Source organism: Cohnella sp. LGH, from assembly GCF_017671885.1.
In the GTDB taxonomy this organism is placed as follows: Bacteria; Bacillota; Bacilli; order Paenibacillales; family Paenibacillaceae; genus Cohnella; species Cohnella phaseoli.
The window spans coordinates 8527839-8643181 of sequence record NZ_CP072117.1; the positions used below are offsets into that span (position 1 = coordinate 8527839).

The following is a 115343-nucleotide window of genomic DNA, read 5'->3' on the forward strand; positions in this document are numbered from 1 at the left end:
CAATCCCTGCTCGTTGCCGACACGTTTGCGAGCCGCGGATACGCAGCCGTCGTATTGTCCGGGCACGTCTCGCGGGAATAGTCCCGGCTCGCTGACGACGACGGAAATGCTGCCTTTCAGGAAGCTCTTCACGGCGGCCTGAAGCTGGGAGGCGGTCTGCTCGAACAGCGCCGCTCGCTGTCCCGGCTCGACCCGCTCCTCCGCTGAGGCAAGAAAAATCAAATAGTCGTGCGCATCCTTCGCATGCCAGAGACCGAACTTCCCGCCGAACAGCTCTTCGGCCATGTTGCCAATCGCGTACTCAATCAACGAACGGCCGCGAAAATCGTAATCGACGAACGCGTCCTCCAGCCGAACGAGCATCAGGAAGCACGTTTGCCCGTAGAGGTCCGGCAGCGTCAAGGCCGCCGTTTTCTCCCGCAGCGCCTCTTCGTTCCAGAGCGCTCCCTGAAGGAGCTCCAGAAGTAAATTGCCCTTGAGCAGCGGCATATTCTCGTTTAGCGTGCGGGTCAAATTCCGGACGGACAGGATGTGCTCCCACTCGCCGTGCAGCTTCTGCTGCAGCCGGGAAACCGTATCCAGCAGCTCCTGTTCCGTCACCGGCTTGAGCAAATAATCCTCGACCTGATTCTGGATCGCTTCCTTCGCGTACTGGAAGTCGGAGTACCCCGAAAGCAGCACGCATTTCGTTTTGCTCCAATCGCGCCGGATGCAAGCGATGAGGTCGAGTCCCGTCATTCCCGGCATCTGAATGTCGGTAATGACGATGTCAACGGCGAATCGCCGCAGAAGCTCAAGCGCTTCATAGCCCGAATAAGCGCGATACACTTGCGTAATCCCGATCCTATCCCAGCCGATCGTTGTCGCCAACCGATCGACCACATGCGCTTCGTCGTCCACGATCAACAGATGCATCGTTCGGCCCCCTCTTCTGGATGGCTTTGCCGGCTTCAGACATCGCTGCGCGTCCACTTGATGGTGACGCACAAGCCGCCCATCGGCAGTTGCTCGAATACGAGTCCCGATTGTCCGCCGAACCGGTACTGCAGCCGGCGATGTACGTTCCACGTGCCGCAACCGACTTCCTCCGACATCGGCTGCGCCAGCTCGGCTTGCAGGTCGCGAAGCCGCTGAGGCTCCATCCCCGGTCCGTCGTCCTGCACGAAAATCATATTGTACCTGTCGTCCTGCTTGCCCGTAATCGTAATCATGCCGCCTTCCGGCGACTTCTCCACCCCGTGCACGATCGCATTCTCCACAATCGGCTGCAGAATCAGTCTCGGCAGCTCCAAATCCAGCATTTTCTCGGGTACGTCGATCTCGAACTGCACTCTGCCCATCCGCAGGTTCTGAATCATCAAGTAGTTGCGAACGAGCTCCAGCTCATCCTCAAGCGCCACGGATTGATTTTCGACCCTTGTCGCGTAACGGTAATACTCCGCCAAGTTCTGGGACATTTCAACGACCGCCTGCCGATCGTTCATCTCCGCCGAATTGATGATGAAGAACAGCGAGTTGTATAGAAAATGCGGGTTGATCTGCGACTGTAGCTGCTTCAGCGTCGCCTCTCGGGACCTCAGCTTCTCCGCGTAGACGTCCTCGATCAGCAATTGAATTTGGTCGGACATTTCGTTGAATTGGAAAATGAGATAGTCGAATTCGTTTTTGGCCAGATAATCGATGCGCGCCGAGTAGTCTCCCCGCTTGATCCGCTGAACGCTCCCGATCAGCTTCCCGAGCGGACGCTGGACGTTCCGATAGAGCAGGAACGATGCGCCCACGGCCAGCACGAGCAGCAATCCGATAATCACGTAGAAAAAGTTCCTCTGCTCCGTTATCGGCGTAATGACGCTCTGATACGGCGTATAGTCGACGAGATACCAGCCGAGCTGCCGCGACTTCACATAGCTGACAAGATGCTGTTCGCCGCCGAGCTCGACCAGACGCTGTCCGGTTTCCGGCTCCTTGTCCAGCTCTCCCTCAAGCAAGCCGATCAGCTGCTTCGCCTTCTCCGCGGACGAGGTGCCGTTCAGAACGGGCTGTTCGCCGGGCACGTACAGGAACGGATCGTTGTTTTTGCCGTTCTTGTACGCGTCCAGCATCGCAGTCATATTGGCCGTCGTGAAGCGGACGCGGAACACAGCTTGAGCCGCCTCCTTGCGTTCCGCCTTCGCGGGCTCTCCGATCTCGTGCACGAAATAACGCTCGGTTTTGCCGCCCGCCTCTTCCAGGCTATATGTCCAGCGGGTATAGATCGGCCCCGTCATATCCTGATCGCTTTCCAGCAGAAAAATATTGGACGAAATCGCTCGCTTCTCGCGGGGGATAATGACGGTCAAGTCGTTTTTCCATCCATTGGACACGCTTTGCAGGCTTAGCTTCTCGATGATTCGGTATTCCGCGTTTCGCGCGTCGAATTCCAAGGGCGGACGACGGTCGAGAAATTCGCGAATATACGGGTCGTAGCTGAGCAGCACAGGAAACATGGATAGCTGCTCGATATTCGTATCCAGTTGGTTCATAAGAAAGGTCAATTGGTTCAGGTTCGTCGTCTCGATTTGCTTGCGCACGACCTCCGTGCTCGTGTTCGTGGAAACGCTGTACAAAACCAGAATCGGCAGCAGCAGAAGGAAGAGCAGAAGAACGATTTTGCGAAAAGTGGTAAGCTTGAACATTCGCTCTCCTTTCCCGCCCTCCTCCGTTACCCTTTAACGGCACCCGCGGAGAGACCGCTGACGACGTAGCGCTGGGCGATCAACGCGATTACAAGCACGGGGAGGGTGATGATGCACGCGGCCGCCATCAATCCGCCCCAGTTAATCTCAGCGTAGGACATAAAGTTGAATACGGCAATTGGTAATGTTTTCGTCTTGTCGCCGGCCAGAATGATCGAGAACATGAAGTTGTTCCAAGAGAAAATAAAGCTCAGCAGCGACGACGTGATGATGCCCGCTCCCGACATCGGCAGCACAATGCGGCGAAAAACCTGATGAGGCGAGCAGCCGTCGATGGCTCCGGCCTCTTCCACCTCGTGCGGAAGCTTCTCGAAGAACGAGATCATGATCCAGACGATAAACGGCAGTCCTACGAGCATGTGGCTCAACACGAGCGCTGCATAGGAATCTACCAAACGCAGCTTCGTGAAAATAATATACCAAGGTATCAGGAACGAGATGCCCGGCACGATTCTCGCGACGAGAATGACGAGACCGAGACCCTGCAGCTTGTACTTGGCGATCGAATAGGCGGCAGGCAATCCGAGCAACAGAGACAGCAGCGTCGAGACGACGGCCACGATCATGCTGTTGACGATGTATTTCAGAAAGTCGTATTGCTGGAAAACGTTCACATAATTATCCGCCGTCGGAGTAAACACGAACGTCTGGGAGTTGGACATAATCTGCGCCTGCGTTTTGAAGGAGGCGAGCAGCATCCAGACGAACGGAAAGACGAACACGAGCAGGACGAGTACGGTCAGACCGGTCAACGTCGCGTTTTTCGCTTTTTTCTTGGTCAGCATTCTCATTCCGCCTCCAATCGTTTCTTCATCCAGATCAGCAGCAGCGTAAGGGCCATGACGATCAGGAAGAAGATGACCAGCAGCGCGGAAGCGGAGCCGAGCTTGAAGTATTGGAAGCCGAGTACGTAACCGTAGATGTTTAGCGTCTCCGACTTGAAATTCGGTCCGCCCTGCGTCGTGGCGTAAATGATGTCGAACGTCTTGAGCACGTCGATCAGACGCAGCATCAGCGCGATAATAATCGTCGGCTTAAGCAGCGGTAAGGTGATATGCACGAACTTCTGCCAAGCGGATGCTCCGTCCACGTCCGCCGATTCGTACGGGTCGGTGGGCAGCGTCGACAATCCCGCCATCAGAATGAGCGCGACCATCGGCGTCCACTGCCATACGTCGACGACGATAAGCGAAGGAACGACCTGCGTCATGGACGCGAGATATAGCTGCGGCTCTAGGCCGATCGATTTCAGAATCGTGTTCGCGGCGCCGATCGTCGGCTCGTAAATGAGCATCCAGACGAGACCCATCGCTACCGGAGTAGCGACCATCGGGAGCAGAAACAGCGTCTTCGCGATATTTTTCCCCTTGAAGGAACGATTGAACAGAACCGCGATCGCCAGGCCCAGTACCATCTCCGCGGCCAAGGCGACTGCCGTGAAATAAAACGTATTGAATACGGAGTCCAAGAACCGCTCGTCCTTGAACATGGAAATGTAGTTATCGAGGCCCACGAAAGCGGGCGGCGTTATGGCGGACATGCTCCACTCGTAAAAGCTGATCCATACCGTGTAACCGATCGGGAACAGCATCATGACGAGCACGAAAACAAGCGCGGGCAGGATGTACAGCCATTTCAAGTTGCGATTAATCCAATTATAACCCATTGCGTATCATCCTTTCCAAAAGCCTTTCCCGGACCGTCCGCCCTCGGCGGGCGGCCCGGAATCGGCGGCGGTTCATGCGGGTCGATCGCGGTTATCTCCTGCTGTCTTTGTCAATGATGGCCTGCAGATTGGCGTTCGCCTTGTCGGCCGCCCCTTGCACGTCCGTCTCGCCGGTAATGACCTTCATGACGACTTCCCCTACGGCGTCTCGGGCTTCGCCTACGCTGACGACGACCGGACGGTCGTGGCCGACGCCGTTCTGCATCGATTCCTTGATGATCGGCACCAGCTCTTCAGGGAACGACTTCGAACCCTCCGGATTGTCCCAGACGGAAGTCCGGGCGCCCGGATTGCCTTTTTGCTGCGCCTTCAGCACGTTCTCCTTATTGGTCGCCCATTGGATAAGCTCCCAAGCCGCGTCCTTGTTCTTCGATCTTTCGTTGATCGAGAGCGCCCAAGCCGTTACGTTAACCGGCCTGGAGCCGGCGGCTCCCGCCGGGAACAAGGCGAAGCCGACTTTGTCGCTGATCGTCGATTTCTCCGGATCCGTCGCGTTCGTGTACAGCGAGTCCGCGTCCGTCAGGAACGCGACTTTGCCCTGAGCGAAGATGCCGAACGCTTGCGGCCAGGACATGTTCAGAACCCCCGGAGGCCCCGAATCCTTCAGCAAGTTGCCGTAAGTCGTCATGGCCTTCACGGCTTCCGGGGTATTAATGGACGCTTTGCCGTCCGTAATGTAGTCCCCGCCCTCGGAGAAGATGTACGAAGCAAGCTGCGTCACGAGCGGAGAGCGCTGCCCCCGCGCTACGAAACCGTACATCTCCGCGCTTGGATTATGCAGCTTCTTGGCCGCTTCGACGAGTTCATCCATCGTCTTTGGCACCGGGATGTTCGCCTGCTCCAGCAGGTCCTTGCGGTAGTAGAGCACGCCGCGTTCCGTAATGATCGGGATGCCGGCGAGCTTGCCGTCGATCGTCGTCGTATTGACCGCCGACGCGGAGATATCCGCGAAGTCGTACTCGGCGTCTTTATGCGCGTAATCGTCGAGCGGCGCCACCCAGCCGTTCTTGAAGAACAACTGACCGTCCTGGAGCGGACGGTACATGAAGACGTCCGGGGTTTCCGAGCCCGCCGTGAATTGAACGGTCAGCTTCTGCGTCAGCTGGTCCTCGAAGTAATTTTCCACCTTGACCTTAATGCCCGTGGCCGCCTCGAATTCCGGCAGCAGGGGCGTGATCGCATCCGACCAAGGATGGTTGGCCGTAACCAGCGTAACCGTCTGTCCCGCGAACGGTTTATCCGTTCCGCTCGATGCGGACGAGGTTGCGGGCGCTTGGCTGGCCGCGGGCGACGAAGCCTCCGGCGAAGAGTTGCCGCCGCACCCCGCCATTATGCTAGCGGTTACAATTAGTGCGGCGCCCGCTCCGATGTACTTCTTTTTCATAGGTGAACCCCCTAGAAGAGATGTGGTTTACAATTTCATGATAAAGGCGCGGCCCCCGACAAGATATAACGGGGATTTAACATCGATAACGAAACTTTAGCTAGTTTTATCGGAAGGCGCTTTGAGCTGCCAGGCATTCCCGATATAAGAGGTTCATCGCCCGCACGACGCCGGAGGCGGCGACGGCTTCGCCTCCCGAGCGCTTTCGAAGCGCCTCGTGCAGAAGCGCCCCGGCTTGCTCCTGGAAGCTTGGAAAAGCCGGATTGCGCGGCCGTACGTAGCTGAACTCCATCGTGCGCGTCGTATCCGCGAAAAAGCCGCCGCACGTCTCGTTCGCCGCCGCGTCGCGCCAGGCTCCTGCATGTCCGGGCTGGCCGCCGTTCTCGACGTAAAGCGTGCGCTGCGCGTCCCCGCTTGCGACGAACATCGCAAACTCAACCGCCAGCTGAATGTGCGGCGAATACGCCGATATGGCCATGCCGACGCCGCCGAGCAGACTGCCCCGCGGCTCCAGGGAGGTCGCCGGAATGTCGGCGAAGCGGAGCCGCTTCGGCGCAAAGCCCCTCCGGGCATAGTTCGTGTAGCCGAATGCGCACGGAACGTAAGCGATATCGTTGCCGGCGGCCATCCGATCATACATCCCGATCGGGTTGAAGTCGAGCGAGGTCGGATGCAGATGCGGCAGCAGCTCGAAAATCAGGGCGACTGCCGCTTCTCCGACGGCCGGGTCGATCCCGACTCTTTCGTCGAAAAAGGCGGGGTCGCTACCTGCGCACAGGCTCAAAAAGCTGCACATCGCGTCGGTAGGGCAGAGCGGCCAGCCGACCGCTCCGGGCCGGGAACGAGCCAACTCGCGTACCTGCTGCCAGGTGCGCGGAACTTCCCTTTCGCTTAGCAAGTCGGGTCGGTAGGCTGCGACCTGGGCGGCGGCGTCGACGGCAAGCGCCCATTGCCGACCCTCCCACTTGTAGCTTTGATGGCTAGGTCCTGCAGAATTGATCTCTTGATCCTGCAAATAAGCTGCCGGTATTCTATCGTCGAGAGGCACGAGCACGTTCTGGCCGGAGCTGATGCCGACATGCGGATGGTCGATCATAATGATGTCGTATTGCCGGGCGAGCTCATCGACCGGATAGTCGCCGAAATCCTTTAAAGAACGGCGATCCCATACGATTTCGAAGTCCGGCCGAGTCTCTCCGAATTTCCCGGCCGCGGCCTCCAACGGCGCATACCCCCTGACGTGATCCCAAGTCATCCCTCTTAGTGTTGCCATTGTAACGGTCCTCCGTTCCGCTAATTGTCCGTTCGGCCGGTTCCGTTCGCCGGTTTACCGGCCTTGCGCGGGCACAATGTTTCCGTTATCCGGATTTGCCGCTTTCGTTCGCCGGTGCCGGTTCGCCGGTTACAGCACGCCATCTCGTTTCAATTCCGCAATCTTTTCGTCGGAGTACCCAAGTTCGCGTAAAATTTCCTCGTTATGCTCCCCGATTCTCGGCGGGTGACGCCGAATGTCTCCCGGAGTTTCGCTGAATTTCACCGGAATGTTCACTGTCCGCACCGATCCCGCTGTCGGATGCTCGTAGGAAGCGAACGCGCCCAAATGAATCGCTTGCGGGTCTTGTTCAACCTCCAGATGATTTTTCACTTCGGATACCCACATGTCCCGTTTCAGCATTTCCTCCACCCAGTAAGCGGTCGTCTGCTTCACGACGCTGGCCTGAATGCGGAAAAACACCTCGTCTCGCTTATCGTAAAGAATCTGCGGATCGTCGTAGGCGTTCAGCCCGTCGTCCTCCAGCACTTCGGCCAGCACGGGGATCGGGTTGACGGAGATGCACATGTGCCCGTCCGCCGTCTTGTAAATGCCGAACGGCGCCGACTGTCCGGGATGGGCTATGCCGGACCCCGGACGCTCGAACAGCTTGCCGGAATTCAGCGTAACGGCGAACTCCTGAAGCTGATGCGTCAGCAGACATTGATAAAGGTTGATTTCAAGCTTCTGGCCTTTGCCGGTTCTCTCCCGGTAGTAGAGCGCGGAAAGCAGACCGTAGACGATGTTATACGCCCCGAGCTGATCGGCGATGCCCGTGCCGAGAGGAATAGGCGGATCTTCGCGCCGGCCCGTCAACGTCGTCAGACCGCTTAGCGACTGGATCATCAGATCCTGGCCGGGTCGTTCCGCGTACGGACCGTCCTGGCCGTAGCCGGTGCTGGAGCAATAGATAATGCTCGGATTGATATTCCTCAAGTCTTCATAGCCGAAGCCGAGCTTCTGCATGACGCCGGGACGGAAGTTTTCCACGACGATGTCGCACTCGGCCGCCAGCTTGTAGATAATCTCCTTGGTCTCCTCTGCCTTCAAATCCAGAGCCAGCGACCGCTTGTTCCGGTTAAAGGCCAGGTAACACGGGGACTCCGTCTCTCCGACCCAATATTTCAGGAACGTCCAGGCCCGGTAGCTGTCCCCGGTATTTTTACGTTCAACTTTGATGACGTCCGCTCCAAGATCGCCGAACATCTGCGTTGCGAACGGTCCTTGCAGCAGATGCGTGAAATCCAGTATTTTAATGCCTTCAAGCGCCTTGTCCATCGTGTTTCCTCCTCGTTGTTGATTCCACTTAAAGACGCCTTGCCGAGTGGGGCTACCGCCCAATGAACTTCGCCGGCCGCTTTTCCATGAAAGCCGCAATGCCTTCCCGCCCGTCCTCGCTATGAAACAAATTCGCGAGATACGCGCGATCGTACGCCTGCGCCGTCTCCAGACTGGCGTCCCTACCATCATGAATAAGCCTCTTCAAGCCCTGCACGGCCAGCGGCGCCTGATCCGCGATTGTACGCGCGAGCGTAAGCGCGGCATCAAGCAGCCGGTCAGGCTCCGTCACCTCGTTAACGAAGCCCAGTGCTTTGCCTTCCTGCGCGGCGACAAACCTTCCTGTCATCGTCAGTTCTCGAGCGGAGAACGGACCGACGATACGGGCGAGCTTCTGCACGCCCCCTCCGCCCGGGACAAGCCCCAGCTTGACTTCCGGAAGTCCGAATTTCGCCCTCTCCGAAGCAACGACCAGATCGCAGGAGAGGACGAGCTCGAAGCCTCCCCCCAGCGCGTACCCGTTAACGGCCGCGACGACAGGCTGCGGACAGCTCTCTATGGCGCGGTACATCTCGCGTCCTTTTTGCTGGAACGCAAAAAACTGGCCGACGTCGAAGCCGCCGTACCCTTCGATATCCGCCCCCGCCATGAACCCTTTACCGGTCCCCGTGAGTACGACAGTCCTGATATCGGGCCGCTCCCGCAGCCCCTCGAAGCAATCGGTCAACTCCGCCATCAACTCGTCGTTCATCGCGTTCAGCTTCTCTTCCCGCCGAATGGTCGCAAGCAGCACGTCGCCGCGTTCCTCTACATGCAAATATCTATACGAAGTCCCCATCCGAGCAACCCCCTTCGTTGAACGAGTATCGTCTTACACCCTCATCATAAAGTCGGGTCGGGAGAGAATATATAACCGATATTTAACTTCGATAACGAAACGTTAAGCAATTGCAGGGGTCTGATCGGCTGCCTGCAGGAATTTTAAAAACGCGAAAAAGCGCCCTAAGGCGCTTCATTAGATTCCGCAGGAGCGGTTAGACGGTCGGCTCGAGACGCTGGCGTTCCCCCAACGATTCGGTGAACTCGTCCAGATCCCGATCCGCTTTCGATTGGTTGCACTCGTGACAAGCGCAAACGCAGTTGACCGGCGTCGTGTGTCCGCCTTTGGCCCGAGGCAGCAGATGATCGATGGTGTCACCGTACTCGCCGCAAAAATGGCAAGTATAGTTGTCCCTCGTCAGAATGAGACGGCGAAACTCCCGGTTGCTGTGGATGCGGCGGATTGTATGGCGATTAACGACATATGCGGCATGCTCGCGAACGAGTACTTTGGCGAAATCGGGCTCGATTTCCTGATAGTAGGAGCGGCCGCTGTCGGTCTTGCCTCGCATGCGGATGAAGCCCTGACGAGTCGCGAACAAACCGTCCGCATCGTGCGGATCAAGCTTCGGACGCGACGCGGCAATTCTCGGGGCTTCTGGCTTCGAGACCGGGGCTTTGCGAGCAGCCTTCGGACGCGCGGGCTTCTGCTCAGCCGACTTCGGATCGGACTGCTGCGAGCCTGCGGACGCCTGCCGCGCCGCAGTCGCTGACGGAATCGTTGCAGCAGAGGCAACTTGAGGCACGGACGGCTTCTTCGCTTTGCTCCTCCGTTTCCTCCGGCGGCGCTTCGGCTTGGCAGCCGTCTCGTCCTCCGTCGGCTCGATGACCGGCTCCATGATCTCCAGCGAGGACTCCGGCAAGCTCGCCTTGCTCCCCCGTCGTCTGCGTCGACGCTTAGGCTTCGCTACCGGCTCGTCCTCGGCCGCGGCAGCAGCCGCCTCGACCATTGGCGCGATTGGCTCAAGCTTGCTTGCCTTGCGCCTTCTCCTCCTTCGGCGGCGCGTGGGCTTCGCAATCGTCTCGTCCTCAATCAGCTCGATGGCCGCATTGCCTATCTCCGCGTTTAATTCGGACTTGCCGGCCTGCTGGCGGCAGGCTTTGCACACTCCGCGGCGCCTTCTCCGTCCCGCTCTTCCGCCGCTGCGGCTGGCAAACTCCGCAAGCGGCTTAAGAACGCGGCATTGCACGCATATTTTCATAGCCGTCTCGGGCTGAACTGGCTGTTGTTCCTTATCTTGTGTCATATTCCGAGTATATCACATCCGTATAGACAGCTGAAAATCCTCCCTTAGCCCCTAATCGCCCTAACCGCGTCGTCCAGCGCCCCGATCACTTTATCGCACCATGCGTCGAACTCCGGATCTTCCGTCTGAAGCTCGGGATGCGCAAGAATGTGCTCGATCGTCCTTCTCATCCCTTGGTCCAGCCGGGTCGTCGCCACAAAATCGGGAACAAGCCGCTTCAGCTTCGCATTGTCGAACACGACGGTATTGGCTTTGTCCCCCAATAGCCCTCCCCGGTAATCCTCCTTGCTGCAAGCGTCTAGAAACGAGGAAGCGACATGAACCGCATTCAGCTTAACGCCAAGCGCGTCCGCGATGATCTCATAAATCTGATTCCAGGTCACGCTCTCATCCGAAGTGATATGTACGGCTTCGCCGATTGCGTGAATATTGCCCATCAACCCGATAAACCCTTTGGCAAAATCGCCATTATGCGTCATCGTCCACAGGGACGTTCCGTCGCCGTGAATAATGACCGGTTTATTTTCCAGCATGCGCTTGGCGACCTGCCACGTTCCCTTCGAGCCGTGAACCCCCAGCGGAATGGAACGTTCATCGTACGTGTGGCTCGGTCTGACGATCGTAATCGGAAAACCGTGGTCTCGGTACATTTTAATCAGGTACTCTTCGCAAGCAATTTTATTCCGTGAATATTCCCAGCAAGGATTCGATAAGGGCGTTCCTTCGGTAATTCGATAGTCGGATAAAGGAGTCTGATAGGCGGATGCGGAGCTGATGAACATAAATTGTTTCGTTTTGTCCTTGAACAGGCGATAGTCCCGCTCAAGCTGGCTTGGCACGAATGCGATGAAATCGGCCACGACGTCGAACTTCATATCGGCAATCAACTCAGCTACGCGATCCTCGTCGTTGATGTCGGCTTGGATGGTTTTGACGCCCGCCGGCAGCCTTTCGCTGCGATTGCCCCTATTCAACACATACAGCTCGCACTCTTGAGCGGCCAACTGCTGCGTAATCGCAGAGCTGATCGTTCCCGTTCCTCCGATAAACAGCGCTTTCATCGTCGGTTTCGCCTCCATATCGCAATGCGGATTTGTGAAAAGGTTCTTCCTACTTTACCTTAGCACGGACCGGCTTCCTTGACAATTTGAGCCGGCCGCTGCCCGCAATTCGATTCCCTCTTCGAGCCTCTGGCCAGGCGCAGCGCTTCTCGTCATTTGTCGTATTCCCGCTCTCCGCCCCGCAGCTTGTAGCGGAAATCCTGAGGCTTGTGACGGTATTTGTCGGAGAACAGTTTGGAGAAGTAGCGATAGTTCGGAATGCCAGTTTGCTCCGCGATTTCGTACACCTTGAGATCCGTCCGCAGCAGCAGCTCCCTCGCCTGCTCGAGTCTATAGGTCAGCAAATAATCGGAGAAGCTGCAGCCGATCTCGTTGCGGAACAACGTACCGAACCAGCTCGGACTTAAGTTGACGTGCTTGGCCGCTGCCGCGACATCAATAGGCTCCCTGTAGCGCTGTTCGATAAAACGCAGCGCTTTCAAAACTTCCGAGCGAACGCCCCGCAGCGACGTCTGCGCTTCTTTCAAGGCGTCCGCCGCCTCCTCGACTGCCGCCCTCATCTCGGAAATATGGCAGCTTTCCTCTATGCGCTTCTGCAGCCATAGGCGCAGCGGAACGAAGCCGTCCGTCTGGCGGCGCGTATAATCGTCGCTCAGGCAGCCCGCCAATGCCGCGCCCATCATGCACAGCTGCACGGGCTTCGGCCAATAACGCCGCTCTGTCTCTTCGAGCCAACGAAGAAGTAGTTGCGCCACGGCCTTCGGATCTTCCCGTTCGACCGCTTGGCGGCATTCCTGCTTCATAGCTTCGAAAATATCGGGAGGAAACGTGGAGGTGCGGCCGGGCGTTCCGGCGACGGCAGGGACCCCAAGGGGTAAATAATAAGCCTCATCCATCAGTTGGCGGCACTGAATCAAGGAAGCGGTAAGCGGCAGACCCTCCCGGATGTCGGATACGCTTTGCAGCGCCGCGATCCCTTTGGCCTTGCAGATCTCGTACCCGCGGCGCAGCGTCTGCATCGTCCAGCCGAAGAACGCCGGACCTCCCCCCCGTTCGTCCGTGGCGGCGATCATTGCCCATAATCCCGGCTCGATCTGCACGGCGAGCGACAAGTTGCCCTCCTCGGAATATTCCAGGGCCGGGGAAGCGCTGAACATGGCGCGATTATGCTCGGGGGCAAAACGGATTAGCGCCAGCATATGCCGTCGGGAAGGAAAGGACAGCGCCGCAAGCTGCTCAGCCGAAGCGTCCGTATCGTCGCTGGACAGCAGCCGCTCCAGCAGAAGCTGGCGCAGCGCCTTCTTCCTGTTGCGCTTCTCCTGATGGATGGTCAACGCCGCCTTATTCAAGCAGTCGATGAAATCCTGTTCGGCAAGCAGCAGCTTCGTAATATAATCGTGCGCCCCGTAACGGAGCGCCGTCTGAATCTTGTCAAAATCCTCATAGCAGGTCAGCAAAATGAATTTAGGCGGCGTATTCAGGCCGTGCACCCGCTTCAGCAGCTCGATTCCGTTAAGCACGGGCATGCCAATGTCCGCGACAACGATGTCGGGAGCCAGCTCCCGTATCATATTCCAGGCTTGATTGCCGTTCTCCGCTTCGCCAACGATCTCGAAGCCGTGCCGCTCCAGGGAGAAAGAGCGAATTCTCCTTCTCGCCATCGGCTCGTCGTCGACGATGAGCAGCTTGAGCGTAACTCGGTCCGCATAATCGTTCATCGCTTTAACCTCTCTTTGTTTGCGGCAAGCGTTTGATTTTCAAGCGGCAGCTTCACGGTGATCGTCGTTCCCTCGTCGATGGCGCTGTCGACGGCCAGCCCATATTCCGCGCCGTAATACAGACGAATTCGGCGATGCACGTTAAGAACGCCGATGCCGATTCCGTCCTCCGCCTCCATGCCGGACAAAGCGCTGCGCAGGGCGGACAATCTGTCCCAAGACATGCCGACGCCGTTGTCTCTTACGATCAGTGTCAGATCGCCGTTTCGCTCCTCCACCTCGATGTCGAGTCGACCTTGGCGTCCCTCAAGCGGGTGCAAGCCGTGGAACAGCGCGTTTTCCACAATCGGCTGAAGAATTAGCTTCAACACCTTGACCGCGCCCAGCCGCTCGCTCACGGGAGATACGGCGATCTCGAATCTGTTGTCGTACCTGACGGACTGAATGTATAAGTAATTTTTCGTATATTGCAGCTCGTCCTCCAGCGTGCGCTCCTCGCTGCGGCTGTCCAGACTGTACTTGAGCAGCCTGCACAGCACGTTGATCATTTCGTGAAGCTCCCGCTTGGGACTGAAATCGACCATCATATCGATCGTGTTAAGCGTATTGTACAGAAAATGAGGATTGATCTGCGACAGCAGCGTCTGCATTTCCGACTTCCGCTTCGCTTCCTCCGTCGCTTGCAGATCGACTATCAGCGCCTTGATCGTAGCCGTCATCCGATTGAACTGAACGCCAAGCTCGCCGAATTCGTCCTGCTGACGAATGTGCAGCTTGCTGTCGAGATCCCCCTTGGCCACCTTCCGGATGCCCTTGGTCAGCAGCATTACCGGACGCGTAAACCACCAGGATACCGCCACATAGATGCATAGAAAACCGAGCACGCCGAATAACACGATAGCCCACGCGATCTGGCTGAGCGGCTCGAAGCGCGATTCCAGCTTCTCCACATCGCCGACAACAACGATTTTCCAGCCAAGATTGGCTTCCATCGTTCCGACGGAATGATAGATGCCTTCTCTGCGAAAATACGAAAGCGCCGAAGAAAGTGTCTGCACATATTCCTCGGAAATGAGCACAGGGGTCGTCACATTGATCGCCCCCATAAAATCGATCAGCCGATCCTCGCGATCGTACAGCAGCGTCTGGGTTTCGTAAGCCCCGGCGAAAGCGGCGCTCCGTTCGAGAAACGCGGACAAATCGACGAGGAACGCCAAATAGCCGATCTGTTTGCCCCCGGTATCGAACACCGTCTTGGTCACGATACTTGTCGGTCCGAACGTCCCAGAGCGCCCGATATCGGAGCGGATCGTATTGGACCACTCGAACACCCCGCGGCTCCGCTCGGCCTGCTCATGAATCAGCGCCTCCTCCTTGGCGGAGAAGTTGCCCCAGAACGTAATCGGGTAGCCGGTAATGTCCCCGCTCTCCGCAATGTACACGACGCCGCGCACGAAATCGGCCCGAATCATCGCCACCGTGCGCATCGCCTCGTACAGCCGGTCCCCTTGGCCGCCCTCCTGCTTGATGATCTCTTCCATTTCCAGCATGTTGTACGTAATCTCGTTGTTGTAGATCCCGATCAAGTGCACCACCTGGTCGGACATGCCCGCCAGCGATTCGTTCTGCGTCTCCCGCAGAAATTCGAGCGCGTAGTCCTTGGCGATCTGCGTCACGATCATCACGAACAAGGTGCCCGGAACAACAAGGAGCAAAATCAGCTTGTTGCGCGAACTCATCCGATACCCTCTCACCTAAGCTCGCTCCTTCTCTCCCGGCATACATAGAAGTATACTCACGAACGCTTATCATACAAGCGTTCGTGAGTATAGGGCTGCGGACCCATTCGCAGGTTAAGGCTTGGAAACCTGAAGCTGCTCGACCGCCTCGTCGATCAATTTCTGACCGCCGGCTTTCTTCCACTCTTCCACGTAACTATCCCATTCGTCCAATGAACGTTTGCCCAGCACGAAGGAAATTTCGTTCTTGTTCTGGAAATCGGCGATTTTCGTCGATGTTGTGCCGTCCAGCGTAAGGTTCATATCGAAATTTTTGTATCGGGGCATGGCGATAATCTCCTGATTGTATTTGCTGCCCAGCACGCCAACGGGTTCGTCGTCGTACACTTGCCAGATGAGACTGTACCCGAAAAATTGCCAATCCGCCAGCGACTGATATTCCGGCTTGGCAAGCTGAACGTGGGTCGGCGCGATGGCAAATACGTTCGTGCCGTCTTCGTTCAGCTGTACTCTGGATTCTCCCGGATAAATTTCCGGACCGCCGCCTTGGGATACGGCCCAATAATTGACGTTCGGATACATCATCGAATCGATCAAATGCGCTAGACGCTTCATCTTGCCGGGGTCATTCGCCACCTTCTTCGAGATGATGAAGATGCCTCCCGGATTGTCGCCCGGACCATACATGCCGCCTTTGCCGTCATTGGATTTGAGCGGCTGGATCGGCGCCCACAGATTGACGGCGTTCGCGTCCTTCTTCTTCGCGTTGTACTGCTCGTCGATGATGTTCCAGCCCGGGTACCAGACCATGCCGATCTGGTCGTTCAAGCTGTACGCCTTGAACGGCTCCCATCCTATCGTATACCAGTCCGGAGCCAACAGCTTGTTGTCGTACAGCTTCTTCACGAACTCCAGGAAACGCTTGGTCGTGCCGTCCAGCATCGGATGATTAAGCTTGCCGTCGACCACGTTCCAGCTCGGATGTCCGTACATCGCTTTAAGCGCGTCCATCATGCTCCAGCCGTTGCCCCCGCCGGCCGTGGCCATGAACCAGGTGTCGGGCTTGCCGTTCCCGTCGGGATCCTTTTCTACTACCGCTTTCGCATAGGCGAACAGTTCGTCCTCGTTGGTCGGCATGCTCATATTCAGCTTTTGCAGCCAATCCTGACGAATGAAGTACCCCCAGTTGTTCGGGAAAACCGGATACCGCGGAATGCCGATCATATTGCCGTCGACGGTCGCCCATTTGGCGTAATCCTGCGTGACGTATTCCATCGTCTGCGGCATGTACGGCAAAATTTCCTTGGCATCGAGCAGTTGTCCGCTCTCAAAGAGGGAACGCGCTACGTCCTTGTAGGAGAACATCACGAGATCGGGCTCCGAGCCGGAAGCGTACCGCACGCTGACAGCGTTCTTCAAATCCTCGCCGGTCATGCTCGAAAATTTGATCGAAACGTTGAATTTCTCCTCCAGATACGCCTTGATCGTATCCTCGGGAACAGGCTGGTTAAAGGCGCCGGCCACCATCAGATCCAGCTCGTACTTCTTGCTAAGGTCGTCATACGCATAGCTGGAAGCGTCCACGGCCTTCGGCACCTCGGGGAACGCCGCCGGGAAAACCAGTTCCTTGATTGGCGGTCCGGAATCGCCGGTATTGGCCGGAGCCGTGCTTGCTTGGCTTGTCTCCGGCACGTTTGATGCGTCGCCGCCAGTGGTTGCCCCGTTCTCCTTATTGCCACCCGACGAGCAAGCGCCAAGCACCGTAGACAAAGCCATGATTAACGCAATCGCCGTATAAGACCAATGTCCTTTCTTCATTCGCGTTTCCCCTTTCGAGCTCTATTTTTTTATGTCAAGAAGCGCCTGATTCGCCTCCGAACACCACGGTTAGCCTTTAACGGACCCCATATACATGCCTTTGACAAAATGCTTCTGCAAAAACGGATAGACGCACAGCACCGGAATAATGCCGATAACGACCGCGGCCATCTTCAGCGTCTCTGTACTAATCGACTGCGACGACTTGAGCACGGCGTTCATCGAATCTCCGCTGACGGAATCGATGGTCAACATGTTCTTCAGCACCATCTGCAGCGGATACATCTGCTTGTCGTTCAAGTACAACAGCGCGTCGAACCAGCTGTTCCAATGCGCGACCAGATTAAACAAGCCGATGGCCGCAAGCGCGGGCGCCGCAAGCGGGATAATGATCCGCAGCAGCATGCTCCATTCCCCCGCCCCGTCGATTTTGGCCGATTCGGTCAAGCCGTCCGGCAAATTCTCGATAAAGATTTTGATCACGAGCAGACCGAAGCTGTCAACCATGATCGGAAGGATCAGCGACCAATAAGAATCGATGAGCCCCAAATTTTTGATCACGAGATAGGTTGGAATCAAACCTCCGTTAAACAGAATCGTCGCGAGGATAAAGAATAGGAAGATGCCGCGGCCGGGCAGCGTCCGCTGCGCCAGCACGTAAGCGCCGATCGTCGTCAGCAGCAGCGTCAGCAGCGGTCCGACGACGGCTCTCCCCGTGGATACGACGAAGGAGTTCCAGATGACCGGGGAAGCCAGCAACCGCTTGTAGGCTTCCAGAGTCGGCTCCAGCGGAATGATGACGAAATAGTTGCGCGCGATCATCTCCGCCTTCGTCGTCAGCGACATCCCGATGACGTAGAGCAGCGGGAACACGGCGGATATCGCCACGCTGATCACGATAAGGTGTATGACGATCTGATAGGTTCGCTCGCTAGCCGATTTGTAATGCACTTGACCCCTCCTCTACCAGATGCCCCGGCCGGTATATCGTTTGGCCAGAGCGTTGCTGATCACAATCACGACCATGCCGATGAACGATTGGAAGATGCCGACCGCCGTACCGATGCTGAATTGCAGCCTGCCCAACCCTTCGCGGTACACCCAGGTCTCGATGACGTCCGCCGTATCCAGAACGGCCTTGTTGTAGAACAGCAGAATTTGCTCGCCCCCCGCGAACAGAATGTTGCCGAGACTGAGGCAGAGCACGAAGGTGATGACCGACAGGATGCCCGGCAGCGTAATCGAGACAATGCGTCTCAGCGGACCCGCGCCGTCGATTCTGGCCGCCTCGTACAGCTGCGGGTCGACCGTGCTGAGCGCCGCCAGGTAGATGATCGTGCTCCAGCCGATTTCCTTCCATAACGCGGAGCCGACCAGAATCGGACGAAACCAGCCCTCGGAGAGAAAAAATTCGTAGCGCTCCAGCCCGAATCGTTCCAGCACGTTATTGACGAACCCCGAGCCTGTGGAAAAAAAGGCGAATACGATGCCGAAAATAATGACCCAGGAGAAAAAGTGCGGAATGTACACCGCGCTTTGCAGCCAACTTCTTAGCCGTTTGGAGGCCAGGTCGTGGAACATAATCGCTAGCACAATTGGCGGCACGAATCCGACGATTAACCGCAGCAAACTGATTTCCACCGTGTTCATCAGGACGTTCACGATTTCCGGATCGTCGAACATAACTTTGAAATTGGCCCAACCCACCCATTCGCTGTCGAGGACGCTCATGCCAAGCCGTAAATCCTTAAAGGCGACAATCCAGGCTAGAGCGATCGGCCAATATCTGAAAATAACGTAATACGCAGCAACCGGCAAAAACATCAGGTATAAGGTGCGGTGCTTGACGATGCTTTGCAGCAAGGTTTTGTCGGCGGAGACGCTTCCTCCGGCTCCAGCCTTGACCTTGGCGGCAGATTGCCATTTGCGGGCCACGATATCTCTCCCTTCTCTAGCTGTAATAGCGTTTACATCGCTCATTATAGCAAGGACTTTGCGTGCAAAAGTGAACTCTCCGACTGAAAATGTACACTCCCCGACTGTAATGCGGACAATTGCACGTCATCTCTTTACTAACGATAATTGAGAAACTTTAAATTATATAGTATAATAAGAACAAAGAAGGAGGAGGATCGGATATGGCCGATTTGACGAAGAAGATAGAGATAGGGATCAGCACGTTTCTGGAGGCTGCGCCGCATTCGCCTGCGGGTAAGCCGGTGAGTCATGCGGAGCGTCTGAGAAACGCGGTAGAGGAAATCGTGTTGGCCGATCAGGTCGGATTGGACGTGTACGGCATAGGAGAGCATCACCGCGCCGATTACGCCGGAACCGCGCCGGCCGTTGTGCTGGCTGCCGCCGCGGCCATGACCAAGCAAATCCGGCTGACAAGCGCCGTAACCGTGCTGTCTTCGGACGATCCGGTACGCGTATACGAATCTTTCTCCACGCTGGACGGATTGACTAACGGACGGGCGGAAGTCATGGCGGGACGCGGTTCGTTCATCGAGTCCTTCCCGTTATTCGGATATAGTCTGGATCATTACGACGAGCTGTTCGATGAGAAGCTGGAGCTGCTGCTGAAAATACGCGAAACCGAGAAGGTCTCCTGGCAAGGCGGTCACCGTCCGGCGATCCAGAACCTTGGCGTGTATCCGCGCTCCGTTCAGGAGCCGCTTCCGGTCTGGATCGCGACAGGCGGCAATCCGGAGTCGGCCGTTCGGGCGGGTACGCTCGGCCTGCCTGTAGTGTTCGCCATTATCGGCGGGATGCCGGAACGGTTCGCTCCGCTTGTCGAGCTTTATAAGCGGGCCGCGGCGCAAGCCGGTCACGATCCGGCCAAGCTGCAGATCGCGACGCACTCGCACGGCTTCATCAGCGATACGATAGAGCAGGCGGCAGAGCAGTTTTACCCGCATGTGCAGGCGCAGATGAATACGATCGGCCGCGAACGGGGTTGGCCGCGCTACGACCGAGCCGCTTTCGATGCCGCACGCAGTCTTCAGGGCGCCCTCTATGTCGGCGATCCCGAATACGTAGCGGAGAAGATCGTCCTGCTGCGCAAAAATCTGGGACTTACGCGTTTCTTCCTGCACGTGGATTTCGGCGCTCTGCCGCATCGCGATCTTCTGCGCGCGATCGAGCTGCTCGGAACCCGCGTGGCCCCTATTGTGCATAAGGAAATTGCCCGTATGGAAGGGTAAGCAACTTAAAAACAGCGGTCAGGCGGCTTAACGGCCAACTGATCGCTGTTTTTGTGTTTCTCGCTGCTGCGAGCCCTAACGGCACAACGCTCCGGCTCTGTCGAGGTACTTTTTTTGGCCTCCGCTCCCCCGTCCGTCCACCGCCGAGGCACTTTCTTGGCCTCCGCCCCAAAGCTTCCGACCGCTAATGCACACCCTACCTATCCCGCTTACGATACTCGTTGGGGGACAGCCCCTCCAGCTTCTTGAACACTTTGCTGAAGTACTTCTCGTCCTTATACCCGACCAGCTCGGCAACCTGCGCGATGCGATACTGCGGGTTCATAAGCAGCAGCTTGGCCTTATCCATGCGCACCCTTTCGATATGATCGGACAGGTTCTCCTGGAACTGCTGCTTAAACTTACGCGAAATATACTCTCGGCTGAGGAAGAAGCGATCCGCCAAGTCCTGAAGTGTAATGTCCTCCGCATAGTGGGAATCGATATATTTGACGATTTCGAAGATGACATGCTCGTCCTGCCGTTGGTGCTCCGCCCATAGGCGGGACAGCTGCAGCAAATCCTGCTCCAGTCTCTCCGCGAGCCGGGGCAGCATCAGGCATCCTTCCGGGTCTACCGGAACGGCGGCAAAGGCAGAGTCCTGAGAGCGGTTCGAAGCCGCCGGCAAATCCCCGAACAGCTCCTTGAGCAGACGCGCGCGAACGACGCTATATTCGTGATTCCACAGCTCCAACTGCTCCGTATTGATGTAGCTCATCCGCTCGGCCTGATTCACCCATAGCCGCACCACGTCCCGAATCGGCTGCTCCTGGCCGCTGCGCAAGGCGATTCTCATCGGGTCCTCGAACTCCGTCAAGTGAATCGCCGACAGCCGTGGATTCTCTTCCGGATCGAAGCAGCGAACGCGGGGCCTGACCGCGCGCATATTGCGTTGTCGAAGCACGATATGCGCTTCGTGATACGACTGCTTGATGCCGGCCGGCAGAGGCCGCTCGCCGCCCAGCCCGAATTCCAGAGGGCTTCCGAACGCCTGACGGATACCCTCGTTCACCGTGTCGAGCAGCGCGGGCGCGCTCCCCGTCATCTTCCACAGCAGCACGACAACGGAGCCCTGCTCATGCCGAAAAGCCACGCCTCTCCGCTGTTTGCGAACAATTTCGTTGCAGATGTTGAGCAGAGAGAAGTACAGTAAATCCTCGCTTCCGGCGAACTTGCTGCGAATCGTCGGATGAATCGTATCCGTCGCCAGCACCGCCACCCGACAGAGCCGATCCTCCTCCTCCAGCCCGAATTCGGTGCGCAGCGTCTCGACGATGGACGAATAATACGAAGGGTCTTCCACAAGGTTAGTCAGAATTTTATCCCAGTACACCGGCCGCAGCTGATTGATCTCTATCGCCTTGCGCTGCTCTTGCTTCGTCCCCTCGTCCTCCTGCTTACGGCTCTGAACCGCTTTGGCCACCGCTTGATTCAATTGCTCAGGATCGATCGGCTTGAGGATATAGTCCATTCCTCCGTATAGTACCGTCTTCCGGACAAAATCGAAATCGTCGTGCCCGCTAATCACGATCACCTTGGCCGAGGACGCATGCTCCCGAATCCAGGCGAGCAGATCGGTTCCCAATTGCCCCGGCATCATCATATCCGTAAACACGATCTGCGGGCTGTCTTGGTTGATCCGTTCAATCGCGGAAGCCACGTCCTGCGCCTCCGTCACCTCATTTATGCCATAAGCCTGCCAGTCGACCAACAGCCTGATCGCTTCCCGGACATGACGTTCGTCGTCAACGATTAGCGCTCTCATCTCCATCCTCCTCTTCGGCGATCGGAATCCACAGCACGACGCTTAAGCCGCCTGCCTGACCGGGCCTGACCTCAAGCTTGGCCGATTCATTGTAGTAAAGCTTCAACCGCGACAAAATATTCGGCAGCCCGATCCCCGACTCCCCGGTTCCCCAAACGCCTTTAGACTGGAACAGTCTTTCCTGCAGCATCCTCAGCTCGGCGGCGCCCATACCTTTGCCATTGTCGCTGACCTCCAGCCTCATCCATCTGCGATCGCGGGATTCCGTGCCGGTGACGGCAATCTCCGCGTCTTCCGCGCCGGGGTCGAAGCCGTGCTTAAAATAGTTTTCGACGAGCGGCTGCACAATCATCTTCGGAACCGGTCGCTTCAACAGCCGCTCATCTACATTCACGATATAGCGAATTTGTTCGCCGAAGCGTTGGCGCTGCAGCGACACATACGCTTTGACATAGTCCAACTCCCGCTCCAACGAGACGATCGGCTCCCCCGTGTTCATGCTGTACCGCATCATTTTCCCCAAGGAGAAAATCAGATTGTAGATTTCCGGCTGCTGCTTCTGCAAAGACAACGTCCCGATCGACTGCAAGGCGTTGTTAATAAAATGAGGATTCGTCTGCACCTGAAGCACGTTCAGCTCGTTCGTCTTGCGGGCCAGCTCCAGTTCGTATTCGCGGATAATCATCTCGTTGATCGTATCCATCGCGAGCTGGAACCTGCGGGCCAGAATGCCAAACTCGTCCTTGCGGTCGACGTCGACCGTCACTTGCAGGTTGCCGCTCTGAATCTGATTCATGTTGCGGATCAGCTTCTTGATCGGCGCAGTCAGCGAGAACGTGATAAGCACAGTCGCTACCATCGTCAAAATAAGAAACAGACCGGCGACTCCGCTGTTAATCAGCGCCGCCTCTCGCGCCGTCTGATGCAGCGTCTCGTTTGGAATTCGTTTCACGAGCGTCCAGTTCAGGAACGGAGTTGCCATTTTATCGTATACAATTTCCCCTGAGAAGCCATCCTGATGCAGAGAGAAGTTACCGCTCGTCTCCTGCTCCTTCACGACCCGGTCGACCCAGTCGCCTTGAAGTTGCTGACCGCCGCTGCGATCTAGAGAGCTGTAGATGACCTGCCTATCGTCGTCCACGATATACAGCTCTTCCCTGCCTGCAGAGTACAGCTGCTCGCTGATGGCGCGTATACCGTCCAGCCGAACGTCGATCGACAGCGTGCCGAGCTCCTCCTTCGCCGCCAAATAATACAGCGAGCTGTGGATCGTCAGCACCTGATCGGCGGTTGTCGTCGGAATATCCGTTCTGCCGTACTTGCTCACCGGATGGGGAGGCTGGACATACGAGCTGCCTCGGGACAAGCCGGAAGGAACAAAACGGTTCTCTTCATCCCTGAAGCTTCTCTTCGAACGGTTATTAATGATGAGATAGTTCAGATCGTCCTTGCCAAGGTAGAGATGGGCTTGCTCGAAATCCTTCACCGTGTAGCTGAGCAGCATCAGGCCCCGGTAGATTTCCTGATCGTCTTTATAATCCTTGATGCCGTCCTCCAGAATCGTGAACAGCTTACTGTCGTTATAGAAAATAAATGTTGCTTGCTGCGCGGCATTCATGTAGTTCAGCAGATTCGTCTTGCCCTGGAACAGCAGGTCGGCATTGCTCTTCAACGTCTCCTTCGTGACCTTGCTCGTCGTTAAGCTGTACGTAATGAAGATCGATGCCAAAATCGGAATGAGCGTGGCAGCCAGCAGGAACAGCATCATTTTGGTGCGGATACTGGTAAAGATCAATAAATTCCACCTCTTTGATCATCAGAGTCAGTGGGAGCTCCGGGTTCAACACTCTATACTTGGGTAATAATCGCCAAGAACCATACGTACTTAGGGGGGAAACCGCCATGGAAAACGCCCGTCAAAGAAGGCTTTACCAGCTCCTGTTCATCGGGCCTGCCGTCCTTTTCTTTACCGTAATCCTTGTCATTCCGTTCTTCATGAGTCTCTATTATTCCTTCACGGAATGGAACGGAGTTAGTACAACAGTAACATGGATCGGGATCGAAAATTATAAAAAAATTATGTTTAACGACCCCGACTACTACAAGTCGTTCCTGTTCACGTTCCGCTACGCCATCGTGAGCGTGGTGCTGACGAACGTCGTCGGCTTCCTGCTGGCGCTGCTGCTTACGCAGGCGCTCAAGCTGCGCAACATTTTGCGGACGATCTTCTTCATGCCGAACGTGATCGGGGGTTTGCTGCTCGGGTTTATCTGGAGCTTTATTTTCGTAAAAGGGTTCGCTTCGATCGGAGACATGACCGGATGGGCGTTCTTCAACCTTCCGTGGCTCGGCGACGCGCCGACCGCGTTCTGGGGGCTGATCATCGTAACGGTGTGGAAGGGCGCCGGCTATGTGATGGTCATCTACATCGCCGGATTGACCAACGTTCCCAAGGATTTGATCGAGGCTTCGAGAATCGACGGGGCTACCCGGCTCCAAGTACTCTATAGAATCACCTTGCCGCTCATCATGCCTTCGATTACCGTCTGCTTGTTCTTGACGCTGTCCTGGGGCTTCAAGGTGTTCGACTTGATCATGTCGCTTACAAAAGGCGGCCCGTTCAACTCGACGGAATCGGTATCGCTTAACATTTATCAGGAAGCGTTCCGCAACAACGCGCTCGGCCTCGGCAGCGCCAAAGCGGTTATTTTCTTCCTCATTGTCGCCCTGATCACGATTATCCAAGTGACCGTGACGAAGAAACGGGAGGTGGAATCCTGATGGAAGAGACTAAACGCTATAGCCCCCGGATGTTCTCGTTGGAAGTGCTGGGCATTTTGCTGGCGATCGTGTTTCTGGTCCCGTTTTACTTCGTGCTGACGAACTCGTTTAAGCCGTTCTCCGACATACTGGTGAATACGACAAGTCTGCCGAAGAGCCTTAGCTTCCACAACTATGAGCAAGTGTGGAAAATCATGAACTTCCCAAAGGTGTTCCTGAACTCGCTGATTATCACCGTAGCCAGCAACGTCGGACTTGTCGTCATCAGCGCCATGGCCGCTTACCGCATGGTTCGCAACAATAATCGCGTGAATCAGATTCTGTTCCTGCTGTTCGTCTCGGCGATGATCATTCCGTTCGAATCGATCATGATCCCTCTCGTCAAGCTGGCCGGCACGATCGGCTTCCTGAACGAAATCTGGGGCGTCGTCATCTGTTACTTCGGCTTCGGCGTATCGCTGAACCTGTTCCTCTATCACGGCTTCGTCAAATCGATTCCTTTGGAAATCGAGGAAGCCGCCATCGTGGACGGCTGTTCTCCATTCGGGCTTTTCTGGCGCATCATTTTCCCGCTGCTTAAGCCGATTACCGTCACGATTGTCCTGCTGAACAGCCTGTGGATCTGGAACGACTTCCTGTTGCCGCTGCTTATTATCAGCGGACCGGAGACGCGGACGATCCCGCTTGCCACTTATTCGTTCTTCGGTCAATATACGAAGCAGTGGGATATGGCTTTGGCCGCTCTGACGCTCGGCGTGCTGCCGATCATCGTTTTCTTCCTGGGTATGCAGAAGCACATTATCGAGGGAATCACCGCCGGATCGGTGAAAGGGTAACTCCGAAGACTGCGTGGAAATAAAAGACCGTTGTTATCGTCGCAGCCTTATGACAATAAGTTCCCCCTAATCGTTCAATTTTCTCGGTGTCGACCTAGATAGTTCTTCTATAAAATTAAATACATGACAAACAAGACATTATAAGGGAGGATCACTACAATGAAAAAAAGATCCATGGTGCTCATGTCCGCCGCTCTTGCTCTTACGGCCGTTCTCTCCGGATGCGGCAGCTCCAACAACGGCAACAATGCCGCCAACTCCCCGAGCGCAAGCTCTCCGGGAACTGAGACGCCCAAGAAAAACGTCACGATCAAAATGTTCCAGTTCAAAGTCGAGATCGCCGAGCAGCTGCAAAATCTCGTTAACGAATATGAAAAAGAAACCGGCGTGAAGGTTCAGATCGAGACCGTCGGAGGCGGAGCCGACTACGGCGCCGCGCTGAAAGCGAAGTTCAACTCCGGCGACAAGCCTGACATTTTCAACAATGGCGGCTTCTCCGATCTGGACCTGTGGCTGGAAAACCTCGAGGATCTGTCCGATCAGCCTTGGGTGAAGGATCTGGTGAAAGGCACGGACGAGCCGATGACTCATGACGGCAAGCTGTACGGCATGCCGATCGGCGTAGAGGGCTACGGCTTTATCTACAACAAAGACCTGTTCGCTCAGGCCGGCATCACAGAAGTGCCGAAGACGCTTACCCAGCTTGAGGACGCGGCTAAGAAGCTGCAAGACAAAGGCATTACGCCGTTCATTAACGGCTACGGAGAATGGTGGGTGCTCGGCAACCACTTCGTCAACCTGCCGTTCGCTTACCAAGCCGACCCGAACGCATTTATCGCCGGTCTGAACGACGGCAGCCAGAAAATCCCGGGCAACGAAGTGTTCGAGAACTGGACGAAGCTGTTCGACCTGACGGTCAAATACGGCGGCAAAAACCCGCTGCAAACCGACTACAATACACAAGTCACCGAATTCGCTACCGGCAAGGCAGCCATGACGCAGCAAGGCAACTGGACGCAGGTGCAAATTACGAAGACGAACCCGGATGTTAACATCGGTTTCATGCCGATGCCGATCTCCGAAGATGCGGCAGCGAACGACAAGCTGTTCGTCGGCGTTCCGAACAACTGGGTTATCAACAAAAACTCCGCAGTGAAGGAAGAAGCGAAAGCGTTCCTGAACTGGATGGTCACTTCCGAGACCGGTAAGAGCTACATCACCAAGGAGTTCAAGTTCATCCCGGCGCTTACGACGATCTCCGCTACGGAAGAGGATCTCGGCGCACTGGCCAGCGACATCATGAAGTACAACAAAGACGGCAAAGTGCTTTCCTGGAACTGGTTTAAGTTCCCGCAAGGCGAAGCGTCCAGCAAAAAGTTCGGCGACTCCATGCAGGGCTATGTCGGAGGCCAGCTGACTAAAGAAAAAATGCTCGAAGCGTTCCAAAGCACTTGGGACAGCTTGAAGAAATAAGCAGCAAGCAAAAGCTACTCCGACATCATCTGGGTGCCGGAGAGCTTTGCGGAGACGATTCAGACAAGGATAAACGTGAAACTTTTACTTTCTGAATCGATAATAAGGGTCATTCCTCATCGCCGCTTTAACGCGACAACGGGGAATGACCCTTTTCAACATATATTCGGGAGTATACCATCGCCGGCGGGTTGAATGAACTGCGCTATCGCGATGCGACGGCTGGCCGGCTGGCTGACTTACTGTCTGGCTGGCTGACCGGCTGGCTGACCGACTAACTGACTGACCGACTAACTGTCTGGCTATCCGCAGGCCGCGAATTTAAAGCGGAAAATCCTTCATAATTTCTGCTCAGAGGGCGGAACCGACGATTTAAAGCGGGAAACCCGCCCTAATTTTGCCCAAAGGGATGAATCGCAGATTTAAAGCGGAGAATCCTCCTTAAATGGCTCGAAAAGAGGGCTGCGGCGCATTTAGAGCGGCTTTTCCGCTCTAAATAAAACGCGAGCTCCCAAGCAGCGAGTCGCTATTACGCCTTCTTGACGAATTCCGACTTTAGCTTCATCGCCCCGAAGCCGTCGATCTTGCAGTCGATGTCATGGTCGCCTTCGACCAGACGAATGTTTTTGACCTTCGTTCCGACCTTGACTACGAGCGAACTGCCTTTGACCTTCAGGTCCTTGATCACCGTTACGGTATCGCCGTCCTGAAGAACATTGCCGTTGGCATCCTTCACGACCTTCTCTTCCTCGTTCGCACCCGTCTCTGCGCCAACGCTCCATTCGTGCGCGCATTCGGGGCAAATCCAGATTCCTCTATCCTCATAAGTATATTCGGATTGGCATTTCGGACAATTCGGTATATCAGACATGGTGTAACCTCCAAATCAATTGATAGCCGACGGCTTGGCTTGCCTTGGGCCGCAAGTAAAAAGAAAAGATGTTATTTGAACACGTTGAAAATATAAGCAATCGCATGCCAGAGGGTCACGCAGACGTTCCAGAGCACTGGAATCAGGTTCGCGATACTATGAATCGGGTGGAACAACAAGCCGACGATACTGCCGATCAGCAGCATAATGATTGCGAGCCCTACCCCGGTAATCGCATGGAGGATGTCCCAGAAAATAAACGCTATTTTCATCCCAAACCCGACTGCGCTGCCGACTTTGCCGGAGTTCGCGAAAGCTTCCTTCTCGATGGCGATGTCCGTTTTAATATTGTGTATCAGCTTGGAGGGCGTATTCACGATATAAGAGACGTTGTATAGAAGATTGGTCGACATATCGAGCGATGTCGGCACGTAATTGCCCGACTTAAACTTCAGATGGTATCTGATGTCCGTCTCTCCAAAGGCGAGCGCCATCTCCCTCTTCGTTTTGGCGTCCATCTTCTTGACGGAAGGCCCCAGCGTTTCCATCAAGGCGACAAGATCAGCTTTGCTGTATTCGCCCGTGCTCGCTTCCAGCAAACCTGCCATGCCCTCGTCGGCGCTCTGACTGTCGTTTACGGTCGAGTAGGCGGCTACAACCACCTTCAGTTGATACACATCGTCAACATCTCCGCTGATGGCTTGCGATCCGTACAGGACGACCAAGAGTATGCCAACCCATCCCCATAGCTTTTCCATTCTTGCTGCACTTCCTTCTTCTATAGGCAGATTTCATCCTGTCCAATCATACTATGGATGGGTATATATTCCTATCCCTTTTGTCGAAAACGTCTTCTCCCTTACAACCGCAGCCTTACGATTTCACCCTGCTCCCTGCCCGATTATCCCGCTTCATCCGATACATCGTCTTATCGGCATGCATCATCAGAGCGTCGGCGTCGGAGCCGTCCTCTGGGTAGAGAGCGGCCCCCAGACTCATATAGACCGACAGAAGCTGGTCCCGGTACCACAGCTCCTCCTCGGCGATTCTCCATTGCAGACGATACATCATTTCTTCGACGAAGGCGGGCGACGGAGCGTGGCGGATAAACAGGACGAATTCGTCCCCGCCAAGCCGCGCGGCCATACCGACCGGCGCCGCCGTCTCTCCGATCAGGCGAGCGACATGACGCAGCACCTCGTCTCCCGCCTCATGGCCGTATTTGTCGTTAGTCTCCTTGAACCGGTCCAGATCGATCAGAATCACGGCGAGGCGCAGGCCATCCCTCTCGGCATTGCCGATCGCTTCCTGCAGCTGCTCGTAGAAATATCTGCGATTCGGCAGCCTCGTAAGCGAGTCGTGGAAGGCCAGAAACCGAATCTGCTCCTGCCCCTCCTTCCGTTCGGTAATATCCCGAACGATCAGAATGACATGAGGCTCGTTGTCGACAGTTACGTAATCCCCATCGATCAGGACATAAAGCCGTTGGCCGCTGCTGTGAATCGTCGTCTCGTAATCCTTAATCGGCTGCTCGTCTTGAATACGCTTTCTCAGGTCCTGGTCGACAAGCTCGAACAACGAACACTTCCGCTCCCCAATCCAATCGAATAGCCTTCTTGCGCTCGGATTAGCTTCTTTAATCCAGCCGGACCGCTCCACAAGCAGGATAGCAGCCGGATTGAGATTAAACAATTTTTCATATCGCTTGGCTGCAAAATCAAGAAACTCATATCGGATCATGGCCAGACGAAGCACAAAACACCAAATCACCCCGCCGTAAATATACGAGTAGGGCGGCAGTCCGTCAAACTGGAAATAACCGAACACCGCATGCCAGCAGGTGCAAATGATAACGCCAAGGCCGAGCAGATTGAAAAGCGCCCTATGTTCCGGAGTCGTCGCTCTAATCCTTCCTTTATAAATCACGACCAAATAGAGAGAAGTAAACAGGATGCTCGCGGTAAGCGCAGCATAGAAAGGAACATTATAGACGGGATACATCCACACCCCGCTCTGGACAAATTCGCTGGAGGTGATGATCTCCCTGCTGCTTAACAAATTCACAGGAATGATGGCAAGAGGCACATAGAAGATAGCAGGGTAGAGATAGCGCGGCATACGCTTGTCCATTCCGGAAAACTTAGCCAGGAAGTGGAAGCCCAAACCGGGCATAATAATGCCGATATTGGAGAACCATATTGCGGTTAGAGCCGGGCTGGCGGAAATAGGCAGCTGATGTCGGACATACTCTCCCGCGAACAGCAAAATATATACGACAGAGGTCAGCGCAATTAACCGATGCTCGACTTTCCGGGGGTTTCGCGTCAAGACGTCCGTGCCCATGTAGGCGAAAAAGAGAATCGGGAACAAGTAAGCGAGCGTAAATGTTAAAACTGCTGACTGACCCATGTGGTTCACATCTCTTCCGATCATGATGTGGAATTCTCTGTTGCTTTCGTTATAGGACATCCTTCTTGTTGATAAATTTCTACAAAATGAAAGAGATTCCTGCAAATATGAAGAAGATTTCGCTATTGGGTGCACAAAAAAAGAAGCGACGCATGGACACATCCATGGCCGCTTCCCCCTATCCATTATAAAGTCCAGGCTCTAGCCGCTTATACGACGCCTTGAGCGATCATTGCATCGGCGACTCTGACGAAGCCGGCGATGTTGGCGCCGTATACCAGGTTGCCCGGATGGCCGTACTTCTCGGCCGCCTCAACGCTGTGACGATAGATGTTGCGCATAATGTCGTGCAGCTTGCTGTCGACTTCCTCGAACGTCCAGGACAAGCGCATGCTGTTCTGGGACATTTCCAGCGAGGATACGGCTACCCCGCCGGCATTGGCCGCTTTGGCCGGTCCGAACAGCACGCCGTTGTTCAGGAACACGTCGATCGCAGCCAACGTAGAAGGCATGTTCGCGCCTTCGCCGATCGCTTTGACGCCGTTCTCTACGAGCAGAGCAGCCGCATTCTCGTCGATCTCGTTTTGCGTCGCGCAAGGAAGCGCGATATCGCAAGGGATGGACCAGATGCCTTCGCAGCCCGGTGTATAAGTCGCTTGAGGGTGCTTCAGAACGTAATCGCTGATCCGCTTGCGCTCGACTTCTTTCAATTGCTTCACGAGATCAAGGTCGATGCCGTTCGGATCGTAGATATAGCCGTTGGAGTCGCTGCACGCCACGACTTTCGCGCCGAACTGTTGAGCCTTCTCGATCGCATAGATCGATACGTTGCCAGAGCCGGATACGACAACCGTGCTTCCCTCGAAGCTGAGGCCCTTCGCTTGCAGCATCTCGTGCACGAAGTAGACGCAGCCGTAGCCAGTCGCTTCCTTACGCGCCAAGCTGCCGCCGTAGCCCAGCCCTTTGCCTGTCAGAACGCCAGCCTCGTGGCCGCTTCTGATCCGCTTGTATTGGCCGAACATGTAGCCGATCTCGCGCGCGCCAACTCCGATGTCGCCGGCAGGAACGTCAACGTCCGGACCGATGTAGCGATATAATTCCGTCATGAAGCTTTGCGTGAAACGCATGACTTCTTGGTCCGATTTGCCCTTAGGATCGAAGTCGGAGCCGCCTTTGCCGCCGCCGATCGGCTGGCCGGTCAAGGAGTTTTTGAAGATTTGCTCGAAGCCGAGGAACTTGATGATGCTCGCGTTAACGGAAGGGTGGAAACGAAGGCCGCCCTTGTATGGCCCGAGAGCGCTGTTGAACTGAACGCGGAAGCCGCGGTTGACTTGAGGAACGCCTTTGTCGTCCAGCCAAGGCACCCGGAAGTAGACAACGCGCTCAGGCTCCGTGATGCGCTCCAAAATTCTATGCTCAATGTAACTCGGGTTCACTTCGAAAACCGGAACTAGAGAATCGAGAATTTCTTTGACCGCTTGGAAGAATTCTTTCTCCCCCTGGTTGCGGTTAATGACCGTCTCATAAACCGATTGCACGTAATCCTTCGCAGCTTGCTGCCTATCCAGAACTGTGGTCAATTGTGGACGCTCCTTTAGTCTGAACGGCTTCCCCTATGCGGAGCCGTTTACAGTTAATTTAGAATTTTATATTATAGCGCATCTGTAGTTACAAATTCTAATGAAATGCGCTTTATAGTTCAAATAAAAGATTTTTTCGCTTCCGATTAAAAATGGCAATGAACCAGTTTATAGCAAATCGCGACGCAGCTCCGCTCCCGATTTTGGAGACAGATAAGCGTACGGAATGTCGAATACCGTTCTTGCGCCCGTCTGGCCTTCCCGGCTTAACCGGGCAGCCGCTCGCGCATAAGCGACAAGCACGCTTGCGGTAAATTCCGGATTGCTCTCCAGCTTTAAGCCAAATTCAATCAGTTGCTTCCGGTCTTCTCCGGTTACACCGCTGCGAATGACGAATCCGCCGTGAGGCATGCCTTGGTGCTCGGCCTGCAGTTGCTCCTCGGTAATGAACGTCACCGTCGTGTCGTAGTCCGCGAAATAGTTCGGCATCGTCACGATCGCCTCGCGAATCGCATCCTGATCGGCGCCTTCCTCCGCTACGACGAAGCAGTCGCGCAGATGCTTCTCCCGAGTCGTCAGGTCCGGAGTCTCGCCAGAGCGAATGCGTTCGATCGCCGCTTGCGAAGGAACCGTGTATTGTACGCCGGCCTTGACGCCAGGTACGCGCCGAATCGCATCGGAGTGGCCTTGGCTGACGCCTTTGCCCCAGAACGTGTACCCTGTGCCTTGCGGTAAAATCGATTCAGCCAACAGTCGATTCAGCGAGAACAGCCCCGGATCCCATCCGGTCGAGATCACGCTAAGGTTGCCGCCTTGCTTCGCTGCGGCATCGACCGCATCGTAAAACTCCGGAATTTTCGCATGCGTATCGAAGCTGTCCACCGTATTGAACATGCGAGCGATCGCCGGCGTCTGCTCCGGCAAATCGGTTGCCGACCCGCCGCACAAGATCATTACATCTATAATACCTTTATACTGCTCCGCCGCGGAGATGTGTTCGGACTTTACGCCTCCCGCCGCCAACTGCTCCGGCTGCCTGCGCGTAAATACGGCAACCAGCTCCATGTCCGGATTTTGCGCAAGCGCCTTCTCCGCTCCCTTGCCCAAATTGCCGTAGCCGACAATTCCTATCTTAAGCTTGCCCATTTCTTTCCTCCCGGGATTTTCCGCTAATTTGTAGAAAATCAACAAATTTTCTGCATTGATATTTTAGTATTTTAAGATCATAAACGTTTTTATGCAAATGTAATATTTATATACTGCAATTATAATGCAAATCATTCGTCATATAGTGCAAACGACCTGTGAATTATTCATAACTTTTAGCGGCTGATGACCGTCTCCATAGACTGAAATCTGGAATGCGGGCTAAAGTGTTATACTAAAGAAATATTGTTCACTCGGGGGAAAGCCATGATCCGCTTGACTCGGACACTTATCAAGCCGAATACGCCGGACAGAGCATCCGCCTGCTGCCGAAGGAATTCGCGCTGCTGCGTTATCTGTATGAACATTCGGGGCGCTCGTTCGCCAGAGACGAGCTGCTGGACGCGGTCTGGCCGTTGGAAGCTCCCGGCGATCGGACTGTCGACGATCATATTTATCGCGTGCGCAAGAAGCTGATTCCGTGGTCCCATCTGCTACGCTTGGAGACGATTCGCGGGCAAGGCTATAAGCTGACGCGTCTTGCCCCGAAGACACAGTCGAACCCGCTGCTACAGGACGAACAATTCGTAGCCGACGCCAGCCGAATGCTGGCCAAATACCACGGCCTGGGAATGGGCGCGGCGATGCGGGTTCTGTCGGCCAATCGCGACGTACTCGGCCTGCCGGGCGACCCGTTCTACGACGCCTATATCCGGTTCGTCAGCGGCGACTTCGCATGGCTGCTCGAGACGGACGAACTCAGCCGCCCGCAACAGGCCGTCTACGCGTTGTTTATCCATGCCTCCATTCAATTCGACGCGCATGCCTCGCTGCGCTATTTCGATAAGCTGATTGCCCGAGGAAGCGAGCTGACGCGGGCATGGCTGAACGACCTGAAGCTGAACGCAGCTTACCTCGCTCTGGCGGCCGGGTTTCCGCAGCAAGCCCGCGAACGTCTTAACGAAATCCGCGCGGAAATCGCAGATATGGATTCGCCCAGCTTCACTGCTCTATTTCTGTTAAAGGAAGCTCTTGTGAGCATGGAGGAGAGCCATTCGGAGGCGACGGCCGCCAAGCTGACGGAATGCGATACGCTGCTGGAGCGACATCCGATTCGGCGCGAACGGGGCGCCTATCTCGTCGCTAAAGGCCTCTATCTATATGAGCAAGGCGCCCCGGCCCGCGCCCGGCAATCGATCGAAGAAGGAATGGAGACTACGCGGCAGACGCAGTTCATCCCGCATTTGCTGAACAGTCTGCAATTGATCATCCGCTGCTTGGAGGCACACCCTTACGACGACGCTTGCCTGCAAAATTATCGGCGGCAATGGGACGCGATGGCCGCGCAATACCGTTTCGCCGAACTGCTGCCCAAGGCGCGGCGACTGCTCGATACCCGCCTCTGATCATTCTCTGACAATCCCTTGCTAAGCTGATTTTAACGATCAGAAGCAGGGGGTTTTTCTCATGTTCCTATTACGCACCAATCGCACCTTTGCCAAAATGTTCGCCGCCTACGGGCTGGCCGCATTCGGAGATTATCTGGACCTTATCGCCGTCTCGATTATTATGGGATTCGTATGGAAGGTGGATGCGATGACGATGGCGCTGCTGCCGCTTGCCTTCGCCATTCCCGGCATTGCGCTCAGCCAGACGGCGGGGATACTGGCAGACAGATGGAATAAACGCAATCTGCTGATTGCGGCGGATCTGATTCGCGCCGCCCTGACGATCGCGCTGATGTTCGCGCCCAACGTCTGGACGCTGCTCGGACTGATCGCGCTGCGCTCCTCCGCTCGCGTCTTCCACTTCCCCGCCCAACAATCGATGACGCGATCCGTCGTTCCCGCCGATCAGTTGCTTAAAGCCGCTTCGCTTAACGGAGCCGTCTTCCAATTGTCCAAGGCGTTCGGACCGCTGATCGGCGCAACGGTAGCCGCCGCGTTCTCTCCCGCCGCCTGTATGGGCGTTAACGCGATATGCTACACAATCTCCGCGCTGCTGCTCCTGTCCGTTCCGTTGCAGCGCGGAAGCGCGGGCACACGTCAGCCTGAATCTATGCGGACGGCCTGGCGAGACGGCTGGCTCATCGTTCTGAGAACCCGTTTGCTACTGACCAGTATCTCGTTCGCCTTAATCGGTCTTGCCGGCATTCAACTGGTGGACGCCCAGCTCGCGACGTTATTGCGCGAAGTGACGCCGGAGCGACCTGAACTGATCGGCTGGCTTGTCTCCTCAATCGGGGCGGGCGGTCTTGTCGGCGTCGTCTGGCTGCGCCGTTTTAAGCGCCTTTCATCCTACGGCTGGCCGCTGGGTGGAGGAGTAACGCTGATCGGCTGCATGTTCGCTGCCGCAGGCTGCTTCCAACCGGACACTCCGCTATGGTTCATTCTGCTATCTTCCTTCGCCGGAGGCGTCGGAACAGGCTTTACCTCGGTAGGCATGAACTATATCGTACAGAAGGAGACGCCCGCCGATGCGGTCGGCCGCGTCAGCGGCATTATGGAGTCGTTAAGCGGCGTCCTCTTCGTAGGCGCCCCGCTGGCCGGAGGAGCGCTTGTTCAGCTCTGCGGTGTATCCCCGGCGTTCCTCTTCGTAGGCTTTGCGATCGGCATCGTCGGAATCTCGGGAATTGTCCTGCAGCGACGATTATGGCGTATCCCTTCGCCCGTCGCGAAGTCGGATACGGTTCTTGGGCAGGCCCCGGATTTACCGGGATAATGGTATACTTGGAGCAATATACAGCTTAGTTATCTCGGACAAAGGAAGTCGAAGCGCTTGAAATCCTGAACAATCTCGCTAAAGCAAGTTACTCGCCGGCAATGGTGGATACCGGCAGGGAGCGCCTTAGCGGCGCTTGCCGTTTGCCGCCTGCTGTGGACTCTCCACTTCATGCCCGCAACTTATGCGACTGCCGAAGGCGGAGATTGGAACGCAATCAAGTTCACGAAGATACTCTGACGGCCAAAAGCAGACCCGAGGATATCGAAGCCGGTCTGCTGTCGGGCGCGAACGACTATGTGGTCTATTCGGTGAACGCCATTGAGCTGCGCGCCCGGGTTCGAGCGCTGAAGGGTCTCCGGAAGCTGGTCGGTCAACGCCTGAATATCGAGGCGGCCTAGCTTCAGGCCCAGATCAAGCCGCACTTTGTTCTGAATTTGCGGGCCAGCTTCAACACATCAGCGTTGAGAATCGAGGATGAGTCCCCATCTCTTAATAAGCTTATTTGATAAAATAATGCAAATTGTTATAATAAGATAAGGATCAGGACACACTGTAAAGGTAGTCTAGGAGGGATAAAAATGCTAGTGGCCTTCAGTTGCAAAAACTACGGTCCATTTCGTGATCAAGCTGTTTTTAGCATGGAAGCAACCGCTATGAACGAGTACAGGGATTTTAATACATTTATGACTCCCCACGGGACCTGCCTAAAAAGTGCGTTTATTTTTGGCGCCAACGGCAGCGGAAAGACGAATTTATTTAAGGCAATCGAATTTATGAAACAGATGGTGCTCTTTTCAATCTTTGACGGGAGAGCAGCCATGAGAAACAGTCATTTTCAATTCCACTCGAACGCAAATGAAATTCCGACAGGATTTGAAATGACTTTTGCAATAGAAGATGTCTTATGGTCGTATGGTTTCGAATTGCTAAAAGGAAAAGTCATCAAAGAATGGCTGACTACCAAACAAAAACGCTCGACAAAAGTATTCGAAAGGACATCCTCTGATTGGAAGTCTATTTCTTTATACGGAAAGTGGAAAAAATTCGACAGCATTAAAGAGCACACTAGAGACAATGCTTTGTTTCTCTCGTTGGCAGCCATGTTAAACGTTGCTCCGGCGATCAGTTTGAGAGACTGGTTTGAAAAACTGCTCGTATACACGAATATAGATGAACTTTCTCCGGGGGAAACTGTCGGCCTTCTTGAGGAAGACCCGGAAATAAAACAAGAGATTCTGTCCTTTTTACGGACTGCGGATCTTGGAATTGATGATTTTGAAATAGAAATCGAAGAAGAGGATATGTCGGAGAACGAAAAGCAGGATACTCTGAAAAGCTTCACGGGCACACCGGAACAAATAAAAATGGTGCTCAATTTGAAGAAACGCAGCATAGATTTGAACACCTTGCATCGGATCTACGACGACGATAACAAAGACGTAGGTTCAGTATCGCTCCCATTTATAAAATTTCAATCGGCCGGAACAATTAAAATGTTCGAACTTCTTGGTCCCATCCTTCGAACCCTCCGCAACGGCGGAACTCTCATTATAGATGAAATCGATTCTAAGCTTCATCCCTTGCTGATAAGATACATCGTAGCATTGTTCCATTCGCTTGATAAAAATGTGGGTAATGGTCAGCTTATCTGTAATACCCATGATGCATTATTGTTTGAAGAACCAATAAGAAGGGATCAATTTTGGTTTATCAAGAAAAGCAATACAGGGGCAAGCGAGCTTTACTCACTGGCTGATTTCCAAAATGTGCGGAAAAATGACCTTTTGTTGAAAAAGTACTTAGTTGGCGTATTTGGGGCAATTCCCTTTAGTTATGAGGGAGAGCCAGAGGCACAACATGCGGAGTAGGAGCAATCTTAAACCGTACTCCGGACGGAAAAACCAATCTAAGCCTCTTAGAGACGTCATTTTGATTGTGTGCGTAGGAGAGACAGAGCAAATCTATTTCGATCAGTTTAAGCTTGATTTAGGTAAAATTAAAATAAAGACAATTCAAGAAGCCGTTAGTCCCAGGCAATTAGTTGAAAGAGCTTCAAAAGAGAAAGCCCACGGCAGCTTCGCTCAGGTATGGTGTATTTTTGACAAAGATGACTATGCTGACTTTGACGAAGCGATTGAATTAGCAGAGAAGAAAGGAATTCGGGTAGCGTTTTCCAACCAGGCATTTGAAATATGGTACATATTACATTTTGAAAAAACTACTGCAGCGTTACACAGAGATAGATACAAAAAAAAGCTGACAGATTTATTAGGCTTTGAATACTCGAAAACGGACTCGAAGGTTTACAAAAGCCTCCACAGTAATGTTGAGAAAGCGATAATGAATGCAAAATGGGGACATCAAAGGCTTGCAGTAGACAAACAAGGCCGACCGTCCGCGTGGGAATCATCCACTACTGTATATAAACTTGTCGAAGAATTGCGAAGATGGTTAAAGTGATCATAAGAAATGGCCGGGATTCGGAAAACGAGGCCGTCCTATAAGCGCTTCAAGTTGGCCTGAACGATAATCGATGATAAAGGTGCACGAGGTGCAGCCCCTTACTCGATCATCTCAAGTAACTCTGCTTATGGGACAGCCTCCTAATTAGCGTCATGCGTTGGCTTAGGGAAAATAAATCGCTAATTCGTCAGGGCATTCTCTCGCCGCGGCCTCTGCCGCCGCCTCCCGGTCCGGCTCCCATGCCTCCCCGACCGCCTCCCATGCCCGAGTTGCCGGTCGTTACGCCGGTTTCGTCGACATAGGTCACCGCGCCATCGCCTAGCGTGAAGCTGACGACCTGAGTGTCCCCTGTCGTCTTCCCGGTCCCGTAGAAGCCGTCTTGGCCTTCGCCGTCGTTTGCGCCGCCCGTCGACAGCGTATAACTCGCGCCCGACTTCAACTCCGGAGTCGAGATAAGAACCGTTTGGAAGGCTTTCGTCGGAGCGATGGCCGCTACCGTATTGCCGCTGTCGTCTCTAAGCGTAACCAATGTGCCCGCTTCCTGCGCTTGAGGGAAGATCATCATCATGGAACGCTGAGCCGAGGCATCGGAAGGGGCTTGCGCCATACCCGCGCTGCCGGCCGCGATCAGCGTGCCGCCCGAATGCTCGAATGTGCCGTCGTAATCCAGCGCCCCATTGCCGTTGTTCGTAGGCCCGTTGACGAGCACGGTTCCGCCGCTCATGACGATCGAGCCGTTGGAGTCCAGGCCGTCGCCGCCTGCGTCCACCGCCAGATAACCGCCGGAGATCGTCAACAGCAGTCCGTTATCCGCTTGGCCGCCGCCTCCGAATCCTCCTGGCCCGCCTCCGCTTCCATCCGATACGTTCACGCCGTCATCGCTTGCGATTACGCGGGTTTCCCCGCCGGAGATCGTAAGGCTCGCACTCTCCAATCCTTCATAGCTGCTTGTAATGTCGATCGTCCCGCCTTCGATGGACAGGGCGGCATCCGCATGGATCGCATCGTCTCCGGAGGCCAAGTTCAATTGACCTCCCGAGATCAACACGCTCGCATTGCTGTGAACGGCATCGTCGGCCGCATCAATCTGAAATGTACCGCCCGCGACGACAAGGTCTCCGGCCGCTTTAAGCCCTTTGGCGCTCGTCGACTCGGTCTCTTCGGTCTCCTCGGTCGTCCCTGTATCCGTCGCCTCCTGCGGAGGCATAGCGCCGCCCTCTCCCGGAGCCGGCATATCCATGCCTTCGGGGGGCTGACCGAGGCCCTGATCGCCTCGACCGGCGCCGCCGAAGCCGCCGCCCGCCATCTCTTCCGCATGCGTCTTCGTCGAAGCCTGATACCCGCCCCCGGCGACGAGGCCGAACGTCCCTTCGGCGATGAAGAGAGAAGCTGCGGACTGGATCGCGTCGTTAACCGACCGAATGTCGAAGCTGCCGCCCTCCACTACGATCTCTCCTTTGCCTTCGTCCGTATCGTTCGTCGACTTGATGCCGTCTCCGCCCGACTCGATCGAGAAATCTCCATCCTTCACCGCGACCAGATCCTTCCCAACCAACCCGTCGTCTGCAGCCTTAACGACAAGCTTGCCGCTCATCACTTTCAGATCGTCTTTGGAGGTAATGCCGTCGTTAGAGTTGCCGTTCACGCTCAGCATGCCCGTGCCGTTGATCGTCAGATCGGCTTTACTGAATAAGGCGGCCGTCGGCGCGTCGTCGGACGTATCCGAATAGACGGCCGCGTCAGTCAGGCTATTCTCCGTTCCCTCCTGTAAGGTCACGATGACTTTGCCCGCCTCGATCAGATGGATCGCCGTTCCTGATTTGCTCGTCACGTCGGCTCCGTTCAACACCAGATGCACCACCTTGTCCGGCGCGTTCACTACGATCCGGCCGTCCTCCAGTTTGCCGCTTAACACATAGTCGCCGGCGGCGGAAATAGTCACAACGCCTTCGGACGCTTCCGCTCCCGAGCCGGTCACGGTCGCCGTCGAGCCGTTCAGCGCGATGGCCGTCGCGCTATCTGCGCTCCACTCTGTACGCATATCGTCCTCGTCGTACTTCACCGAATCTATCGCTCCCTTTCCGGCGACTTGAACGCTGGCCGCGGATGACGACGCCGGGTTTGAACCGGCAGAGGCGGCTGCCCCGGACGATAGAGTTCCCGCGGAAGTGGAGCTGCAGCCTGCCGCCAGCAGGGCGGACAGAAGCGTAAGGGCAAATAGTTTGGATCTATGTCGATTGTTCATGCTTTTCCCTCTTTTCTTGAGTATGGGTAGGCGAGCGTGCAGCGCTCAATATTCCTGCGTGACGGGACTCATCGTCAAGGTAATGTCGAGATTGCCGTTGCGTGTGCGCACTGCATCAAGCAGCTCCTTCTGGTCGGCGCCGGGAGGCAGCTTGATCGCGTACATGATTTCATACAAGCTGCCCAGTTCGGTCGTTCGTACTCTTTTCAGCTCATAGTCGACCTTAAACCTTCTAAAAACCTCATCAAACGCTTCCTCGTATCCCAAGCTTTCCGGGATTGTAATTTTCAGCGTCTTTAATGGGGATTTGACCGTTCCGAAACGCAGGCCCTTCAGCACAAACATCAGCCCGCAAAGTCCGATCGTGAATAGCGCCGCATACCCGTAAGCACCGACGCCGCAGGCCAATCCGGCAGCCATCGAGAACAGCACGTACGAGATATCTTTGGAGTCGCCAGGCGCGCTGCGGAAACGAATGATCGAGAAAGCCCCCGCCAGACTGAACGCCCGCGCGATATTGCTGCCAATCAGCAAAATGATGATAGCGACGATCGTCGGCAGAACCATCATGGTAAGTGTAAAGCTAGGCGAAAAGCCCTGCTGCGTCTTCATGTAAGTCCAACTGATGATTCCGCCCAGCAGGATCGCGATGCCGAACGTCAGCAGCGCCTGCTGCAAAGTGAGCGTTGTATCCGATGCAAAAGAATTAAACAGACTGTCGATCATAACACGATTCTCTCCCTTGCCGATTCCTCCGCCCGTTCGGCGTGCCGGATCGATTTCTTGTATTCATTGCCGTACTTGCTGAAGCTCGTACGATACATGCCCAGCTCCGACAGCAGCTTCGCCAGCCATACCGGGACCGTCTTCTCGGCTTTTACTTCCATCAGCCACTGGCCTTTGTCCATCAATTGCTCGCCGTAATCGCCGGCCTCCAGCTTGAGATCGCAGCGTCTGGAGCGGATATTCGTATCGAAGGTGATGCGTAAATCGCGATTGCCCTTGCAAAACATGGCGATTCGATCGTAAGCCAGATACGTCATCGGGCGCAGCTCGTACCGGGAGAGGAAATATTCGATCTCGGCGACGACCTGCTTGTTCATGCCCTCCCGATAAATAGGCGCCCTGCCCGATCGAACGAATTCGTATGCCTCGTCCAGCTTCATTGCGGAACGTCGCTTGTTGACGAGCCCAAACACTTTTTTCTTCAGTTCCACGTAAACCTTGGCGTCCGACTCAGGCACTCCGTAAGCACGGATGCGCAGCTTTTCCCGATACTTGGGTTTGGAGAGACTGTCGCGGATTAACGTATGATGGTCGGTATCATAGTACAGATTGCTGATGGAATAAAACTTGTCGTTGCGGTTGTAAGCGTCGAGCTCCATATATTCCATCAGACGGTTGTAGATGCCGTAGAAGGCTTTCGTATCCATGAGATACTTGTTTTCGTAACGGTTGAACACTTCGATCGCCATATGCGGCTCTCCCTTCTTCGTCGTCTCTTGTTCGGTCCTGCCATGTCTGTAGCTTAGATCGGGAACCTTTAGCGAAGCTTAAATTGTCAACGCTGTGTAAAATCTTTTCTCCTGCACGACTGGGAATGATAGGATTAAGGTTGATTAAAGGTTATCTTCCTACAATAGAGGCATGACGCAGAAGAAAGGGGCGTACGGCCCATGAGAATATTGATTGTAGAGGACGAAGTGAATTTGGCGGAGGCGCTGACGCAAATTCTGAAGAAGATGAACTACTCGGTGGATGCCGTCCACGACGGCCAATCCGGATTGGACAACGCGCTTAGCGGCATTTACGATCTGCTGCTGCTCGACATCATGCTGCCGGAGCTGGACGGGATAACGCTACTGAAGACGATTCGCCAGCAGGGCGTGTCCACACCCGTCATTATGCTGACCGCCAAAGGCGAAATAGACGATAAAATCGCGGGACTGGATTACGGAGCGGACGATTACATCGCCAAGCCGTTCGCGACGGGCGAACTGCTCGCCCGTATACGGGCAGCCCTCAGACGCAAGGGAGAGGTCGTTCCCGAGGATGCGCTGCGATTCGGGGATATCGAGCTGAACACCTCTACCCTTAAGCTGGCTTGCAAGGGCAAGGAGCTGAAGCTGATTCTGAAGGAAAGCGAGCTGCTGGAGCTTCTGATTACGAGGAAGCAGGCGGTGACGTCCAAGGAGCAAATTATCGAGAAGCTGTGGGGCTTTGATTCGGAGGCGGAGCATAACAATGTCGAGGTCTACGTGTCATTCCTGAGAAAAAAGCTGGCTTTCCTTAACGCTTCTGCTCGCATCTCCACCATTCGGGGCGTCGGGTACGTACTGGAGGCGACCGACTGATGTTCACGAGACTGCGCAACCGATTTCTGTTGATGAATATGGTCATTATTACCGTCATCATGTTTGTGGCGTTCGCTTCGATCTATGTCATTACGTACCAGAACGCGAATCGCGACATCAATATGGAGCTGGGCCGGGTGACAGAGTTCTACCGGATAGCGAGCGAGAATCCGGGGCGAGGCGGCGACAAGAAAGGCGGGCCGAACGGCGGAGGCCAGCCGCCGATGTTCGGGGGCGGCTCGAAGGGGCTGTCTTCCCCTCCGGAACGCTCCGTCTCCTTCGCGTTAAAGACAGACGTCGAGGGGGGGCTGCTGTCCGTAGACTCCCGCTTCGAAATGGAGGATGAATTCTACGACACGGCTGCCCGGAAGGCGATTGCCGATACATCGGGAGAAGGACGCGTCACCCTGGACGGCACACGCTGGGCTTACCGAGCGGAGGCCGACCTGAGCGGCGGTTACATGGTCGTCTATATGGACGTAACCGCTCAGCAGAACATTTTAACCAATCTGATCTATACGTTTGCCGTCGTTGCCCTTGTGATGCTGGCCGTCATCTTCGCCACAAGCCGTTATTTCGCCAATCGCTCGATCGCGCCGGTACGGGATGCGTTTGAGAAGCAGAAGAGGTTTATCGCCGACGCTTCCCATGAGCTGAAGACGCCGCTGGCCGTCATTCAGACGAATGCCGACGTGCTGCTGGCGAACGAGACGGACACGATTGGCGAACAAATCAAGTGGCTGCATCGGATCAAGTCGGAGACCGAGCGTATGAAGACGCTCACGAATGATTTGCTGTATTTGACGCAGATGGACGATTCGAGGGCGGAAACGCTTCATGTTCCGTTTAACGTCAGCGAAGCCGTCGAGAGCGTCGTTCTTGCCATGGAGGCCGTTATCTACGAGCGGTCGCTGAAGCTCGATTACGAGATCGAGCCCGATCTGACCGTCACGGGAAGCGCCGAGCAGCTCAAGCAAGTCGTCATGATTCTGTTGGACAACGCCATCAAATACAACCGCCCGGAGGGAACGATCGAGCTGACTCTGCGGCGGCACCACGGCCATATCGCGCTGACGGTGACGAACAGCGGTGCGGGCATCCCCGCCGAACAACTGGACAAGGTATTCGATCGCTTCTACCGCACCGATGCCTCCCGTTCGCGCAAGCAAGGGGGCTACGGCCTCGGACTCGCCATCGCGAAGTCGATCGTGGAGCAGCATAGGGGGAAAATTCAAGCAAGGAGCGCCCTTGGAGAAACAACCTCGTTTATTGTGCAGTTGGGCTGACCGTACCGCTTAGTACTACTTAGAACTGCTCCCAGTGAAAGCACCGAGCAAGCAGCAGGGCCGGATTCCAGGTTCAGTGACGAACCCGGAATCCGGCCCTTATTCGCTGTGCGGCGTCAGATTAATCCCGATCGCTGCAACAAGCGCTGAATGAGTACCGCAACTTCGGCACGGGAGATGTTGGCCTTCGGCTCCAGCTTGCCGCCTTTGCGCCCGCTGATCAACTCCGCCTTGGCCGTCGATGCAATCGCCTCTTTCGCCCATACGGCGGCATCGGCGCCATCTGCAAACTTCGATAGCAGAGCGTCGTTATCCAGCGCGTCCGTCTTGTCTGCCAGACCTGTCAGCCTCATCGCCTTAGCCGCGATCATCATCGCTTCCTCGCGCGTAATTTTGTCTGTCGGACGGAACGTTCCGTCCTTGAAGCCTTGAACAAGGCCGTAGGCTGCCGCCGTTCGAACGATGTCCGCATACCACGATTCGGCAGCTACGTCGCGGAAGGTTTGCTCGCCTTCACCCGGCTTCAGTCCCAAACCGCGAACGACCATCGCGGCGAATTCAGCGCGGGTAATATCGGCGCGGGGATCAAATCTCGTATCGGACACCCCGTTGATCACCATGCGAGAGCCCATGTCGTTGATCGCGTCCTTCGCCCAATGCCCTTGGACATCAGCAAACTCCACCGGATGCCAGACGACGGCGTAGACGCTGTTGGTCAAGCTGTTGATTGCCGCGTGATACGTTCCGTCGATAACCACGATCTTCGTCGGCACATGGCGGAACGAGCCGTCCCGCTCCACAACGATGCCGGTCGTAATCTTGTCGGAATCGATCCCGTCCGGCAAAGCGACGGTACGCTCCACGAACGCGCCGAACTTCGACACCTCCGCTGTCCGGCCGCCGTAAGACGCGCTAATCTTAAAATCAAGGGGAGGTAGAACGAGCGTGAAGCCGCCGTCTGCTGCGGCTGCCGCCACCGTTGCTGCCATCGATGAGGGAACGTCGGCAATCGAGATATGCATTTTGACTTGATCCGGCTTGACGCCCGTTCCCAACCGCCCGGATAACGCTCCGATACCGAGCTGTTCGGCCGGCACCGTATAAGAAGCCTTCGGAGTCTTGATAACCAACGTAGCGGAAGCTTCGGTCATTTTTTCGATGATTTGGCCGTCAAGTTCGGCAACGATAACATTCGCGGCAACGCCGACCGGAATCGTAACAACGGCGCCCGCGCCCGCTGCCCGGAGCTTCTCCAGCAGCTTGGCGGTATCGACGACGATCGTCGTCGTCTTCACGCCGCCGGACTCCGTTGTCGTGGCTTGGCCGGCGCTCTCCTTCTTGCCGTTCACAAGAACGACGAAGCCCTCGTCTTCGGCTGCGGGTGTCCCGCCGCCCGAAGAACCGGACGAAGGAGTGGATGGCGTGTTTGTCGATGGCTCTGCCGTTACCAGCGCGACGACCTGGCCGAATTTAACGAGCTTGCCGCTCGCATCCACTTCGGCCACGCCAATCTTGTCGCCGTTGGCCGCTACGATCAGACCGTTCGCAGGAAGATCCGAATAATCCGTAAGCGTCTGTCCTACGGACGGAACGATTACGGCCCCGCCGCCGAAATTGAAGTAGACCAGCTTATGGCCGGCATCCGTCACCGCCGGAGTTACGGTCAGCTTCGTCTTGCCGTCGTTGGACGACCCGCTCGGATCGGCTGCCGTTACAAACAGCACAGTAGCGAACGGATCGAAATATTCGATATCCCCGCCGTTCAGCTTGAAATTGAGCGGGCTATATACGCCGGCCAGCTTAAGTTCCAGCTCAGGAGCGTCGGCATCGTTCTCCGTGTCGATATAAAGCGTCGTGACTTGCCCCGAAACGGCTACCTGTACCGACCTGGCGGCTACGACAGTTCCGTCCCCGCTCGTTACCGTTCCGCCGGTGAAGTCGACAACGGGAGCGCCGTCGGCGTAACCGTTAATAATCGGCGTTCCGCCCGTATCGTTAACGTAGATAGCATTGCCGGGCGTGCCGATCTGCCCGTTCACCGAACCGCTTCGGAAACCGATAACGCGAATTCGGTCTCCGGAGCCAAAACCTTCGATCGTATCGGTTCCGTTGGTGTTCTCCCCGTAAGCGATCGTCTCCGCCCCTGCGCCCAGCTTGATCGAGTCCGCACCCGAAGACGCCCAAATATCGATTTCGTTGCCGCTCAAGGTGTTGTCGGAAACCTCGAGGGACGAGCCGGTCACGCTGGAGCCCTCCAGAATGGCAGTGCCGAAGCCTGCAATCACATTGTTGCGAACCGTGACATTTTTGCTGTAGTTAAGCCCGATTCCATCGTTAGAGTAACCCCCGTCGTTGGAAGTCGCGGAATTATGCCATGCGGGGACGGAAGGGCCAGTTATCGTGTTGCCTTCGATTACAAACCCGTCTGCAGCCTCCCACAGAAGAATGCCCGACGGACCGTACAGCCCCAGATTCAAATAGGCTCCGACCTGCCCCGGTTCGGGAATGACCAGGCCGATGTCCGTGATCCGGTTGTTCTGCACGATTCCGGACGTGCCCCGGCGGTCGCCGTTGCCTCCGCCGAGAGAGCTTCTGTCGGAAGAAGCGACTTGAATGCCGTTGCCTGTACTGTAAAGCGTTCTGCCATGTCCTTGGATCGTATTATTGCGGATATCGACTTCCAGCGCAGGCCCCCATGCCAAAATGGCGGTCTTGTGGAACCGAAGGATCTCGGAGTCTTGCACCGTTACTTTGTGCGCCCCCGTTCCGGCGGCTCCTTCGAGAAGAATGCTTTCGTTGTGATTGGCGCCCGACGGTTGATCCTGCGGCACGTAGTCGCTTGGCAACGACGCCGGCGCTCCCGAATAATCGGAATGCGTATCCCGGACGTCGACGATTTTGACGCGATCGATCGTGGCCGACGTATCTCGGACCGCAATGCCGCTGAACGTATACAGATCGGCGACCCCGTTATGCTGTGCAATATAGCCCTGCTTACGGCCGTCAATTGTCAGGTTCCGTATGGCGAATTGTCCGGGACTGCCCGCCTTAACGCCGACCACGGCATACACCTGCTGATCCTTCAGGTTAGTCCAAGCGCTGGGCATCAGCTTGTCCGAATCGGGCGAAGCCAATATCGTCTGATCGATGCCTGCGCCCTCCAACGTAATATTTTTGGTAACGGTCAATTGTTCCGTATGAACGCCTGGAGCGATGCCGACCGTATCACCGTCTGCCGCCGCATCGATCGCTCCTTGAATAGAGCCGAAATAGGTGGTGACGCCCTCATGCGTCAGGTTGGCATACACGGCTGTCGTTACGCTCGCCTTTGAGGCGGCCTGAGCTTCCGCGGAAGCGGACGAGCCCGCGAATACCGCCAGCTCCGGATAATAAACTTCGACGACGCGACCTTCGACAGTTGTCGCGTGCGGGCGCTTCGTCCAAACTCCGTCAGTCAGACCCGATAGACTTCCGGATTGGGCTGCTTGCAGCGCATTCGGTTCCGTCATCTCGCCCGTATTCAGCGGCATGCCGTTAAGCGTGTCGGTTTGACGGGAGGTGGTTGTATCGTAGTAGGTATGCGCAACAGCGTTACCCGAGTTCTGTCCGACAGAGCCTCCTCTCTTGACCGTAACTCCTTGGACAACACGCGGAACGCCCGTGGAAAAGCTGCTGCTGATATTGGAGTTGGCCCTCGCTTCTCCGACCAGGCCGCCCACTCTTTCTTGTCCGGCGGAATTCGCTTGGGCTTTACCGGTGCTATAGCTGTTGCTTATGCTGGACGTTACGGTGCCGCTTAATCCGACAAGAACTCCCGTCAAGCCCCCGGAACCCGCATTTCCCGTTGCTCCATCGCTGCGGCTGTAAGCATTGCCCGTGCTGTAGCTTTGATCGATCGAGGTTCCCCACGCATAACCCGCCAGACCGCCGGTATAGACAGGGCCGCTGCCGATCCAAGTTGCCGAAGCATCGCCAGTCGCATAGCTTCTCTCGATCAGGGCGGGCGCCGCCCCCCCTCGAGAGTATCCGACTAAACCTCCTGCAGCTAGCATGTAAGCCGTTTGTGCCTCGACAGTAACGCTGCCAGTGCTGTGACTATCGACGATTTTAGCCAGAGCGCTTGCATACCACAAATATCCGACCAGACCGCCTGCTGCGGTGACGTTGCTGGAAACCGCATTGCTTCTTAAACTAAGGTGTACATTCCCCGTTGCGTAGCTGTTATCAATTATGGTAGCTATGGCCGATCCGACTAACCCCCCCGCATAGGAAGTGTCTTTGCCTTCAATGTTCGTTACTGTGGCCGAGCTCCAGCTTCCGCTGATAGATGACCTGTCAGCATAACCGACGAGGCCGCCGGCCGACGGGCTCCCGTTCATACCCGCTCCGTTCGCGCTGATCGTGCCTTCGCTATAGCTGTCGACAATTTGACTGCCGCTTTTCGTAGATATACCGACCAAGCCGCCGACCTGTAGAACTTGATAATTGCTGGCTGCGTTAATCGAGACGGCCGCCGAGCTGGCGTTAATCAACCCGCCGTAATTATTCACGCTTCGATTGGAGCCGTTGCTGCCGACCAACCCGCCGACCGCCACGTCTCCTCCAACGACGGAAAGCGTTCCCGTCGCTTTGACTTCGGCAACCGTCCCTTCGTTCGTCCCCGCCACCGAGCCCACAAAAGCGACACCGGGACCAAGGGTTGCGTGTGGCGTATAGACGACATTGATATTTACTCCGGTCAGCTCTACGTTTTGAACCGTGCCTTCATGTCCAATAACGCCGAACAACCCGACTCTTCTTGTATCCGATGTGGACAACACGAGAGTTTCGGATATAGTCAATCCGCTTATGACGTAAACGCCGCCATCAAATGTTCCTTGAAACGGCGTACTTGAAGTTCCAATCGGAGTCCAATTATAGCCAGCCAGATCAATAGTGTCCGACAATTCGATCGTTTTGCCGTTGAAATCGTTTCCTGCGTTCACAAGCTCGGCCAATCCGGCTAGCTCGTCCGCCGTTTCGATCTGATAGAGCGCGACTCCAGGCGCGGATGTATACCAATTCGTATCCGGCGTCGAGCTTGCGGATGCGACGGGCAACCTGACGAGGGTCGCCAGCAAAGCCAAAGCGGTTATTGCTGCGAATGTCTTAAATGCTTTTCCTAATCTACGTTTCCCATTCAAAGGAATTCCCCCAGGAGGATAGAGTATCTGCTGCTTAATTATATCATGCGGTTATGAACAAATACTGAACATTTCAAGCGGTGCTTAGCGACGAACCAGCCGCTTGAAACTTCCCATAAAACGCAAAAGCTGCAAACATAAAGAATGGGGATTTCCTCTGCCAAGTCCATTGGCAGAGGAAGTTGGTGCATGGTGTATTAAATGTACAAAGAAACCGTTATCCTTTGGTGGGCTCGCACTTCCATTTACCAAAGAACGGTTTCTTTTTGATGTTGATTTGGAACAAGGCTCAATGTAAAAAAGAGGGGATACATCCCCGCTAAAAACCTATTCGAGCAGATAAATCAAGGCTGCCCCCATTAGTTTTGGGACAGCCTTCGTAAATTTAAATGTTTTATTATGCCGGTTGAAGCACTTTCTCCAATCGGAGAGCTTGCGCCGTAGCCGATTGAATCTCTTCGTTGAGCTTCGGATTTTTCGCTAGAGACACGCCGTAGGAAGGAATCATTTCCTTGATCTTCTCTTCCCATGCTCCCATTTGTTGAGGGAAGCATTTTTTCAGAACCTCCAGCATGACGGATACGGCCGTGGACGCACCCGGAGACGCACCCAGTAGAGCGGCGATCGAGCCGTCGGCTGCGCTGACGACCTCTGTACCGAATTGAAGCGTTCCTTTGCCTCCCGCTTCGGTATCTTTAATGACCTGTACGCGCTGACCCGCGACGACCAAATCCCAGTCCTCGCTTCTGGCGTTCGGAATAAATTCGCGCAGCTCTTCCATTCTTTTCTCTTTGGACAGCATCACTTGCTCGATCAGATACTTGGTCAACGGAATGTTTTTGGCGCCCGCCGCCAGCATCGTAAGCACATTGCCCGGCTTCACGGAGCCGATCAGATCGAACATGGAACCGGTTTTCAGGAATTTCGGCGAGAAGCCGGCAAAAGGTCCGAACAGCAGCGATTTCTTGTTGTCGATAAACCTCGTATCCAGATGAGGAACGGACATCGGAGGCGCGCCGACCTTCGCTTTGCCGTATACCTTGGCGTGATGCTGCTCGACGACGCTCGGGTTCGTACACGCCATAAACAGACCGCTTACCGGGAAGCCGCCGATGCCTTTGCCTTCCGGTATTCCGGATTTTTGCAGCAGGTGCAGGCTTCCGCCGCCCCCGCCGATAAAGACGAATTTCGCGCTATGACGCTCTATGGATCCGCTGTCGAGGTTCCGTACCTTTAGTTCCCAGGAGCCGTCGCCGGTCCGTTTCATATTATCCACGCTGTGCTTGTAATTTATGCTAACGTTCTGTTTTTTCAAGTGCTCGAACAGCATGCGGGTCAAAGCCCCGAAGTTAACATCCGTTCCCGAATCGATCTTCGTAGCCGCAATCGGATCGCGGGATGTCCGGCCGTTCATAATAAGCGGAATCCACTCCGCGAGCTTGGCCGGGTCATCGGAATACTCCATGCCCTGGAACAGAGGATTTCCCGTCAACGCTTCGTAGCGCTTCTTCAGAAACGCAACGTCCTTCTCCCCTTGCACCATACTCATATGAGGCAGCGGCATAATGAACTCTTGCGGATTGCTGATCCGGTTGTGGTTGACGAGATAAGACCAAAACTGCCTTGAAACCTGGAACTGCTCGTTGATGTTTACCGCTTTGCTAATGTCGATCGATCCGTCCGATTTCTCTGCCGTATAATTCAGCTCGCACAACGCGGCATGTCCCGTTCCCGCATTGTTCCATTCGTTGGAGCTTTCCTCGCCCGCGCTTGCCAGCTTCTCGAACACGGTAATTTTCCAGTCCGGAGCCAGCTCCTTCAGGATGGTTCCCAATGTCGCGCTCATTACGCCGGCGCCGATCAAAATAACGTCTGTTTGCGTTTGTCTGTCGCTCATGATTTTCCTTCCTCGCATGCTATGATTTGAAATATCGCTGTCCGCATAAGCACACAGCAAGTCGAGGCGCGTTGGGTTTACGCACCTTTTCCGAATCCATCTTCTATTCTCATCACTGTTCGTGACAGATTAGTGTATTTGCTTTCTATTATATGATAGTTACATGCGAGTTGAAAGCCGGAAAATTCAGTGTAACCCTCCTGTTCCAGGGCGGAAAACCTTGAATACAGCCGTAAAACCGTGACAACGCTGAAAAAAGCAAGTCCGCAAACTTGCCATTCCATCTTTCTATTAGCTTGATAAAACTTGTATATCACTCGACGCCGCGAGACGCCCCGTTCTCGTTATCCCGCGCGTTTCGATTGCCGAATTCGCCCGCCAATCGCCGTCGATCCGGCTTTCCCAGAGAAGTATACGGAAGCCGCTCGACGAACACGATCTCGCCGGGCATCTGGAATCTCGCCAATCGTCGGCGCAGCCAATCCCGTAGCTCTTCCTCGGTCGGAGCGGCTTGCTTCCTGCCCGCAGACTCCGTGTGACGGACCGGGGCAAGCTCTATATAAGCGGCGAGCCTCTGCCCGAACCGTTCGTCAGGCACGCCGATGACGACTGCATCCGCTACATCGGGATGCGTAAGCAGAACCTGCTCCACCTCCAGAGGATAGACATTCTCGCCCGCCGAGACGATCATGCTGTCCGTTCTCCCCCGAAGATAATGCAAGCCCCGCTCATCCCTCAAGCCATAATCCCCCGTCTCGATCCAGCGGGGAGCGCCGTTCTTCGCCGACCAGTCGTTGCGGATGCAGAAGCGACCGACCTGGCCGGTCCGAGCCTCCATGTCCCGCTCGTCCACGATGCGCAAACGGGAGCCGCGGACAAGTCTGCCGACCGTGCGGGGAGACTGCGCGAGATCCTGCGGCGACGCAATCAGATTAAGTCCCGCCTCCGATGTGCCGTAAAGATTAAACAGCACGTCGCCCAGTCGCTCTCTCGTCTCTTCGACAAGCTTGGGGTTCAGCTCGGCTCCGCCAGAGGCCACGCAGGCAAGCGAGCGCAGGTCGCCGTCCGCGTCGGCCTCAAGCATTTTGCGCAGCATGAGAGGAACGACCGTCGCCACTTCCGCGCCGTACTCTCGAACGAGCTTGCATGCGCGCTCCGCGTCGAAGCCGCGCCGCACGACCGTCTTCTTGCCTAGGGCGCAGAGCAGCAGCAGCACTCCTATCCCATAGCCGTGATAGATCGGCGTGGCAATATAGGCGGTCTCTCGCTCCGCGATCCGTAAGCGGCTTAGAAATTCGTAGAACGGATTCAAATAATCCAACAGAGACGGTTTGTGCGCAGCCTCCTTCGGCGCTCCCGTCGTCCCGCCTGTCAGAAGCACTAGCTTCCCAGCCGAGCTTCGGCCCGCTCTCCGATCATGCCGACTGTCAGCGGGAGCAACATTGGACATCAAAGATTTCACCGACACTGCCGAGTCGTGAGCGATTGGAATCGCGGCCCCCGAGTAGGATGCGCTTCGCAGAAGGAAGTCGTACTCCTCGTCATAGACGAGAAGATCGAAGGTATGACTCAGTGCGAGCGCCTTCCAGCGGCTCTCTCCCATTTCCGCATTCAGCAAATAGAGATCGGCGCCCGTAGAAGAGACTGCATAGATCGTCTTCACCAGTTCGGCGTGATTATGGCACAGCAGCCCGACTTTGCGTCCTTCCTTCAAGCTATATCTATCCCTAAAAATGTCAGACAGCAAGACGGCTTGATCATACAGCTCGCGGTAGGTCAACGCTTCATCCTCATCCGCATCTACAAGCGCAGTCTTGTCGCCATAGCTCGAAGCGGCAAAGCCCAACAAAGCCATCAGGTTAACCCCATGGCGGAAAAGAGAACGGTACAGCCGAAAGAGCGGGCGAGGCGCGAGCAGACCGATCCGGTAGAGGACAAAAAACAGCCGATACAGCTTCATCGCGCTCGCTCCTTTCTGCTTATCTTTCGAGCTGCGGACCGCTCCCATACCCCGCGGAAAAGCACGGAGACCAGCTCCCCGGCAGCAAGCCACCATGGCTTATAGACTCTGCAACGGGAATAGAAGGTCCTGGCGACGATCTTCGCCGCAATCTCGACGGACATCGCAGGCGCTTTCTTGTATGCGGCCGTGGGCGCAATCATAGGCGTCCGCACTAACGGAAAATAGACGGAAGAAACGGAGACGCCCAGCGCATTTAGCTCGGGAGCGGCGGATCGCAGCCATACGTCGAAGGCCGATTTCGATGCCTGGTAGGCCGCCCAGTTCGGAACGGGAAGCAGCAGCGCGCTAACTGTCGAGACGTTCGCGATATGTCCGCCGTTTTTTTCGAGCAAGGGGATAACGCCCAGCAGCAAACGAACCGGAGCGAAATAATTGATCGCCATTGTACGGGTAAAATCATGATACCGATCCAACGATTCTCGCACCGAACGCCGGATGGAATGACCGGCATTGCTGACGACGGCGTCCAATCCGCCCGGAAGCTCGCTCACATAAGCAAGCAAAGCATCCGTCTGCTCCGGTTCGCGAAGATCGGCCGCAAATATGTCGATTGCCGCTCTAAAGCCGGTCCGCGAGTCGATATCGGCTTTGATCGCAGCCAGCTTGTCCCCGCGCCTGGCCGTAAGGATCAGCCGCGCATCGAACCCCGCCAGCAAGTAGGCAAGCCTCTCTCCTATACCGGAGCTTGCCCCCGTGATCAGTACGGTTTTCCCTGACAATCGGCGTTCCAGCTTCCGCGCGTTCAGACGAACGGACGGAAACAGCAGACGCTCCAGCAGCGTGTACGATGGCACAAGACATTCTCCTTCTTGTCCGATAATGAGAAACGGCCTCTTTATTTATATTTAAATTTTACCATGAACGGGCTGCGGATCAATCTCCCCTGATAATAGGGCTTAAGACCCTCTCGTTAAATGTGAGAACTGCTAATTTTCGGAGATTTGCTCGAAAAAAAGCGAAACTGTTCAGAAAATGTTGAGACCTTAGCGCTAAAATGGAGGTCGCAGAGTACTGAGCTAACGGAGTGGATCCCCATGTCTAAAAATATTCTTGAACAAATGCGCAAGCATGGCCATGACGACGATCAAAGATACCGCCTGCTGCTGGACTATCTTCGGCTCGTCAAGCTGGAGAAGAAGGAACGAGGTCTTCTTCGGAGACTTAGGAGGAAATGGGACGCCCACCAGGCCGTCGATTCGTCAACGGATCGAAGCGAGTGAATCGGGCGAGCGCCTGATGCATAATCCCGCACATCATATCGATAGAATTACTCCTTAACCCGAAGCGCAATCTTGTCTTATGATCAAGATGCAGTCTCCAACAAAGCTTCCGGGAAGGAGGATCACCTTATGAAATGGCATCGCTTACAATAGATAATTATGAAAATTTTGAGAATTAGGAGCGGATAGAGAAGCCTGCTTAGATGACCTGCATCGGAAACACCCCATTTTGAAAGGAGAATGAAAATGACGAGAAAGCAAGGACGAGTCGTTGCTTGGGTGTGCATGGTGACGCTCATTTTGGGGACATTCCTATCCCCCGTCGGGGCTCCCGCTTATGTCCACGCCGCCGGCGGCCAGAATTTGGCGGCTGGGAAACCGGCTTCGGAGTCCGGACATGCCGATGTTTATGTCGCACCCAACGTTACGGACGGCAATCCGGGCACTTACTGGGAGAGCGTGAATAACGCATTCCCGCAATGGGTCCAAGTCGATCTCGGCAGCGCCGTATCGATCGACCAGGTCGTGTTGAAGCTGCCGACCGGCTGGGAGAGCCGCGTGCAGACGCTGGCCGTCCAGGGCAGCTCGAACGGAACGAGCTTCTCGGATCTCAAGCCGTCGGCCAGCTATACTTTTAATCCCGGCACGGGGAATTCGGTCGCGATTGACTTCGCTTCCGCCAGCGCGCGATACGTCCGAGTTCTCTTCTCCGCTAACACGAGCTGGCCGGCCGGCCAGCTGTCCGAGCTTGAGGTCTACGGAGCAGCCCCGTCCGGACCTTCGGTCATTCCGGGCAAAGTTGAAGCCGAAAATTACAGCGCGATGAACGGAATCCAGACCGAGACGACGTCGGATGCCGGCGGCGGACTTAACGTCGGGTGGATTCACGTCGGCGACTGGCTCGACTACAATGTAGACGTGCAAACCGCTGGCGCGTATACGGTAGAATATCGGGTCGCCAGCAACGGCTCTTCGGGTCAGCTGCAGCTTCAATCGGGAAGCGCAACGCTGGCTACGACGGCCGTGCCGAACACCGGCGGCTGGCAAAATTGGCAGACGGTTACCGCTAGCGTAACGCTGGCGGCCGGCCCGCAAACGCTTCGCGTCTATGCCAGCGGCTACGATTTCAATATTAACTGGATCAATTTTACCCCGGGCAGCTCGGCAGATACCCAGCCTCCGACTGCGCCAACCAATCTGGCTTATACGCAGCCATCCTCGGACATGATCCAGCTGACCTGGATCGCTTCGACGGACAATGTCGCAGTAACCGGCTACGATGTCTATGCCAATGGGCAGTTGCGCGGCAGCGTGAACGGCACAACGCTCTCCTATACAGACAATCAGCCTGTGAGCGCAACCGTCGCCTATTACGTCGTCGCCAAGGATGCAGCCAGCAATGTATCTGCGCCGAGCAATACCGTTACCCGACAAGGCTCAGGCGGCGGCAACGATACGAACCTGGCCATCGGCAAACCGATTGCCGCTTCCTCTTCCACTCTTATTTTTACGGCAGAGAATGCCAACGATAACGATACGAGCACTTATTGGGAGGCCGGCGGCCATCCCGGCACGCTTACCGTGGATCTTGGGGCCAACGCGAATATTACGTCCGTCGTCATCAAGCTCAATCCTGCCGGCGCATGGGCGACGAGAACGCAGACGATTCAAGTACTGGGGCACGATCAGAACTCTTCCACCTTCGCGAATCTGGTATCCGCCGCCACGTATACTTTTAATCCGGCTTCGCAGAACACGGTTACGATTCCCGTGAACGCCACGGCGAGCCGCGTGCAGCTCCGGTTTACCGCCAACTCCGGCGCTCCCGGCGGACAAGCGGCGGAATTCCAGATTATCGGCACGATGGCTCCGAATCCGGATTTGACGATCACCGGACTATCGTGGTCTCCGACTTCCCCTATCGAGACCAATGCCGTTACGCTTAACGCCGTCGTTCGGAACGCCGGCTCGGTCGCAGCTCCGGCTTCGAGCGTTAACTTCTACCTCGATAACAGTCTTGTCGGAACGGCTTCCGTAGGCCCGCTTGCAGCGGGAGCGTCGACGAACGTCTCCGCCAACATCGGTCCGAAGACGGCCGGCTCTTACTCCGTCTCCGCCAAAGTCGACGAGAGCGATACGGTCGTCGAGACGGACAATTCGAACAACAGCTTCACCTCGTCATCGCCGCTGGTCGTCGGCCAGGTGCAAAGCTCCGATCTGATTGCGACCGCATCATGGACGCCTAGCAATCCCAGCGCGGGAAATACCGTAGCGTTTACGGTGAATCTCAAAAACCAAGGCAATATCGCTTCGGCAAGCGGCTCTCACGCCATCTCTCTTGTGCTGAAAAACGCGGCAGGGGCTACCGTACAGACGTTCAACGGCTCTTACAACGGAGCTTTGGCTGCAGGAGCGTCGGCCAGCGTCACTCTTGGCACGTGGACGGCAGTCAACGGCAGCTATACGGTGACAACAACGGTCGCGGCGGACGCGAACGAAGCCGCCGTCAAGCAAACGAACAATACGAGTACGGCCAGCCTTTATTCCGGCCGAGGCGCCAATATGCCGTTCACCATTTTGGAAGCGGAGGCTCCATCCAATAGCACCAACGGCACGCGGCTCGCTCCGAACTTCACGCCGGGCGATTTCGCGGGCGAAGCCTCCGGTCGTTCAGCCGTCCACCTGGACGCCAACGGCGAATATGTGGAATTTACGCTGACGGCTCCGGCGAACGCGCTCGTTCTCCGCAATGCCGTATCGGAGAATACGACAGGCACAATCAGCTTGTACGTCAACGGAGCGGATAAGGGCAACTTTACCGTTACCTCCAAGTACTCGTACGTCTATGCGACTCCGACGACTCTCGGAGAGCTCGGCTATAACAACTCCGGCTCCAAAGCTTATTGGCTCTACGAGGATGCGCAGCTGATGCTCGACCAGGTCTATCCGGTCGGAACGAAAATTCGGATTCAGAAGGATGCCGGGGATGTCCCTTGGATCTATGTAGACATGCTCGAGACGGAGAATGTCGCTCCGCCCGCTTCGAACCCCGACCCGGCCAAATATGTAGAAGTGTCGGCCAGCAAATCGATCGAGCAGGCTCTGAACGAATTCCGCCAGGACTCGTCGAAGAAGGGAATTTTCATTCCTGCCGGCGAATGGACGATCTCGTCCAAAATCTTCTTGTACGGGCGGGCTACCGAGATTATCGGGGCAGGCCCGTGGCATACAAAGCTGATGGCTCCGCAAAATCAGACGAACACCGACGTCGGCTTCAATATTTCGTCCGCCGCCAACGGCTCGACGATCAAGAACCTGTCCGCTTGGGGCAACTACATCTACAGGCAGGACGGTCCCGGCAAGTTCATCGACGGCAACGGCATGCAGAACGTGACGATCGAGAACATCTGGGCCGAGCACTTTATTTGCCTGTATTGGGGAGTTAACTCCTCGTACAACACGTTCAAGAACAACCGGATTAAAAACTTGTTCGCCGACGGCATCAATATGACCAACGGCTCCTCCCACAACATTATCGACAACAATTACGCTCGCGGCACGGGCGACGATTCCTTCGCTCTGTTCAGCGCAATCGATGCGGGAGGCTCTTACAATGTAGGCAACAAGTATACGAATCTTACCGCCACCAACGTCAGACGCGCAGCCGCTTTCGCCGTCTACGGCGGTCAGGACAATCTGTTCCAGAACCTGTACGGCGCAGATACGCTGACCTATCCGGGTTTGACGGTGAGCAGCCTGAGCTTCGGGTATAACACGCTCGGCTTCGGCGCTCTGGATACCGTCATCGACGGAGTGACGCTGGATCGCACGGGCGGAGATTTCTGGACGAGCGTCGGCGCCGACGACAAGATCAACGATTATCAGAACTTCGGGGCGATCTGGTTCTTCGGAGGCGACCGGGACTTCAAAAACATCGTCGTCAAAAACGTCGACATCAACAATCCGGTCTACTTCGGCCTGATGTTCCAGTCCAAATCTCCTGAAAACCTGCCCATGCAGAACGTTCGTCTGGAAAACATTACGATCAACAATCCGTCGCGCTACGGCATCAAGCTGGTCGCCAAGGCGGAGAACGGGCAAGGACCGGCCGTCGGCGCGGCGAGCTTCACCAACGTTAAGGTGAATAATCCCGGCGTTTCGGCGATCTACGGCGAAAATAAGAGCCCGGGCTTCACTGTCGTTCGCGTATCGGGCAACAACTGGTAATCCCTAAATATCAGTTGCTTAGGAAAGGGTCTGTGCCGTCCGTAAAACGGCGCAGGCTTTTTTTCTGCATTCCGAAAGAGAAAACGACAACCAGACCGTGCAAGTCGGGACGATCCTGCGCGGCCTAGTCTCCAAAGCACGCGGCGCTTGTTAAAGCGGCGGCGTTACTCCCATTCGAGCCCAAATTTCCTTCGAGGGGCCGTACACCGCCGGGACAGGCAGCCCCGCTTGACGCATCAGAACGGTGAGCTGTCCGCGGTGATGAACGATATGCTTGATCAATCCCATCAAAATCATGGCGTTCGACTCCGTTCTTCCGAACGCATTCTGAGTCAGCTTCAGCGAATCGTCCGTCCACCGCTTTCTGATAGCGTCGGCCGCAGCCGCGACATTCGTCCGGAAGGTCCCGGCAATTTCCCGCGCGGACGGCACCTCGTTCGAATCGCCCGCCCCCTCGACCGGGACGCCGAATTCCGTTAAATACTCCGGAATATTCGCCGTTAAATGCCAAGCGATCCGTCCCAATGTACGGCCTTCCGGGTACACCCGCTGTCTTAGCGCCTCGTCCGTCAACCCGTCCAGAACGCCTTGAGTCAACCCGGCTTCCTTGTTCCATTCCGCTATAAAATCCTCTACTGTAACATACATTTTGCCATCCTCCTTCTATTAGGCTTGGTTGCCTTAGACCATCATAGCCGGCGATAGTGACAGATTCTGTCATAGTTGCGGTTAAAAATTACTCATTCTTATCAGAATGCCCAAAAGCCGGTTTACGATAAATCCAGCTATATCAAGACTTGCACGATTTGAGGCCCCTCTCCCTCTCTCATCATCCTCAATCTTCCAGACGGACAGCCTGCGATTTTATCGTATGATGATGCGAGTGAAGGGAGAGAGTATTGTGTCAAAAAAACGTTGGTCCATCTCTTTGTCGCTCTTATTCGTTATGGCATGGCCGGCTCTCGGCTCGGCGCAGTCGCTCGACAGCACGACGATCTACGTCAACGATCAACCGGTCTCGACGACCGCGATTGTACAGAACGGCTATCAACTTGTGCCGGCCTCCTGGTTTCGCGGCTTAAATATCTCTGTCGGCTGGGACGATCGTTATCGTTCGGCCGTACTGCAAACACCGAATATCCAGGTTGGATTTCCCGCAGGGGAGCGTTATACCGATTATTCGCGCGCGACTGAATCGATATGGCATCGGGACAATCTGGATACGCGGACGACGCTGATCAACGGAACCGCATACGTGCCGCTAGCCTATACGGCGACAAAGCTTGGTCTAGGCGTCCGTTATGATTCGCAGAAACAGGCCGCGGTCATTTCGACTGCAGACGGCGTCCCTCTCATGAAAGCCCAGCAAAGCCAAGCGGCGGATGAAGAGCTTCTCTGGCTGCAGCGGATTACGGAAGCGGAGGCGTCGGGGGAAAGCTACGCCGGCAAAGTCGCGGTTGCGGCTTCGATCTTGAACCGCGTGGGTCAACCGGATTGGCCGTCAACGATTATCGATACGATTTTCCAGGTTGAGCACTACAACGGAAAAGCCTATTATCAGTATTCTCCGGTGCTGGACAAACGGATATATTCGGTAACGCCAAGCCAAGAGACGATTAAGGCCGTGCAGGACGCGCTGAACGGCACCGATCCGAGCAAAGGGGCTATCGTCTTCTACAATCCGAAGAAAACGGACAACGCTTGGGTGAGAAGCCGCACAGTGACGGCCCGAATAGGCAATCACGTGTTTGCGAAATGAAGCATCAAAAGAGATGTCGCGGAAACACGCCGGGAGCACCTTGGGTGCTCCCGGATGAGGCTGTACGCAGCTCCGAAACGTCTTATTTTGCCCTCGGTCTCCGGAGTCACGGTCACCCACAGGTCGCCTACCTTGCAAATAAGCCAGAAAGACGTCCTGCGTCACTTCTTCCGTGTCCGCGATACAGATTCATTGAGCCCAGATGAATTGTACACCTCCAACTCCTCCTTTTCTTGTAATACAATCGAGAGTCCCTTTACTTTTCATGGCGGCCTATTTTTTTGCAATGCGGCGATCTTATTGATATACGCTTCGTCCGGTCCGCGCATCATCTTTCCTATAGACGCCAAAAAGCCCACAAATGATTGCGGGCGAGCAAACCAAAATATAGGTAATTAGCGGACGGCCTATAGGTCCGGACGCTGCAGTCCGTGTCCCGCCAATCCGCAGAAAAACAACTGGATAACTAAGCAGAAAAGAGAGCTGACATCATGTATTCATCCATCGCAAAGCGGAAGCCGCAGCCGAGCAATTGAGTCGGGTCAATCCCGAGCTTGCGCGCGTCGGGAAGAGCAGGAAGCGTCGATCGAACAGCTCCTTGCGACTACGGCAGGCACAGGCTTCATGCCCCCTTCCGAAGACCGATGCCGGCTCCTGACTGGCCGGGAGCACAGCTGACGATTCGCTTGCCTTCGCCAAGCGCGATGCTGTATTAGGAGGGACGATAGACTCCGTCCATTAACCCTTTGATGTACCCTACGGCGAACAGGCGTCCCATCGTCTCGTATCCGGGATTGCCGTTGTCTTCGCCTGCCATAGTCGGCACATGGTCGGGCCGGAGCGGCCCGTCGAAGCCGACCTCGGCATACGTCCGGATGCATTCGTACATATCGGTCATTCCGTCGTCGTGGAACGTTTCCTCGAATCGTTCGGCGGTCCCCCTCGTGTCGCGGAAATGGACGAAGAACAGTTTATCCTGCTTTGCGAACCGGCGGATCGTAGCGGGTATATCCTCTCCGGCGGCCGACAGCACGCCCTGGCACAGGCAGATGCCGCTGTACTCGCTCGGCACCAGGTCGATCGCCTGCTGAAGCGCGTCGGCGCTCGTCAGAATCCGGGACATCCCGCGAATCGGCGAGATTGGCGGATCGTCCGGATGAAGCGCCAGCCTGACTTTCGCCTTCTCCGCCACCGGCACGATCTTCTCCAGATAATATTTCAAGTTCGACCACAGTTCGTCCTCGCTGACCGGCGCGTTCTCCGAATACGGCGCTTCCGCGACGAGGGAATGATCGTAGCTGGAGACTAACGCTCCTCCGCGCGTCCGCGTCGTCGTCGAAGTACGGAACCAGTTGAAGTCGGCCATAAAATCGTAGCACCATACCGGTATGCCCAGCTTGCCCATATTGACGATCAGCTCTTGCACGGTCGCGATTTCTGCGTCGCGTCCCGGCTTGCCGAGCTTGGTAAGATTTGCCGGAGGCCGCGATTCGATGACCTCGATCCGAAGACCGGCATTCTCGTACCGCGTCTTCATCTGCAGCAAATTCATGTAATCCCACGGCTTCCATCCCTGATGCTCAGGCGGCAATGCCGCTACTCCGTAGTTGACGCCCATCTGCTTGCACAGCGTCCATAACGGCGATTCGTGCGTGCCCAGCCTTTCCGCTAGCTTCAGCATTTGGTTCCCCTCGTTCGGTTAGTATTGTCGGACCGGATCGACACGGTTAATCGGCAGCGTTCGGCCCTGCAAGTAAGCGTCCAGGTTCGCGAGGAAAATGTCCGTCGCCCGCTCCTCGTACCGGTCGGTCACCCCGCCGTTGTGAGGCGTCACGATGACGTTGTTCATCGCCCATAACGGATGCCCGGAAGGAAGCGGCTCTTGCTCGAAAACGTCGAGACCGGCTCCGGCGATCTCCCCTTCCCTCAGAGCGGCCACCAGCGCCTCCGTATCCGTCGTGCCGCCCCGGCTTACGTTGATAAAATAAGCGGTGCGCTTCATCGCCGCGAACTGATCCCGGCCGAACATATGGCGCGTCTCGCCGGTCAGCGGCATCACGGCGACGACATAGTCGCTGGCCCGCAGCAGCTCGTTTAATCCGCCTATGTCGCACATCCAGTCTACGTTCTCGGCCGTCTCACCCGATCTTCGAATGCCCATCACTCGCATGCCGAACGCTTTGGCCAGCTTGGCCATTTCCAGACCGATGACGCCGACGCCGACGATGCCGAGCGTCTTGCCGTGAATCTCGCTCAGGCTTCCCGCCGACTGCCACGCGCTGCGCACCTGGTTGCGAACGGCCGTATGCAGCCCCCGGCTGAACGACAGCATCATGGCAAACGCCGTCTCCGACACCGGATTGGGGTGGACGCCGCTGGCCGTAGTCACCGTCACGCCCGCCCGGTCGAGCCGGTCCAGCGGCAGCTTGTCCACACCCGCGCCCCAAACCTGGAGCCACCGGAGACGAGCGCCTTCGGCCAGGCATCGCTCCGCCGCTTCCGGCTTCCAGCCGCAGACGATCTCCGCTTCCCGCAGACGCGACAGCCCGTCGGCTTCCGCTCCGCCGACGATGTCCCAGCCGGGGGCGGCAAGACGAATGCGCTCCATCGTGCCGCCGGGCAGCGGCTGCAGAACGACCATCGTCCGCTTGCTCATGTTGAACTCGCTCCTTTAAGTCTTTTGCAGGCGTCGACGAATGCCGAGAATAAGACGTAAGCCGAGGCCGCTCCCGGATCTATGTGGCCTTTGGAGCGCTCTCCCAGCCTGCCCGAGCGGCCCAGCCGCGAGATCAGGTCGCGGGTCGCTTCCATCCCGATCCGTCCCGCTTCCGCCGCTTTGTCCAGTGCCGGCTCGCACGCCTCTCCCGCTTCCAGCGAAGACTCGAGAGAGGCGGCGATCGGAAGCCAGGTGTCGAGCATCGTCTTGTCGCCGATCTGCGCCTTCCCCATCTGCTGGATGCCGTTCGCCACTGCGATCCAAAATCGCATGACGTCCTCGGCTTCCGCTTCCTCCTTGCCGATCAGAACGGCACTGCCCCGCAGGAACGCGGTGCCGTACAACGGGCCTACCGACGCGCCAACCGCGTTCAGAAACGTCCGGGATACGGATCTCATCAGCGCGCCGAGATCCTCTTCCCTCTCCAGCCGCGCCAGATCCTCCCGGATCGCCTGCCAGCCGATGGCCATGGAGATGCCGTGGTCTCCGTCTCCGATGACGCGGTCCAGATCGCATAATTCCTCTTTCTTTTCCTCGATCCGTTCGCCGATCTCCGTCCATATCCGTTTCCAATCGCTTGCGGTCAAGATCATATCGCCACTCCTTCTCCTCTGCCTGTTTAGATTTGCGTAAAAGCGGGACAGTCCGCCCGATGATCGATCATCTTCGTCAACTCGTCGTCCAGCTTCATGACCGTGATCGAGCATCCGCCCATCTCCATGGATGTCACGTATTCGCCCACATAGGAGCGATGCACGCTCACGCCCAGCTCCGACAGTATGGCCGCCGCCTTGCGGAAGACGATGAACAGCTCCATCATCGTCGTCGAACCGAGTCCGTTCACCAGAACGGCGACCCGGTCGCCCCGGGTCAGCTCCAGCTCGCTCAAGATGCTAACCATGAGCCGCTCCGCCACTTCGTCCGCCGACGCCAGCTTGCCTCGCTCCATGCCGGGCTCGCCATGAATGCCGAGACCGATCTCCATCTCGTCGTCGGCCAGCTCGAAAGCGGGCTTGCCCGTCTGCGGCAACGTACACGGGCTGAGCGCGACGCCCATCGTGCGCGTTCTGTCGTTTGCCTTGGCGCATACTTGAGCCAGCTCCTCCAAGCCGTAGCCCATCTCGGAGGCGGCGCCCGCCACCTTGAACAGCAGTACGAATCCGGCGATTCCCCGCCGCTTCTCCGCCTGGTCGGCCGGCGCGGAAGCGATGTCGTCCGTGATGCGGACGGTTGCCGTGCGAATGCCCGACATCGCCGCCAGCTCCGCGCTCATATCGAAGTTCATGCCGTCGCCCGCATAATTGCCGTAAATATACAGCACGCCAGCGCCATGGTGCACAGCTTCGGTAACGGCGACGATCGGATCGGGCGACGGGGACGCGAAGATGTTGCCGACGGCGACGCCGTCGGCGAAGCCTTGCCCGACATAACCCATGAAGCCCGGTTCATGGCCCGAGCCGCCGCCGATGACGACGCCGACCTTGCCCTGAGGCAGCTCCCGGCGCACGAGCGCTCTCGGACTGGACTCGAGCCGGCGAATGTATTGCGGAAACGCGCTTACGTAGCCTTCGACCATTTCGTCCACGACGCGCGCGGGATCGTTCAGCAATTTTTTCATGGAATCTCATGCCCCCTGCTAGTCTGATACAGCTCATACCATTCCTCGCGCGTCATCGTCTTCGACTGCCGGACGGCGTCCGCGCAAGCGGCGATTCGCGCGGGATTAAGAGTCCCGACGACCGGCTGGATAGCCGCCGGATGCTTCATCAGCCAACCGAGCACGATCGCCTCCGGCGTCGTCCCCTTCTCCCGGGCCATCTGCCCGACCCGCTCCGAGGTGAGCCTCTCGGCCTCCGTACCTCCCGCCCCCATCTCGCGGCCGGTGAAACGCCCCTGAGCGAGGGAGCCCCAGGCCTGCAGCTGAATATTGTGCATCCGGCAATGCTCCATCGTCCCTTCCGGGAAGCGCACCGTCTGATCGATTGTCCGGTTCATCAGCACGCCGCTGTCCAGCCAGTCGAGCTTGCCGAGGCTCAGATCGAGCTGATTGACGACAAGCGGCATATCCAGCGCCTCCTGCAGGAAGCGAATCTGATCGGCCCCCAGATTGGAGACGCCGAAGTGACCGACCTTGCCGGTCTCCCGCAGCCTGTCGAAAGCTTCGGCGATCTCCTCCGGCTCCATCAGCGGGTCCGGCCGGTGCAGCAGCAAAATATCCAGACGATCCGTTCCGAGCCGGGCCAGGCTTCGGTCTACGGCCCTGAGAATATGATCGCGCGAGAAATCGTACATCTTGGGCGAGCCGCTCTCTACCCGATATCCGCATTTGGATTGGATGACGATCGTATCCCGCAGCTGCGGCCTTCTTCGGAGCACCTCGCCGAACACCTCCTCCGCCTGCCCCCGCGCATATACGTCCGCATGGTCGAACATCGTGATGCCCGCCTCGAGCGCCGCGTCCACCGCCCGCTCCGCAATCAAGATCTCCTCTGCGGTAATCGGGGTCGCCTTCATGCCTCCGCACAGCTTCATGCAGCCCAAGGCCAGCCGGCTGGTCGTAATCCCCCTCCGCTCCAAGGGCATGATACGCTTCTGCATCTGCATCTGCAGATCACCTCCATCGTTACGTCCGGTAACTGTTCCTTATCTTCGTTAAGCCCGCGGCGCGCCGTCGGACGTTCCTCCGCCGCTTTCCCGCTCCTGAGCCTCCGCCCATTCCTCGTCCCAGGCGAGCGAGTGATAATCCGCCGCTTTGTCCGACGTGCGGAACCATTCCAGGAAATCCTGCCACAGCGCCGTCGTCCAATCGCCGTCAATATCGGCCGTCGTGTAGACGCCTTGCTCCAACCGCTCGAAGCCGAACACATCGCGAACCTGCGACTTCTCCGCCAGTACGACGACCAGCTCCGCGAGATGCGGGGGGATGAAGAGGACGCCGACCGGCGTCGCCATCACGACGTCGCCGGGCAAGCAGATCGCGTTGCCGATGCGGCAAGGCACGTTCATGCCCGTCATCGTCACCTGACGAATCGGCGTCGGATCGATGCCGCGATGGAACACGTTTACGTTCGTGATCTTCTCCACCTGCTGCACGTCCCGCATACCTCCCCAGACGACTGCTCCTCCGCGTTTGGTCCGAGTGGAAATCGCCGTGGTCAGGTTGCCGCCGACGAACGTGCCCTTGTAGATCTTGTCGAACATGTCGGCCACGACGACGTCGTCCTCGACGAGGCTGTCGATGACCCATTGGTTGAAGAAGCCCTTGCGCCCCTCGTCCCGATTGCCGTATTGCAGCAGCGCGTCGTTCAGATCGGGCCGCTCGGGCACGAACACCGCCGTCACCGCCCGGCCGACGATCGTCATGTCCGAATGCACGGCCTGAAAATCTCCCTGGTATTGAAAGTCGTAGCCTCGGCGCCATAAGGGGCTCCAGGCCTCCTCCAACGTAATGCGCCGCATTCTGCGCAATATATCGTCCGGCACCTTGGGACGTCCGTTCGCGAAACGTTCTCCCGTCCATAAGGGCGTCACCTGGATGATGTCTTCCGGGTTGTCGTATTTCATTCGCCGTTCCCTCTCTTCTGTTCGTTATCCGAGCGCGTCAGCTCAGCTCCACAGGCGGTCGTTCGACCACGAGACGTCCCATTGGTCCGTCGGCTCCCAAAGCCCCGGAATCTCCGGGTGAAGATGCTGCGCGATGACTTCGTCGTTCAGATCCTCGATGCCCAGGCCGGGCGCTTCCGGCACCTGGATATAACCGTTCTGCACGAGCGGCTTGGGCAGCTTGCTCACAATCAGATCGTCCCACCACGGCACGTCGCTCGAATGGAACTCCAGCGCAAGGAAATGCTCCGTCGCCGCCGCCGCGTGCACGCCGGCAAGGCAGGCGATCGGACTTTCCGCCATATGGATAGCCATGGCGACGCCGTAAGACTGGGCCATGTCTCCGAGCTTCTTCGTCTCCAGAATCCCGCCGGCGGTCAAGACGTCCGGATGGACGACCGAGATGCCGCCGACCGCCATCAGCGGCTCGAAATTTTCCTTCAAATAGATATCCTCGCCGGTGCAGATCGGCGTCGTGACCGATCGCGCGAGCCGGGCATACTGCTCCGTGTACTGCCAGGGGATCATGTCCTCCATCCAGGCGAGATTAAATTTCTCGATGCGACGGCCGAGCTTGATGCAGTCCTCCACGCCGATATGCCCGAAGTGATCGATGGCCAGCGGAACTTCGTAGCCGATCTCCTCCCGGACCTCGGCTACGTACTGCTCCAGCATCTCCAACCCTTTCTCCGTAACGTGGACCCCGGTGAACGGATGTCCGATATTCGTCAGCTCGTAATGCCTGCGCTTCTCGTCCGGGGTAAGCGGATTGGCGAAGCGGTCGCGCCACTTGTCCGCCAACGTCCGCACCTCCTCCACGAACCCGAGCGGTCCGCTCAGAGTGCCCGGCTCGCCGACGAGCTGGTTGATTCCCAGGTCCATTTTCAGAAACGTATAGCCCTTCTCCATCCGCTGCTTAAGCGCCTTGCCCATCGCGCGACCGGTATCCTTGCCGTCCACGTCAGTGTCGCAATAGATGCGGATCCGATCGCGGTACTTGCCCCCCAGCATCTGGTAGACCGGAACGCCGTACGCCTTACCCGCCAGGTCCCAGAGGGCGACCTCCAGCCCGCTGACGCCGCCGCCTTGACGGCCGTGGCCGCCGAACTGCTTGATCCGCCGGAACAGCTTGTCGACGTTGCACGGATTCTCTCCGATCAGCCGGCTCTTCAGCATCAGGGCGTACAGCTTCTCCGCGTTGTCGCGAACCTCGCCGAATCCGACGAGCCCCTGGTTCGTGTAGACCTTAATCAGGCTGCAATGAGTCGGAATGCCGTGAATGTCCGCGAAGCGGATATCGGTAATGCGAAGCTCCGCGGGCTTCGAATAGGTATTGACATGCGCAAGCGCGCTTCCATGTACATCGTTCATGCTTATCGCTCTCCCTTGTTGCTTATCCCTTGACGGCGCCGCTGGTCAAGCCTTTGATGAACTGCTTCTGCATCAGGACGAACAGAACGATCATCGGAATCATCAGCATCACCATGGCGGCGAAGAACATCGGCCAATCCACGGAAAATTCGCCTTTCAGCCGCTGCAGTCCGAGCGTTATCGGAAACAGCTTCTTGTCCTGCAGCAAAATCAACGGCAGGAAAAAGCTGTTCCACACGTACAGGCCGGTCAAGATGACGACCGTGGCAATGATCGGACGCGAGATCGGCAGAATGATCCTCCAGAACGTCCCGACCTCCGAGCAGCCGTCCAGCTGCGCCGCATCCTTCAGCTCTACCGGAATCGTCTTGAAAAATCCGAAGAAGATAAACACGGCCATCGGCAAATTAAAGGCGATGAACACGAGAATCAAGCCGAAGTGCGTATTGATGATTCCGAGCTGCTTGAGCAGGATGAACAGCGTGATGATCTTCGCTTGAATAGGGATCATGATCCCAAGCAGGAAATAGCTGAATAACGTCTTGCTGCCTTTGAAATTCCAGCTCAGCCCGTATGCGGTCATCGATCCGAACAGAACGATGGACGCGATGCTGAGCACGGTAATGATCGCGCTATTGCCGAAGTAGGTCGAGAAATTGGCGCTGTGCCACGCGGCCTCGTAGCTGGCGAACGTCCACTGCTGCGGCCAGCCGAAAGGATCGGCCATGAACTCCGGACTCGTCTTCAGCGAAGAAATGAAGATCAGGGCGATCGGATACAAAATGAGCAGACTGGTTGCCGACAGGAGAAGGTAGATGGAGCTCTGCTCGATTCTACGCAAGATAGCCATCTTAGTACTCCACCTCCCGCTTCTTCAGGTATCTCAGCTGTCCGAGCGAGATGACCGCGATGATGAGGAACAGAATCAGGGACATGGCGATGCCGTAGCCGAATCGGTTCATCTCGAACGCGATCTTGTAGATGGCCGTCCCGATCACCTGCGAGGAGTCGAACGGACCGCCGCCGGTCAGAATATAGACGAGGTCGAACTCCTTCAGCGCGTTCACCGTCGACAGAATCATATTGATCGTGAGCGCCGGCGCAACCAGCGGGAACGTGACGTGCAGGAATTGTTTCCAGCGCCCGGCGCCGTCTATGCCCGCCGACTCGTACAGATCGGCCGGAATCGTCTGCAGGCCGGCCAGGTAGATTACCATGGCATAGCCCATGTTCTGCCAGATAGAGACGAAGACGACCGTGTACAGCGCGGTCGATCGGGTGCCCAGCAGATCGAGCTTCGCGATGCCGTCCAGCCCGATCGCCTGGAACATCGTCTGCCAAGAACCGAATACCGGATTAAAAATCGTCACCCACGTATACGCGACGATGATCGAGCTCAGAATGGCCGGCATAAAAAAAACGCTGCGAAAAAAACTCGTCAATTTCAGCTTTTTGTCCAGCATGATCGCGAACCACAGCGCTAGCGCGTTCTTGATGATCACGACGAGAAACGCGAAAACGAAAGAATTCTTTACGGATTTATAGAACAGCGGATCCTGGAAAATCTCCCGAAAATTAGCCAGCCCGATCATCTTGTAGCCGGGCGAAATGCCGTCCCAGTTGGTCAGGGAATAATATAATCCGCTCAAGCTCGGATACATCGCGAACATCGTGTAGATGACGATGGAAGGGAGGATAAATACAAGCAAACTTAGCGTCCTTCTTCGTTTCACAGCTGCGCTCACCTTCGTTCTGACGGGAGCCAGAGGAACGGTGCCGTTCCTCGAAGCTTCCCTCTAATCCTCTAATCGCATGCCTTATCTTGTCATTGTTGGGACGCGAGTTCCTTGTCCGTCATGGCTTGAACTTCCTTGGCCAGCTCCTCGATCGTCTTTTTATCCTTCGAGATGATGCGTTGGAAGGCGGTCGCCAGCACGTTCTTCGTCTGCGGAAGCACGACTGCGTGCATCAGATCCGAGGTCGGCATCGATAGGAGCGGCATCAGCACTTGGGCGATCGGATGGAAATCGTACTGGACGCCCTTCACGGAGCTCGGCAGGTTGATTTCCGTCGTCATCAGTTGGGCGTTCTCGGTCTGCGAGATAAACTCCAGGAACACCTTGGAGGCTTCCTTGTTTTTGCTGCCGTTGTACAGCGCCAGCGTATGGCCGCCCGAGAACGGAAGGCGAAGCTCCTGTCCCGGCTCGTTGCCCGGAGGCGCGAAGGCGCCGACCTCGAAGTCCGGCGTGTTCGCCGCGAGGAACTCGATGACGCCGACCTGCTGGGAGATCATAGCCGCCTTGCCCTGATAGAAGATCTGGTACGCCTGATCCTTCCCGATTCCGAGCGCGCCTTCGATGAAATACCCTTTGTCCGCCAGCTGTTTATACTTCTCCATTGCCGCGATCGATTCCGAGTCCGTCCACTTGGCTTCGCCCCGGCCGACCTTCTGTACCCATGTCGGATCGTCGCTCAGCAGCGAGCCGTAGGGAATCGTGCTAAAGTGATTGTTCTCGCCGTAATCCTTGGACCCGATCACGATCGGCACTTCGCCAGCTTGCTTGAGCGCTTCGCTTACGGCCAGAAACTCTTCCCAGTTCGTCGGCTCCTTCAGATTGTGCTTGTCGAACATCGTCTTGTTGTACCACGTGACATAGAAGTTCATGGACATGGACAGGGCGTACAGCTTGCCGTCCACTTTACCTCCCTCGATGACCGCGGGATTATAGTTGTCCAGGTAGGGCAGGTCGCTCAGGTCGACCAATTGGCCGGTCTTGGCCAGCTGCAGGTAATCCGGGCGCAGCGGCGTAATCAAGTCGACGTTCTCGCCGCCGGCCGCCAGCCGGGTTTTGATGACCTCGGAGATTTTGCCGCCTCCGATCGTTTCCCAGTTCACCTTGATGTTCGGATGCTCCGCAGCGAATTTCTCCAGCATCTTCGTCGGCTCCAACGCCTGTGTCAGAACGTTGACAGTGCCGGATACGTCTCCGCCTTCTCCGCTCTCGCCGCCGGCCGCCTGCTGCGACGGGCTGGCCGAAGACGGTGCCGGAGACTGCCCCTCCGACTTTCCGCCGTTGCCGCAAGCCGACAGCAACAGAACCGCTCCTAGTACGATCATTAGCCATTTTTTGCTCATCATGATCCGATCCCTCCGAAGGTTTTGTAAACGCTTGCACCTTACAAATCAATTGTATTGCAAGCGCTTTAACGACAAAAGGAGACTGTTATGACCAACAAGTCTCCTCTCTTGACCGGATTTGAGCGGAAGCTGACAGCGACCGCTCCCTTATCGCGAATCAAGTCTATATTTTTGCCTTTTAGGTCACTTTTCTTGATCCGGCCGCTCCCGATACTCGGTCGGCGTAAGTCCGACCGTCTCCTTGAACAGCTTCATGAAATAGCGGGTGTTGCGGTAGCCCGCTTTCTCGGCGATCTCGTATACCGGATATTCCGTTTGGAGGAGCAGGCGCTTCGCTTCCTGCAGACGAAGATTCGTCAAGTAAGCCGTGAACGTCACGCCTGTCTCCTTCTGGAAGAGCCGGCTGAAGTAAGCTGCGCTCATGTGCACCCTCTCGCACACCGCCTCCATCGTCAGCTCGCCCATGTAATGAGCCTGCAAGTACTCCACGGCTTGGCGGATCGACCCGTGAAGCGACCGGGATTGCCGCAGCTCCTCCATGCGTTCGTCCAGCTTTCGCTTCAGCGAGGCGTAGACCGAGGGCCACTCCGCGAACGAAATCGGACGTTCGTCATAGACGACGGCTTCCGATTGACTGCCAGCGGCCGAGGCCGGCACGCCTTCGCCGCCCGCGAAAATCCGGCATTCTCCGTAGGAGAACGCCAGCACGTTCCCGTCCTCGAATGCCGCAGCGGACGCTTCGGCCGTAGCGGCGGCCAAGGCCGCCCGAAACGGTTCGCGCCAATGCGACAGCCCTTCGCTCACCAGCGCCAGATATTGCCGATCCGCCGCTACCTCCAGCGCCATCTTCAGCAGATTGGCGGCGACGACGCCCTGACGGCTTAACGTTTGTACGTCCGCGGTACGGTCGGACATCACGATCGCCTGCTCCTGCCGCTTGAGCCAGTCGGCCTTCGCCTTGTTCAGGCAACCGAGCAGCTCCTCGTCGGAGATCGTAGCCTTATGCACGTAGTCGCTCACGTTCAGCTTAAGCGCCGTGCGGACGTATTCGAAATCGTCGTAGCTGCTCAGAATGATCACTTCGCACGCCAATTCGCTCTCCGCTACGCGTTCGATCAGCTCAAAACCGCTTAATACGGGCATGCGGATATCGGTCAGCACGATGTCGATCTGTTCGGAAGCGAGAATTTTCCACGCCTCTTCGCCGTTGGACGCCTCCCCCGCTACCGTAAAGCCGTGAGCGTCCCAATCGATCAGCGACTTGATGAATCTGCGGACGATCGTCTCGTCTTCAACCAGCAGCACCCTCATGAGATTCATCCCCTTCCTTCAGGACCGGCCAGCGGACCGACACCTTCGTGCCGGCCTGCGGCCTGCTTTCGACTTGAATATCCGCGGCTTCGCCGAACTGCCGCTTCAGCCGTTCGTATACGTTGCGTACGCCGATCTTGTGATAGTGATCCCCGCCTTCCGCTTCTTCACCCGCCTCGAGCAGCTTGCGGCTGGCCGTCCGGTCCATGCCGACGCCGTCATCCTCTACAACCGCGACGATCTGCCCGCTGCTCTTGTGCAGCGTCACCCGGATGGTGCCCCGTCGGTGCAGCGGACCGATGCCGTGGAAAACCGCATTCTCCACGATCGGCTGAAGCAAAAACGGAAACACGAGATGCTCCGACAGATCCGGTTCGACCTCCAGCCGAAAATCGAAGTTCTCGTTGCGAAGCTGCATCAGCTTGACATATTGCGAGATCAGCTCCAGTTCGTCCCGCAGCTTGATCATCTTTCTCTTGTTCTTGGCGCTGAACTTCAGCAGATGAACGAGCGAAGCAATCAGCTCGCCCAGCTTGCGGTTTCCGTCGGTGACCGCTTGAATCCGAAGCGCCATCAGCGTATTGTACAGAAAATGGGGATTGATCCTCGCTTGCAGGGCATCCATCTCCAATTGCGCCTTTTGCTGCTCCCTATACCGATTTTCCTCCAGGAGACTCTTCATGCGCACCATCATTCGATTGAATCGCTGCGTCAGCTCGCCCACCTCGTCCCGGTGAACGAGCGTAATTTCTCCCTGGAATTGTCCCTTCTCGATCTGCTGCATTTTGTCTTTCAGTGTTTGCAGCGGCCTTACGATGCCGGAGGAGAGCAACTGCGCCAGCACGACCGCGCAGGCCGACAGCAGAATCGTCAGCATGATGATGAAGCTGCGAATATTTTTCGATTCCTTGAACAGCTCCTCCTTCGAGGTCAGATGAATGCTCGTCCACCCGGTGACCGGAGAGAGCGAGCTGGACTGCAGCCAGCCCTCGTCCCTAAGCCGGTCCTCCGCGCCGTTCGTGGACAGGATCGTCCGGCCCTCCTCGTCCAGAATGACGACATAACGCTCTCTGTCGGCGATGCCAAGGATCGCTTCGAACTCGCTGATCTTCATATTGATCGCCAGCACGCCCATCGGCCGCAGCGAGTTCAAGCTGTTGATCACCCTCGCGAACGTGACGACCTCCACCTCGCCGGGGCTTTGGTACGAGGAAAATTCCCGTTCGACTCTCCGGCCGCTGAGCACCCAGCTTCCGTTGCGCGCAGCCGCCTTCTTGAACCACTCCTCCTGCACATAGTCGAATTCTGCCACGAAGTTCCGATCGGGATGCGTATAATCGACGATGCCGTTATAGCCGAATACGGCAATGCCGGCCAGCCCCGGGGTCAGCTTATGAATGCCGGCCAGAAACTTCTTCACCTCGGATTCCTGCTCGATCTGTTTCGTCGTCCATTCGACGGGCGGAACGAAGGGCTGCATCAGCCTCTTCTGGATAACCGGCGCTTCGACGATGTTCATCGACAGCGTATCGAGATTTTTCATATATTGCGTGAATTGTTGATTCGTCCCCTCGGACAAATACTGGAACTGCTCTCTCGCCTTGACTTCCAGAATCGAAGCGCTCTTCAAATAGTTAATCACGGCGATGAGCGACATCGGAATGATCAGCAGGACGATGAACGATACGAGAATTTTGCTTTTGATCGTCTGCCATTTGCGCCAATTCATGCCCTCACCTCCCGCTTTATTCGAAGCGCTTTCATTTTCCTTCAGATCTCGCTCCCGGTCAAGCCTACATTTGACGGACAGAGCGGGGCTGTCCCCTAAGCAAACCAAGATGTACCGAAGGATGATCGATGGATGGATAGATAATGGGCATCTGTCATCTTGTACGCCGTTACTCAATTCCTCCTGCGACCACTCCTGTTCCCCGAATGGAAAGGACGTCCCGAATGGCATACTAAGGGAAAAAATGAAAGGGTGAGCTGAATGACGACTGCAACCTCCGAACAGCAGGAAGCGATCGACAAAGTACGCGAATTGATCAAGAACATTCCTACGGCGATGCTGACGACGGTATCGGACGAAGGCTTGGTGTCGCGTCCAATGAAAACCCAGGAGATGGATTCCGACGGCAGCCTATGGTTCCTGACTCAGAAAGACAGCGGCAAATTCCACGAACTGATTCGAAATCAACAAGTCAACGTGGCCTATGCGGATAAGTCCTTCGTTTCTATTCGCGGCACAGCCGAGCTGGTGGAAGATGTGGAGAAGCTGAAGCAATTCTGGAATCCGATGTACGAGGAGTTGCTGGAGACGACGTTTGACGATCCTAATCTCGTGCTCATCAAGGTACATCCCGAGACGGCCGAGTATTGGGATTCCGGCAACAAGTTCAAGATGGCGAAGTTTATGCTGCGCAGACTATTGGGGAAAAATACGGAAGGCACAGAGATTAACCGCATCGTGGAAATGAGCTAGAGCGTAATCGGCCTTAACGCCCAACAGGTTCATCCCCTATCGGATGAACCTGCCAAAGTAGGTGGTTTCGTTACTTCTTGAGCATATGGAACACTTGCTCCACGTCCTTGTCCCCGCGCCCGGACAGGTTGATGATCAGCACCTGATCCCGGTTCATCTCCTGCGCCAGCTTCTTGGCATAGGCAAGCGCATGCGAGCTCTCCAGCGCAGGAATAATGCCCTCTACGCGAGATAACTCCTGAAATGCTGCAAGTACTTCCTCGTTGGTTACCGTAACGTACTCGGCCCGGCCAGTCACCTTCAGATGGCTGTGCTCCGGCCCGATGCCCGGATAGTCGAGCCCTGCGGCGATCGAATAGGTTTTCTTGGGCTCTCCCTGCTCGTCCAACAGCACCAGACACTTAAAGCCGTGAATAACGCCAGGCACGCCCTCCGTCAAGGTTGGCGCCTGATCCGGTTCGACGCCGATCAGACGAACGCTCGGCTCGTCGAGGTAGTGGGCGAACGCGCCGATCGCGTTGCTGCCCCCGCCTGCGCAAGCGATGACTGCATCCGGAAGACGACCTTCCTTCTCAACAATCTGGCGCTTGGATTCCTCGCTGATTACCGATTGGAAGTGCTTGACCATCGTCGGGAAAGGATGAGGGCCAACGGCGGAGCCAAGCAAGTAGAACGTATTCTGATAATTGCGAACAAGATCGCCCAGCGCTTCGTCCACGGCATCCTTCAGACGTCCTTGGCCTTTGTCTACCGGCACGACGGTCGCGCCCAACAACTCCATGCGGAACACGTTCAGAGCTTGGCGGCGCGTATCCTCCGCCCCCATGTAGATAACGCATTCCATATTAAACATCGCGCAAGCCGTCGCCGTAGCGACGCCGTGCTGGCCGGCGCCCGTCTCGGCGATGATCCGCTTGGCGCCCATCCGCTTGGCAAGCAGAATCTGGCCGATGGCGTTATTGATCTTGTGCGCTCCGGTATGATTCAGATCTTCGCGCTTAAGATAAATCTTGGCGCCGCCCCAAGCGTCGGTCAGCCGTTCGGCATACGTCAGCGGGCTCTCGCGGCCGACGTATTCGCGAAGATAGTAGCTAAGCTCCTGTTGGAAGTCCGGGTCGTCTTTGAACTTATAAAACTGTTCGCTCAAATAGTTCAGCACTTCCTGCAATTCCGGGGGGACGAAGCTCCCCCCAAACTCTCCGAAGTACCCTTCTTGCTCCATTTGCTGGCCCATTCGTAAGTGCCTCCAGTCATATAAATGGTACTTTCCACACTATCATACCAGAAATCTCCTCGACTGAATCGCAGGAATTATGAACGCGCTATTTGGAGCCGATCATTTGATTGACAGCGCTGAACAGAGCTTTTACAGACGAGTTCATAATATCTACGTCGATACCGCAGCCCCAATGAACGACGCCGTCGGCAGCCTTGATCCCGATATAGGAGACGGCTTGGGATTTAGAGCCCGTCTCAAGCGCATGTTCCGTATAGACCAGATCGCTGTACGCGATTCCGAGATGAGCTTGCAGCGCGTTGCTAATCGAATCGAGTCTTCCGTCTCCGGAGCCGGTAATTTCCGTAACGTCTTCTCCCGAACGGAGAGCAACCGTTGTTTGGAAGTTGTCCTCGTCGTCCTTGACGCGGTACTTCACCAGCCCTACGGGAGCGTTGATATTGACGTATTCCTTGCGGAAAATGTCGTAGATTTCGTCCGGCATCAGCTCTTTCTGCTGGTGGTCGGAGACGTTTTTGACGCAGTAACCGAAGTGCTCGCGCATTTTCGGAGGAAGATCGAGACCGTATTTCTGCTGCAAAATATAACCGATTCCGCCCTTGCCCGATTGGCTGTTGATGCGGATAATATCGCCCTCGTACTGTCTGCCGATATCCTTCGGATCGATCAACAGATAAGGAACCGACCAGTGCGCGGAGCTGTTGTCCTCGCGGTACTTCATTCCTTTGGCGATCGCATCCTGATGCGAACCGGAGAATGCGGTGAACACAAGCTCGCCGCCGTACGGATGCCTTTCATCCACGTTCATCTTGGTCAACCGCTCGTACACGCCGATGATCTCAGGAATATTTTCAAAAGACAGCTTAGGGTCCACGCCGTGCGAGAACATGTTCAAGGCCAGCGTAACGATGTCCACGTTGCCCGTCCGCTCGCCGTTGCCGAACAGCGTGCCTTCAACCCGTTGAGCTCCGGCCAGCATCCCCAGCTCCGCGTCCGCTACGCCCGTTCCTCTGTCGTTGTGCGGGTGAATCGATACAATGACATTGTCCCGGTATTTCAAATGCTCGCTCATATATTCGATTTGGCTGGCGTAAACGTGAGGCATCGACATGGATACCGTTGCCGGCAGGTTGATGATGACCGGATTGTCCGCGGTCGGCTGCCAAACGTCAAGCACACTGTTACATATCTCCAGAGAAAACTCGATTTCCGTGCCCGTAAAGCTTTCCGGCGAATATTGGAATTGGAAGTTACCTTCCGTCTCCTCCGCGCATTCCTTCAGCAGCTTGGCGCCGGTTACGGCAATATCGATAATTTCTTCTTTGGACTTGCGGAATACTTGCTCCCGCTGCGCCACGGAGGTGGAGTTGTACAGGTGAACGACGGCCTTTTTCGTGCCTCTCAGCGATTCGAACGTTTTGCGGATAATGTGCTCCCGCGACTGGGTGAGAACCTGGATCGTGACGTCGTCGGGAATCAGGTCGCGCTCGATCAAGGTGCGCAGGAACGCAAATTCCGTCTCCGATGCGGCAGGAAAGCCGACCTCGATCTCCTTAAAGCCGATTTTCACAAGCATCTGGAAATATTCCAGCTTTTCCTCCAGGTTCATCGGCACGATCAACGCCTGGTTGCCGTCGCGAAGATCGACGCTGCACCATGTCGGCGCCTCGGTAATATACTCCTTCTGGGTCCACTTCAAGCTGGTTTGCGGAGGCATGAAATACCCTCTGGCATACTTGTTTACATTTTCCATAAATACCTTCCCCTCATCCGTTTCTTGGCCTTAATCATGGAGATGGACGAAATACAAAAAAAGCCCTTCATCTCCGTTAACAGAGACGAAAGACTGTGATGTCTTACGCGGTACCACTCTGAATTCATGCCGACAACGGCATGCACTCTGCAGGCATGAGGCTGTAGCATCAACCTCTTACCCTCCTGATGATAACGGTCAGGCTGCCGGCTCCACCTACTTGGGAATTTCAGCGAGCTACTCCAAGGCGAGTTCAGATTCCCTTACGGCTGTTTCGCACCAACCAACAGCTCTCTGGTCGTTCGGAAAACCCTACTAGTCCTCTTCAACGTATTGAAATATTAAGAAAAATGTTATATTACCCGCGCCGAGATGTCAAGCGAATTCGCTCGAGCGGGCATTCACTCCTCTTTAATCAACGCCTTAAAGCTTTGCAGTTTATTTTGTGCGCGACGATACATCATATAATCCGTCAGATTGGCTATGCAAATGACGCCAAGCACGATCGATAATAGCGGGACGAACTCTGCTTTGTGTTCCGCTTTGCTGCCTGTGATCAGGATCAAAGACACCATAAGAATTGTCGCAACAAGCAAAGCAATCAGATTGTTAATAAAAAAGTACATTCGCGAATTTGCCATACGAATCGGCAGCAAAGAGGTCAGCCATTCTGTAATTAAACCAATGATGAATCCGATGCTTCCGCTGGCTAATACGGCTAATACCTTATACTCGAACAGCACATTCGCACGACTGTAGAACTGGAGGAGGACGCCCAGAAAGAGCCCGAGAAAAAACGACTTGATCACGTTCTCCAAATTAATTTTCTCCATGGCTGCTCTCCTACATTTTAAGTGTGTTTCTAAGCTTTTTTGAGAACATTTTCGAGACTTCCAATTCTGTGTTGTTGTCCATTCTTAGCACATATCTGGAGTTGAACCAGGGGATTATTTCTTTGACGTGCAGCAAGTTAACAAGCTGGGATTTATTGATTCGCACAAATCCTTTGGCTGCCCATATATTCTCGTAGTACTGCAACGTTTCTTTGATACTATAGCGGTTGGACTTCGCATAGGCCATAAGACCGTCGGACCCCGCTTCCAGAAACAAAACGTCCCTTGGTTCAATAACTGCAAATTTACTTCCGCTCAGGCCCGTCAACGTATCCCTTAAATGGATGTCTTCGTACGCGCCGGATACGAGAAGTTTAACTACATCCATGTAATCAATGGCCTCGAATACGATGCACAGCTTCCCGTCGGGGAGGTCATAGCCTCTCTCAACGAGGACCCAATCGCTGTCCGGCTGAATTTCGATGCGGTGCTTGGACAGTTCCTGCTTCAATTTCTCGCAAACCTTAGCCGAACACAGTAATTGAACCATCGTGTCCCCTCGCGACGGAAGTATTTATTCCACTTTTATCCTATCATAAATCATTCTTATTTTTACCAGCTCTTCTATTCCTTTTGCCGCAAAATCAAGCGAACCGAAATTAGCGATAAAATACGTATCCTCTTCTTTATCATAGAGTGCGTACGAGCCCGTAGCTCCTACAGCGCCGTAAACATTCGTCATTGGAGTTAGCTTCAACAGAAAGGACAGTTCGCTAAAGTCGAAGTACATCATCCCCATGCCGTAATAAATCCCTTTGTCGTAGCGTTGGTTAAAAGTCGTCATTTGGCTATAGCCCTGATCGGACAGAAGCTCCCCGCTTTCCAACGCCCTCATGAACTTTAGCAGATCATTCATCGTGGTCACGACTCCGCCGCCCGACCAATCCACCGATAAAGCATTTTTGTCGCTAAAGTCGATGCCGTTCAAATAGACTCCTAAAATGTCGGCCGAATGCTCCTTATCGTTAAAGAGCTTCAAATAGCTGTCCTTCATGTCCAAGGGCTCGAATATGCGTTTTTCCAAAATATCCGCATACGCTATCCCTTCAATCTCCTCCAAAATGAGGCCCAGTAAAATATACCCCGTATCCGAATAGTAAAACTGCTGTCCGGGCTGTCCGACAGGAACCTGGTTCTCTCTAGTGAATGCCACCAGCTCCTTCGGAGTAAACAAAAGATCCGGATTAGCTGTGATCCTCTCCAGCATCGGCTCGCCGCTTCTGACCGGACCTTCGAAATAATCCCCGATCCCCGAAGTATGGGTAAGCAAATGTTTTAGAGTCACCTGGTCGCTATAATCGTTGCCTTCTATCGCAAATAACCCCTCAAGGATGTCCTTATCCAACCATGCGTTGATTTTATCGTCCAAATTGATTTTCCCTTCGTCTGCCAATAAGCCAAAGATGACCGCACACATTGTTTTGCCTACGCTGGCCGAATGGTACGGACTATCGATCTGTACGGGTTGATCCGAAGAGAGCTTTTGGGGGCCTACGGCAAACTGTTTAAAATAGCCGGTCTTGTTGGAGTAAATGGTTAATAACGCGCTCGATAACGACTCGTTTTTTGCTACGATTTTCGTTAGGTGGTTCTCGATTTTCTCGTTAACAGCCTCTTCGGATATCGGCCTGTTCATATAAGCCAACACCCCAAACCCGATTCCAATCAAGACGATTACGCACACCAATATTCGGCTTACTTTTTTCATAGGAGCCACCTCACGCTTCAAGTATTTCTCATCCCTTAATCTAAGCGGTGGCGTGAGATTTAGAAACGGATTTGCCCTAAGCGGTCAAAATTGAAGGGTAAGATGACTTCGGAAACGGGGACGCTGGATCTATGCTGGATTGGGAGATAAAACAGAAAATATGCGAGGAAGAAGAGTATCGAAGAGAGGTGCGAAGAGAACTTCGGGAAGCCGAGAAACGGAAAAAGGAGCTTATTGGGAAGGAAATTATAATCTCAATTCTAGTCATCGGGATCTTAAACGGATTAAAGAAAAATAGCTTAGCCTCGCGCGAAATCCCGGCGGGCCGCCGGGAGTATGTGCGCCAATATTGTCAGGTCAAGCGGAGTGCGCGACCTCAGCCGTTGGGCATTAAGGCACATAGGCACATTTTTGGCCTTCACCCCACAGCTTGGGCAGCGCGGAGGCACTTTCTTGGCCTTCACCCCGCAGCTCGGGCAGCGCGGAGGCACTTTCTTGGCCTTCACCCCACAGCTTGGGCAGCGCGGAGGCACTTTCTTGGCCTTCACCCCGCAGCTCGGGCAGCGCGGAGGCACTTTCTTGGCCTTCATCCCACAGCTTGGGCAGCGCGGAGGCACATTCTTGGCCTTCACCCCGCAGCTTGGGCAGCGTCAAGGCACATTTTTGGCCTTCATCCCACAGCTTGGGCAGCGTCAAGGCACATTTTTGGCCTTCATCCCACAGCTTGGGCAGCGTCAAGGCACATTTTTGGCCTTCATCCCACAGCTTGGGCAGCGCGGAGGCACATTCTTGGCCTCCACGCCGCAGCTCGGGCAGCGCGGAGGCACTTTTTTGGCCTTCACCCTGCAGCTTTGGGCAGCGCAAGGCACTTTCTTTGCCCTCACCCCACAGCCAGCTCCTCCGCCCTACCGCCCACTTAATAAACCAAAATCCCCTTATCGAGCACAGTTTTGTTTTGCGCCGGATTTCCGACAAGATACAGCTTCCGCAAATTAGACAGCGAGGTCAAAGGCTCTACGTTGGAAATCGCATTGTTCTCCAGATGAAGTACCTCGATTTTCTGCCAACCCTTCATAAAATCCAACGATTGAAGCGAGCTGTCCTGCATCGTGAAGGAACGCAATGCCGTCAGACCCGCGAAGTAAGGCATTGCCTTATCCACCTCATTCAGCCAATCTTCGTTGCCGATCCGGAATGATATATCATTTAAGATCAGATGCTCCAGCGAGGCGTTCGCAAACGGCTGTTTTGTGTTGATCTGGAAACTACATTCGTTGCAATTGATTGTGGTCACATGCTTCAAACCGAACAATTCACTCGTTTCCTCGTAAAAAGACATATCGATGAGATTTAAGGTTTGCAGCTTAGGCAGGCTGTCTAAAGCGCGAATATGAGTGAAGTCGCCGAAATCCTCCAAGGAAAGCCATTCCAACTTCGGATACTTCAATAGCTGCTCCCCATCCAGATCATTTCTGCGCTGGTAACTCGTCAGCGATTGCAATGCGGGCGCCTCCAGCATGGGGAGGAGGGTATCCGGCATTTCGGCTATCTTCAGATTGGGCAGCTTTAAGGCCGCCTCGGATCCGTAATAGCCGGTTATCGCTAATTCCGTTAGCGAAGTCAAGCTGCTCACGGGCTCGACAGAGCCCAGCTTGCTCATGCTGGACAGACGCAGCTTCGTCAATGACAGCTTATTTCTAAGGCTCTCCAGGTTCGAAATGCCGGCGTTCTCGAGATCGAGCGATTGCAGGTTCGGCATATTTTGCAGAAAATCGAGCGTTTTTAAGTTCTGCGTAAAGGAGAGCTTCAATTCCCGCAATTGGCTTAACGAGTAAAGCGCGCTGAAATCGGTCGCCTCGCTATAGCTGATAACCAGCGATTCCAGACCCGTTAATGCGGACAACCACTTCAGATCGTCGATCCCGTTCAAGGACAACGACTTCAGGGACAATTGGTTCAGCAGATGAAAATCCGTCACCGACTCGTCGACATACGTGATTTTAAGCGACTGCAGGTTCGGAAAATCCAATAGCAAAGCCAATTCCGCATTGCTGCGGATTTGAGTCGAGAGATCTACGATTTTCGCTTTATCGCCAAAATATTGGGCAAACCGTCCGAACGATTCGTTAAAACCGCCTTTATAGCTCTTTAAGCCTTGTATTTGACGAAAGCTGATTTCCTGATTTTGCGAAATTTCATACTCTTCCATTAGATTTAACACCGTAAGCCCGCTAAAAGCTTCAAAATCCTTTTGATCGATTCTTTGCGTGTTTAAGATTTTGTCGGTAACAACATAGTCGAAAATCTCCGCTTTTTCTTTCGTAAACGGATCGTCGAAGCTATAAGCAAAATGCCACTGATCCTCATCTTGACGGGCGGACAAGTAACGGAGGCTTGCAATTTCCTCTTCCGATGGCAGCGCAGTCCCCTTGTCGAAAATATCCCTCAAAAAGAACAGGAGAACTTCGCTTTCCGGCATGGTCCGAATAGGCTGATTCGCCTCGCCGCCTGCCGATTGTTTAGAGTTGTTCGTCAAGAAGAAATATCCGACCACAAAGCAGATCAGCACTAGAAACACCAAGAGAACCTGCTTAGCGTTCGCCTTTGGTTGAGTTGCCGTGCGAGCGGGAGGGGTTCCGTAATAGTTGTTAATCGTCTGTTCAACAAAATAAACCTTGTTTTCCTTCAACAGCAGCTCCGTTTTGCAGTAAGGGCACTTGAGCGTTTGCCCTTCTTTATATTGGATCTTCCCGCCGCAATTGGGACAATTTAATTTAATTAATTCCACCGGCCACCTCTTCGAATTCCCTTGTTCATATTTATACGTACTCGTCGATCAATCGTTCTAGAAACTCCGCAAATGACGAAGCACACGGGAATATTTCATTATTGATAAGATCGTAACACATGACCGTAAATTCGCCCTGTTCATCCCTAACCGACGTGTCGAAAAAAAACTGCTCGTCGCTATCCGGAATGAACACGTCCAGCCTGTCGGGGAAGCGGCTGACCCACCAATCCTCGGCTTTATTCAACCTATGTATGTAAAGGAGGTCGCTATCGGTGTATTCTCTATGCTCCGGGTCGCCAATCGATAGAATATGTCCGCCATTCAACCAGCCATCGCCGTAATGAGTCGCCCACCAGCGATAAGACGGCGGCAGCCGAAAGCCCAGCTCCTGCTCCGCTTCCTCTATCCAGCTCTCCTCCGCTCCATGACCGGGAAACCATCTGATCGTGGAAGTCGTCTTCAGTTTCTCCACCAAACGCTCGTACATCGGCTCCATCCTCTCTTCTCCTCGATCGGATTCATTTTCCAGCTTCTATTCTTTCCGCATATCGTATCACATTCAAAAATCAGGCAGTAGGGTCCAATATCCCAGCTTATCGGACCTATTGACTATATTTCTAAGAATAGCGACATATGTCTCCTTAGCGAAAGCAGCTCTGTGTGCATGTGGAGGGAAAGGAGTAAACAAATCGCAAAAAATATCAACAAATTAAAATTGCGATACCGTGGATCTGGTTTACGATTAAAAGTAAGTCACCGGAAGGGGTAGATCGATATGGGTACCTGTAAAATCATTAACGCCAGACCGAAGCTGATCGACGACGTTCTAATTAATCCGGGTATCGGATTTATGACCTTTCAGCGGTTTAACGGAGATAAGCTGAACGAAGGAAAAGGGTGGACCGAAGGGTCTCCGATTGTGTATCAGGACTTCGACGGCAATTTGGAAAACGAGAACCATCCGGCAACGACGATCGCTTATTTCAGAGTCTATTGGAAATACATGGAGCCGGAGAAGGGCAACTATCGCTGGGATTTGATCGATCATGCGATTGCGACGGCCCGCCAGCGCAAGCAAACCCTATTGCTTCGCATAGCTCCGTACGGCGCTAATGATAAAGAAGACGTTCCTGCGTGGTATCGCGAAGCGTTGGGGACGCCGCCTCCAAGGTTCGATGACGGTCCGGGTTGGATGGTCGATCCCGAGGACCCGACTTACGCCGAGCATTTCGGACGCTTTATTCGCGCTCTGGGCAGTCGGTATGACGGTCATCCGGACCTGGAAAGCATCGATCTGTCCATCGTCGGCTCGTGGGGAGAAGGCATCGGCTCCAATCTGTTGAGCCAGACAGCGAGAGAGGCGCTAGTCAGCGCGTATACGGACTCCTTCAAAGAAACGCCGCTCATTATGCTGCTGACCGACGACAAGACGAACGGCTTCGGGCTGTCCCAGGCCAATGTCGGTTGGCGCGTCGATTGCCTCGGAGACGTGTGCGGCAAAGCATGGGACCATGTAGACGACTGGTCGCATATGCACGATTATTATCCGCAGCAGCTTATCCGCTCGGGCATGCAGGACGCTTGGCGGAAGGCCCCCGTTTCATTGGAGGTTTGCTGGGTCATTCAACACTGGAAGGACAAAGGATGGGATGTCGATTATATTATCGACCAATCGCTGAAATGGCATATTTCTTCCTTCAACGCCAAATCGTCGCCGGTTCCGAAGGAATGGGAGCCGCATATCGACCGCTGGCTGAAACGGATGGGCTATCGCCTCGCTTTGCGCAAGCTCTCCTTCCCTGAAGCGGTGAAGCCGGGCGGCAAGCTTGCGTTCGCTTCCTGGTGGGAGAACCTGGGCGTCGCGCCTTGCTACAAGAAGTTCCCGCTCGCGCTGCGTCTGAAAAACGATCAGTATCATAAGGTTTTCTTCACGGACGCCAATATCAATCAGTGGCTTCCGGGCGACAGCATCTACGACAACGCGATCTGGATTCCGGCGGATATGCCTCTGGGGCATTATCAGTTCGAAATTGCGATCCTCAATCCGCATACCGGCCAGCCGGCCATCCAATTGGCCAATACCGGGCGGCAGGAGGACGGTTGGTACGCACTCGGCAATGTGGAAGTGCAGCTTGAGCTGGAATCTCCCGATGTGAGCGAATATTGGAAATTGCCATTCTAATCCCTCGACGCGATCCTGCAAAAATGATAAGCGGGGCCTATCCGACACGTTCTTAATCGGATAAGCCCCGCTTATTTTCACCGCGTTCACAGCTCGTGCTGATACCCGACTCGGTCGACGAAAATGCGATTTTTGTAATCGGCCGGGCCGTAGCCCGTATGCTGCTTAAATACGCGGCTAAAATGCTTCCAATTGCTATATCCCACTTGACTGGCTACCTCGTACACCTTAACGCCGGGCTCCGCCAGCAGCCGCTTCGCCTCTTCAATCCGCAGCCTGGTGATATATTCAATGAACGTCTCGCCGGACTTCTCGCGAAATAGCTTGCTTAAATATTGCGGGGTAACCAGCGTCTCCTGACTGACCTCCGTCAGATTAACGGGGTGCTGCAGATGGGCTTGAATATATTTCTTGGCGCGGGCCAACACTTTCCCTTCCTGTCTGGCGGGGTCGAGTCGAGCAAGCGCGCCTTGAATCCATTCCATCAAGCCCTTCCTTAACGAGCTGGGGCGGCTCGACCACAGCAGACTTTCAAGCGTCCGATTCATGAGGGACATGCTTGTCCCGTCGGCGGAAGAGAGGTCGACCTGCCAGCGATGATGAACGAGGAACAAGAGACGCTCCAGAGACAGGAGCAGCACACTCACGCTGCCCTCCTGTACGCACCTCTCGATTAGCGCCTCGATTTCCTCAACGATGGAATCCGAATCTTTAATCTCCAACGCCGCCTCCAGCTTCTCGCTCGCATGGTGATGCTTCGCCTCCTGAATGTCCTCCCCCCGATATATGCCGCTGCCCAACAGCACTCTGGAAAACAACGCCTGCTGCGCTCGGACGAAAGCCAGGTCTATCGGCATCTCTTCGGAGGATTGCCCCTCCTGTCGAACGGGCTCCGATAACCCGAAGCTGACCGGCACCTTCACCCTTTCCCGGCAGAAATGATGGACTCGCTGCGCGAATTCGGCAAGCTTATTCCGAAGCTCATGTTCGCTCCCCGCCGCGAGCCCAAAGGAATAGCGGAAAGGAACCGCCGAATCCCCGGTCAGAAGGTAAATGCCGCCAAGCTCCCTCGCCGCCTCCGAGTGCACCTTGGCCAGCATCCACTGCAGCATCGGTTCGCCGCCCAACTCCCGTACCCGCTCCTCCGGCAGCTCGTCGGCGCCGCAAAGGGCCACAGCTTCCCATTCCCCCTTCTCCCGGAGAGCGCGGAATTCGTCGCGGGTCAGATAGAGAGAAGGCTCCTTCTCCTTGTTCGTCCGCTCGATCAACCGCTCGACGATTCCGAGAAGCTCGCGCTCCTCCACCGGCTTGAGCAGATAGTCGAGCGCGCCGTAACGCATCGCTTCGCGAGCATACGAGAAGTCGTCATAGCCGCTTAGAATGATGAAAGCGATCGAAGGATTGGCCGTACGAATATGCCGGATCAGCTCCAAGCCGTCCATCCCCGGCATACGAATATCGGTAATAATCAGATCTACCGGCCCGCTGCCGGCCACGATCATCGCCTCGCGGCCGTCGTTCGCCGTCCCGACGATTTCGATCCGGTCGGCTAACGCCGAGCCGATCAGCAAATGGCGGATGCCGTTGCGGATTTCCTGTTCATCGTCAACGATTAGGATTCGCATGTTTAAGCTTCCCCTTGTTATGCGGGCGGACCGGAAAGCGAAAGCTGACGATCGTCCCGACTTCTTGATGGCTTTCGATATGGAGCTCGGCCGACGGACCGAACAAAAGCTGAAGACGCTGGTAGACGTTGGCGAGCCCGATTCCGCCCTGCCGGTTGCCCGAGAAGGCGCCCATCTCGGCAATCACCTGCTCCAGCCGCTCCGGCGACATTCCTTTGCCTTCGTCGATTACGTCTCCCGTAATGAACCCATCCTCGACGCCGATCCGAACCGTCAGCGCAATTGAATGATCGAACGAGGAGACGCCGTATTTCAAAGCATTTTCCACCAACGGCTGTAAAATCATATAAGGGATCGAGTGCTTCTCCACTTCCGGGTCCACCTCCAGGTCAACGGAAAGCCGATCCCCGTAGCGAAGCTTCTGCAGACTCAAGTATTTGTTCAGAAATTCGAGCTCAGCGAAGAACGGAATGGCATCCTGTTCCTGGGCCGCTTGATAGCGCAGGACGTGCCCGAGCGAAACCAAGCCCTGTTCCCCGTTCTCGTGCCGGCCCGACTTGTAGGTCATCCGGATCGTTTCCAACGCATTGTGGATAAAATGAGGGTTGATCTGGCTCTGCAGCGCCTTGATCTCGGCCTCCTGCTTTAGCACTTTCTCATGCGTGATTTCGCCGAACAAGCCGTTCATCCGCTTGATCATGTTCTGGAACGAATTGGACAGATGCCCGACCTCGTCCAGCCGATCTACGTCGGGCGGCTTGTCCAGGTGCTGAAGATCCAAATGCTTGATCCGATCGCTCAGCTTCCGAAGCGGCTTCGTAAACCCGTACGCGATGGCAAGCGCCAACCCGAACACGATCAGAATTCCCGATGCCACGACGGCGTACGTCCAAAATTTGATCCGGTAAATTCCTTTGCTCAGATTCTCGCTTGGAATCAGGCTGACGACCTTCCAGCCCGAGTCGGACGACCAGTTGTAGCTGAACAGATACGGCTTGTCCTCCAACTCGAGCTCTAACGAATCCGCACCGACCGGTCTCTCGCCCCAATCGAAGCCGTAAGAGCGATTCCACGCTTGGCCAATCACCGACGGATTGGTCGAAAATACGATGTGGTTGCGGTGATCCAGCACGTACACGATCGAGCCGGCTCCGAAATTCACCTTCCTGATCATCGCGCTGATCGCCTCGATCGAACCCGACACTTGAATGACGCCGTCGATGCGGTGTCTCTTCGCGCTTTGTACCGGCTGCACGATCGAGAAGACGTACGGACGGCCCGTGACCGTCTCGTCCTGATAGGTCCCCCAGACCGTCGGCGCATAATATTCCGTATCCAGCTCCCCGTACCAGGGCTGATCCTTGTAATTCCGCTCGACCCACATGCCTCCGCCCTTGGTTAAGAGGTAAGCGTCCCCCGCCAACGAGTAGAAGGTGATCGATTGCAGATTTTCTCCGGTTCTGAAATTCAACCGATTCAGAACGGCATGAAGATCCAAGGTGTATTCCAGCGAACGCGTGACCGCGGGATCGTTGGCGGCGCGCAGAACCCCCAATGCGTCGCTCTCCCCAGGCATATAGAAGATCGACTGAGGCACCATCAGCAGCTCGTCGACATAGCCGTCGATACGGGCGCCGACCTGCTCCAGAACCTGCGGAACGAAATCTCCGACCTGGGTTTCCATGCTATTGCGGTAGACCGAATAAGAGCTAAGACCGATCAAGAGAATGAAACAGGTTACAACCAGCGAAAAAACGAGAGAAATCTTCGCGAATAACGGAAGATTTCTCATCTTGAAGCGGCGCCATTTCCTCAATTGCCCACAGCCCCTTAGCAGCGGCGATCCGACTTTTCACCTATTATATTACGAATTAGAGTTACTCGCAGTATATCGCACTTCATAGGTAACGTCCGGACGTTCCAGAACAAGCTCGTACTCGCCGTCGCCAATCCGCTTAACCGTTCCCTCGACTGCTGAAGGCGGCTCCGACGACCGGAATTTCAAGAGCCCTATGCCCCCTTGCGCCGATCGAACCCGGATCGTCGAGGCGTCTGCGTACAAGCTGACCGTTCCGCCCGGAGTGGGGACGGCTCCTTCCATCCATTCCAGCCCGCCGAGTTTAGGCTCGACGACATAGGCTGCGTAGCCGGGTGCGGTCGGGCGCACGCCCAAGTAATATTTGCCGAGCAGATAGATCGGGCTCGCCCCCCAGGCGTGGCACAGGCTTTTGCCGAAAGGTCTGTCGTACATCTCGAAATGCTTCGCCCCTTCGGCGGTCGGATCGTATTCCTCCCAGAACGAGGTCGCCCCCAGCTTCAGCATACCGCCCCAGTAAGCCCGCATTTCTTCACGTACGTATTCCTGTTCGCCAAGCTCGCACAGGCAGGCCAGCTCGTGGAATCTCATATACGGAGTCGTTATCGGTTGTACGCGCTCGTTCTTTAGCACCTCGCGCTTGACGGTCTCCGTCCTCTCCGAAGACAGATAGCCGAACAGGACTGCGAACAGGTTGGCGTATTTGGTCATATGGCGGTTCAGCACGCCGTCGACCCGACTGTGAACCAGTCCGCCCTGCTCTTCGTCCCAGAAGGCCGTGAGTACCATCTCCTTCAACTCCGCCGCGAGACGACCGTATCGTTCAGCCTCATTCTCGTGTCCGAATTGCCGGGCAAACCCGCAGACGATCTCCAAGGAGCGGCACAGCAGGATTTGCTCCACGCAAAGTTCTCCGTCCTTGCTCATCTCCGCCCAATCCACGAACACCCAGTCTTCTCCCGGAACGCCGACGATCATTCCGTTCTCGTTCGTACGGTTCAGACAAAATTCCATCAGTGTAACGAGCTTCGGGTACATCATCGCGATGAAATCGGTATCGTCGGTATAGAGAACGTAATCCTCCAAAGAGAGAATCCAGTAGAAGGAATAGTCCAGAATCGTGTTCAAATGAATCTCGACCGGATCGTTGCCCCTTAGAGCGATCAGCGTGCGGCGGCAGACCGCCTCGTCGAAGAAGCTGTAATAATTCATCAGAAAGCTCTGGTAGGCGTCGCCCGACCAGACCCAGCGGTCGCGCTTGATGCCGTCGAGAAAAAATTCCCTTGTATTCAAATGCAAGGTGCGGACCGAGATGTCCCAGATCTCGTTCAACAGGGGATCGGAGCTGCGAAAGCTTCCCCTGTATTCCAGGGGAAGATATTCATAGAGAGCGCCGACGTCCCGGACGATAAGCCCCGGATCGGTTCGAACCCGAACATAGCGGAAGGCTCTGCCCAGCGGGAACGTATAGCTTGTCTCCCCGCCGATGTCGGCCGTATCGAAGGTTTCGCAAAACTCCTCCGATTGCGCTTCTTCCTCCGATTCGCCATAGAAGACGCGAACCCGGCCCCGGCCTTCGAGGCCGCGAAGTTCGACGTAGCCGAACGTCTGCCGGCCGAAATCGAGCAGTCGGGCGTTCGGACCGGCGGCCTCCGAGCGGATCGGCTCGATCCGCTCGGTCGCCAAACGGTAGAGCACGGGCGGCTCCTCCGGGCGGTCGAAGATCCACGCGGCGGCGTCCGTCCACTTATTGTTCTGGTAAGACGCGCTCCAGCTCTCGTCCGAATGAACGGTCGTTCCCTCGACGTAGATCGTCGGCAAGCTTTGATCGTTCATGATCGATACGACGATCTCGCTCCGACCGGCTTCCAGCTCGAAGCTCGTTGCGGCGTCGTACCGGTACCGCCCGTTCACCATGACGTTAAACCGCCCGTTCGCCGCGATTGCAACCGTCTCTCCCCGTTCAAGCTCCACGATCTTGCGGAACTTGACATTCGGATGGCAGGAATCGATCTTCCATATCGGCGGGATGTACATGCCTCGCTCGTCCCGCCGCATCATCGTTCTCGCGTGCAGCCACAGCTCGAAGTCTCCCGGATACCAAATCCATTTTGCTTTCGTCATGCTCTTACGTCCTCTGCTTCGGTTTTTAATTCGTTATGGCGTATTCACCGGTCCCGGAACCACATATTCCGAACCGTTCGGCACAACAATCTCGACGGTTCCGTCCGGAAGCGTGGTCGAGGAAGCGACGACAGCGCTCCTGCTTCCCTGGATATGATACGTCTGACCCGCATAGACGACATCGCGCAGCCCTGCATTGTCCAGCTCAGTCGGCAGATTCGGCCGGATGTGCAGGCCGTCCGGCTTCGCGGTCATACCGAGGAAGCCGTCCGCCATAACCAGCGGCACGATGCCCGATTCCGGGTATTCCCCGACAATTCCGATCGTCCATGGCGCTCCGACGTTGTTGGCAGGATCTCTGCGCAGCTCATCAAGGCGGAACTCCGCGAGAATTTGCTCCATTCGGGCAAACGCGCCATCCGCGCCCCCTCCGGACTGCAATCTGCCCATCATGTCGTCGTAGGACGTATAGAAGATCGCCCCGCCGTTTTCCAGATGGTTGCCGTAAGTCGCGCTTCCTCCCGGAGCTACGCTGATCGCGCCGTTGTAGCTGTACCACCAGTACGGCTGTTTGGATTCGATCGCGACAGTGTTCGCCCGCGGAGCCCAAACCCAGTCGTAAATATCCGCCCCCATCGACGTCTCGCCGGGAATGATCCGCTCGCCGTCCAGCCATTCGTAGATCGAGTCCGCCTGCGCCCCATCGGCCAGTCCGTACCTGACGGCCATCGCGTTCAGGAACGTGAACCCGTAGTCGCGCTCGACTCCGTTGATGTCGATCGATCCGATATAACGTCCGGTTTGATCGTCCCAGAACGTCTCGTTGAACGCTTCCTTGATGTCCGGAAGCAGGTCGCGCAGCTGCCCCGCCTTAACCGGGCTGCCGACGGCATCCTCCAGCTCCGCCATCGCTTGGACCGCCCCGTAAAACAGGACGTTCTCATACGCGCTCTTGTATCCCATCGGATAGTTGTCCCAATAGTTGGAGGCATGTGCGTTGGCCGTTCCGTTATTGTCCGGGTCGCCTATTACAAGAAGCCCTTGGTCCCCCTGCTGCTCGGTCAGTATGAAATCCATCGCTTTGCGAGTCTTCTCCAGCAGCGTGGTCACGCCCTGCGGATAGGCCGGAGCATTCCCGTAGGGAAGCGGCGGCAGCGGATTGTTCAGCATGGCGTCGTCCCGGGTCCACATATAGAGCCTATGCACGCCCATAATGTACAAAGGATTGTTGGAATAATGCTTGGATAGGTCAAGATGCTTCTGCCCGAACGTGTGCGCCCACACAAAACCGTCGGCGTCCATCGGTACGTCCAGCATTTGCTGGTAAAGCTCGTTCTTCAGCTTCGTTTCCTTGGTCCAGCTCAGCTTCTGAGCCGACCATAGCTGCCATTCCGTCGGCCCGATGCCGAGAATGCCTCCCGGACCGTTCAGCCAGCGATTGCCTTCCGGCGTCAGCTCGTTCTGCGCCAGGCCGTAGACGGTATAGAGGTTGCTCCAATCGGCGTCGAAGGCGCCTCCCCTGGATGTGTGGAACCTCGTACCCGCCTTCCCGAACGCTTGCAGCTCCGCCAATTGAAAGGCATAACGGCCTTGGCCGTCCGTACCCAGACGATTCGCCGCAATTTTGAAGTAACGAGCGGCGAGTCCCCCGGTTTCCAAAGCGAAGTCGGAATTGCCGGGATTCGGCACGATCGCCTCGCGGTGTATCGGTACATCGTGCCAGATTTGCCCGTCCGTGCTGTAAGACAGCGTCAGCGACCTCGGGAATCCTTGTCCTCCGGTCCGCGGGGTCAGCGCCAGTCGATCGACGGTATAGATTGCGCCCAGATCGACTGCAAGATGCTCCTCCCTAAAGCCGTTGTATGAAGACAGCTTGCTCGACCAATAGGTGGACGGATTATCGTCTAGCGCTTTAGCCGCAGCATGGGCGGAATCCGAAGCGGAGGAGGAAGCGTAGACCTGAACGCCGTTGATAACGTTGTTTACGCTCGCTCCCGTCACTGTCACCTGAAGGGGCGCCGACCAGCCGGAGGAGGGGTTGCCGTCCTGATCGTAAGCCCGCACCTTCACGGAATACGAGCCTGGCTCGCTCCAGGAGTGCGAGGACCGCCCTTTGCGATACGTGTCCCCGCCGTTCATCGGCTTGACGGTCGAGGATAGCGATGTCGTACCGTCTCCCCAGTCGAACAGATAAGCCTGATTGTTGTCCGCCGCATTGGGGGCTCCGCTATAATACTCGACCGTCTCCCCTGCCTTCAGGGTCGCGGGTCCGATTGGAGCCTCGGCCGTTCCCGGCGCGACGGCGGCATAGGCGTACGTCTCGGAAATATAATCGAAGCCTGCGCCCAAGCCGAAGCCCTGCGTCGATCCGTTCACGAAAGCTTGCGCTCCGTGCCCGCTCTCCGTATACGTCCATACGCCGACATGCCCGGATGGATCGTCCAGCACCCACAGGTAGTCGCCGGGCTGCTGCCGAACAAAGTTCAGCTCGATCCAATCGTCGTCCGACGGCAGATCCTCGAACGCTTTGGACGCAATCGGTTGGCCGGCTATCGAAGTCGCATAATTCGTATTCCAGGCATACAGGGTCAAAGTCACGTCGCGATTCAACTGCTCGTAGTTCGACACCCTCACGCGAAGCGTATCGAAATTAGAGCCGTAAAACTTCTCGCCGCGGGAAAGGATATTCCCTTCCGGCGTCAGTCCCATGGCCGACCGCCCCCGAACTCCGGATGCCTCGTAAAGCGCTTTCCACCCTCCCGAGGCAAATCCGGCTTCGGCTTGATAGTTATAGCCCTGCACCGGAGCCGTTGCTCCGTCGGCAAAGGAGACGGACGTATCGCCCGGCTTGCGGTCGTACGCGTACACGCCCACCCATTCCGTCGGGTTGCTCAGCTCCCAAAGGTATTGTCCCTGCGGCTGCATCGGGAATTCAAGCTCCAGCCAGGCGTTATCGACGTAATCGACGAACGTTGTCCGCGCGATTGGCGCCTGCGCCGTCGTTGTCGCATAGTCGGTATTCCAAGCGTACAGGGACAACGTCAGATTGCCGATGTTGTTCCCCCAGCTTGGTGCGGCCACCCGCAAGGCATCGAAGCCCGAGGAAGCGAACTTCTGCCCCCTCGTCGCCGTCTGGTTGAAGTCGAAGGGAGTTCTTCCCCCTTCCTCGGTGTACAGCTTGGTCCAGCCGCTCGCGCGGGCTTCCGAAGAAAACCACGCGAACGAGCCGAATACCATTACGAATGAAGCCAATATGAATCCGACGAACCGACCGTTAATCTTGAACCCGTCCTTGCTGCTTGTCGACACAGTCACAGTCCAGTCCCCTCTCGATAGATTCGTAGCGCTTAGCGAATTATTGGATTAAGTTCATCGCTTTGAACTGCTTCTCCGCTTCCTCGAGCAGACGCTCGCCGCCCGCCTTCTTCCAGTTAGCCACGAACTTGTCGTAGTCCGTTTCCTTACCGAGAATGTATTTGATCTGGAACTCCTCCGTCATCTTCGTGATGTCCGATACGAGCTGCGGATCGAGCTCCAGCAGGTCGTTGTAGTTCTTGGTAGCTTCGAACCCTTTGGCCTTCTCGTCCAGCTCCAGCTGCTTCATGCCCGTAGCGTTCGGCTCGTCGGCTGTACTCTGAAGAACCTTATCCCGGCTCGTCCCGATCCAGGTACCGTAATCCCATGCGCCCGGATATTCCTTCCGGTATTTGTCCTGCGCTTCGGTATAAAATTTGAAGCCGTCCTCCAGATCGAGCACTTCCTGTCCGTCGGGGCCAACGCCCCAGCGAAGCGCCCAGTAGCCGTCGTTCGGGTAGCTGACGCCTTCGAGCAGCTGTGCGATCTTCTCCAGCTTGGCCGGATCCTTGGCTGCATTCGCCGAGATCGCATACATTCCGTTCACCAGCCCGCTAGGTCCGCGCACGCCGCCGTTCTCGGAGCCCTTCGGCATCGGGATGGCTTCCCAGACGTCTACGTAATTGCCTTTGTTCTCCTGCAGGCTCTCATGCTCGGCGACGATTGAGCCCGGATACCATGCGACTCCGATCTTGTTGCCGAACAGCTTGGGCTTGCGCTGCTCCCAGCCCTGCGTATACCAGTCGGGATCGATCGTTTTCTCGTCGACCAGCGTTTTGACAAAGTCCAGAAACTGCTTGTGAACTCCGGTGGTCACTGCATGCGCCGCCGCATTGTCCTGAATATAGAAGCCGTAAAACTGGCCGAACATGCCTTGGAAGTTCCCGATCTCGCCCAGGCTGCTGCCGCCTCCCGCCGAGCTGATGCCCCACGTATCGGCTTTGCCGTTCTTGTCGGGGTCGTCCGTCGTGAACTTGCGAATGACGTTCATCAATTCGTCGTTTGTCTTCGGAATTTCCAAGCCCAGGTTGGCAAGCCAGTCCTTGCGCACCATAACCGTCCAGTTGCCCGGTTCGGGCGGCCGAGGAATCGCGATCATTTTCCCGTCCAGCGTTGTAAAGGTTTTGGCATTCTCGTCGAGCGCACCATTAATGGAAGGAAGCTTCTCCAGCAACGGCGTCACGTCTTCCATGAGCACGCCTTGAGACTGCAGCTTCAGAATCTGGTTTTTGTCGTACGTAAAAATGAGATCGGGCGGCTCCTGGCTCGCGAACCGGGTCAGTATTTTCGCTTCCAGATCGGCCGCGGGCAGCGCCGTCAGCTTGAAGTTGACGTTAAACTTGTCGTCGAGCCATTTCTTATACGGATCGTTGTCGCCAACCGGCGTATTGACCCAACCGACCTCCATCAGCTCGATATTGACGCGCTCGGAGGATGCCCCTTGCGTTGCCGATGCGGAAGGATCGGCGCTTGATGCCGTTCCTCCCTCGTTTCCGTTGCCGCACGCCGTCTGCAGCAGAACTGCGCAGGCGAGCGCTGCCGTCATCCAGACCTTGCCCTTTGTCAACGACTTTACCATGTCTAAATCTCTCCTTCGGTTTTATGTAGTGTCTTGTTCATCCCGTATTCCCGGCAGTTACCCTTTGACCGCCCCTAAATACATGCCTTTCATGAAATGCTTCTGGAGGAACGGATAGACGCATAGAATCGGCAGCGTGCCGATGACGACAAGCGCCATCTTCAGCGACTCCGCGGATACGCGGTTCACCGGATTAAAAGCGTTGTGTTGGCCGGCGTTGTTGAACTGCGCTCCGATCTCCGAGCTGGAAAACATATTGCGGATCAGCAATTGAATCGGATGCCATTTCGAATCGTCGAGATAGATTAGAGCGTCGAACCAGGAGTTCCAATGCGCGACCCCGATGAACAAGCCGATCGCCGCCATAGCCGGCGCCGCCATCGGAATCATAATCTTGCTCATCAGCGTCACTTCCCCCGCTCCGTCGATAACGGCCGATTCCTCCAGCTCTCCGGGAATATTTTCAAAGAACTGTTTCAGCACCAGCACGCTCCAGCTATCGACCAGCCCCGGAAGAATCAGCGCCCAGACGGAATCGAGCAGATGCAGATCGCGCACGACCAGGTACGTCGGAATGAGGCCCCCGCCGATCAAGATCGTGACCAGAATAAAGAAAAGCATCGGCTTGCGTCCCGGCAAATTCTTCTTCGATAGAACGTAAGCCGCCAACGTCGTCATCAGGAGAACAAGCGCGGTGCCGAGCACCGTCCGAACGACGGTTGCGCTCAGTGCCTGCAGCACGGCGGTCCCCTGGAACAACCTCTCGTAAGCGATTAAGGTCGGGTTTTGCGGCCATAAAATAAACCCGCCCCGATCAATCCATTCCTGCTCGTTGACCAATGACATGGAAATGACGTAGATCAGGGGGATGGCGGACAGCAGGGTCAGCCCAAGCACGATCGCCGAGGAGACGGCTTGATAGACTTTTTCGTTCCCGTTGGACATTCTTTTCTCCCCCTTACCAAATTCCCGTTCCAGCATATCGCTTCGCCAGCCAGTTGGCCGACAGAATCAGGATAAGCCCGATTACCGACTGGAACAACCCTACTGCCGTCGCCATGCTGTATTGCAATTGATTTAACCCCTGCCTGAAAACGAACGTGTCGATAATGTCGCCGACCTCGTAGGTAGCCGGACTGTAAAACAGCAAAATTTGCTCCACGCCGGCGTTCAGCACGCTGCCCAGCGACAGAGTGAATAAGAAGACGACGACCGGACGAATCCCCGGCAGCGTAATGTGACGAATCCGCTGCAGCGGTCCCGCTCCATCCACCTTCGCCGCTTCGTAGATCGACGGATCGATTCCGGTCAGCGCCGCCAAATAAATGATCGTTCCCCAGCCGATCTCTTTCCAGATGCCGCTGCCGACGATCAAGGGCCGGAACCATTCCGGAGCCATCAGGAAATTTTGCTCGCTGCCGCCAATGCCCATGATCAGTTGATTAACCATCCCCGTATTCGAGAACATGGCGAACACAATGCCGTAGATGATAACCCACGAGAAAAAGTGCGGAATGTACAAAATCGTCTGACTGACTCTGCGAAGCCACGACGACCGCAGGTCAAACAGCAGGATCGCCAGCACAATCGGCGGAAAAAATCCGAACGCGATTCGCAGCAAGCTGATGACGATCGTATTTTCCAGCACATTGTAAAAATCCGGTCTGGCGAACACGTAGGTGAAATTGTCGAAGCCGACCCAGGGGCTGCCCCATATTCCCGAGGATAGCTTGTACTGCTTAAACGCCAAAATGCCCTGCAGGAAAATCGGATAATATCTAAAGACAAGATAGTAGACGATAACCGGAACAAACAACAAATAAAGAAACCAGTAACGGCGCATTCGAATAGCGAGCGAAGGCCGCCGGACCGATCCGCTTATCGACATCGAATTCGCGCCTGCTGCGCGCTGCACGGGTGCACCCCCTCTCTGAAGTATGCTCCCATTATATCGAGGGGCCGGATTGTGCCGAAATGACGCTAGGAAATCATTATGGTACATATTTTAATCTTTGGCGGGTACAATTGCGGATTTAGGGGGAGGTTGGGGGGAATACAATGTTGCCAGGTTAGTGGAACTATGAGCGACCGCGGCCATTGTGTGGGCTTTAAGGCACTTTTTTTGCCTACACTCTCCGGCTCGGGTCTCGTCAAGGCACTTTTTTGGCCTCCACTCCCCGGCTCGGGTTCACTAGTTTACTAAAGCTCAATCTATTCGCCTGGACGGTGTGGCGACAAGCTGACAACATTGGAGAAATAGGCGAGACGGTTTAACCCGGACAGTCGGTCCATAGAAAGGGAAAGCGGCGGCTCCTTTCGGAGGACCGCCGCTTAGAGGGAGCTTTCTTTACGTTTGCGCCATCTGTATGCCGCATATAGAGCTGCGACGACGGCAAGGGCAACGACAATTAGGATCGCGACGGGGCTGTCGTTTGAGGATGTCTCCGTTTGGTCCGGAGGATGGCCCTTCGCGCTCTTCAGAAATCGACTAAAGCTCTCTCGTTCCTTCTCGTTATGGTGCTGAACTTGGCCGTCCAGCAATTGAATCATCCCGTTGGGGCCGGCTACGGGCGTTAAGAAGTCTGCCCCCTCGGCCTGTTCCAGAAACAAGAGGAACTTTCCTTGTTTTTGTTGAAATTCGTCCGCCCAACCGACATCGAATCCGTCTATGCCGACAATAAGGGGATCGGATGCATGGCCTTTGTATACATGTTCCACATGAAAATTATACCCGACCCAAATAAAATCGCTGCCCTTCCGCGTTTTCGAGAAGTCGTACACGCCTTTTACAACCACCTTCGACCGTTTCATCACCTCTTCCGGCTCCAGATCTACCCAACTCGTCGCCTTAACCTCTTTAACCGTCCCAACAAGAAACAAAATTAGGATTGCTGCAATGAACCAGACTTTCTCCCCTATTCCCCTCATCAAACGGCCCCCTTTCTCAGAAACATGCAAGTTCACCTGACGATCGATCGGCGTATCCGTCTGGCGATTCTCACCTGGACTCGTCAAGCTCTTTTACTTCGATTCTCTTCTCCTTGTACCGATACGACACAAGCACATTTTCAATAATCTCCGTATCCTGGTAAGCGAGGGAGCCTTCAAACTGCAAAGTGTCATCGTCTTTCCACACAATGCGATTGGCGTAGCTATAGTTTTCGTGATCTGTGCGAATCCATGTGTCCAAGCCCCTATGCGCGCCGTGGTTCACCCTTGCCGATTCTACCAGCTCCGGACTTACTCTGCCCTCTTCCACGTTCAGAATTTGAACGAATTCGCTTTTATTGGAGCAGGTGACGACCGCAATCAACTTCCGATCGGGCGACGGGATCACTTCTTTAATATACATCGACGGCTTAGAGAAACTGAAGTACTCTTCAAGCACATTGTCTTTAATTCTCCAAAGAACATTGTGACTGCCATAATCCGAATAATGGTTAAAAAGGGTGAACAGAATGCTTCCGTCCGCCAGCTTATAAACGTAAGGGCTGCGATAGCTTTGGGATAGAATATCTACGGCGAAGGCGGCTGCATCCGCAATTTTGGGATTGTCGGTGGTCAGGAACGGCTGAAGCTCCTCCAACGCCTTCTCTCTCAGCATACCATCATTAAAGCTTTCCACCAGCCTGTTGATGGCAATATAGACGGACTCGTTATTGTCGCTTTTCAAAGCTTGGATAAATTTCTCCGCATCATAGGAAGCGGTCGGGGCCAACTCCATGTCATTCGGCGTCAAATAGCGGATGTAGGGCTCTGTATTTTGATTTTTATAATAATCCGTCGCCAATAAGACGGTCGAGGTTGAACTATATAGAACAAGACAGGCTATTAGCACCACCCACCCTTTAGAGAGTCGTTTTCTCCTTTTTACCGTTCCGCTCTGCTCAGCCGCTTCAATCAAGCTTTCATCAATCAAGCCGATCTCCTTGTACAGCTCTTCTCTTTTCACAGGTTAGCCCCTCTCTCTATCCAGATGAACTCTAAGCTTGTTTCTTGTCCGAAATAACAGGGATTTGACTTTGCTGCCGCTCATATTAAACCGGATTGACAGATCCTCTATGGAATCGGAGTGCCAATACCTCCTGATAAACAAATTCCTTGCCTGCTCGTCTAAGTCATAGAGGAATTGATTGATTGCGTTCGCAAGCTCACCCGCTTCAACCTCCGTTTCCACCGTATCCGGAGCGGCTAAACATTCTTCCAACTCGGTTAAAATGACGTCAAACTCGCGATTACGCTTCTTCGCCGTATTGTAGCCATACCTATCAAGCGCAATATTGCGCGTCAGCCTTCCCAGAAATACGGATAATTTCCGTGGCCTATGAGGAGGTATTGCATTCCATGCCGCCAGATAAGCATCGTTCTCGCACTCCTCAACATCCGCGAGGTTAGAAAGAATGTTTCTGGCGATGGCCCGGCAATATGCTCCGTATTTATTCTTTGTCTCCGAAATCGCTTGCTGCGATCGCTTTAAGTACAGGTGAATGATTCCCTGGTCTTCCATCCGCTGTTCTCCTTTACCCCTTCTCTTATCTATAGAGTAGAAAATCCATTGAATGGGTTGCATATATACAGTAATATCCCACTTGGAAAATAAAAAAGAAACCGTCCTTTGGCGAAATGGAAGTGTCGAGCAACCATTCACCACGGAGAGGTTTCTTAATACATTCGATTTACGGTGGTCTCACGACTTATTTACCGGTCTTAATGGCTTCATCGTGAGCTTGGGCGAACTCTTCGGGCGTAATTTCCTTGCCGAACAGCGCCTGGATGCGGTTGAGGTGAACCTCGGCAGCGCCCGATGCCATCTGCACGTCGGCAAACAGCGTAAATCTCGTAGCGCTATTCACTTCGTTGAGCAGGTCAATGTAAAGCGGCGGAAGCTGAAGCTTCGACGTGTTCACCTTAGTGGCCGGAATCACGCCGGCTCCGGTTACCGATTCTTCTCCCCACCGCTTCACGAAGTACTTCACGAATTTTTTCGCTTCCTCTTTGACGGGGGAATTCTCAGCGACGAACAAGCCGACGCCCGGCCCGCCTACCCAGCTGTCGATATGACTCTTGTCGCCGTCGACGGTCGGAAATTTGAAGAAACCGATGCTGTCGCGATACGACTGTTGAATATCCTGGTTGGTCGTGTAGTTCGGAAGCTCCCACGTCCCCATCAGGTACATGGCGGCTCCGCCGGATATAAAGTCCACTTTGACTTCATCGTTCGACAGACCGTTAAAGCCTTCGTTAAACGCGTTCCTATCGACAAGCTCCTGAACGCGCTTCGCCGCTTCGACAAGACCCGGATCGGTGAAGGAGGCTGTGCCCTTAATCGCATTCGTAAGCGCTTCCGTCCCAGCGATGCGATCGGCCAAATACATATACCATAGCGAGCCCGTCCAGCGATCCTTGTTGCCGAGCGCGATCGGCTTCACGCCATTGGCGGCAAGCGTTTGTACGATCTGCAGAAATTCGCCATAAGTCGTTGGAACCTGCAAACCGTACTTCGCAAGAATTTGCTTATTGTAATAAATAGGAGCGATATTGAATTCGAGCGGGAGCGCGTAGATTTTGCCGTCTACGGTAAAGGCCTCCGTAGTTCCCGCAACGAACGAATCTTGCAGTTCGCTCTGCAGCAATTCATCGAGCGGCGTGAACAACTGGCCTTCGACGAACGGCTGAAGATACCCGGCCGCCCATGTCAGGCCTACGTCCGGCAGCTCGTTAACGGCGGAGATCACTTTAAGCTTGGCTTTGTAGCGTTCATTATCCAGCACTTCCTGCTTAATGATAACGTTGGGATTCTCCGCCCGGTACTCGTCGATAATTTCGTTCACGACCTGGTGTTGGCCCGGTGCGCCCGCTGCCGGCCACAGGTGCATCATGTTGATCGTCACCTTCTCGTCCGTCGTTGCCTCCGGATTGCGATCGTTCATGCTTTTCCCACAACCGGATGCAACGAGGGCCAGTCCCAAAGCCAGTATGGTCAGCGCTCGAATTTTTGTTTTGTGCACGTTCGTATCCCCCACCCAACATCGTGCCAAACCGGCAGGATACGGTTCGGTCAGAATGACGAGCTACTCTTTCACTCCGCCAAGCGACACGCCCGCGATAATATACCTCGACAACAGGAAGTATATCACAAACAATGGCAGCGTGGTCAGCGCCAGTCCCAAATAGATCGAGCCGAACTCCGTCTTGTAAATATCGCCTCGAAGCAAACTTACCATGACCGGCAGCGTATATTTATCCTTCTGCGTCAGGAGAATCAGCGGCATAAACAGATTGTTCCAGTTGGCGACAAACGCGAAGATCGCCTGCGTTGCCACTGCCGGAATCATGATCGGCATAACGATTCGATTAAACGTGCGAAATTCGCCCGATCCATCTATGCGCGCCGCCTCAAGCATCTCGATCGACAGCGTTGCGAGCAAGTATTGGCGCATGAAGAACACCACGGCCGGAGCCGCGATCGCCGGCAGAATCAGCGGCAGGAAGTTATTCGTCCAATGCAGCTGATACATGAACTGATAGAAGCCGATGGCGCTTGCCTGCGCGGGAATCATCATGACGCACATAATGAACGTAAAGAACGGCTGGCGCATCCTCCAATTGTATGCCGTTAGCCCGTATGCCGTCAGAGACGAGAAATAAACGGTCAAAAGGGTCGCGCAGCCGGAGATGATCAGCGAGTTGAAGAAACCGCGTATGGGATCGAAGCTCTTGTCCAGCAGCACTTTCCAGTTGGTCGACAAGTGCGTCGAGGGCAGCAGCGAGAGACCGCTCTGAATTTCCGGCGTAGAACGCGTGGCGTTCACGAACATGATCCAGAACGGAAGGATGCTAAGCAGCGCCAGGAAGACTAGAACGATGTAAATGATCGTCTTGTTCATGCGTCGGACGGCCTTTCCGCTCTCCTTCCTCCGGTTCCTGTGCAGGGAGACGGTTCCGTTTCTTTCGATATTGGCCAAGATTTACGCCCCCCTTGCCGCTGTTTTTGCAGCTTTTCTAAGCTTCTTTTCTTCTTTTGCGAGTCTCGCCGCGTCGCGGTCGCGCATCGCGTAGAACAACGCCGCAGACAGCACCGCCGCGATCGCGAACATGATCATGCTCGCTGCCGCCGCGCGATTATACAAATAGCTGCCCTTGAACGCTTGCCCGTAGATGAACACGGACGTGGTGAGCGTAGCGTTGTCCGGTCCTCCCGAGGGGACAATGAACAGCTGCGGAATATCGAACATTTGCAAACCGCCGATCATCGACACGATCAGCACGTACAGCAGGATCGTTCGAAGACTTGGCAGCGTGATGCGAAAGAAGGTCTGGAATCCGTTAGCGCCGTCCATCGCCGCCGACTCGAAAAGGGCCGGATTGATGCCCATAACTCCAGCAACAAGGACAATCATCGTATTGCCGTACCACATCCAGAACTGGATGAAGGATACGATGCCGCGCGCCGTCGTCTTGTCCTGAAGAAAGAAGATCGGCGCGTCGGACCAGCCCAGCAGTTCGAACAAACTGTTCACGGGACCCATCGGATAGGCGAACAAGGTGCTGAAAAGCACGGCGATCGTACTCGCCGTGATAATATTCGGCATGTACAGCATGACTTTAAAAGCGCCTTGGCCCCGTATTCTGAGACGTTGGTTAGTAAACCATGCAGCGAGCAAAAGCGCGAGAACGATCTGAGGGATGAAGTTCGAAATCCAGAGGATCGCGGTATTCGTTAACGATGTCTGAAAAGCGACATTATCGAAAATAAGTTCTTTGAAGTTCTGAAACGGATTATCCAGAATCCGAATCGGCTTTGGGATTAATCCCTGTAAATTGGTGAATCCGATAGCCGCGGTGTATAAAATGGGATACAGCGAGAAAACCAGAAACGCAAAAATAAAAGGAAGGCTGAAAATATAGCCGTATCTCGAATAGTTGACGTTGACACCCTTGCGCCGCATGATTCTCACCCCGTCAATTAATTTGAAGGGGCGGGGATATTCACCCGCCCCTTCTACGCCTTCCTATTCGCTGGCGATGTCTAGAGTGTCTTTGACCTGCTGCTTGAAGTCCGCGATCGCTTTATCCCGGCTTTTATTGCCCGCCGTATATTCCCGTACCTGGTCTCGCCAGAGAATGTTGATCGATTCGTCGAACTGAGTCAGGTTTTTGCCTGAAGCGTTGGCATTGGCCGGGACGAACACGTCGAACATATTCTGTCCGCCGAGAAGCTCGATTTGACCGTTTGCATTCGACATAACGACTGAAGATGCGACACTGTCCTTGGTGCCTTGCTCGCCTTCCTTCATCGTGCCGTTAGCCCAATAAGTTTGCAGGCCCGTGTCGGAGGAGTCGAGCGTCACCCAATGGACGAAGTCGGCTACGGCCGCTTTTTTGGCCTCGTCCTTGGCAACGTCTTTGTGAGCCAGCAGCCATGTGCCGCCCCAGAAAAATCCTGTCGGAGGCTCGGTGACCGCCCAGTCGCCGATCGTGTCTTTCACTTGTCCGTTCATGACGTAGTTAATGAGCCAAGCGGGGCCGAAGAAACCGAAGATCGGTTGTTTGCCGCTGCCCGACATATCCGCATACCAAGCTTCCGTCCAGTCTTGCGTATCGTTATGATAGCCGTTGTCCTTCAACTTCTTGGATAGATCAAGGAACTGTTCGCGCTTCGGATCTATATACAACTTGCCGTCGACAATCCAGCCCTTGTCGGAGCTGTTCTCGATCGGATGCCAGATATCGCCGTCGCCGGAAACGATGCCGTAGCCTTTCGCTTTCAGCTTGGCAGCCGCTTCGAAGAATTTATCCCAGCCGGGGCCGATTTCGTTCTTGATCGCTGTCGGATCGTCCGTTCCGAAAGTATCTTTGGCAAGCGAGCGGCGATAGATGAACGCGCCTCCCGTCGCTTGATAGCCGAGTGCCTTCAGTTGACCGTCCTTGCTGCCGATATCGACCGCGTATTGGGCGATGCCGGCGTTCTTAACCATGTCGTCGGTAAGGCCGAGGTCGGCATAATTAGCCGCATAGTCGGAGGCGTCGCCTTGCGCATATTTGAGGACGAACGCGGCTTCCGCCGCATAGAGATCCGGAGCGTCTTTGCCGCCCGCGGCAAGCGCCTGGTCAAGCGCCGGTTGGTAAGCTCCGTCCGTAGTCGCGATAATCGTGGTTTTGAACTCGACGTTCGCATCGGGGTGAGTGGCAAGATACTTCGTCGTCATGTTCGGGATTTCGTCCGTGAAGGCCCAGAGGTTGATCGTGACTTTCTCTTTGGAATTGTTGCTCGCCGGGGATTCGGAGCTGCTGCTTGGCGAGCTTGAGCCGGGGCTTGAGCTTGCGCCCGCGCTGCCGGACGAGCCCGAATTTCCGCCGCCGCACGCGGCGAGAACGGAAGCCAACAAAACAAATGCTGTGGATGCGGATAAGAAGCGTTTCATTACTAATGCCCTCCCTTTAATAACGCCTACAGTTACTTTGTAACCGCATACATAATTATAGGGTTTGTAATGAAAGCGCATAAGGAACCTACCATTGGGAGAAATTCCATTATTATTGGATGGAGGGATCGGTATCCAGCACCTGGTGCCGATACTGGCCGGGGCTTATTCCTTCACTGTCTTTAAACACTTTAACGAAATATTTGGCCGTCTGATAACCGACCTTCTCGGCAATTTCCCAGATCGGCATGCTGGTTGTAACTAACAGCTCCTTTGCTCTTTGCAATCTTCTGCGCGTCAAATAGTCGCTGAAGGTAACGCCGGTCTGCTCTTTAAACAGCACGCTGAAATAGCTCGCATTCAGATGCAGTTGATCCGCTACCTGCTTCATGCTGATCGCTTCATGGAGATGAGCATAGATGTAGCCGATCGCGTCTTTGATCGCCGTGCCGTAACGCGCTTCATCGCGGCCTACTTCGATTAGCTTCGGATCGACCAGCTTCTCCATCGCATCATGGCGCTCCCTGCTGGCGACGAGTTCCAGCGCTCTTTGTACAGCGTTAATCAGAGCCGTTTTGTCCAGCGGCTTAAGAATATATTCGAACGCGCCGAGCTGCAGCGACTTCTTCGCATATTCGAATTCGGCATAACCGGAGATAATGATGATGACTGGAAGCTGTCCGCGCGATGCCAACGTCTCGAGCATTTCCAGGCCGTCCACTTCGGGCATTCTTACATCCGTAATGATGAGATGAGCCGAATTCGTTTCCAGCCATTCGAGCGCCTCGACTCCGCTCGCGGCGCTTTCGATGCGATATTTGCCCGCCGACCAGGCGACGAGCGTCTTCTGTATGCCAAGGCGCGTACGAGGCTCATCGTCCACGATCAAGATCGTTTTCAAGACCGTTCGCCCCCTTCCGAAGGAATTGTGATTTCAAATCGTACCGTCGTACCGACGCCGGGCTTGCTCTCGATCTGCAGCCCGCTGCCGCGCTCCGCCGTGTTCGGATAATAGAGCTTGAGGCGCCGTTGAACGTTGGACATGGCCACCCCCGCCCCTTTCTTGGGGTCTTTCGAGAATCCGCCTTCGATGCTTTGCATCAGCTTGGCCAATGTCTCCCCGTCCATGCCAATCCCGTCGTCGAGGACGGCAACAGTCGCAAAGCCCGGTCGAGCCGAAAATACGCGGATTGTGACCGAGCCCGGGCCAATGCGGCTCTCCACGCCATGCAAAACTGCGTTCTCCACGAGCGGCTGAATGATCAGCTTCGGAATTGGCGCCTGCAAGAGCGCTTCATCCGCGTCGATGTTCCAGGTCAGCCGATTGACGAAGCGCATTTTCATAATTTGCAAGTATCGCTGGGCGTGCTCGAGCTCGTCGCGAATGACGACCCACTCGTCATTGCCGGCCGCACTGCCGATCACATAGCGGAATAGCCCGGACATGGCGAGGATCACTTGGGCAAGCTCGCTCTCCTCTTTTTCCTCCAACGACCAGTAGAAGGCTTCCAGCGTGTTAAATAGAAAGTGAGGATTGATCTGCGCCTGCAGCGCCTTAAGCTCTGTGCGGCTCTGCGTGATTTCCTTCTCGTAGACGACCTGAATCAGCTCGTTCATATGAGTAACCATCTGGTTGTACGTGTTATTTAATTCATCGATCTCCAACGTTCGAAACCGGTTCCGATCGGCGGGAATCAGCTTGAGCCCTCCGAATCTGGCGCTGCGCATGCTTCTCATCAACCGCTGAATAGGCCGGGTGATCATCGTGGACAGCAGCAGCGTCAATAGTAGAAAAGCAAAGGCGGCAATGCCGATGGATACGTAGATCGCCGTCTGCAGGACGGAGATCCCTTCCGTCGCCGATTCGACCGGCATGAGCAGCACGAGCTTCCAGTCCGCCACCTCGGAATGCTGCCTGACGGCGAGCATGCGCTCCTGCCCGATCGTAACGGTGCTGCCCGTTTGCGCGAGCACCGACCTCGCCGCCTCATGGTCAATATCCGATATGATCGGGTTATCGTCGCTATCGCCCAATAGCATAAACTCTCTACTTCTAGAAGGATCGCTCTTTGCCTCGGGCTCGTACATATCGAAGTAATCCCGATTAACGTGAACGACCAAGTAGCCCCCGGGAAAGAAGGAAAGGTCCAACAGTTGGATGCGGCGGATCGCCAGCACTGAATCCGGCGAACGCGGATCGATCCCAATCCAGGCAATGCGCCCTTTCTTCCCGTCCGCCGCCGCGAGCGCATCTTCGGAAATGCGATTGATGCTGGAATCGTCAAGCGGGAACAGCCGTCTGTTGTCCAATGTATAGATCTCAAGCGAGCTTATGCCCGAGGAATAGGCCATATAATTGTTGGCGACCTGCAGCAGCGACTGGCGCTCGTTGAACTTGGTCGGCATCTTCTGCACTTCTTTCAGGAGCAGCTTCTGCACATAAGCATCCGCGACCACCTGGGTGGTCAACGAATCGATCTGCTTCAGCAGCGCATCCAGCCGTCCGTTGGCCTGAATCGCCGTCTGTTGGATATGCTTCTCCGCGCTTTGCCTGAGGAGCACGGATACTTCTCCATAGATAAACACACCCGCAAACGTAAGCACAAGGATAATCGTTAGCGTAAAGCCGACGAATATCTGGTTTCTGAGGGTGTTGATCTCTCGAAGATTGATCAGCCGATCCGTCCACTTTCTCACAGGCGCCCATTCCTCTTTTGCTGGATCCTGCACCAGTTGAACCGAGAAAAAGAAGCCCATTGCATTCCGAAAGGGATGGCTTTGCCGGCTTCAGACAGGTTGTTTTGAGTTGCTTGGAACGATAAGACCTTCATAGGTGAGCAACTCAAAGCCAAAACTTGCGGCAAAGCCATTCCTTTCTCCATTTCATTGGGTCCGCTCTTCGATGCCTCTTCGGTTCAACCTGTGTAGGTTCAACGTACCTTATTCAATTTGGAGTGTCAAACGTTTCCGACGGGCTGCGATGGTCTGCCCGCCAGGCGTCGAGCTGTCTTTGCACTTCGGACCTGACCTCGTCGATGCCCGCCTGACGGAGCTCCGAAATAAACTTCGGCAGCATGGCATCTACGTTCACGCTGCCCGTCATCAGGCCGGGAAAGTACTTCTCCCAAACCATCTGGATGTTCTTTACTTGAAGCGGCATTCCCGACAAATCCGGGGTAAAGCCCAGCGTACCCGAATAGACCGCTTCTTTGTTGCTGGCCCGGAACTGCTCCCATTTGTCCAAGGGATCGGCGAACTGTCCGCCCATAGTCTTCAGAATGAACCAATTGCCCTGGGTATACTGAACGCCCCCATAGCTGGGCTGGGCGTCCGGAATCGGATTGCCGCTGTTGTCCGTCGGCGGGATGGGGACCACCTGGCCGTTGCTGTCGAGCGTGTAATGCACGCCCTCAATACCAAAGTTAAACAGATTCCGCACCTCGGGATCCGTGTTCAGCAGATTGAGAAACTTAACGGCCTCGACGGGGTGCTTCGTATCCGCGTTGACGGCCATGACCCCTCCCCGCATGGATTCCGTCGTAATCAATGCGGGCGTAACGGGGTAAGCCACCAGTTGGTAGCCGCGATCCTTGCTCCAGCTATTGTCCGAGAGCGGCCCGCCCCCCGCGGCCTTCCAGAATACCAAATCGCCTCGCTTCAGCCCGGGGCTTTCTCGCAAAGAAGCGTCCTCATTGATGTAGCCCTCCACATAATAGCGCCGAAGAAGATCCATCACGTTGCGGCCTTCCCGGGTTTCGAATATATTCACGACCGGGGAGTCGGGAACCTGACCTCGTACCATAAGCGGGAGCGTCTTCTCCGCTACGTACTGGTAGCCGTCCAGGGCGAAGAAATTTTGCGAACCCTTGTCCAGCTCCATCGGCTGATATTCGGGCTCCTTCTCCTTGATCATCCGCAGCAGCGGCTCCAGGGAAGCCAGCGTTGTATACTTGGAGATGTCGATCCCATACTTCTTGACCAGCGCCTCCGGGTACATCCAATGGTCGCGAACGGCCAATTCTTTATTGGTCGGAACGCCGTAGATGCCGCCGTCGTCCATCTGCACGCCTTTCCAGAAAACGGGATCGATCTCATCGTACATCCCCTTTCCCGCGCTGCTCAAATAATCGTTCAGCCTTAGAAATGCGCCGCGTTGCGCATAAGTCGAGTACTCTACTGCAAAGGCGATGTCGAAGGGGGTTCCTGCCGACACAAGGGTATTCAGACGCTCCTCGTACTCTTGCCAGCCCACCTTGATATAGGTAACGGTCACGCCGATTTTTTTGGCCAACACCTCGTTGATCTTGTCGGTGACCTTCTGAAGGTCTTTATCGGTATCTCCGATCGTGTAATAGATCAGATTGACTGTATCGCCGCCCGTCGCGGCGTACCCGCCGTTGCCGGATGACGAGACGCAGCCGGATAAAGTCAGTGTCAGCAGCAGGACGAGCCCGAAGAGTGCCGCGGGACGGCGCGAATTCCGTTGTTGTCTCATGGCGGCTTTATTCCTTTCTCCGCAATTCCGAGGGCGATCTGCCAAAGTAGGCGTGAAAATGAGAGTAAAAATAGTTCAGATTGGGGTAACCGACGGAGAGCGCGATGGACACGATTTTCTCGTCCGTGGTCATAATGCGTTCACGGGCTCGAAGCATCCGGTAGGCCATTAAATATTCCGAGAATTTCTTGTGCGTCTCCTTAAGAAAAAGCTGACCCAGGTACGTTCCGTTCATCCGAAATCGTTCCGCCACCGACTTCAGACTCAAGTTCTGAGCATATTCCGCCTTGACGATCAACAAGATGCGATTGGTCAGCTTGGAGAGACTATCGTAGCGCACGCCGAGCACCGGGTCGCTGTCCAGGTCGTCGCGATCCGCGCCTTCCACTGTACCGTTCAGATCCTCTACGATAATTTTCTCAACGAGATGCTGCAGCTTGTTCCGATCGATCGGTTTGAGCAGATAATCTTTGGCGCCGCAGCGGATCGCCTCTAACGCATATTGGAACTCGCCATAACCGCTCATGATGATATATTTTGAGGGTAGACGGAGCTCGTTGAGCTTGTGGATCGCATCGTACCCTCGTTGCTTGCCGATGCATACATCGAAGATAGCCAAATCCGGCAGCAGCTCCACGGCCTTCGATATCGCACCCTCATACGTTTCGCTCGTCTCAATGCGGCCAAAGCCGTATTTTTCCCAATCCAACGTTCGCTTCATGCCCTCCAAAATCTGCGGCTCGTCATCTACGATTAGCAGCTTATACATCCCCAATCGCCTCCTTGGATAGGATTACGGATATTTTAACGCCGGCTTCCTCGTTGTTGTCGATCTTCATGGAGAAACCCGCCCCGTAGAAAAAGTGCAATCGGGTATACACGTTGCGCAGACCGATGTTGTCTAGCGGAGCGTCATCGCCTCTGGAAAGCTTCCTCCTGATTTCGGCCAACCGCTCCTCGGGGATACGATTGCCGTTGTCCACGATCTCCAGCATAAAACGGGTTTCTTCCTCCCAACCGTTCACGATCAGCAGATTAAACTCGCTCTCCGGATTAAACCCGTGAACGAAGAAATTTTCAGCCAGCGGCTGCATCCAGAACTTCACGGTCGGCAAGGCCAGCAGCGCCGGCTCCACATTAAACTGATAATAAAACCGGTCCGGATATTTCAATTCCATGATTTTCAGGTATTTCTGGAGCAAAGCCAGCTCGCTGTCGAGCCGGATGATATTGTCGTTTTTAACGATATCGCGATATAGCGCACCTAGAGTGGCAATCGCATCGGAAGTGTAGTCTACGCTATTTACCAGAGCGGAAGAACGGATAACCTCAAGCGTATTGTACAAAAAGTGAGGATTGATTTGAGCCTGAAGCGCTTTCATTTCGGTTTCCTGCTGCTTGAGTTTCAATAGATAGTTCGTACGGATATGCCGATCGAGCTGATGGATCATATCGTCCAGCTCCCGGGCGATCATTCCGTATTCGTTTCTTCGGTAGCGAGCCGGGCTAACCGGCGTGAAATCCGCCGTTTTCGCGCGTCCGATGGACACGATAATCCGCCGCAGGAAGTTCGCATCCTCGCGCAGATTGTATACGATCAAGAGCAGAACGCTAATCATCGCGGCCAGCACGATGAGAAACACGACGAGCAGCACATTTGCCTGCCGATGGATCAGCGTGGTCAAATCTACGATACTGACGAACCGATAATCGAACTCGTTGGAGGTGAACTTTACAAAATAGGCCCGATTCGCAAATCCCGTCGCGATATAGCCGTGCGTGCGTTCATCCGCCGCGACTCGGCGAACCAGTTCCTCCGCGCCGCGGTCGCCTCCGGCGAGAAAGTATACGTCTCCGGAACCGCTGATGGCCGCCGCTTCATCCAACCGTGAATTTTGAGCCGTGTTAAAAATCCGTTCGCTGCTGACCAGGAAGCGGATCTCGCCCAGCTGGCGAGAAATTTGATTCGGATCCGACAGCTTCTTGTGATAGACGAATCCTTTGTCAATCGTCTCGCGAAACGTTGCGTCCGTATTGGGCAGACGAAACAAGAAGCTCATATTGCCGTTGCTATCGAAGCTCACTACGTTGCCCTCTTGCTCCGTATGCAAGCTGATCTGGGTGATGTCTCCCCTGCCCCCGTTGCCCAGGAAGGATCGGATATCTTCGGGAAAAGAAACGAGCGGCCGATTGAACTGGCTGCCCTGCAGTCTGTTCGTCAGATAGCCTTCCGCATTGTTTCCCAAGAAACTGCGAATGTCGGACACCAGATCGTTATTGGAGTATACTCTCTGCATGAAAGCTTCGATTCGATCGGCATCGTACTGAAGAGCGCTTTCAACACGGGAGAACGCTCCGGCGGCCTCGTTCCGGGAGTTGCCTATCCACTGATCCAGCAGCACCGCGCAGGTAACCGCGCCTAGCGCCAGGCCGATGAACACTACAAATACCGCATATGCAACGAACTTGCCGCGATAGATTTTGATTCGCATGAAGGAAAGCATGCGGCATCTCCTTTGCAACAGGTTTTTGTCGCGCCCCACCGCTCCACCATATAACGTCTTGACCGAGAAAAGCAATCCCGCATATTGTGCCAGAAAACCCGAACGGCCATTTCCGTTCGGGTTTGCCAGCTATTGATTCATGCAAAACTTATTTGAAATAGGCGTCGATTTGTTCCTGTGCGGCTGTCATCAGCTTATCCAGGCCGGCGGCCTTTAGCTCTGCAACGATTTTCGGTACCATCGTCTCGGGATCGGAAGCGCCCGTAAGCAGTTCATAACGGTATTTGTCCCATACTGCCTTCGTATTGGCCACTTCGGTGCCCAGATTGCTGATATCCAGTGCGAAGCCCAGATTCGTCGAGGAGGTCGCTTGATCGTTCAGCTTGCGAACTTGATCCCACTGATCGACTGGAGCTCCTTTCGTTACGGCCAAGTTGAAGAACGTACCTTGCGTATAGGCGGCCAGCGGCCACGTATCCGATGTGCGCTCGATCACTTTCTCGCCGTCCACATTGCTGTAGTCGACGCCCAGCTCGCCGAAGGCCAGCATATTGCGCAGCTTCGGATCCGTATTGACCAATTGCAGGTATTTTAACGCTTCATTCTTATATTTCGAGTTGGCGGAAATTGCGTTCAGAGAGCCTTGAATCGTACTCGTCGTGTAGATCGGTCCGAAGATCTGGAACATCGTGTATTTCTCGACGCCGCTGGTAATCTGCCAGCTCGCTTCCGCGCCGGGGAACGCCTGTGCCGAGAAGAACGGACGATTCCTTTCCGCTTCGGTTTTGGTCGGCGCATCCGGGTTGATGATGCCGTCTTTGTACCATTGGTGCAGCTGCTTGAGATTGTCCATGACATCCGACTGCTCCAGCACGGAGACGGCTTTGCGGGAAGCGTCGTCGACTTTGACCCCGATCGGCGGCAAGCCGAGCGTCATGTCGTCGTAACCGTTGAAAAATCCGTTAAACCCGTCGCCTTGGGTGAGCGACATCGGGTAGAAGCTCTTGCCTTCTCCAGCCTTCATATCGCGAAGGGGCTTGTCGAGATCCTTCAGCGTCTTGATACCGGCCGTGTCGATGCCGTATTTCTGGATGTATTTATCGTCGAACACCCAGTATTGGGTCAGGGATGAATCCTTGTAAGTCGGTACGGAATAGATCTTCCCGCCGATTTTCGTTCCGTCCCAAACCTTCTGAGGAATGAAGTTATAGAGATCCGGAGTTTCGCTCTGCACCAGGTCGGTGAGATCGGCGAACGCGCCCATGTTCACTTGCTGACTGTATTTGCTGTTGTTCGTAAACATGATGTCGAACGGTTCGCCGGTGTTCACGATCGTATTGATCTTCGTGTCCCAGTCTCCCCAGCTCGCTACCTTGATGTCGATCTTAACGCCAATCTTCTCGGCCGTGTATTCGTTCATCGCAGCGATTGCCTTATCGAAGTTGGCGGGCACTTGGCCGCCGATCGTCCACCATACCAGCGTAGGCACTTCGCCCGAAGCGGCAGGTTTGCTTGCTTCCGCAGATTGCGTGCTGGCGTTGGAAGGCGTGCTGCTGTTGCTAGGCTCGGATTTGGAATTCGAGTCTCCGCAGCCCGCAAGAGCGGTGGTCAGGAGTGCCGTGGCGGCACCGAGGGCGAGCCATTTCTTCTTCGTCTTTGTCATTCCCATTTCCTCCCTTTGGTATCTTTCTTCACTCCCGCCGTCTGCCGTGCACAGCTTACGGCGGATATCATAAACCGGACAGATTCCGGCTTATTTCGGATTAACCTTTCACCGCGCCTATCGTCAGACCGGAGATAAAGTATTTCTGGAAGAACGGATAGGCGATGGCCACGGGAACCACGATGACGATGGCCACGGCCATGCGCGCGGATTCCTTGGGCATAGTCGCGACAAGCTCCGCGTAACTGATCCCCATGCTGGAAGCGTTCCTTGCCAGGGCATCTACGTTGCTCATCAGACTGTTCAACAAAGCCTGCAGAGAGTACAGGTTCTGATTGTCGATATAGAGCATGGATTGGAACCAGTCGTTCCAATAGGCGAAGCATAGGAACAAGCCGATGGTGGCTAGCACCGGAAGCGAAATCGGCAGGACGATCGAGCAGTAGATGCGCAGTTGGCCCGCTCCGTCGATCTCGGCGGATTCGATCAGCGCGTCCGGTATCGTGCTTCTGAAGAACGTTTTGCAAATAATGACGTTAAAGGAGGAGACGGCTAGCGGAAGAATCAGCGCCCAGACCGTGTCCTTCAGCCCCAGCATATTCGAATTGATATAGTAGCTGGACACCAAGCCTCCGTTAAACACCATCGGAATGAATACGATCCAGGTCAACAGCCCTTTAAGCTTGTAGTTCGGCCGAGAAAGGACGTACCCCATCGATGTCGTCAGCACCACGCCCAGTACGGTGCCAAGGGCGGTAACGAGCACGGAAACGCCGAGCGCCCGGGTGATCATCTGTCCTTGCCGGGCAATGTACTGATAAGCTTCTCCTGAGATGGCCGCCGGCAAGATACGGTATCCTTCATTACGGATGGATTCCTCTCCGGTAAGCGATATGGATAGAACCACCAGGACGGGCACGAGGCACAACAACGCCAATAGGATAAAAATAAGATGGAATCCCCAGTTCGTGGCGGTTCCGATTCGGTTGAATTTGTCGAGTCCCGTCTCATATCCCGCTCTCGTCTTCATTTCTCGCTCCCCCCTTACATCATGGCGCTGTCCGGATCCACGCGACGGACGACCCAGTTGGCCAACAGAATGGTTAAGCAGCCCATCACGGATTGTACGAAAGCGGAAGCGGAAGCCATACCTACCGTTGCCGTCTTAAGCTGCTTGTACACGAGAACGTC

General features: G+C 55.3%; 88 protein-coding genes and 1 other annotated feature (2 of these 89 cut by a window edge). Of the genes, 16 read left to right on the forward strand and 72 right to left on the reverse strand.

What is annotated here, in order from left to right; translation table 11 throughout:
* The 15 genes from J4772_RS35180 to J4772_RS35250 form a co-directional block, all read right to left on the reverse strand.
* Positions 1-915, reverse strand: partial view of a response regulator transcription factor gene (locus J4772_RS35180; protein WP_209073438.1) — the 5' portion only. 723 nt of this gene lie to the left of the window's left edge; 915 of the gene's 1638 nt are visible here — the first part of the coding sequence; the start codon lies at positions 913-915; its stop codon lies beyond the left edge, outside the window.
* 35 nt (positions 916-950) lie between these two features.
* Positions 951-2675: a sensor histidine kinase gene (locus tag J4772_RS35185; RefSeq protein WP_209073439.1), complete on the reverse strand. Its 1725-nt coding sequence runs from the start codon at positions 2673-2675 to the stop codon at positions 951-953.
* A 26-nt stretch (positions 2676-2701) separates the two neighbouring features.
* Positions 2702-3520, reverse strand: a complete 819-nt coding sequence (locus J4772_RS35190; protein ID WP_209073440.1) for a carbohydrate ABC transporter permease — start codon at positions 3518-3520, stop codon at positions 2702-2704.
* A 2-nt stretch (positions 3521-3522) separates the two neighbouring features.
* Entirely contained in the window at positions 3523-4401 is an 879-nt protein-coding gene (locus tag J4772_RS35195; RefSeq protein WP_116063856.1) for a carbohydrate ABC transporter permease, read from the reverse strand.
* A 91-nt stretch (positions 4402-4492) separates the two neighbouring features.
* A complete protein-coding gene (locus J4772_RS35200; protein ID WP_209073441.1) occupies positions 4493-5845 on the reverse strand; it encodes an ABC transporter substrate-binding protein in 1353 nt (450 codons plus the stop codon).
* Positions 5846-5951: 106 nt separating this feature from the next.
* Positions 5952-7118 carry an ABC transporter substrate-binding protein gene (locus tag J4772_RS35205; protein WP_209073442.1) on the reverse strand — a complete coding sequence of 389 codons (1167 nt, stop codon included), beginning with the start codon at positions 7116-7118 and terminating at the stop codon, positions 5952-5954.
* Positions 7119-7247: 129 nt separating this feature from the next.
* Positions 7248-8435, reverse strand: a complete 1188-nt coding sequence (locus J4772_RS35210) for a CaiB/BaiF CoA transferase family protein (RefSeq protein ID WP_209073443.1) — start codon at positions 8433-8435, stop codon at positions 7248-7250.
* A gap of 52 nt (positions 8436-8487) precedes the next feature.
* The gene (locus J4772_RS35215; RefSeq protein WP_209073444.1) at positions 8488-9273 is read right to left on the reverse strand and encodes an enoyl-CoA hydratase/isomerase family protein; all 786 of its coding nucleotides are present in this window, start codon (positions 9271-9273) and stop codon (positions 8488-8490) included.
* 196 nt (positions 9274-9469) lie between these two features.
* Positions 9470-10561, reverse strand: coding sequence for an HNH endonuclease (locus tag J4772_RS37730; RefSeq protein ID WP_371822806.1), 1092 nt, complete (start codon positions 10559-10561; stop codon positions 9470-9472).
* 44 nt (positions 10562-10605) lie between these two features.
* Positions 10606-11622 carry an SDR family oxidoreductase gene (locus J4772_RS35225; RefSeq protein ID WP_209073445.1) on the reverse strand — a complete coding sequence of 339 codons (1017 nt, stop codon included), beginning with the start codon at positions 11620-11622 and terminating at the stop codon, positions 10606-10608.
* A 152-nt stretch (positions 11623-11774) separates the two neighbouring features.
* Positions 11775-13340, reverse strand: coding sequence for a response regulator transcription factor (locus tag J4772_RS35230; protein ID WP_209073446.1), 1566 nt, complete (start codon positions 13338-13340; stop codon positions 11775-11777).
* Entirely contained in the window at positions 13337-15079 is a 1743-nt protein-coding gene (locus J4772_RS35235) for a cache domain-containing sensor histidine kinase (protein ID WP_209073447.1), read from the reverse strand. Before J4772_RS35235 ends, J4772_RS35230 begins: the two co-directional genes overlap by 4 nt.
* Before the next feature lie 114 nt (positions 15080-15193).
* Positions 15194-16897, reverse strand: a complete 1704-nt coding sequence (locus J4772_RS35240) for a type 2 periplasmic-binding domain-containing protein (protein ID WP_116063849.1) — start codon at positions 16895-16897, stop codon at positions 15194-15196.
* A 69-nt stretch (positions 16898-16966) separates the two neighbouring features.
* The gene (locus J4772_RS35245) at positions 16967-17848 is read right to left on the reverse strand and encodes a carbohydrate ABC transporter permease (protein ID WP_209073448.1); all 882 of its coding nucleotides are present in this window, start codon (positions 17846-17848) and stop codon (positions 16967-16969) included.
* A 12-nt stretch (positions 17849-17860) separates the two neighbouring features.
* Entirely contained in the window at positions 17861-18832 is a 972-nt protein-coding gene (locus tag J4772_RS35250; protein ID WP_209073449.1) for an ABC transporter permease, read from the reverse strand.
* A gap of 203 nt (positions 18833-19035) precedes the next feature.
* Here J4772_RS35250 and J4772_RS35255 point away from each other — a divergent pair, with 203 nt between their 5' ends.
* Positions 19036-20100 (forward strand): LLM class flavin-dependent oxidoreductase, encoded by a 1065-nt coding sequence (locus J4772_RS35255; protein WP_209073450.1) that lies wholly within the window; start codon positions 19036-19038, stop codon positions 20098-20100.
* Positions 20101-20296: 196 nt separating this feature from the next.
* Here J4772_RS35255 and J4772_RS35260 read toward each other — a convergent pair whose 3' ends face one another.
* Both J4772_RS35260 and J4772_RS35265 read right to left on the reverse strand, forming a co-directional pair.
* Complete coding sequence (locus J4772_RS35260) at positions 20297-21904, reverse strand: response regulator (protein WP_209073451.1); 1608 nt, start codon at positions 21902-21904, stop codon at positions 20297-20299.
* A complete protein-coding gene (locus tag J4772_RS35265) occupies positions 21885-23699 on the reverse strand; it encodes a cache domain-containing sensor histidine kinase (protein ID WP_209073452.1) in 1815 nt (604 codons plus the stop codon). The genes J4772_RS35260 and J4772_RS35265 overlap by 20 nt, the downstream gene beginning before the upstream one ends.
* Before the next feature lie 107 nt (positions 23700-23806).
* Here J4772_RS35265 and J4772_RS35270 point away from each other — a divergent pair, with 107 nt between their 5' ends.
* The 3 genes from J4772_RS35270 (at position 23807) to J4772_RS35280 (ending at position 26994) form a co-directional block, all read left to right on the forward strand.
* Positions 23807-24685 (forward strand): carbohydrate ABC transporter permease, encoded by an 879-nt coding sequence (locus J4772_RS35270; protein ID WP_116063843.1) that lies wholly within the window; start codon positions 23807-23809, stop codon positions 24683-24685.
* Positions 24685-25521 (forward strand): carbohydrate ABC transporter permease, encoded by an 837-nt coding sequence (locus J4772_RS35275; RefSeq protein ID WP_209073453.1) that lies wholly within the window; start codon positions 24685-24687, stop codon positions 25519-25521. Before J4772_RS35270 ends, J4772_RS35275 begins: the two co-directional genes overlap by 1 nt.
* A gap of 159 nt (positions 25522-25680) precedes the next feature.
* Entirely contained in the window at positions 25681-26994 is a 1314-nt protein-coding gene (locus tag J4772_RS35280; RefSeq protein ID WP_209073454.1) for an ABC transporter substrate-binding protein, read from the forward strand.
* Between the two features lie 529 nt (positions 26995-27523).
* On the opposite strand, the gene J4772_RS35285 is transcribed toward J4772_RS35280, so the two are convergent.
* From J4772_RS35285 to J4772_RS35305, 5 genes are all read right to left on the reverse strand, one after another.
* Complete coding sequence (locus J4772_RS35285; protein ID WP_116063840.1) at positions 27524-27865, reverse strand: zinc ribbon domain-containing protein YjdM; 342 nt, start codon at positions 27863-27865, stop codon at positions 27524-27526.
* 71 nt (positions 27866-27936) lie between these two features.
* Positions 27937-28623 (reverse strand): hypothetical protein, encoded by a 687-nt coding sequence (locus J4772_RS35290; protein ID WP_209073455.1) that lies wholly within the window; start codon positions 28621-28623, stop codon positions 27937-27939.
* Positions 28624-28738: 115 nt separating this feature from the next.
* Positions 28739-30274 (reverse strand): diguanylate cyclase domain-containing protein, encoded by a 1536-nt coding sequence (locus J4772_RS35295; RefSeq protein WP_209073456.1) that lies wholly within the window; start codon positions 30272-30274, stop codon positions 28739-28741.
* 209 nt (positions 30275-30483) lie between these two features.
* Positions 30484-31854, reverse strand: a complete 1371-nt coding sequence (gene gdhA / locus J4772_RS35300; protein WP_209073457.1) for an NADP-specific glutamate dehydrogenase — start codon at positions 31852-31854, stop codon at positions 30484-30486.
* 168 nt (positions 31855-32022) lie between these two features.
* Complete coding sequence (locus J4772_RS35305; RefSeq protein ID WP_209073458.1) at positions 32023-33000, reverse strand: diaminopimelate dehydrogenase; 978 nt, start codon at positions 32998-33000, stop codon at positions 32023-32025.
* A 317-nt stretch (positions 33001-33317) separates the two neighbouring features.
* Between J4772_RS35305 and J4772_RS35310 the strand changes: the two genes are divergently transcribed.
* The 5 genes from J4772_RS35310 to J4772_RS35330 all read left to right on the forward strand — a co-directional run bounded on the left by J4772_RS35310 (position 33318) and on the right by J4772_RS35330 (position 38184).
* A complete protein-coding gene (locus J4772_RS35310) occupies positions 33318-34406 on the forward strand; it encodes a winged helix-turn-helix domain-containing protein (RefSeq protein WP_256442746.1) in 1089 nt (362 codons plus the stop codon).
* 61 nt (positions 34407-34467) lie between these two features.
* Positions 34468-35721, forward strand: coding sequence for an MFS transporter (locus J4772_RS35315; RefSeq protein ID WP_209073459.1), 1254 nt, complete (start codon positions 34468-34470; stop codon positions 35719-35721).
* A gap of 206 nt (positions 35722-35927) precedes the next feature.
* Positions 35928-36122, forward strand: coding sequence for a response regulator transcription factor (locus J4772_RS35320; RefSeq protein ID WP_209073460.1), 195 nt, complete (start codon positions 35928-35930; stop codon positions 36120-36122).
* A 180-nt stretch (positions 36123-36302) separates the two neighbouring features.
* The gene (locus tag J4772_RS35325; RefSeq protein ID WP_209073461.1) at positions 36303-37592 is read left to right on the forward strand and encodes an AAA family ATPase; all 1290 of its coding nucleotides are present in this window, start codon (positions 36303-36305) and stop codon (positions 37590-37592) included.
* 67 nt (positions 37593-37659) lie between these two features.
* Positions 37660-38184 carry an RloB family protein gene (locus J4772_RS35330; protein WP_247741259.1) on the forward strand — a complete coding sequence of 175 codons (525 nt, stop codon included), beginning with the start codon at positions 37660-37662 and terminating at the stop codon, positions 38182-38184.
* Between the two features lie 190 nt (positions 38185-38374).
* Here J4772_RS35330 and J4772_RS35335 read toward each other — a convergent pair whose 3' ends face one another.
* The 3 genes from J4772_RS35335 to J4772_RS35345 are packed head-to-tail and all read right to left on the reverse strand — an operon-like array spanning position 38375 to position 41907.
* On the reverse strand, positions 38375-40432 hold the full coding sequence (locus J4772_RS35335; protein ID WP_209073463.1) for a carbohydrate-binding domain-containing protein: 2058 nt from the start codon (positions 40430-40432) through the stop codon (positions 38375-38377).
* Positions 40433-40477: 45 nt separating this feature from the next.
* A complete protein-coding gene (locus J4772_RS35340; protein ID WP_209073464.1) occupies positions 40478-41158 on the reverse strand; it encodes a DUF4956 domain-containing protein in 681 nt (226 codons plus the stop codon).
* Complete coding sequence (locus tag J4772_RS35345; RefSeq protein WP_209073465.1) at positions 41155-41907, reverse strand: polyphosphate polymerase domain-containing protein; 753 nt, start codon at positions 41905-41907, stop codon at positions 41155-41157. The genes J4772_RS35340 and J4772_RS35345 overlap by 4 nt, the downstream gene beginning before the upstream one ends.
* A gap of 201 nt (positions 41908-42108) precedes the next feature.
* Here J4772_RS35345 and J4772_RS35350 point away from each other — a divergent pair, with 201 nt between their 5' ends.
* Entirely contained in the window at positions 42109-42786 is a 678-nt protein-coding gene (locus J4772_RS35350; protein WP_116063830.1) for a response regulator transcription factor, read from the forward strand.
* Entirely contained in the window at positions 42786-44072 is a 1287-nt protein-coding gene (locus J4772_RS35355) for a sensor histidine kinase (protein WP_209073466.1), read from the forward strand. Before J4772_RS35350 ends, J4772_RS35355 begins: the two co-directional genes overlap by 1 nt.
* Before the next feature lie 116 nt (positions 44073-44188).
* Here J4772_RS35355 and J4772_RS35360 read toward each other — a convergent pair whose 3' ends face one another.
* The 4 genes from J4772_RS35360 to J4772_RS35375 all read right to left on the reverse strand — a co-directional run bounded on the left by J4772_RS35360 (position 44189) and on the right by J4772_RS35375 (position 53969).
* On the reverse strand, positions 44189-49255 hold the full coding sequence (locus J4772_RS35360) for an S-layer homology domain-containing protein (protein ID WP_209073467.1): 5067 nt from the start codon (positions 49253-49255) through the stop codon (positions 44189-44191).
* Positions 49256-49652: 397 nt separating this feature from the next.
* Positions 49653-51170 (reverse strand): malate:quinone oxidoreductase, encoded by a 1518-nt coding sequence (locus tag J4772_RS35365; RefSeq protein WP_209073468.1) that lies wholly within the window; start codon positions 51168-51170, stop codon positions 49653-49655.
* Positions 51171-51465: 295 nt separating this feature from the next.
* On the reverse strand, positions 51466-53112 hold the full coding sequence (locus J4772_RS35370; protein WP_209073469.1) for an AMP-binding protein: 1647 nt from the start codon (positions 53110-53112) through the stop codon (positions 51466-51468).
* On the reverse strand, positions 53109-53969 hold the full coding sequence (locus tag J4772_RS35375; protein WP_209073470.1) for an SDR family NAD(P)-dependent oxidoreductase: 861 nt from the start codon (positions 53967-53969) through the stop codon (positions 53109-53111). The genes J4772_RS35370 and J4772_RS35375 overlap by 4 nt, the downstream gene beginning before the upstream one ends.
* A gap of 240 nt (positions 53970-54209) precedes the next feature.
* Here J4772_RS35375 and J4772_RS35380 point away from each other — a divergent pair, with 240 nt between their 5' ends.
* A complete protein-coding gene (locus J4772_RS35380; protein WP_116063826.1) occupies positions 54210-54395 on the forward strand; it encodes a hypothetical protein in 186 nt (61 codons plus the stop codon).
* A 246-nt stretch (positions 54396-54641) separates the two neighbouring features.
* Positions 54642-58622, forward strand: a complete 3981-nt coding sequence (locus J4772_RS35385) for a carbohydrate-binding protein (RefSeq protein ID WP_247740939.1) — start codon at positions 54642-54644, stop codon at positions 58620-58622.
* Between the two features lie 150 nt (positions 58623-58772).
* Here the strand turns inward: J4772_RS35385 and J4772_RS35390 are convergent, their stop codons facing one another.
* A complete protein-coding gene (locus J4772_RS35390) occupies positions 58773-59270 on the reverse strand; it encodes a DinB family protein (RefSeq protein ID WP_209073472.1) in 498 nt (165 codons plus the stop codon).
* A 253-nt stretch (positions 59271-59523) separates the two neighbouring features.
* Here J4772_RS35390 and J4772_RS35395 point away from each other — a divergent pair, with 253 nt between their 5' ends.
* Positions 59524-60381, forward strand: coding sequence for a cell wall hydrolase (locus tag J4772_RS35395; RefSeq protein ID WP_181917976.1), 858 nt, complete (start codon positions 59524-59526; stop codon positions 60379-60381).
* Positions 60382-61093: 712 nt separating this feature from the next.
* Here J4772_RS35395 and J4772_RS35400 read toward each other — a convergent pair.
* From J4772_RS35400 to J4772_RS35455, 12 genes are all read right to left on the reverse strand, one after another.
* On the reverse strand, positions 61094-62062 hold the full coding sequence (locus tag J4772_RS35400; protein ID WP_209073473.1) for a mannonate dehydratase: 969 nt from the start codon (positions 62060-62062) through the stop codon (positions 61094-61096).
* 18 nt (positions 62063-62080) lie between these two features.
* Positions 62081-63037 carry a D-2-hydroxyacid dehydrogenase gene (locus tag J4772_RS35405; RefSeq protein ID WP_209073474.1) on the reverse strand — a complete coding sequence of 319 codons (957 nt, stop codon included), beginning with the start codon at positions 63035-63037 and terminating at the stop codon, positions 62081-62083.
* Positions 63034-63690 (reverse strand): dihydroxyacetone kinase subunit DhaL, encoded by a 657-nt coding sequence (gene dhaL / locus J4772_RS35410; protein WP_209073475.1) that lies wholly within the window; start codon positions 63688-63690, stop codon positions 63034-63036. Before dhaL ends, J4772_RS35405 begins: the two co-directional genes overlap by 4 nt.
* A gap of 26 nt (positions 63691-63716) precedes the next feature.
* Positions 63717-64715 (reverse strand): dihydroxyacetone kinase subunit DhaK, encoded by a 999-nt coding sequence (locus J4772_RS35415; protein WP_209073476.1) that lies wholly within the window; start codon positions 64713-64715, stop codon positions 63717-63719.
* Complete coding sequence (locus tag J4772_RS35420; protein ID WP_209077633.1) at positions 64712-65695, reverse strand: aldo/keto reductase; 984 nt, start codon at positions 65693-65695, stop codon at positions 64712-64714. The genes J4772_RS35415 and J4772_RS35420 overlap by 4 nt, the downstream gene beginning before the upstream one ends.
* 54 nt (positions 65696-65749) lie before the next feature.
* The gene (locus J4772_RS35425) at positions 65750-66661 is read right to left on the reverse strand and encodes an RraA family protein (protein ID WP_209073477.1); all 912 of its coding nucleotides are present in this window, start codon (positions 66659-66661) and stop codon (positions 65750-65752) included.
* A 42-nt stretch (positions 66662-66703) separates the two neighbouring features.
* Positions 66704-68071, reverse strand: coding sequence for a mandelate racemase/muconate lactonizing enzyme family protein (locus tag J4772_RS35430; protein WP_209073478.1), 1368 nt, complete (start codon positions 68069-68071; stop codon positions 66704-66706).
* 22 nt (positions 68072-68093) lie between these two features.
* The gene (locus J4772_RS35435) at positions 68094-68921 is read right to left on the reverse strand and encodes a carbohydrate ABC transporter permease (RefSeq protein ID WP_209073479.1); all 828 of its coding nucleotides are present in this window, start codon (positions 68919-68921) and stop codon (positions 68094-68096) included.
* 1 nt (position 68922) lies between these two features.
* Positions 68923-69804 carry a carbohydrate ABC transporter permease gene (locus J4772_RS35440; protein ID WP_209073480.1) on the reverse strand — a complete coding sequence of 294 codons (882 nt, stop codon included), beginning with the start codon at positions 69802-69804 and terminating at the stop codon, positions 68923-68925.
* 92 nt (positions 69805-69896) lie between these two features.
* Positions 69897-71210 (reverse strand): ABC transporter substrate-binding protein, encoded by a 1314-nt coding sequence (locus tag J4772_RS35445; protein WP_209073481.1) that lies wholly within the window; start codon positions 71208-71210, stop codon positions 69897-69899.
* A 183-nt stretch (positions 71211-71393) separates the two neighbouring features.
* The gene (locus J4772_RS35450; protein ID WP_209073482.1) at positions 71394-72521 is read right to left on the reverse strand and encodes a response regulator transcription factor; all 1128 of its coding nucleotides are present in this window, start codon (positions 72519-72521) and stop codon (positions 71394-71396) included.
* Positions 72502-74250 (reverse strand): sensor histidine kinase, encoded by a 1749-nt coding sequence (locus tag J4772_RS35455; protein WP_209073483.1) that lies wholly within the window; start codon positions 74248-74250, stop codon positions 72502-72504. The genes J4772_RS35450 and J4772_RS35455 overlap by 20 nt, the downstream gene beginning before the upstream one ends.
* A 261-nt stretch (positions 74251-74511) precedes the next feature.
* On the opposite strand from J4772_RS35455, the gene J4772_RS35460 reads away from it, so the two are divergent.
* Positions 74512-75003: a pyridoxamine 5'-phosphate oxidase family protein gene (locus J4772_RS35460; protein WP_209073484.1), complete on the forward strand. Its 492-nt coding sequence runs from the start codon at positions 74512-74514 to the stop codon at positions 75001-75003.
* Between the two features lie 70 nt (positions 75004-75073).
* Here the strand turns inward: J4772_RS35460 and trpB are convergent, their stop codons facing one another.
* From trpB to J4772_RS35500, 8 genes are all read right to left on the reverse strand, one after another.
* Positions 75074-76237: a tryptophan synthase subunit beta gene (gene trpB / locus J4772_RS35465; protein WP_209073485.1), complete on the reverse strand. Its 1164-nt coding sequence runs from the start codon at positions 76235-76237 to the stop codon at positions 75074-75076.
* A gap of 88 nt (positions 76238-76325) precedes the next feature.
* Positions 76326-77993 (reverse strand): 2-isopropylmalate synthase, encoded by a 1668-nt coding sequence (leuA, locus tag J4772_RS35470; protein WP_209073486.1) that lies wholly within the window; start codon positions 77991-77993, stop codon positions 76326-76328.
* Between the two features lie 78 nt (positions 77994-78071).
* Positions 78072-78331: a binding site (T-box leader), on the reverse strand.
* Between the two features lie 63 nt (positions 78332-78394).
* A complete protein-coding gene (locus J4772_RS35475; RefSeq protein ID WP_209073487.1) occupies positions 78395-78826 on the reverse strand; it encodes a hypothetical protein in 432 nt (143 codons plus the stop codon).
* 10 nt (positions 78827-78836) lie between these two features.
* Positions 78837-79376 carry a LytTR family DNA-binding domain-containing protein gene (locus J4772_RS35480; protein WP_209073488.1) on the reverse strand — a complete coding sequence of 180 codons (540 nt, stop codon included), beginning with the start codon at positions 79374-79376 and terminating at the stop codon, positions 78837-78839.
* A gap of 24 nt (positions 79377-79400) precedes the next feature.
* Positions 79401-80594, reverse strand: a complete 1194-nt coding sequence (locus J4772_RS35485; RefSeq protein WP_209073489.1) for a serine hydrolase domain-containing protein — start codon at positions 80592-80594, stop codon at positions 79401-79403.
* A gap of 390 nt (positions 80595-80984) precedes the next feature.
* Positions 80985-81458 carry a hypothetical protein gene (locus tag J4772_RS35490; RefSeq protein WP_209073490.1) on the reverse strand — a complete coding sequence of 158 codons (474 nt, stop codon included), beginning with the start codon at positions 81456-81458 and terminating at the stop codon, positions 80985-80987.
* Positions 81459-81510: 52 nt separating this feature from the next.
* On the reverse strand, positions 81511-83382 hold the full coding sequence (locus tag J4772_RS35495; protein WP_209073491.1) for a leucine-rich repeat domain-containing protein: 1872 nt from the start codon (positions 83380-83382) through the stop codon (positions 81511-81513).
* A gap of 31 nt (positions 83383-83413) precedes the next feature.
* A complete protein-coding gene (locus J4772_RS35500; protein WP_342772537.1) occupies positions 83414-83881 on the reverse strand; it encodes an SMI1/KNR4 family protein in 468 nt (155 codons plus the stop codon).
* Between the two features lie 279 nt (positions 83882-84160).
* On the opposite strand from J4772_RS35500, the gene J4772_RS35505 reads away from it, so the two are divergent.
* The gene (locus J4772_RS35505; protein ID WP_209073492.1) at positions 84161-85567 is read left to right on the forward strand and encodes a DUF4832 domain-containing protein; all 1407 of its coding nucleotides are present in this window, start codon (positions 84161-84163) and stop codon (positions 85565-85567) included.
* Positions 85568-85653: 86 nt separating this feature from the next.
* Here the strand turns inward: J4772_RS35505 and J4772_RS35510 are convergent, their stop codons facing one another.
* The 22 genes from J4772_RS35510 to J4772_RS35615 form a co-directional block, all read right to left on the reverse strand.
* Entirely contained in the window at positions 85654-87192 is a 1539-nt protein-coding gene (locus J4772_RS35510) for a response regulator transcription factor (protein ID WP_209073493.1), read from the reverse strand.
* Complete coding sequence (locus J4772_RS35515) at positions 87173-89008, reverse strand: cache domain-containing sensor histidine kinase (RefSeq protein WP_209073494.1); 1836 nt, start codon at positions 89006-89008, stop codon at positions 87173-87175. Before J4772_RS35515 ends, J4772_RS35510 begins: the two co-directional genes overlap by 20 nt.
* A 48-nt stretch (positions 89009-89056) precedes the next feature.
* The gene (locus J4772_RS35520; RefSeq protein WP_209073495.1) at positions 89057-91132 is read right to left on the reverse strand and encodes an alpha-L-rhamnosidase-related protein; all 2076 of its coding nucleotides are present in this window, start codon (positions 91130-91132) and stop codon (positions 89057-89059) included.
* A gap of 33 nt (positions 91133-91165) precedes the next feature.
* Positions 91166-94447, reverse strand: a complete 3282-nt coding sequence (locus tag J4772_RS35525) for a discoidin domain-containing protein (RefSeq protein ID WP_209073496.1) — start codon at positions 94445-94447, stop codon at positions 91166-91168.
* A gap of 40 nt (positions 94448-94487) precedes the next feature.
* Positions 94488-96065, reverse strand: a complete 1578-nt coding sequence (locus J4772_RS35530) for a type 2 periplasmic-binding domain-containing protein (RefSeq protein ID WP_209073497.1) — start codon at positions 96063-96065, stop codon at positions 94488-94490.
* A 57-nt stretch (positions 96066-96122) separates the two neighbouring features.
* The gene (locus J4772_RS35535) at positions 96123-97010 is read right to left on the reverse strand and encodes a carbohydrate ABC transporter permease (protein WP_209073498.1); all 888 of its coding nucleotides are present in this window, start codon (positions 97008-97010) and stop codon (positions 96123-96125) included.
* Between the two features lie 13 nt (positions 97011-97023).
* Positions 97024-97980: an ABC transporter permease gene (locus tag J4772_RS35540; RefSeq protein ID WP_247740940.1), complete on the reverse strand. Its 957-nt coding sequence runs from the start codon at positions 97978-97980 to the stop codon at positions 97024-97026.
* Between the two features lie 416 nt (positions 97981-98396).
* The gene (locus J4772_RS35545) at positions 98397-98993 is read right to left on the reverse strand and encodes a hypothetical protein (protein WP_209073499.1); all 597 of its coding nucleotides are present in this window, start codon (positions 98991-98993) and stop codon (positions 98397-98399) included.
* A 70-nt stretch (positions 98994-99063) separates the two neighbouring features.
* Complete coding sequence (locus J4772_RS35550) at positions 99064-100017, reverse strand: hypothetical protein (RefSeq protein WP_209073500.1); 954 nt, start codon at positions 100015-100017, stop codon at positions 99064-99066.
* 3 nt (positions 100018-100020) lie between these two features.
* Positions 100021-100572 carry an RNA polymerase sigma factor gene (locus tag J4772_RS35555; RefSeq protein WP_209073501.1) on the reverse strand — a complete coding sequence of 184 codons (552 nt, stop codon included), beginning with the start codon at positions 100570-100572 and terminating at the stop codon, positions 100021-100023.
* Positions 100573-100759: 187 nt separating this feature from the next.
* Entirely contained in the window at positions 100760-102073 is a 1314-nt protein-coding gene (locus tag J4772_RS35560) for an extracellular solute-binding protein (RefSeq protein ID WP_247740941.1), read from the reverse strand.
* 63 nt (positions 102074-102136) lie between these two features.
* Positions 102137-103030: a carbohydrate ABC transporter permease gene (locus J4772_RS35565; protein WP_247740942.1), complete on the reverse strand. Its 894-nt coding sequence runs from the start codon at positions 103028-103030 to the stop codon at positions 102137-102139.
* Between the two features lie 3 nt (positions 103031-103033).
* Positions 103034-104014, reverse strand: coding sequence for a carbohydrate ABC transporter permease (locus tag J4772_RS35570; protein ID WP_209073502.1), 981 nt, complete (start codon positions 104012-104014; stop codon positions 103034-103036).
* A 63-nt stretch (positions 104015-104077) separates the two neighbouring features.
* Positions 104078-105490, reverse strand: coding sequence for an ABC transporter substrate-binding protein (locus J4772_RS35575; RefSeq protein ID WP_209073503.1), 1413 nt, complete (start codon positions 105488-105490; stop codon positions 104078-104080).
* A 112-nt stretch (positions 105491-105602) separates the two neighbouring features.
* Positions 105603-106391, reverse strand: coding sequence for a response regulator transcription factor (locus J4772_RS35580; protein ID WP_209073504.1), 789 nt, complete (start codon positions 106389-106391; stop codon positions 105603-105605).
* A complete protein-coding gene (locus J4772_RS35585; RefSeq protein ID WP_371822807.1) occupies positions 106388-108187 on the reverse strand; it encodes a sensor histidine kinase in 1800 nt (599 codons plus the stop codon). Before J4772_RS35585 ends, J4772_RS35580 begins: the two co-directional genes overlap by 4 nt.
* Before the next feature lie 247 nt (positions 108188-108434).
* Positions 108435-109985 (reverse strand): ABC transporter substrate-binding protein, encoded by a 1551-nt coding sequence (locus J4772_RS35590; protein WP_209073506.1) that lies wholly within the window; start codon positions 109983-109985, stop codon positions 108435-108437.
* Between the two features lie 7 nt (positions 109986-109992).
* Complete coding sequence (locus tag J4772_RS35595) at positions 109993-110754, reverse strand: response regulator transcription factor (RefSeq protein ID WP_209073507.1); 762 nt, start codon at positions 110752-110754, stop codon at positions 109993-109995.
* Positions 110747-112489: a sensor histidine kinase gene (locus tag J4772_RS35600; RefSeq protein WP_209073508.1), complete on the reverse strand. Its 1743-nt coding sequence runs from the start codon at positions 112487-112489 to the stop codon at positions 110747-110749. The genes J4772_RS35595 and J4772_RS35600 overlap by 8 nt, the downstream gene beginning before the upstream one ends.
* A 148-nt stretch (positions 112490-112637) precedes the next feature.
* Positions 112638-114152 (reverse strand): ABC transporter substrate-binding protein, encoded by a 1515-nt coding sequence (locus J4772_RS35605; RefSeq protein ID WP_209073509.1) that lies wholly within the window; start codon positions 114150-114152, stop codon positions 112638-112640.
* Positions 114153-114252: 100 nt separating this feature from the next.
* A complete protein-coding gene (locus tag J4772_RS35610; RefSeq protein ID WP_209073510.1) occupies positions 114253-115182 on the reverse strand; it encodes a carbohydrate ABC transporter permease in 930 nt (309 codons plus the stop codon).
* 14 nt (positions 115183-115196) lie between these two features.
* Positions 115197-115343: the 3' end of an ABC transporter permease gene (locus J4772_RS35615; RefSeq protein ID WP_209073511.1), read on the reverse strand. 798 nt of this gene lie beyond the right edge of the window; only the last 147 of its 945 coding nucleotides appear in the window; its start codon lies off the right edge, out of view — the gene reads right to left on this strand; the stop codon is at positions 115197-115199.

Bases quoted from the DNA above. Each gene is read 5' to 3' on its own strand.
- J4772_RS35255 (WP_209073450.1), top strand. From the start codon at position 19,036: ATGGCCGATTTGACGAAGAAGATAGAGATAGGGATCAGCACGTTTCTG.
- J4772_RS35225 (WP_209073445.1), bottom strand. From the start codon at position 11,622: ATGAAAGCGCTGTTTATCGGAGGAACGGGAACGATCAGCTCTGCGATT.
- J4772_RS35385 (WP_247740939.1), top strand. From the start codon at position 54,642: ATGACGAGAAAGCAAGGACGAGTCGTTGCTTGGGTGTGCATGGTGACG.
- J4772_RS35285 (WP_116063840.1), bottom strand. From the start codon at position 27,865: ATGTCTGATATACCGAATTGTCCGAAATGCCAATCCGAATATACTTAT.
- J4772_RS35315 (WP_209073459.1), top strand. From the start codon at position 34,468: ATGTTCCTATTACGCACCAATCGCACCTTTGCCAAAATGTTCGCCGCC.
- J4772_RS35240 (WP_116063849.1), bottom strand. From the start codon at position 16,897: ATGAAGAAAGGACATTGGTCTTATACGGCGATTGCGTTAATCATGGCT.
- J4772_RS35345 (WP_209073465.1), bottom strand. From the start codon at position 41,907: ATGGCGATCGAAGTGTTCAACCGTTACGAAAACAAGTATCTCATGGAT.
- J4772_RS35270 (WP_116063843.1), top strand. From the start codon at position 23,807: ATGGAAAACGCCCGTCAAAGAAGGCTTTACCAGCTCCTGTTCATCGGG.
- J4772_RS35520 (WP_209073495.1), bottom strand. From the start codon at position 91,132: ATGACGAAAGCAAAATGGATTTGGTATCCGGGAGACTTCGAGCTGTGG.
- J4772_RS35480 (WP_209073488.1), bottom strand. From the start codon at position 79,376: ATGGTTCAATTACTGTGTTCGGCTAAGGTTTGCGAGAAATTGAAGCAG.
- J4772_RS35205 (WP_209073442.1), bottom strand. From the start codon at position 7,118: ATGGCAACACTAAGAGGGATGACTTGGGATCACGTCAGGGGGTATGCG.
- J4772_RS35455 (WP_209073483.1), bottom strand. From the start codon at position 74,250: ATGAATTGGCGCAAATGGCAGACGATCAAAAGCAAAATTCTCGTATCG.
- J4772_RS35555 (WP_209073501.1), bottom strand. From the start codon at position 100,572: ATGGAAGACCAGGGAATCATTCACCTGTACTTAAAGCGATCGCAGCAA.
- J4772_RS35450 (WP_209073482.1), bottom strand. From the start codon at position 72,521: ATGAGGGTGCTGCTGGTTGAAGACGAGACGATCGTCCGCAGATTCATC.
- J4772_RS35530 (WP_209073497.1), bottom strand. From the start codon at position 96,065: ATGGTAAAGTCGTTGACAAAGGGCAAGGTCTGGATGACGGCAGCGCTC.
- J4772_RS35505 (WP_209073492.1), top strand. From the start codon at position 84,161: ATGGGTACCTGTAAAATCATTAACGCCAGACCGAAGCTGATCGACGAC.
- J4772_RS37730 (WP_371822806.1), bottom strand. From the start codon at position 10,561: ATGACACAAGATAAGGAACAACAGCCAGTTCAGCCCGAGACGGCTATG.
- J4772_RS35335 (WP_209073463.1), bottom strand. From the start codon at position 40,432: ATGAACAATCGACATAGATCCAAACTATTTGCCCTTACGCTTCTGTCC.
- J4772_RS35230 (WP_209073446.1), bottom strand. From the start codon at position 13,340: ATGAACGATTATGCGGACCGAGTTACGCTCAAGCTGCTCATCGTCGAC.
- J4772_RS35390 (WP_209073472.1), bottom strand. From the start codon at position 59,270: ATGTATGTTACAGTAGAGGATTTTATAGCGGAATGGAACAAGGAAGCC.
- leuA (WP_209073486.1), bottom strand. From the start codon at position 77,993: ATGGAAAATGTAAACAAGTATGCCAGAGGGTATTTCATGCCTCCGCAA.
- J4772_RS35535 (WP_209073498.1), bottom strand. From the start codon at position 97,010: ATGTCCAACGGGAACGAAAAAGTCTATCAAGCCGTCTCCTCGGCGATC.
- J4772_RS35415 (WP_209073476.1), bottom strand. From the start codon at position 64,715: ATGAAAAAATTGCTGAACGATCCCGCGCGCGTCGTGGACGAAATGGTC.
- J4772_RS35260 (WP_209073451.1), bottom strand. From the start codon at position 21,904: ATGAGAGCGCTAATCGTTGACGACGAACGTCATGTCCGGGAAGCGATC.
- J4772_RS35350 (WP_116063830.1), top strand. From the start codon at position 42,109: ATGAGAATATTGATTGTAGAGGACGAAGTGAATTTGGCGGAGGCGCTG.
- J4772_RS35545 (WP_209073499.1), bottom strand. From the start codon at position 98,993: ATGAGGGGAATAGGGGAGAAAGTCTGGTTCATTGCAGCAATCCTAATT.
- J4772_RS35430 (WP_209073478.1), bottom strand. From the start codon at position 68,071: ATGAACGATGTACATGGAAGCGCGCTTGCGCATGTCAATACCTATTCG.
- J4772_RS35575 (WP_209073503.1), bottom strand. From the start codon at position 105,490: ATGAAACGCTTCTTATCCGCATCCACAGCATTTGTTTTGTTGGCTTCC.
- J4772_RS35405 (WP_209073474.1), bottom strand. From the start codon at position 63,037: ATGAGCAAGCGGACGATGGTCGTTCTGCAGCCGCTGCCCGGCGGCACG.
- J4772_RS35195 (WP_116063856.1), bottom strand. From the start codon at position 4,401: ATGGGTTATAATTGGATTAATCGCAACTTGAAATGGCTGTACATCCTG.
- J4772_RS35340 (WP_209073464.1), bottom strand. From the start codon at position 41,158: ATGATCGACAGTCTGTTTAATTCTTTTGCATCGGATACAACGCTCACT.
- J4772_RS35190 (WP_209073440.1), bottom strand. From the start codon at position 3,520: ATGCTGACCAAGAAAAAAGCGAAAAACGCGACGTTGACCGGTCTGACC.
- J4772_RS35295 (WP_209073456.1), bottom strand. From the start codon at position 30,274: ATGGGTCAGTCAGCAGTTTTAACATTTACGCTCGCTTACTTGTTCCCG.
- J4772_RS35610 (WP_209073510.1), bottom strand. From the start codon at position 115,182: ATGAAGACGAGAGCGGGATATGAGACGGGACTCGACAAATTCAACCGA.
- J4772_RS35500 (WP_342772537.1), bottom strand. From the start codon at position 83,881: ATGGAGCCGATGTACGAGCGTTTGGTGGAGAAACTGAAGACGACTTCC.
- J4772_RS35460 (WP_209073484.1), top strand. From the start codon at position 74,512: ATGACGACTGCAACCTCCGAACAGCAGGAAGCGATCGACAAAGTACGC.
- J4772_RS35290 (WP_209073455.1), bottom strand. From the start codon at position 28,623: ATGGAAAAGCTATGGGGATGGGTTGGCATACTCTTGGTCGTCCTGTAC.
- trpB (WP_209073485.1), bottom strand. From the start codon at position 76,237: ATGGGCCAGCAAATGGAGCAAGAAGGGTACTTCGGAGAGTTTGGGGGG.
- J4772_RS35435 (WP_209073479.1), bottom strand. From the start codon at position 68,921: ATGGCTATCTTGCGTAGAATCGAGCAGAGCTCCATCTACCTTCTCCTG.
- J4772_RS35445 (WP_209073481.1), bottom strand. From the start codon at position 71,210: ATGATGAGCAAAAAATGGCTAATGATCGTACTAGGAGCGGTTCTGTTG.
- J4772_RS35210 (WP_209073443.1), bottom strand. From the start codon at position 8,435: ATGGACAAGGCGCTTGAAGGCATTAAAATACTGGATTTCACGCATCTG.
- J4772_RS35425 (WP_209073477.1), bottom strand. From the start codon at position 66,661: ATGAAATACGACAACCCGGAAGACATCATCCAGGTGACGCCCTTATGG.
- J4772_RS35365 (WP_209073468.1), bottom strand. From the start codon at position 51,170: ATGCGAGGAAGGAAAATCATGAGCGACAGACAAACGCAAACAGACGTT.
- J4772_RS35355 (WP_209073466.1), top strand. From the start codon at position 42,786: ATGTTCACGAGACTGCGCAACCGATTTCTGTTGATGAATATGGTCATT.
- J4772_RS35570 (WP_209073502.1), bottom strand. From the start codon at position 104,014: ATGCGGCGCAAGGGTGTCAACGTCAACTATTCGAGATACGGCTATATT.
- J4772_RS35420 (WP_209077633.1), bottom strand. From the start codon at position 65,695: ATGCAGAAGCGTATCATGCCCTTGGAGCGGAGGGGGATTACGACCAGC.
- J4772_RS35380 (WP_116063826.1), top strand. From the start codon at position 54,210: ATGTCTAAAAATATTCTTGAACAAATGCGCAAGCATGGCCATGACGAC.
- J4772_RS35200 (WP_209073441.1), bottom strand. From the start codon at position 5,845: ATGAAAAAGAAGTACATCGGAGCGGGCGCCGCACTAATTGTAACCGCT.
- J4772_RS35595 (WP_209073507.1), bottom strand. From the start codon at position 110,754: ATGTATAAGCTGCTAATCGTAGATGACGAGCCGCAGATTTTGGAGGGC.
- J4772_RS35325 (WP_209073461.1), top strand. From the start codon at position 36,303: ATGCTAGTGGCCTTCAGTTGCAAAAACTACGGTCCATTTCGTGATCAA.
- J4772_RS35600 (WP_209073508.1), bottom strand. From the start codon at position 112,489: ATGCTTTCCTTCATGCGAATCAAAATCTATCGCGGCAAGTTCGTTGCA.
- J4772_RS35305 (WP_209073458.1), bottom strand. From the start codon at position 33,000: ATGGGCAAGCTTAAGATAGGAATTGTCGGCTACGGCAATTTGGGCAAG.
- J4772_RS35235 (WP_209073447.1), bottom strand. From the start codon at position 15,079: ATGAGTTCGCGCAACAAGCTGATTTTGCTCCTTGTTGTTCCGGGCACC.
- J4772_RS35475 (WP_209073487.1), bottom strand. From the start codon at position 78,826: ATGGAGAAAATTAATTTGGAGAACGTGATCAAGTCGTTTTTTCTCGGG.
- J4772_RS35215 (WP_209073444.1), bottom strand. From the start codon at position 9,273: ATGGGGACTTCGTATAGATATTTGCATGTAGAGGAACGCGGCGACGTG.
- J4772_RS35185 (WP_209073439.1), bottom strand. From the start codon at position 2,675: ATGTTCAAGCTTACCACTTTTCGCAAAATCGTTCTTCTGCTCTTCCTT.
- J4772_RS35485 (WP_209073489.1), bottom strand. From the start codon at position 80,594: ATGAAAAAAGTAAGCCGAATATTGGTGTGCGTAATCGTCTTGATTGGA.
- J4772_RS35590 (WP_209073506.1), bottom strand. From the start codon at position 109,985: ATGAGACAACAACGGAATTCGCGCCGTCCCGCGGCACTCTTCGGGCTC.
- J4772_RS35605 (WP_209073509.1), bottom strand. From the start codon at position 114,152: ATGACAAAGACGAAGAAGAAATGGCTCGCCCTCGGTGCCGCCACGGCA.
- J4772_RS35275 (WP_209073453.1), top strand. From the start codon at position 24,685: ATGGAAGAGACTAAACGCTATAGCCCCCGGATGTTCTCGTTGGAAGTG.
- J4772_RS35280 (WP_209073454.1), top strand. From the start codon at position 25,681: ATGAAAAAAAGATCCATGGTGCTCATGTCCGCCGCTCTTGCTCTTACG.
- J4772_RS35370 (WP_209073469.1), bottom strand. From the start codon at position 53,112: ATGAAGCTGTATCGGCTGTTTTTTGTCCTCTACCGGATCGGTCTGCTC.
- dhaL (WP_209073475.1), bottom strand. From the start codon at position 63,690: ATGATCTTGACCGCAAGCGATTGGAAACGGATATGGACGGAGATCGGC.
- J4772_RS35510 (WP_209073493.1), bottom strand. From the start codon at position 87,192: ATGCGAATCCTAATCGTTGACGATGAACAGGAAATCCGCAACGGCATC.
- J4772_RS35400 (WP_209073473.1), bottom strand. From the start codon at position 62,062: ATGCTGAAGCTAGCGGAAAGGCTGGGCACGCACGAATCGCCGTTATGG.